The organism is Candidatus Babeliales bacterium, from assembly GCA_036260945.1.
In the GTDB taxonomy this organism is placed as follows: Bacteria; Babelota; Babeliae; order Babelales; family JACPOV01; genus JACPOV01.
In genome coordinates, this window is the sequence record DATALT010000001.1 from 1 (window position 1) to 96,109 (window position 96,109).

The window sequence follows — 96,109 nt, forward strand, 5'->3', positions numbered from 1 at the left end:
TGTAACGGCACCTTTAGTACACTTGCAAATTTACGGGTTACCGCCTCGGTCGATTTGAGTGGTGTATTTACTGCGCTCGCTGCGTGCTGCAACGGTACCTTTAGTTCGCTTGCGAATTTACGAGTGACCGCCTCGGTCGATTTAAGTGGCATCTTTACTACGCTTGCTGATATTGAAACCACCTTGACTGCGTGCGGCGCTATACCCATCTTCACTGCTACTCAAATCACTGCGACTGGCAATTACTGCTTGGCAAAAGATATAGTTGGAACAATTACTATTTTATCTAATGAAGTTTCTCTTGATCTGAACAATAGAAAAATAACGTCAAGTCCTCTTTCATCAGCAATTCTAATTGATAATGTAAAGGATGTGATTGTCAAAAATGGTGTAGTAACGTTAGGGGGAGTGTTTGTTCAATCAAGTAGTGTTGTAACGATTGATAATATTTTTTCGCTAAATTCTGTGGTCGCATCATTTAGTGTTGTCAACAGTAACACTGTAGAAATAATCAATTGCCAATCTAGTTTGAATTCTGCGGGTAACGTTTGTTTTGCAAGGACTGTCTCGGGGTTAACCATAAATAATCTTAATGTAGATAATGGCACAGTTGCAAACGGATTATTTTTGACAGATATAAATAATTTGTTTGTTGATAAGATTGCCATAACGGCTTTCTCCTTTAATAATGATTGTATAAATTTAGCTTCATGTTGTTGTGTATCTATAAGCAATATTTCAGCAACGAAATCTAATTTCCAAGGATCGGGTACTGCAATTCGAGGAACTTCTTGCTCAATTGTAAAGATCGATGGAGGGGAATTTGCTGGTAACACTTTAGTGAGCACAAGTTCTAGATTGATAACTTTTTCTTCATGCAAAGATGTAAATCTTAATGGAATAGATATCTCGTCAAACAATTTTTCAAATGGATTTTTCAGCCTCATAGAACACAACGACGGCATTGGTGACTCTTCTATAACCAATTGCAATATTAACGCGAACAGCTTAAATGGAATTAATAGGGTGGCTAGTAATTTTATTTTTGTGGGTAATACCCCCTGCTTAATTGACGGAAATAATATTTCTTCGAACACCACATCAAATACAAATCGCGTTAATAATTTTATTAGAGCTTCGGGACCAGAGCTGTGTATAATTGATAATATAATTGATGCGAATTCATTAAATTTTAGTTGTACCTTTATTAATATCACTGGGACGGGAGCGGCGCTAGTGGAAGATAGTGTGATTAGCAACAACCTTATTAGTGCTAGCCTGGCAGGTAATTCATTTACAGGAATAGTTTCCACTGCATCAGCAATAATACGCAATACTACTATTGAAGGTAATGTGCTTGTGAGTGGCGTTGCTCAGGATATTTCATCCTGCATTTCTATCCTTGGTAATTATGGGATTATAGAAGGAGCTACGATACTTAGCAATCAGTTTGGGTCGAATAGTATCAGCCTTGGTGTTAGCGTAACTGGTAGCAATTCTATTGTGAGGGGGTGTTCTTTAATCGGTAATACATTTAATGGTTTTATAGCTAAATGTATATCCTCAACCAGTACATTTGGACTTATCGAAAATAATATATTGGTTGGAAATACTTCAGACGTCGCATCTTCCATGGATGTTATAAGTAATACAGGATCATTAAGTACCATACGTAACTGCCTTGTGAGTGGAAATAGTGTAACTACATTTGGCGGTATAATTACTGGAATCAGAGATACGGGCAGCATGAATGTTATTGATAGCAATAAGATAGTAAACAATTCAGGAACAGTGAGTTCGACAGGTTTGAATTCTAATGCCGGTGCGTTTGGCAATATGATTATTTCGAATGAATCAAAAAGCCATACTAATAATTATGTAATTGGTACCGGCGCGATTCCACTTGTAACTATTTCATTGAGCACTGCGTTAACAACTGCGATCACAGCGGGTACCGTTACATGTTTCCACAATGTTTCAACGGTTGCTTAAATTAAGAGCTCAAATAAAAAGGCTCCTTCTATGTGAGGGAGCCTTTTGTTATTTCTAGAAGATAGAGAATGTGAAAAATTATTTCTTTATAAACTCAACTACGAATTGCGACCAGCTTTCCATATTTGGAAAATAAGTCCCGAGCTCTTCAAGCGAAAGAAGCTCTCCACTTTTGAGTTCAGATTTTACTGAAATGTTTGGCGTTTTGCCTTGAAGCAAAAATACAAATCCAATATGCACTTGCCCGACAGCGTTTGAATCATCATTTAAAATACCGAGCGGCTTTATGGAGAATTCACCTAAATAGTTCACTTCTTCGTGAAACTCTCGGCGCGCCCAATCAAAAAGTGAATCGGTCTCCATATCTTCTTGGCGAATATGCCCGCCAATACCCAGAGAATATTTATTTTGAAGACGTTTTTCGGTCGCTTGCGCTGTTCGCTGCATTAAAAAATAGCGCCCTTCGTGCTCAAAAACCAGATAGGGAATGATTTGTTTGTAGGTAGGATCCTGCTCCATTAAAGAGCGCGGCAAAAATTCTCTGTGTTGTTTTATGATCGCTAAATAATCATCAAAATTAACCGCCTTTAATCCATTCCACGCCGGTTGATGCTTAAAAATTTGATCGCGGCGGACGACAAGAATGAGTTCATCTTGTTTTTGGGATAATGGAGCAGGGGTAATTTGCGTTTGATTTACCATGAGTAATCCTTATTAGTAACGCTCATGCATGGCGAACTGGAGGAAAGATTTATTTTTTTTACTATAGCACGATCTGAGTAATTTGCACCTGACTTTATGATCCTGGAAAATCTGCTATAGTAACTACATAATAAGTACTTAAAAGCGCATTCAAAAAGGTCCGGCATGAGTTACGATTTTAAAGCAATTGAAGAAAAATGGCAGCAGCGGTGGGCTGAAAATAATCCGGCAAAAACCAAGCCAACCGGCAGTGGTAAAAAATTTTATTGCCTGGATATGTTCCCCTATCCTTCAGGCTCAGGACTTCATGTTGGCCACTGGCGCGGTTATGTACTTTCCGATATTTATGCGCGCATTAAATGGCTTGAAGGGTTTAACGTTCTTCATCCGATGGGTTGGGATGCATTCGGGCTTCCTGCTGAAAACGACGCAATAAAAAAAGGAATCCAGCCGGAAGTTGGAACGGCAAAAAACATTGCAGTTTTTAAGGAACAACTCAATAAAATCGGCGCTATTTATGATTGGTCCAAAGAAATAAATACTACTGATCCCGATTATTATAAGTGGACGCAATGGATTTTTCTGAAAATGTACGATGCTGGCCTTGCGTACCAAGCAGAATTGCCAATTAATTGGTGCCCATCATGCTTAACCGGCCTTGCAAATGAAGAGGTGGTTAACGGAAAATGCGAGCGATGCGGCACGATTGTTACTGAAAAGAAAATCAGGCAATGGGTACTTAAAATAACCGAATACGCCGAAAAATTACTTGAAGGCTTAGATCGTCTTGATTGGCCCGAAAAAGTAAAATTGATGCAGCGAAACTGGATAGGAAAATCGCACGGAGCAGAAATTCAATTTACCGTTGCTACGCCCACCGGCAAAAAATTACCAATGCCGATTTTTACCACGAGCCCTGAAACGCTTTTTGGTGTTACGTTCATTGCGATCGCTCATGATTACAAAGATATTAAAGAGATTCTAGCTTCAGGAAAAGAGAAAGAACTAACAAATTTCATGAATGAATTGCATGAGCAATCTGAGCATGATACGAATAAATTCGGCTTTTTTACGGGAAGCTATGCAATTAACCCGATAAATAATCAAGAGATTCCTATTTGGGTTACTAATTACGTTCTGAGTGGTTATGGAACCGGCGCCGTTATGGGTGTGCCGGGGCATGACGAGCGAGATAACGAATTTGCAAATAGTTACGACCTTCCAATAATTTATGTGGTCGATAATGATCAAGTGCGTGAGCAGAAAAACGGCCCGCGCGGTTGTTATTCTTATGAAGGAACGCTTATCAACAGTGAAGCGTTTAGCGGCTCTGATGCAAAAGCTGGCGCTCGCAAAATGATAGAAACGCTTGCGAAAGAAAGCAAAGCGCAAAAAAAAGTCACCTATAAATTGCGCGATTGGATTTTCTCTCGTCAGCGTTATTGGGGTGAACCAATTCCTATAATTCATTGCCCAAAAGATGGCGTGGTGCCCGTTCCTGAAGATCAGTTGCCGGTGGTATTGCCACGTGTAAAAGAATATCAGCCGACCGGCACTGGAGAATCGCCACTTGCAGCTATTGAATCTTTTGTAAATACCACGTGCCCAAAATGTGGTGGCCAGGCAAAGCGCGAAACAAATACGATGCCGCAATGGGCAGGATCAAGCTGGTATTTCTTGCGTTATCCAAATCCACATCTTAAAGATAAGCCTTTTGATAAAAAAGACATGGAATATTGGCTCCCAGTAGATCAATACGTGGGCGGTATTGAGCATGCAATATTGCATTTGCTTTATGCGCGATTTTATACAAAAGTGCTTTACGATTTGGGCTATCTATCTTTTGATGAGCCGTTTGCGCATTTATTTAATCAAGGAATGGTCTGCAAATATTCGGAACTATCGGGCCATGTGGAGAAGATGTCTAAATCAAAAGGAAACGTAGTTAATCCTGATGAAATTGTAGGAGAATATGGCTCCGATGCATTGCGCATGTACATTTTATTTATGGGCCCGCCCGAACTAGATTGCGAATGGCAAGATTTGGGGCTTGAGGGCGTTAAGCGTTTCCTCAATCGCCTCTGGATTTTCTTGACCGATAAAGAGCGTATGCTGCTTGCTGGCGAGCGTGAGGAAAAGGAAGTGACTAAGCGCTTCAATCGCTTTTTGAAAGATTATCAAGAGCGCATTGCTCATTTTAAACCTAATACCGCGGTTTCCGCCTGCATGGAATGGTTTAATGATGCCTCTGCGCAGAAAATGAGATTAAGCAGAGAAACGATGGAAAAATTATTGGTCGCATTGTCGGTTCTTATTCCTCATTTTTCTTCAGAATTGTTGGAGCAATTGCTTGGCAAAGAATTGCAAAGCTGCCCATGGCCGCATTTTGATCCTGCGCTTGCAATGCGTGATGAGATTTCATTTATGATTCAAGTAAACGGAAAATTACGGGGTGAGTTAATGATTGCGCCGGGCTCGGATCGTGCGATTATTGAACCGCAAGCATACGCGTTTGTTCAAAAATATGTTGAAGGAAAACAACTCGTGAATGTTGTTTTTGTTCCTGATCGATTAATAAATTTTGTCGTAAAGTGAGGCATGCAAATGGAACTGCTCAATCAAGAAATTATCGAACAGTTAAAATCGGAAAGCGTGCGATTTCAAGCACTGCAGCAAGAGGTGCAGAAAGTAATCGTTGGTAACGAGCAAACGATTACATTTATCATGATTGCCCTTCTTTCAAATGGGCACATTTTGCTTGAAGGCGTTCCTGGTGTTGCTAAAACAACAATGATAAAAACAATCACGCAGGCACTCGGGCTTCATTTTAAACGTATTCAATTTACTCCCGATTTATTGCCCGCAGATTTAATCGGTACCTTAATTTATAATCCAAAGACTCAAGAATTTGAAACTAAAAAAGGCCCCATTTTTGCTAATCTCATTCTCGCTGATGAAATTAACCGAACTCCTGCAAAAGTACAGGCGGCACTTCTGGAGGCGATGCAAGAGCAACAGGTGACCATTGGTTCAAATACGTTTCCGCTTGATAAGCCGTTCTTAGTTTTTGCTACGCAAAATCCTTTAGAGCAAGAGGGCACTTATCGTTTACCGGAAGCGCAAATCGATCGCTTCATGTTTAAGTTGCTTATTGATTATCTAACGCCATCACAAGAAAAGCAGCTTTTGCAACGAACTTCAGTAACCGCGCCTGTGCATCAAGTATTAACGCACGAAGATATTTTTGCAGCGCAAGAATTTGTGAAAAAAATATATGTCGACGAAAAAGTAATCGATTATATCATTTCTATTGTTTTTGCGACGCGTAATCCAAGCGCATATAAAATGCCTCAGTTGAAATCGCTCATTGAATATGGTGTTTCGCCTCGGGCGACACTTGGTCTGTTTCAAGCTGCGCAAGCACACGCTTTTTTAAGAAAACGTCATTTTGTGACGCCTGATGATGTTAAAGCGGTTGTTCATCCACTCTTGCGTCATCGCATTACACTAACGTATGATGCGCAAGCGGATGGTATAAAACCGGATGATGTTATTACCACAATTATCCAAACGGTTCCAACGCCGTAAAAATTAATTTTGCGTAGATATTTTCAGGAGTTATAAAAACAATGACGTTTGAGCTCTCTATTGGCTTAACTAACTTGTATCGCCTCAGATGAGGAATAAATGCGGCATTCATCGTTATATTCCGCTTGACAACCTCAGACCTAGAGGGTTATTGTTTGAAGGTAGTTCTCACGAAGGGACGCGATGAAACAGCCATGGTGGTTAATAAATAGTATTCTTGTTTTAGTGGCAGCGCTAGCGATTGCATTTATGTTTTTTGCCAGACCAAAGCTACCGGCGCGAGTTTCTTTTCAGCCGAAGAATGAAGTTCGCGCACACAAGCAAGAAATAACAAAAATCGATTTGGCAAAAATTTATGCCAATGATTTATTTGACACCTACAAAGCGCCGGCAGTAATGCAGCCAGAAGTGCCAGATTCTTTAGGCACACCATTGCCTCCACCACCAACTCCAAAAATGAGCACTGTTCCGCAAGCGCCTCCTCCTCGGTTCCTTGAGCCATTAGCAATTAATCTAAAAGGTATAGTAGTTGGCTCTGATGAGCGCCTCGATATTGCGATTATTGAAAGCACTAAAGAGGGAAGATCGAAAAACTATCGCCTTGGTGAAAAAATTGAAGATGCTCAACTGATAAAGATTTATAAAAATAAAATTATTTTGATTCGTGCAAATGGCCAGCAGGAAACTCTCTATGTGAATCAATTTGATGCAGAGCTTGAGCAGCTGTTATCGCCAAAAACAAATTGGGATTCTGTCATTAACAAAGTGAGTGAAACAGAATATTTAGTTGATCCCGATCTCTTTGTAGAACGTGTTGAAAATCTTGCCCAGTTTATTGATATGTTCAACATTACGACGGTGTTCCAACAAGGCGTGAGCATCGGATGCCGCATTGGCAAAATGCAGGCTACATCACCAGGATTTGCGCTCGGCATTCTGCCCGGCGATATTATCCAAGAAATAAATGGCATTTCTTGTGCAACGGTAAATGGCCGCGTACAGGCGTACGAAAAAATCTCTTCATTGCCTATTGGTGGTACCATAGCAGTGAAATTATTGCGCAAAAATATACCAATTAGTTTATTCTATAAGCTACAAAAGTTGGATCAAGTTATTCAACCGGCGCTTGCTGATGTACAAGGGTCGGATGCAACAGTAACGGCGCAACGAGCAGTAAAAGAACCTGATCGTATAACGGTAGCTCGAGATCTGGGCACATTTGAACTTGAAGAGCAACGCGTAGCGCTGCGCCATAAGCAGGAAAAATATAGATCAGTGGTTAATGAAAATAATAAACATGAAAAAAGAATTATGGTCTCCCAAAAACCGCAGCGAACATTGCGTGGCAAATTGCAGGATAGCTTTGAGCGCAACATATAACCGCGTGGATACATTATGAATAAGTATATTGTTTTTTTAGCGTTATCTAGTTCTGTGCTCACGAGTACGATTTTTTCTGATGAGCCAACAGCTTCTGTAGCGGGAAGTAGTAGAAAAGCCACAAAAAAATCTGTTAATGCTGTTTCTTTGCCGGAATCTGCAAACACACCAATAGAAAATAGTGATAATCACAATACGCCAGTATTTGATCAAGATCCTCGCTTTGAGCAAGTTTGTCTCATAAATGAAGGCGATCAAAGTGAACGTCTTGTCATCGATAAAGATGAAGCGAAAGAAACAAGTATTATTGGTGCGTTAGCGCGCCCAATAACTGCAACCGATGACCCTAAAGAAGCAATCGAGATCAATTTTGATAATACCGATCTTCAGAATGTTTTATCGTGGGTTTCTGATGTATTTCAAGTTAATTTCTTAGCTGACGATGCAATTAATCCGCAACCTGCAAGCGCAAGAATAGTGAGCGGTAATAAAATTACGTTCAAAACTCAAAAGCCGCTTACTAAACGGCAAGTATGGGATCTTTTCATTACGTTCCTTGATCTTTTTGGATTGAGTATTGTCAAAGGCACATCACCGAATCTTTATAAGGTTGTCTCAACAGATCCTAAGGCGGTTCGTTCTGCTGCTCGTTCAACACTAACTTCTTTTTTGAATGTTCATTGGTCTTGTTTGCCAAATAGTGATGAACGAATTCGTTACATTTATTTTATCCGCAATAGTACTCTTGCAACTCTTCAGGGGATCGTAGATGCGTTCAGAAGCAACACGGGAACGGTAAATCCATTGCCCGACCTTAATGCATTTGTTTTAACCGATAAAGGAACGAACGTTCGTTCGGTGATGCAAATTGTTGAAGAACTTGATAGCACTAGTTCGCCTGAAGCGCTTTCTGTTCTTAAATTAGAGCATGCGGATGCTGAAGAGGTAAAAGCTTTTTATGATAAATTAACCCAAGCTGAAGATCCACGAGGGCTTGCTGCGCGTATTTTGGGGGCAAAAAAAGCACCGTCATCTATTTACTTTCCAGATAACACGCGTGTATTTGCAGAGCGCCGAACCAATACATTGATTATTTTAGGTACTCAGGAAGGTATTCGAAAAGTTGAAGATTTTATTATTAATTACGTTGATACCGAAATAAAAGTTCCTTATTCGCCATTGTATGTTTATGAATTGCAATATACAAAAGCGGAAGACGTGGCCGCTATTTTAACTGCGGTGACTAAGTTTGCGCCAGATTCTGCAGCTTCGCAAAGTGGTGGTGTACGAGATGGTGATAAATATTTACGACCGATGACGTTCCAAGCTGAACCATCTGGCAATAGATTATTGATAAGTGCAGAAAAAGAAGATTATTTAAAAGTCCTCGATATTATAAAAAAACTAGATGTTAAGCAACCACAAATTGCGTTAGAAGTTCTTGTGGTTAACGTTGTTGCAAACGATGATCGTGCAATCGGTGTTCAAATTCGCAATAAAGGTCAGGATGTTTTTGGGCATGGCATTAATGCTCAAACCTCTGGCATGCCTTTGGGCGGCGGAACATTTTCTTCGCCGGTGGTTGATCCAAATAGCGGAAGTTTGCTTGCCAATCTTATTTCGCTCGCACAAGGTCAAACCGTAGGCGCGACATTAATATCGATCTCCAATAAATTTAATAGTGTTTGGGCGCTCTTTAAATTGCTTGAAACGCAAGTGCATTTGAATGTTATCTCCAATCCATTCTTGGTAACGGTGAATAACTACGCTGCCCAGGTTTCGCTTGGTGAAACACGCCGTGTAATAACGGGCCAGGTTCAGTCGCAGGTGAATACTGAAACGCAGGGAGACGTAACTGCAAATTTAACCGTAAATATTACGCCGCTTATTAATAGCACCGGAAATATTAACTTGCAAATTAATATCAGTGTTGATTCTTTTACCGACACGAACAATCCTTCAAGCGCAACGCGTGATACCAAAACAATAAAAACTAATGCAAACGTCGGTAATGGAGAAGTTCTTGCGATCGGTGGATTACTCAGGTCAACCGAGGCTGATGTTACCTATAAAGTACCGATTTTGGGGGACATTCCACTACTTGGATGGCTCTTTAAAAATAAAGAAAAAACCAAGAATAAAGATAATTTATTGGTATTTATTTCGCCACGCATTATTGAACCAAAATTAGAAGGCGGCATTGGTTCTTATTCGCAAGATAAAGCTGATCACAGCAAAGTGATTATGACCGAAATGCGCCATCCTGCAGAGCGTCGCGATATTATTCATCGCTGGTTCTTTAATGATCGACCAGATGAAAACACAGAAGTGGTCGATAATTATATTGCCGGCAAAAATCAAGAACAATGGTGCAATCCAGACTGCATGAATCCTTATTATGACCGCGTGCGTGTCGTTGGTGTAGGTGATTTACCGCCTGACGTACGTGCAAGGCTTGCCCCTGGAATTAGCAGGGAAGATGTTACTTTGGAGCAAGAGCGCACCGATTTTGCTGCAGCTGATCCTAAAAATGGAACTCCCGAAAAGCCGGTAAACGTGCAATTGAAAACGGTTAACGCTAAAGAAATTATAACTTCAGAAAAAAAATCAATTGTTGCTCAAGCACTACAGACAAAAAAATCACCTCCTGGCCCAGAGACTAAAGGTGCTTCTGCAAAAAAATCTGTCAAACGGCGAGGATCGATTATGAGCTCGTTACCTGAAGGTAAGGAGGCAGTAGCATGATCGATATTTTTATTCCAAGAAAAATTGGATCTTATTTTGTTCTCCCTCAGCGTATTCTTGGCATTGATATTAATAAGCGATTTGTACATGCAGCTCAATTATCGTGCGCTGGAAATCGGATAGTTATTGAAAAGTTAATGCAGGAGCCGATAGAAACTGATCAAAGCGTAGAATATCCACAACGTGTTGCATCTGCCATTAAAAGAATTATAAAACGAGCCGATCGTTACGATGCTATCAGGACGCCGCTCAGCAGTACCGGTATTGTTTTCAAGCAATTAACGTTACCGTTCACAGATTATGAAAAAATTAAAATGGTTGTGCCGTATGAAATCGAATCATCGCTCCCATTTTCCCTTGCGGATGCAATAGTTGATGTTATTGTTATCGCGACTGATGAAGAAAAAAAGAGCTCTACAGTGCTCGTTGCCGCGACGCAAAAATCGCTCGTGCAAGAAACGCTGTCCTATTTTCAGTTGGCAGGCGTTGAGCCTCAAGCTGTTACGGTCGACGTTTTTGATATTTACGGGTTGTACATGATGATGCCATCACTTTCCAATCTTTCAGGAAGTGTTGTACTGATCGATGTTGGCCATTATATGACGCGTATCATGCTTATAATTGATCGCCAACTAAAACTTATTCGCACGGTGCCTAAAGGTGTTGTCACGATTGCGCGTTCAATGGCAAATTTACTCAATATTTCGCCAACGCAGGCTTTAGAAGAGCTTTTGCGATTTGGTTTTGAAAAACATGATGGCGCGGAATATTATCAATCGGTTACTTCTGGTTCTGCAGATTTTTGGCAAACGGTTCAGTTTACGCTTCAATCGTTTAGCTCTCAAATTCCTTCTGGCCAAATTGATCATATTATTTTAATGGGATCCGGATGCGAAATTGCAGGTATGCGGCAATATGCAGTAAATTTCCTCAAGCATGATGTAACTATTTTTGATCCACATGCATTATTAAATAATAAAGCAATCACAATTAAACAGGGGCAGCGAATTGAGCAAGACGCGGTGCACAGTTTAGCAGCAGCGTTGCCTAGCCCTATCACGAGCGATATTAATTTGCGACAAGCTGAACTTGCGCCTTCGACTGCAAATTTATTTGTTCAACAATTTCTCACCGCTGCGATCTTGGCATTTTCAATTCTTGCTGGATTGATTGGCTATTCGTGGTGGCAAACTTCATCCGCTGCAAAAAAAGTAAAAAGTAGCGAGCGGGAAGTTGTTCGAGCACTTCAGGATCTACAACTTACCGATGCGTTCGATTTGCAGCGTGCTGAAACTGAAGCTGCTGAAAAAGTGCAGCGTGAAGAGGAATTATGGTTTGCATTCTCGCGACAAACGCGATTCTCATTCCTGAAAGCATTGCAGGAAATGAGCAGTGCAATTGATCGTGATGCAATCGGATTGAAATTGCGCAAATTAGTGATTACCCCAAACGCTTTGCTTTTTGAGGGTGAGGTAAAAGATTTTAACGCACTTAAAGTACTTGAGCGCGAATTGCGCGAATCAAATCTCTTCATTATTGTTCCGACGATGCAAGAGTTAAAAATTAATGAAAAGTTCTTCTTCAAAAAGAATGGGACTGAACAATGATGGAATTTTTTAAACGTTTACAAATTACCATCGATTCAATAGATGAGAAGCAGTTTCGTTATTATCTTTTTGCTGCATTCGGCGTTATTTTTTTAATAGCAGGAATCATTGTTTATCGCTATTATTCAACGCTTAGTACGTTACGAAAGAAGACGATCGAAATTAACCGTAAACGTGAGCAAGTAAGTGAGTTGCTTGGGCGTTACGAAATGGTAAAAAAGCAGCAAGCAGAGGTTGATGCGATTTTGGCGAAAGATAAAGATTTTAAAATTGGTGGTTATTTTAATGATCTTGTTTTGAAATTTGGACTCGCTTCAAATAAAACGCGGGAACCGGAAACATCGCGCGAAACGCTTGATAATGGCTACACTGAAGTGAAACTGTATGCAAGTTTTACTAATATGACGACAAAGCAAGTAGCGGAACTTCTTGATGCAATTGAGCAAACTGATCGCGTGTACACCAAAGAAGTCGAGATGTATAAGCAGACTGGTAATGGTAATGGACAAACAATTAACGTTAATTTACTAATCGCAACTATCGAACCGAAAGCGGAAGAAATTTCTGCTGTAGCGGAGTAAAAAAGCAATGTCACAATTAAAATACGATAGATTACGCACACTCGTTATTGGTGTCTGTTTACTTGCAACGCCAACATATTCATTATTGATTGGTGATGAACCACCAGCGCAAGAGAGCCGATCAAAGCGTTCTCATAAAGCTAAGAAAAAAATTGTATTCGATTATAATGGAAAACCGCTTGTTGATATTATAAATGAGCTTGCTGCGCTTAAAGAATTAAATATTATTTTTCCACAGGGCGCGCTTGCAATAACAACAAAAGTAACCTATCGTCTGCCGGATAAAATAACGGTTGATCAAGCATGGCAGCAAGTTATCACTCTACTTGATCTTGCAGGATATACGATTCATCCTGACGGTGATTTTTTAGAAATCGTTCGCGTGACAGACAACGCAAATATTATTCGCGAACCATTTACTCTCTATGTGGATCGGCCGCTGGACGAGCTTCCCAATTCTGAAGAAATAATTCGCGCTCTTTTTTACTTAAGTAATTTAAGCGTAAAAGTGACCGGTGCAGATATGACGAAAGTATTGCAAGATATGCTTTCGCTCAATGCAGATATTCGTCTTGATGCAAAAACGAACTCAATTTTGCTTACCGATAAATCGGTGAACATAAAAGGGGTAATGAAAATTATTCAAGAATTGGATCAGGGTGGATTGCGCGATACGATAGAAATTTTGCCTCTGTATTATGTGAGCGCACAGGTGCTCGACGATTTATTTAACAAACAATTATTTGTACCTCAACAGCAAAATGGGCAACAGCAGGCTCCGCAGGCTTCCTATTTTCCAAGAAATACCAAAGTATTGGCACTTGAGCGTACTAATTCGCTCGTTATGATGGGCACTCCTGCTGCGATCGGCCTCGTAAAAGATTTTATTATTAAATATATCGACCGTCCGCTTGAATCTGGTGAATCGATCTTGCATCTTTATGATTTGCAATATCTGAACGCAACAAACTTCGCGCCAGTTCTGCAACAATTAGTTACTCCTTCCCAATCGGGCGGATCGCAAACAACTGGGAAAGTAACTGGGCCACGCCAATACTTTAAAGATGTTATCATCCAAGCAGAAATTACACGTAAAACTGAACAGGTGCAGCCAACTCAGCCTGGCGGAACTCCTGCAGGTGCATCGTCACCAACAACTGAAGGTACGCAATTGGGCGGGAATCGCTTGATTATTGCAGCGCGAAAAAAAGATTGGGTGCGTATTAAAAAGCTTATAGAAGATTTAGATAAGCCGCAGCCGCAAGTTGCCCTAGAAGTTCTTTTGGTTGATTTAACGCTTTTGAACGACAAAATTTTAGGGGCACAGATTCGCGATAAGGCCGGCTTTCAAAATAGCACCTCGCGCAAACTAAATTTCCAAAGTGCCCAGCTAGCATCGCCCGTTTTATTGCCGACAGTGCAAGATCCGGTTAGTGGATTGCAGGTGCTTCCTGGAAATGCACTCATGGCCAATTTGTTGCAACTCATAACCGATCCGACAACCGGTGTAAATGGCAACATAGCGTCGAATGCATCGCCCGGCTCATTTATAATATCGTTAAATGATAAAAAATCTGGCGGCGTTTGGGCTGTTTTCCAGCTTCTTAATCAATATGCAAATACCACTATTCTTGCACAGCCTTTCTTGGTGACCATGAATCACCAGCAAGCGACCGTGACGATTCAACAAGAACGACTTTTGGTTGGTGACGCGGACACTGCAAATACTGCCGTTGCGCTTCGCTTTGAGACCGTAACAGCGGGTTTAACGGTCGATATTTTGCCGCACATTAGCTTGACCGGAAACGTTAACTTGCAAATTACAGTGAACTTGAACGAGTTCGTCTCAAATTCCAGCAATAATCGTATTACGCGCGTTGTTCAATCATGTGCAAACGTTGGAAGCGGCGAAGTTTTAGCAATTGGTGGGCTCATAAAGAATCAAACCAATATTTCTACGAATCAAGTTCCCCTCCTTGGCAGTATTCCTGTAGTTGGTTGGTTTTTCAAAAATGAAGAAAAAACGACGCAGCGAAACAATCTTGTCATTTTTATTTCTCCCGTCATCATTGAGCCGCGCTTGAAGGGTGGGATTAACGAATTTACCACGCAGAAATTGGAATTCACAAAAAATGAGATCAATGAAGGTTTGTGTTTTGAAAATCTACGCGATCCAATAACACGCTGGTTCTTCCAGCCAGACCGTGGACTTGGTGGGCGCACGATTGAAGGTTACAAATACCATTCATTGCGTAAACTTGATGGCCTCAATCCATTAGCACCAACTCAAGAACCGATCTTTACAGAGGCAACCGGAACTGCGGGAGGCGATGAAGATGACGTTGCTTTTGAGCAAGAAAGTAGCAAGCTTAAAAAATTAGTAAGCAATGAAAAAAATCCACTTTCTCATTCAAGCATGGAAAGAGCAAGTTGATCTTCAATGCTTAACAAGCGATTGTATTTTGCTAAACGCTCACCGCGTACGCATCCACCAGCTTTAATTTGGCCTGCGCTTGTGCCAACGGCTAAATCTGCAATGAAGGTATCGTTGGTTTCTCCGGAGCGATGCGAAACAATTACATTGAATCCATATTCTTGGCAGAGCTGAATCGCTTGAAGCGTTTCGGTCACTGTTCCAATTTGATTTGGTTTAATAATTGCCGCGGTTGCTGCATGATTTTCAATACCATGCCAAATGCGCGCCGGGTCGGTCGCAAACAGATCATCGCCAGCGATTTGTGTTTGTTCACCAAGCACTTCCACGAGCGTTGCCCAGCCAGACCAATCGTCTTGATCAAGAGGATCTTCAAGAGAATAAATCGGATATTCTTCAACCATACCCGCATACCATTCAATTAAATCATTGCTTGTATATTTCTTTCTACCAATCGTATACGTATGATTTTTTGGATTGAAAAATTGTGATGCGGCGCAATCAAGAGCAATTTTGAAAAGATGTTCCCCCTCAAATTCTTCTATTGCTTGCACAATTAAATCGAGCGCTTCATAATCGTTTGCAACGAGCGGCGTGAATGCGCCTTCATCACTTGTTGATGGCACTTCGCCTTCGGCAATAATAATCTCTTTAAGTACATTATGAAACGAGATTGCATGTTCGATCGCTTCACGAAACGATTGTGTTCCAACAGGTAAAATTAAAAATTCTTGAATGCGTAATTTATTATCTGCGTGTGCGCCGCCGCTGATCATATTAAATAAAGGAAAGGGGAGCGTTACTGTTTCTGCGCCACAAAGATTTGCAATAAGTTCGTACGGTTCTTGTTGGCATAAAAATGCTTGCGCACGCAGTATAGAAATACTTGCTGCAAGCATCGCATTTGCGCCGAGTTTACTTTTGTTTTCTGTGCCATCAAGGCCTATCATTAATTGATCAAGTTCAATTACATTCGGCTCGAGCCCAATAACGGCATCAGATATTTTATTTTCTAAAATTTCGATCGCTTTTCGAACGCCATTTCCATCGAGGCGTTCGCCGCCATCGCGCATTTCAAACGCTTCGTACCTGCTCCGGGAGAGGCCCTCAGGTACTGAAGAATAAAATGAAGAGCCGTCCTCTAAAAAAAGTTGGCATTCGATTGTGGGAACGCCGCGAGAATCGAAAATTTCTCGCCCTTTTAATTTAATGATTTTCATGTTTCACCATCCTTTTTTGATCTTGAGCATACCGCATTGGCAACTATTGCTGCTAGTGAATGCGCTTCAAAAGAAAAAAAGGTACTAATTTCAGGCATATTATCAAGAAAATAGATAACTTGATCGGCTAAATCTAGTTTGCTATCCTTATACTTAAAAAAGAGAAGGACTTTTTCTATGACAATTCACGTCAATATCGGAATTCCAGAAAAAAATCGTGCTGCAATATGTAAGTTCCTGCAAGTACTGTTATCTAACGAATTTTTACTTTATACCAAAACGCTCAATTATCACTGGAATGTCGATGGGCGCCAATTTCACGATTTTCACGAATTTTTCAAAGAACAATATGAGCAAATGTTTGATATTGTTGACGAAGTAGCTGAACGCATCAGAAAATTGGGCCATAAATCGTACGGCACCATGGGCCAGTTCTTAAAAGCAACAACGCTCGAAGAACATCACGCTGATAAGATGAGCGATCTTGAAATGATTAAAGATTTATTGCACACACACGAAGCAATCATTCAGCAATTGCGAAAAGATCAAGATAAGGCGATGGAGCTTGGCGATCAGGGCACCAATAACTTTTTAATTAGCTTAATCGAATCGCATGAAAAAATGGCATGGATGCTTCGTGCACATTTGGTCAAATAATTTTTCTAGCATGCATAAAATGTGAAAAAGCGCGCCTTCTAGCGCGCTTTTTTCTTTTGTGGTAAACTTACTTTCGTTCTGTGCATTATTTTTGAAAGGGACATTATGAAATATGCCGGAGTGAGAACTTCTCTTTTATTTTTATCTATCTTATCTTCTGGTCATTATGCGAACGCAATGACCAAACAAATGTCAAAATATACAAATACTTTCTATAAAGGGATTAAGGGCGATCATATTCGTGCGCTCGTTACCACTAACGTGGGACACAGTGTTCGTATAGGTAAGAAACGGTTTTTCAAAAAACGAGGTTTTGGTCCCAAAGGTCAAGCAGTTTTATTTGATCCAGAATTATCAAGATTATCTCGCGCAGTTTATTTGTGTATTAATCACAAAAAGACTAAATCTGGAAATTGGGACATTGGCGCAAAGGAACAGATTTTTGAACTTCCACGTAATGTTCACGTTCCCACGGTTATTAGAAACGAAAATCCTTTTGGGATTATAAAGGCAACAACACAGGCCGAAACAAGTTTAGATTAATCATTCCAATATTTACTAACTTTCTTATTTTATTAATTTTCTCCAAATTCCTTCCCCGAATTACTTATTCTTAGTGGTAAGTTCAAAACGGGGAAGGTTATTATGAAGTTGCGGATCACTTTTTTGATTCTTATTTCTTTTTCACAACTTCAATCTAATGATGTATTGGGCAATTCTGAGCTTAATGATTCGGCAATCAAAAAAATGATGCTTACTAATAAAGGCAGAACTATTGAGATTGATGGGAAATTATTCACAAAAGTTGCAGGATTTGGGCCCACGCACTCCATATTACAGTTAAATAAAAAAAATGATCTAAGGGAGAAACGTTCTCAAACAATCTGGTTCTGGGTTTGCCAATTTGTTCAAACATTGTTATCAAAATTGCATTTGTATAAAAAAGATGATCTAAATCATAATGTTCAATATCTCTCGTTTATGATTTATCAAATTAAATTTTCACATCATAGAAACGATAATTCATGGTTGCAAAAAATTGGCGACAAAAAAGCGTTACTTCCATTAACCAAAAGGGAAATAAATTATAGTATATCGAGTTGGCTCGATTATGCAGGTAGCGGGTTGATGGCTGAAACATTAAAGATTTACGAAAAAAATACCTATGATAATGCGATTTATAAACAAAATGCTAAAATAAAAATGTGTCGGTATATTCAATCTATAACTATGGCCGCGCAAAAATATTTTCGAGTAAGAGAAAAGCAGTATTTACGTGCACAAAACTGGCTCAATACAGAAAACGTTAAAATGTTAAAACCGCGTGCAGAATTAATTAAAGAAAAAGCACCATGCATGCATCCTCTGCTTCAAGCTGCTGAAAATGCTAAACGAAAAAAGACCGTTTCTCACAAAAGTAATAAATGGGGCGGTACGTTACGAAAAAATGATACTAATTTATTGGCAGCAATAAAAAAACAAGAAAAATCAGACTAAGATTGGGATTGCTTCATCCGCAAACCGTATTCACGCAATCTTTTTTCATCAACTGGCGTTGGCGCATCCATTAATGGATCGTGGCCACGGGCAGTTTTTGGAAACGCGATTACTTCTCTGATTGAGTGAGTATTGGTTAAAAGCATGATGAAGCGATCGATACCTATTGCCAATCCGCCATGCGGAGGAAAGCCGAGCTCTTGGGCTTCCAATAGAAAGCCAAATTTGTTTTCTGCTTGTTCTTTGGTCATACCAAGCATTTCAAAAACGGCCGATTGGCGTTCCGGATCATGGATACGAATTGAGCCGCCGCCAAGTTCTACGCCATTAAGCACAATGTCGTACGCGCGTGCTTTGATTTCGCCCGGAGTTTTTCCTTGCCATCCTGCTTGCGGTGCAGTAAATGGATGATGTTTTGCAACCCATTGATTTGCTTCTTTATTGAATTCAAACATAGGAAAATTGGTGATCCAAAGGAAGTTAAGTTCGCCTTCTGGGATCATGCCCAATTCTTTTGCCACTTGGCAGCGAAGACGACCGAGTGTTTCCCAACTTTCATCGTACGGGCCGGCGATAACAAAAAGAACATCGCCTTTTTCTAAAAGAGGAAATTGTTTTTTGAGGCGCTCAAAAAAATCAGCTGGTAAAAATTTTGAAACCGGCGATTCAAGCGCGTTCTGCTCGCCAACCTTAATCCAGAGCATTCCTTTAGCGCCCACTTGTTGCGCTTTTGCTACCCAGCCATCGAGCTCTGATCGCGAAAACTGTGCATTTTTAAGGTGCAAACAACCTACTTTTCCGTTTGCTTCAAGAACTGATTGCAAAAAGCTGAGTTGAGTATCGGCAAAAAGATTGGTGATATCATTAATTTTCAGCTCATAACGCACATCAGGTTTATCAGACCCGTAGATGGAAAAAGCTTCGTCATATCCCATTCTTTTTAATGGAAGATTGAGTTCAATTTTGAAGACTTTCTTCATTACAAATTGAAGCATTCTTTCAATAACGGATTGGACATTTTGCTCATCGATGAACGACATTTCCAAGTCTAGCTGCGTAAATTCGGGTTGGCGATCGGCGCGCAAATCTTCATCGCGAAAACAGCGAGCAATTTGATAATAGCGTTCAAAACCAGCTGCCATGAGCAATTGCTTATAAAGTTGCGGCGATTGAGCAAGAGCGTAAAAAGATCCCGTTTTAATACGTGAAGGAACGAGAAATCCGCGTGCCCCTTCAGGCGTATCTTTAGTTAAAATGGGGGTTTCCATATCGTAGAAACCTTCTTGATGCAAAAAATCACGCATTGCAAAAAGAACATCGTTGCGCACCGCGAGATTTCGCTGCATTGAAGCGCGTCGTAAATCTAGATAGCGGTATTTCAAGCGCAATTCTTCATCAAGATCGTTTTCATCCAGATTAAAGGGAAGTGCTTTTGCTTTATTGAGAATTTCCAGCTTGTTAACTTGAATTTCCCACTTTCCTGTCGGCAAATCTTTATTTGCTGTTTCTCCGGAACGTTCGACGACTTTACCGGTAATAGAAATAACAAACTCAGAGCGCAATGCATGCGCTTCTTTATGTGCTTGTTCAGAAAATGCTGGATTGAAAACAAGCTGAACTATGCCGCTGCGATCTCGCAAATCAATAAAAATGAGGCCACCATGATCTCGGCGACGAGAAACCCACCCAGAAAGGGTAACGTTTTTATTCAGATGCGATTCGTTTATTAATCCACAACCTGTGGTGCGGCTATAGTATTGCATGAAATTCATTCCTTACTAAAATTTCGAGCTCTGGCAGCTAGCTTATCAGAAAGAGGACTTCCTGATAAGCCGCACCCTTAATTAGTATCTGTATTCAAGACCAACGTTGAGCGTGAACGCTGTATCAACGCCGAGTAATGGCAATTTATCGTCGGTAATACCAGTAACATCGACGTTATCAAGAATTTTCAACTGATCTTTGCTCAGCGGTGTACCTTTAATATCTTTGTAATGCGCTCCTGGGAAGAACACTGAACCAACCAAGAAACCTTTAAGATCTTTGATCAATTCAACATCTATAAATGTATTGATTTCAGTTCCAAGGAAGTTTCTTGCAAAATCTGTCGGAGAGCTTTGGCCAGTAGCTACGTCGAATTTCTTCGTGTGGAATGTTTGCCAATAGGTCAAAATATTTGGGCGCACGCCAACGGTACGTTTTGTTTTAGGGAACCAGTTCACGCTGGCGCCCAAGAACATTAAGTTGGTAAATCCGCTTACGAGCGAAGGCAATTCAGCCAATCCTTCTTCAGGATTTGGTACGGTTAATGGTCGAGGGATTCGGCCAGCGCCGCCTAAGAAGAACGCACTTTGTACGCGATTACCAGAATACAATTCCTGTAAACCAATAAATCCTTTGAAGTTTCCATCGATAAGTGAAGCATTTGGATTATCCAAATTTTGATTTGGATCTTCGTCACCTGTAGCATAGCCAAATGTTCCGGCGACACGCACGGTGCGATTTTTCATCCAGTAAGCAAGATCGGCAACGAACATCCATCCTTCAAAAATATTGCGATGCGGATTTCTAAAACGATTAAGATCGTTAAAGAGCTGAACTCCGCTTGGCAACGTTCCAATGAGCTGGCCGTTTTGCGAAGCATCTTCAGCGCTTGTATTAATAATTTGTTGCGCTTGTTTACCCTCAACGCTTGAAGTATCGTAGAACGCTTTAGCCGGTTTTGCGACCACGTTTGGATCTTGCGTAACGACGCGTGAGTTTACTACAACCACGGTTGCATTTGGAGCGGTTGGCAGTGCAGGATTTGGAATAAATCTATTTTCGAAATCGATGCGATTGCGATCTATGCCAAATACATCTTGCACGCCAAAGTTTTTTGCAAAATCAAATCCGCCTTCCCAATTACCGTTCGTAAATTCTGATGCAAGGCCGATCGTGCCAAGTTGTCCGCGTGAATCTGCAGGAATTTCTACCAATTGTTCAGGCGCACGATTGTACATTATATACGGTTCGAATTGTAGGAATCCGCATGGTTGGCGAACTGGCGTCCAGCGCAAGCGGCCGGCTACAACGAAGTTAATTTTTCCTGGTCCGCGTTCTTGATCAAGGCGATGGCCAAATTGTTGCCCACGGTTTTTAAGTGATGTATTTGAAAAACTTCCACTCTTATTTTCAAGGATTGCGCCGTAAACATCGTACGTCAATTTTGATGGGAAAAAATCACCAGAAAGTTTAAATCCGTATGCGTATTGATCGATTGTTGTATCGGAAAAGAAACCAAGGAAACGTTGGCTTACCGCAAATGCAGCACCAAGCGCAATACCGCGGCCTAATTCAAACGGGAATGAGCCAAGCGTAAAGTAATGATTATGATTAAATCCAAAAGCAAGTGCATCGTTTATGCAGAACTTAAGCCAAATTTCACGAATCCAAACCATGTTACGACTGATAAAGTGGCGGTGTGGGCCGAAAACAACTTCAAGGAGTTTGATATCAGCATCGGTGGTAGAAGCAATACTTTCTGCATCTCCCCAAAGATTTTTATTTCGCAACGTGACAAAAAATTCGGTTGAATCATAACCAAGAACTTTTCTGCCGTAGAGAAAATCGAAGTTAATATCGATCGTTGAACGATTGAGGAACAACCAGTCGCTCGTGTTGTTATCGTTTAAAAGGTTACTATTTTTTGCAAAAAACGTTTCTGGCTTCCATTTGATTTGTATCTTGCCGGTTAGATTGCCAAGATCAAAAGCCAGGGGTGCTTTTGGCGGTAAAACGCGTTGATAGCGCTGTCTACCTACTGGTTTTTCTTTTTCAAGCGCGCTTGCTTCATATGATTCTTGTGGAGCACCTGCCGCATCAGATTCATCTGGCAAATTTTCTTCTTTGCCATTTTCTGCTTCCGGTGTAGCAATCTTTTCATAATAAATTTTTGTATCACCTGGTTTGCCAGCGATAACTGGCGCAGTATTATCTGCCTGAGCAGAATAAAAAAAGAGTGCGGGTGCGAAAATGAAAAATGCAAAAAGCGGGGCGCGGATGATGAACTTCATACAATGCAAACCTTCGTGCAAATGCTCAAAAATGGGTTTATAAACAACCCCAACTATCCTGCCAACGTGCAAGCAATGTGCGACAAGCATTTTACTCGTGCATTCAAGCTTTTTTGCCGGTACAATGATATGCAGCGGCCCGCGAAGACGGTTTAGGGGGCCCCGGAAATTTTATTTTCTGGGAAAAACAGATGTGCGCCAATAACTACTCAATTTTTTACCAAAAATGTGATGAACTATTCAGGGACATTTAAGGATGCTATTTATCCTACTAATTTGCGTTATTTTGTCAATTATTGTCATAAAGGAAAAAGCGAATGGCAGCCAAAAAGAAACAATCTGAACTCCTGATAGGAGCGCATATGTCCATCGCTGGTGGTTTTTACAAATCTATTGAGCGTTCTGAGACGGTAGGCGGCACGTGCATGCAAATATTTACAAAAAGCAATAAGCAGTGGGCTGCAAAGCATATCGATCCTAAAGATGCTCAAGCTTTTAAGGATCGATGGGCTAATTCTTCAGTCGGTGCGGTTGTTGCGCACGCCAGTTATTTAATCAATATTGGTTCTGCGCAAGCAGCGCTCCGAAATAAGTCGCAACACGCGCTTCGTGAAGAATTAGAGCGGTGCGCTTTACTTGGCATTCCTGCGCTCGTGCTGCATCCCGGAGCGGCTGTAGGAAGTTCTGAGCAAGAGTGTATCGAATTGATTACGGAAAGCATTAATAAAGTTTTTGAGGAGTTTGATGGGCCAACAATGCTCTTGCTTGAAAACACTGCAGGGCAGGGATCGGCAGTTGGAACAACGTTAGAACAGTTAGCAGCAATTTATCATGGGATACATAAAAAAAAGCATGTAGGTTTTTGCATTGATACGTGCCATGCATTTGCCGCTGGTTACGATTTGCGTACCCAAAAAACTTACGATTTCTTTTGGAAACAATTTGATGAGTTGATCGGTATAGGAAAATTAAAAGCAATTCACTGCAACGATTCTAAAAAAGAATTGGGCTCAAAAGTGGATCGGCATGATGATATCGGTAAAGGGAAATTAGGAATTGAAGCATTTGCGTTGCTTATGAATGATGAACGTTTTTTTGACGTACCAAAAATTTGTGAAACGCCAAAAGGTGATAAGGAAGAAGTAAATGATGCGCACAATATTTCAACGCTTAAAGAACTTTTAACCAGTGCCAACAAAAAGAAATTACAAAATTCTTAAAATAGGAATGGTACCATGAAGTTTCGTGCATCAATTTTGATTATGTTAGGATTTGTATTTTCTGGTGTGAAGGCAATGGAGAATTCTTCTAATTTGGAAGAATTAGCAGAACAGGCACATGCTCCGGCCATTATTCGGATGGCATCGAAAAAAGGTATTAAGGGAGAGCTTGAAGAAGCTTTGGAATTATTGCAGCGTTATCATATCCTCGTTGCACAAGGTGATGCATGCTGCACCGATAAGTCTCTCGGTGAGAATGCTTTTGCGCAAATAGAGCTCTTTTTTGCCAAGCCCGAACAAAAACTATTTGTATCATATGTTAAAAAGTTACCGCAGCAAGAATATAACAAACTATTTATAAAACAATTAGAATGGGCTGAGGGCAGAAGCACATCTGGCGCGCCGCTTCCAGAGCCAAAGTGGTTGCTCGCATACAGTTCAAGAAAAAAAAATAAAAAAAATCTATTTATACAACCGTCTGAATGGCACGATAAGCGCGCTGAAATAATAAAAGAATTGAGATCGAGTTTAGGTTAATTCATAAAGGAATGTGCATGAAATATAATCTTTTTTTCTTTACTGTGAATGTCGTGATGGGGTTTTCGCTTGTTGGTATGGAATCGCCAGATACTTTTTTGCAATCAAAAGAAAAATCAGAAATTAAGCCTAAGCCAATAATACAAAACGTGCTCGAAGTGCCCGTATTAATGAAATTAGCTTTAGAAAAAAGAAAAGAACAAAAACTTTCTGAGGCGGTTATTTATTATAACATGTTTCATTATCGCTTATTGCAAGATGTGGCATGTTGCAGAAATCTTTCAAAAGAAAAATTATGTAGAAAGCTTGAGAAGAAATTTTCCCAAATAGATAATGAGCCTTATGCAAAGTTTATTAATAAAGCTGACGAGAAATTGATCAGCCAAATTTCATTGGGAGCGCTTGAGTGGGCTGCGGCAATGAATCGCACAAAAAAACTGCCGGCTGCAAAATGGTTGTTAGAGTTTCAACCCACGGTAGAATTTTATCCTGAAAATCAGTGGCAAGAAAAAAGAAATGAAGCTCTTGAAAATATACGAATGGAATTTGAAGATTTTTCAATCTGATTAAAGCTAGTTTGCTAGCTCAATGTTTTTTTGCGCTAAAGCATTGAAAGATAATGAAGTGAGCGTGTATGAATTTTCATATACCAAGATGAAATCTTCAAAGATACATCCCCAAATCAGAGCGGACGTTATAGAGGAAATAGAACGAGAGATGGAACAAAATAGCCCTTAATTGCCAAGAGGTTTGTTATAAGGAGCGTCTAATGAAAAAAAAGTTATTAATAATAGTTTTTGCATGCCGTTTAAATATTGTAAACGGCATGCAAAACAACACGCCCCGAACTAATCTTCAAGAACTGGCGGCAAAGGGTGACGTTGACGCGCTCTTTAAACTATCAATAGAACAATGCAAAAATGGAAGTTATGGAACTACTTTGGCATCAAGATATTTATTTATTATTCGTCATGAGCAGGATTTGGCTTCGTGTGAGAATCCTGTATCGTATGGAGAAATAGAAGAATTTCTGATCGAGGAATCGAAGGGTAAGGAATGGTTGCAAGAAGTGGGTGAGAAATGTGAAAAGGGTTATCGTGATTATCTAGCTAGATTGGGTAGTGATAAAATAAATGCTGTAGCTTTAAGTCAAATTAAAAAAATAAAAAAAATGCAGCTTCCAGAGCCCCGATGGAAATTTCTAAAACTAAAAAATAAAACTGAATATGAAAAAATTCGTAATGATATTCTTGAACAGCGGGAAAAAAAACACCAACCTAAAGAGAAGAAAATAAATGAAATTAAATAATAAAGGCGCCCGAAATCCGAGCGCCTTTTTCTATTTAATTTCTAAAAATTGTTGTTGTCGTTGCGATTTTCTGACCGCCCTTCTGATCTTGGCTCAGGAGATGTTGAACCTTGGCCCTTTTTCTGAATTGATTCAAAGAACTCAGCATTTGTTTTATGCTTTTTCATCTTATCAATTAAGAATTCCATACCTTCAACCGTATTCATTGTTGAAAGGAATTTGCGAATAATCCATGATTTGTTGAGTTCATCTTCAGAAAGAAGAAGCTCTTCACGGCGCGTACCAGAAACAAGTAAATCAAGAGCAGGGAAAACTCTGCGGTTTGAGATTTTTCTGCTCAAATGCATTTCCATATTACCCGTACCCTTAAATTCTTCGTAAATCACTTCATCCATGCGAGAGCCTGTTTCAACAAGCGCAGTTGCAATGATGGTGAGCGATCCGCCTTCTTCAGTATTTCGCGCAGCACCAAAGAATCTTTTTGGGCGTTGCAATGCATTAGCATCGATACCGCCAGTTAAAACTTTTCCTGATGCTGGGGCGGTTGTGTTATACGCACGTGCTAAGCGAGTGATTGCATCAAGCAGAATAACCACATCTTTGCCGCTTTCAACCATGCGTTTTGCTTTTTCAAGAACGATTTCTGCCACTTGAACGTGTCGCTCTGCTGGTTCATCAAATGTTGAACTGATCACTTCAGCATTTTTATTTTTAATTGAACGGCGCATATCTGAAACTTCTTCGGGGCGTTCGTCAATCAAGAGCACAATCAAGAATATTTCTGGATGATTTGCAAGAATGCTTTGTGCAATCTCCTTAAGGAGCATTGTTTTACCCGCTTTTGGAGGAGCGACGATTAATCCGCGCTGCCCTTTACCAATAGGGGAAAAGATATCCATCAATCGCGTTGAAATAAACGCTGGATCAGATTCAAGATTAAATTTTTTATCAGGATGAAGAGGCGTCAAACGATCGAAAATTTGCCGATCTGCAAGCACCGCAGGATCCATATTATTTACTTGGTTGATTTTTAAAAGTGCGAAATACTTTTCGCCATCTTTTGGTTTGCGAATTACCCCGGTAACCATATCGCCAGTGCGCAAATTAAAACGCCTGATTTGTGATGGTGATACATAAATATCATCCGGTCCTGAAACGTAATCAAATTTTGCTGATCTCAGGAATCCAAATCCATCGGGTAATTTTTCTAATACTCCCCCTACCACGATCTCTTTATCAGGATTTGCTTGCATCTCGATAATATTTCTTATGAGCTCTTCTTTGAGCATAAGGCTTGCACCAACGACGCCAAGGCGGCGAGCTTGTTGATGAAGGTCCATAAGATTTAACTGTCTTAATTCTTCTGGTGTCATGAGAGAGGATCTCCTTAATGAGAGGTGATGAATGAATGTCCCTATGGAAAATAAGAATCAGCCATTGAACGTGAAAGATTCTTGAATTAATGAGAAATAAGCCAATGTGTTGCTCAACACCAAGTGAGCAGACAAACACTATTGGAATATGTCAGATTTTCTTTAGTAAATTACGTATTATCAAGTCCCATGCAACGCACGTGGTACGCTGCAAGCTTTACGCATGTGCTCTATAAAAATTGCCGAAAAGCTACTTTGTTTCTTTATACATTAATAGCATAACAGGATTTGCTATGTAAATTGTAGAGTATGCACCAAAAACTATACCAATCAGGAGTGCAAGCGATAAATCGCGCAGCGCTTCGCCGCCAAAAAGCAAGAGAGCAACAACAACCAAGGTTGTTGCGCCCGTTGTCAAAATAGTACGGCGTAGGGTTTGGTTTATACTCACATTTACAATATGCTCAATCGAGCTCGTTCGCATATGTTTAATATTATCTCTAATTCGGGCAAAAATAACGATGGTATCGTTAATTGAATAGCCCAAAACCGCCATAATGGCACCGATAACGTTCATGGAAATTTCTTTGCCTGTGATCAAGAAGAAAAGTAAGATCACGATCGCATCATGGAATAATGAAACAACTGCGCCAGCGCCATAAGCAACCGACCAAAAGCGCCAAGCAATGTAAATAAGCATCAAAATAAGGCCAAAAATGACCGCTTTCATCGAATTCCAGCTTAATGCCTTGCCAATTCCTTCACCGATGCTGTCAATTTGCAGAACTTTTACCGTATTATCGTTCAGATTTTCTTGAATTGTTTGGCGTACCTTTTCTCCAAGTATCGCTATATCTTCAGGTACATCTTTGGTACGGATGAGAATTTCTTTATCAGAAAATTCGCGCGTGGTGATTCCCGACCATCCCTGATGCTCTAAAATTTCAACCACTTGGCTGCTTTTCATCGGTTTTTCAAATCCAAGAAGCAACTGTGTGCCGCCGGTGAATTCGACACTATAATTAAAAATCTGACCAGTGGTCATTTTTTTATATACAGCAATCCCAACAAAGCTAAATATGATAGCCGCTGAAAGTAAAGCATAAAGAAAACGGTATTTTAGAAAATCAATCATGCACTCTCCGATCAAAAGAATCTTTTCATACGTGGTAACGACAAGAACCTACCTGCTTTTTATAGCAAGGTTTTTTAGAGAAATCAAATCCACGGTAATTGGAAATTATTGCTGACGAGGTAAAACAGAAACGAATTTTCGTCCCTTGCGGCCGTAATGGAATTTTACTTCTCCTGCAGCAAGTGCAAAAAGAGTATCATCGCCGCCCAAACCAACAGAGCGCCCTGGGTGTACCACGGTACCGCGCTGACGAACGATAATTTCGCCGCCAGAAACCTCTTGGCCATCAAAAAGCTTGATGCCCAAACGTTTGCTCATACTATCGCGGCCGTTGGATGTTGAACCACCCGATTTACTAGTTGCCATCGTTATTCCTTAGAAGATAAAATGCTTTTTTTATAGCTAACGGAATTCGTTAGAGATGAAATCTGTTATCAAAATGCCTAAATTCGTTCTAAATGTCAATAACGGTCAAAAAATGGGGTCGTTTTTCCGAAGAATACAAATGTGCATTATCTTCCCAAAAAGGCAATTTAGGGCATTGTTTAGGGAAAATTATTATATTTATTTCCTATTGCGGGCTTCTTGTAACGAATATCTGGCGGTAAAATGTAGTTGAATACATTAAAAAACAAAAAAAATTAGGGGCTACCATGAAAATAGTCATATTAGCGTTACTTTTGGGATCGGGTGTTCTTCAAGCTTTGGAGCATAAAACCCCAAATCGTTTTGATAAAATTCCACCAGTGAAAAAATCTCTGTTGCCCAATGGTGCAGAGGCGAATAGAGATTTTTCTGAAGGGTGGCTAACGGGTGAGAAATCTATTAGCTTTTATGCTAATATTCCGGTCTCTGATCCAGAAGATAATGAGCAAAATCAGCTGTCGGTTATGAGAGGCAGCATCAATTTAAACATCGTTAAAAATGGGTCATCAATTGAAAATAAGCAGAAAGAAAAAAAGGATATTCGGTTTCTCAGGGCATGCGTACGCTATATTAAACTAAATTCAGATCCTGTTGCACCTACTTCAAAATGGAACGCTTTGGAACTTGAGGGCCGCGAAATCGTCGATGGTGGCATCATGCAGTATATGGAAACGAGTAAACGAATTCATAAAGCTCTCGGCCACAATACTAAGCTGGGCAAGGTTGATTTCGACTTATTTAGCCCCAAAAAGATTTTCTTAGGACATAATTCGTTGGAGTCATTGCCGAATGGAATTTGTCAGCTTGCGCCCTATGTTTGTGAACTTTCTCTCGAGTGCAATCGATTTAAAGCAATCCCTAAAGAGGTTTCGACATTAATAAACCTCCAAAAACTCGATGTTTCAGGAAATCCGATTGCTGAAATTCAACCAGAGGATGTTGCCGCATTAAAAAATCTTAAAGAATTGCGCTATTCGTCAGAAAAAACTTTTTGCTCGCCACTACTTAATAAAATAGCTAAAAAACAAATATAAGAGTAAACGTGTTCTTTATTTAACAGGATTCTTGTCAGCTTTAGTCAAAAACTATAAAATTACAGGGCATTATTTATACTATTTCACTAACGAGGGATATTCTATGAATTTCATTTTAAAACTTTCCATGTTGAGTCTATTGAGTTTTCCAATTTCAGTGCTAGCAATGGAATCAGACTCGCGCATGGGGGATCTCGAAAAAAAATGCACACGTCTTGTTGTTTTTTATGCTGCGCACCAATTGGGAAAAACTGGAAAAGTTGATGCAGACCATATGTCGACGCTCAATCTTGGCGGCAGGAAAATCGATAATTTAGAAGAGTATGTAAATCAGGCAGATTTGCTGGCAGCACTAAATACTACTATCTCTCCGACAGATAGTGATTTGCAAAAGTTTCCGATTCATACGCTTCAGCTTTCGACTAATAACATAGAAAAGGTCCCAAGCTCATTCTCTTTTTTAGGAAAAACCGTTAAGCGTGTTGATCTTACAGATAATCAATTTAAGGGTTTAGATTTTATTCCATCCCTATTTCCTCATGTTGAAGAGGTACTGGCAAGCTCTAATCCGATAGCAGCAGTTAATTCGTCAACATTCGAAAAATTGCAATCATTAAAAACAATTATTTTGCCTAGCGCCACTAAGATTGTCGGTTCAGAAAATCCCAAAATAGAATGGTTCGGCGAGAATATTAATCAGACGACGATTAGATATCGCGTTGAGCATAAATAAAATTTGCTCGTTCTATTGTTTTTATTGAGTTTATTTCAAGAAACAATTAAAAAAGCAATAATAAGAAAAGGGCCAAAGAGCCCTTTTCTTATTATTGACTCATCGATAAAGCTGTAAGCAATCGCAAAAAATATTTAATAAATTTCCTTTGAGCGCTCTAAGAAGTTAAAATTTATATCGCCTATCGAAGTAGGTGCTTTTTTGAGCATCAATTTCGGTAATTTAAGCCAACAGTTTCGGGACAAAAGGGCTTGGTCTGCGGAGAACCTTTTTTTATTGTCCACTCAAGTTATTCACAAAATTAATATCCCAAGCTTCTTGTGGAATTCCCGCCATTTCAATTTTTTTCCAGTGGGCAAGCGATTCTTTAAAATGCGGTTCCGCCAAATATAGTAAACCTTGCGCAAATCTTCTAATTTCCCATTGTGCGCCCGCGTGCATACGCAATTTCATAAAATGCATAAGCGAATGCAAATTGCACGTGAAGATAAATTCGGTGTAGGTGCAAACCGGAAGAAGTGCGCGCGCTTGTTCGCGCGCTACGCCTGCTGCAAGCAGTGCTTCGTAGGCGTGCACCGCCTGATCCAGCGATTTTTTATAGGTTGCTAGCAGTTCTTCGTTATGAAAATTGCCAAGTGAACTTTGCTTGTTCACTGTGTCTTGCTGTCGCCATGTTTGGGGAATATAAAATTCTAATGCAGATTTCACGAATCGGTAACTGATTTCATTGTATGAATTCATACGATGCCGAAACCATTGACGTGCAATAAATATCGGCGCTTTCACGCGAAATGAAAGTTGGTTGTGCTCAAAAGGACTCGTATGCCGATGTTCCATCAAAAAATGGATTAATTTTTTATCCCGTTCTGAAATCTCTGTCGAAAATTTTCCGTACGAAACACGCGCAGCGTTTACGATATCAAGATCGGACCCCGAAACGCGCACCAGTTCAAGAGAGCTTATTCCATCGCCCAGCGGATCGATGGTTTTTGTTTCGTTTAATTGAGCGTGTTGCTGTGCAGTATTTAAATCCATAGTTTATCTTTCCGGCATAAAATTTATATGCATTTCATTCTACGGAGATTTATAAAAATTAAAATGGTTTCTGGAGCAGAATATGAGCCGCGTTAAAAGACTCACGTTTTTTTTTCCGATTCGCAATGGGGTTGCAAATTTCGATAGCGCTGCGCTCGTTTGTATCGCGATTTCTGATGTAAAGCTGCTGAGTAAAAGTTCTACGGGTCTTTGATAAATCGTCTCTTTAAATTGATTCTTCGTTTTGAGTAAACTCAATACTAATTTAAAAGAGAGGTATTTATGAAAAAATTATTTATTCTTTTTCTTCTCGCGTATTTAGTAAATATTAATGGGATGGACTATCGTGGTTCTTTCCATGAAAAAACTGCTCATGAAAAGCGCTCATCGTACAATGCCAAATTTGAGCTTACAGAAAGCAGCAATGATCTTTTTGTCAAGGTGCTGTGCACCCCGAAAGAAAAAAAGGTGAAACGTCCGAGCGATAAGTTTAAGAAACTTTGTAAGGACTACATGTTTTACCAATTAATTACGCATCCAGATTTACGGCGCGTGGGTGATTTTGAGCTAACGCGCATGTACACCACGCTTGATCTTTCAAATCGCGGAATTGATAATGTTAAGGAATTTCTAAAAAAAGCGGTTCTTGCATTTCGACTGAGTACTGGTAAGAAGCCAAATAAGAAAATTCTTGGCGATGATTTTAGCGTTCATTTTATCGATCTATCAAACAATAATCTTAAAGCTTTGCCGAAAGGCTTTAAAGAATTAGCTCAATGCGCCAAGCGTATAAGTTTGAGCAATAATAATTTTGCAGAGGTACCAGCCGAGCTTGAGTTTTGCACAGGCTTAAAATATTTAGATGTTTCTGGCAACAAAGAAATTAAGATTTTGCCAGACTGGACTACGAAAATAGAAATCGAAGCTGATAAGAGATTAAAATCAAACAAAAAATAATATAAACTATGCCCTCACGCAAATACTTTTTGCATACTTAGATAAAAAAATTGTCCAGCATTAAATTTGACTATTTGTAATAACAATGTATTATTATTAATGGATGCGGCATCTTTGCTTAGCGTTATTAATTAACATGGGGGTTATTATGAATAAAAAAATGAATTTCTCAGTGCTTACTCTCACTCTCCTTTTTATGGCGACGCACGGGCAAGCTTCTTGGTACGACTCCTTTACTCCAGTATTACCTCATTTTCCGTTTTATTCTTCTTCACTATTGACTGTATGTGATATTGCCCGAGATAAAATAGTTTCTGCAGTTCAGCATCCTGCCGCTGGGTGGATTGCCGCTGGTCTAGCGGCTGCGAGCGCTGGCTATTTTGGTTTCAAGTATGGCCAAAAAAGTATTAATCCACAGATAGAGTCGTTAAAAACAAGTTTAGACGATGCACTAATAGATCGAGAAGTTGATCTGGCTATTCTCAAAAGAGAAGGCGAGAAAAAGCTCGCTGAGCAACGACAGCGATTCCAAAAGTCATACGATAACCAAGAGTGGATTTATAAATTTAAAATCGCGCTGATTACTGATAGGTATGCAAGGAATCAATCTGAGAATACAAATTTAAAGGAAATGCTTCAAAAAAAAGACCTGTGCATTAAAAGATCTTAACGATGAAATCAAAGATTACGAAAAAGAAAAAGCGCAGATTGAGAAAATTATGAATTATTCGCAAGCGCAACTATTCAAATCGGTTGGTGTTAACCAGGATGATTTAGAGAAAATGCACCAATTTACTTTGTCACCTCAAACCAATCGTGTCCAGACCGCGTAGAAACTTCGAGTGGTACTTTCCAGAGTACCACTTTTTCTAACGTTTCCGTCACTAGTTTTTCTGTTTTTTCCAATTCTTCTTTTGGCACTGAAAGCAATAGTTCATCATGAATTTGAATGACCATTTTTGCACCGAGTTGATGCTCTTTTAATAATCGCTCAATGTGAATCATGCCCAATTTCATGAGTTCCGCCGCGGTTCCTTGCACTCGTGTATTGATCGCCATTCTTCGGGCTAAATCAAAAAGATTTTTATTTTTTTCATGAATACCTGGCAAATAGCGACGGCGTCCCCAATAGGTGGTGACGTATCCTTTTGCCTTGGTTTCTGCAACGACCGATTCCATCCATGCAGAAACTCGAGGATACTGCGCAAAATAGGTATCGATATATCGTTTTGCATCGGAGAGCGGTATTTTCAAATCTTTCGATAATCCATACGGCGTCAATCCATATAAAATACTAAAATTTATTCGCTTACCAACTTGGCGCTGCGCATTCGTTACATCTGAACGAGCGACCCCAAAAATTTTTGAAGCAGTTTGCCGGTGAATATCGATATTGTGCATAAACGATTCAATCAAATTTTCATCGCGCGAAAATTCAGCTAAAACGCGCAACTCGATTTGCGAATAATCGGCAGAAAGAAAAACATGTCCCTCTGGCGCTTTGAACGCTTTCCTTATTTGTATATCGGGAAAGTTTTCAGAATCGGTAGGAATATTTTGCAAATTAGGATCGGAGCTTGAGAGCCGCCCTGTGGCTACTTGCGTTTGGCTGAATGTGCTGTGAATTCTTCCCGTTTTGGGATTAATATATGCGGGAAGTGCGTCGATATAGGTGCTTTTTAATTTAAAAAGTTCCCGATATTTTGCAATAAGGCCCGGAACTGGATGCAACAATGCAAGTTCTTCAAGCACTTCTTGATCGGTTGAATAGCCAGTTTTTCCGGTCGTCTTTTTTTTTGGCGGAAGTTTTAAATGTTCAAAAAGAAGGATACCCAGCTGTTTTGGGGAATTGAGATTTATATCTTTAAATTCATCGCCAACTAAAGAAATAATTTTTTCTTCTAAATCTTTTAAATCTTTTGAAGCATGTTCATCAAGTTCTGCAATAACTTTTAAATCAAGCTCGATACCAACTTTTTCCATATCGGTGAGTACTTGCACGAGAGGAAGTTCGATCTCATGATAAAGTTTTTCCATTTCTTTTTCTTGCAACTTATGTTCGAGCAATGCGGTCAGCTGAAGGGTTTGGTGCGCATCTGCTGCGCCGTATTCGGTTGCTAATTTCAGTGGTACTTGAGGAAATATTTTGTATCCATTATTCGTGACGACGTCTGCAAAAGAAAGCATCGGCTCGTTAAGAAAATGCTCTGATAAATATTTTAATCCGATGCGTTGCCAATCTTCGGTTATCAAATGAGCAGCAACTAGTGTATCGATTACTAAACCGCGCACATCGATTCCAGCATTGAAAAAAACCTGAAGATCAAACTTTGCGTGATGCATAATTTTTTTTATTGTTTCATCTTCGAGCAGCGGTTTGAGCACAGAAAAAATTTCTTCTTTGCTCAGCTGTGTTTCAGTTGTTTGATGCGCATACGGAATATAGTATGCAGTTCCTTTTTGGACGCATACCGAAAATCCGCACATATATCCTTGCATTGGCAAAAGACCGGCGCCTTCAGTATCGATCGATACGATCCGCTTTGCTTTAATTAAATTCGCAATTTCATCGAGTTGCTCACGCGTTGTGACCGTAATGAAATTATATTTTTCTGCATTAGAGAGTGCAGTTTTTTGTTGTTGGTAGGCAGGAACTCCTCCTTCAGATTTAATTTCTTTGATGAGGCTATTGAAGTTCAACTCTTGAAAAAATGGTAATGCTTTTTGCCAATTATTCGCATCATACTTCCATTCGCTCAGGCTGGTATGCAGAGGAATATAATGCAATTTAAAAAGCTTTTCACTCAAGAAAGCGTTTTCTTTACTTTGCTCAAGCAGTTGGCGGGTGCGCTCTTTTGGCACACGCTCAAGATGCGCGTAAAGATCTTCAAGTGAATCGAACATCGTTACTAACTCGGTGGCACCTTTTTCCCCAATTCCTTTCACGCCCGGAATATTATCGGAGGAATCGCCAAGGATAGCAAAATAAAAAGGGAGTTTTTCTACTGGAAAACCCATTTTTGCTTCAAATGCGGGCCGATCGATAACGATATCTTTAAACGGATCGAAAATGAGGATAGATTCATCAATCGTTTGGCCCATATCTTTATCGGATGTTACTAGCACGATTTTGACGCCACTATTTTTTAATTCTTGTGCAATCGAGTACATCAAATCATCCGCTTCGACGCCAGTTTGTTGGCATTGGCCCATGCCGATGATTTCAGCAAATTGCTGAATAAGTTCTTTTTGGCTTGATAAATCGGTGGGGGCGGCTTGTCGCGTTGCTTTATATTCAGGATACTGTTCATGCCGGATCGTTTTGCCACGGCTATCCCAAACTAAACTCAAATATTCTGGCTTAAACGTATCGCTTAACTTTTTGAGCATGCGACAGAATCCAAATACTGCCTGCACTGGAACCCCTGTGATGGTATGAAGAGGACGCATACTATAATAAGCGCGATACAGAAACGACGAACCATCAATTAAAAATAATGTTTTTTTAGGGTCGAAGGGTGATTGTGTCAAAAGAAATTTCCTTCAAAAGCGTTTATTTTTGACTATAGCCCAAATCGAAGGAATTTTCTACGCGCGTCGCTTTTCGCGATTATCCTGCCAAATCATCAAGCACGCATACGCGCTCAGTCCTGCGGCAAAGAAGCACCATACTGAAATAAATGCATAATGATAAAGAAGATAGGCGATCGCGTACGATACAATAACTAAAATCCCAAAAAACTGCCCTATGCGACGCGGTGCGATCAAAAAGGGCAAGAAAGTAGCCATTAGATAAGCAAGTGAGCTTAAGACGCCATAATGTTGAGTATAATCAAAACGATAAACAATATGATGTTGCTCAATAACGAGGGCAAAAGGAGTCGTGAGCAAATAATAGCCAAAGAATGTGCTCACCATAAAGCCCCAAATAACGAGCAGCGTAGAAAATATATTTTTGATGCGGTGATAGAAAATGTGCACTGCCAACGGAATCCATAAAGGCCATATAATAAAGGCAAAAAATAGAAATACATATGCTGCAGGATATTGTAAGGATTGTAGGGAGGGTCGACCAATAGTGAGCCAAACTACACCCTCGGCGGCCTGTTGAAGTGCAAAAAAAATCGGAATACATCCTAACATTCGTTGTGATTTATGGTGAGCCAGGCGGAAGGCAGCTAGACCTATGAGGGCAAGAATCCCACTCATTCCAAAGCTGGCGGTAGCTGAAAAACACATACGAACTCCCTTTTTTTTGGTGCAGACACATTAAGCTTTAACCTATCGGAAGTGCATCCCAGAATTAAAGGATTGTCTCTGACAAATGCTCTAACAATTGATACAATGGGTAAGAATGAAGTAGTTTAAGAGCAAAAAGGTGTTAAGTATGCGTATTTTTGCTCTCCTCGTGTTGTTGATTTGCTCACTTAATGTTCTTTCTCGGCCCAATTACTATTTAGAGAAAGAAAAAGCCGTTATCGCGCTCAAGCTTTTACAGGCAAAATGCCAGTATATTGCGGAGCATTTAAGCGAATTAAAGAAAGAGAAGGGAAGTGCTCAAGAACGGGCTGGGATTGCCGATATGATAAAAAAAGATGAAGAGATGTATGACAAGGTTGGTAAAAAACTTATTAAGGCAATTAATTTGCTCAGTGTTGCCGAGCCCAAGATGAGAGCCTTGAAAAAAATAAGCAAGTTAGCTAAAGAACTATAAATCCTTAAGGTATACTCGTGATTATTATTCGTGATGCGCAGCTGCAATTAGGCGAACACACCATATTTCGTGAATTGAACGCCACATTTCAATCTCATCAAAAAGTGGGCCTCGTTGGGCGAAATGGGGCTGGTAAATCCACATTGCTTAAAATTATTGCCGGCCTTCAACAATTTACCGATGGCGCACTTTCTCTGGATAAGCAGCAAAAAATTGCATACATGCCGCAAGAGCTCGTTATGCAATCGGATAAAAATGTTTTTGACGAAGCATTCTCTGTTTTTGAACGGTACACCCAGCTTGAAAAAAGAATGAAAGAGCTCGAAGATTTATTAGCATCGCAGGAAAATGATGATGCCGCAGATTCGATTGAAGAATATGTAGGTGTACAGGAGCAGCTTGCGCATTTTGATAGGGTTAATGCTGAACGTAAAACGATTGAGATCTTGCTGGGGTTAGGATTTAAGAAAGAAAAATTTGAACTGCCCGTAAGCACGTTAAGCGTGGGCTGGAAAATGCGCGTACTTCTAGCAAAACTCCTTTTGCAGGAAGCGGATTTTTATCTTTTTGATGAGCCAACAAACCATTTGGATATTGTTGCAAAAGAATGGTTTTTCAATTTTTTAAAAAATGGCTCGTTTGGGTATTTACTCGTAACCCATGATCGATACTTTCTGGAACATTGCTGCCCTCAAATTTTTGAACTCGAACTGGGACGTGGAACGCTTTATAGTGGTAATTTAACGTATTATTTAGCCCAAAAAGAAGAACGTCGTTTACAAGCAATTACCAAGCGCGACCGCCAGGAAAAAGAGATTTCAAAGAAAGAGGATTGGGCGCAACGCTGGGGAACAAAAGCGACTAAAGCAAAAATGGCGCAAAATATGCTTCGCCAAGTTGACAGAATCAAAGAAGAACTCGTTGAAATTGAGCCACTTTTACCTTCAATACATTTAAAATTTCCTGAAACGGCACAATCCGGAAAAATCGTGCTGACAGTGAAAAATGTTCAGCATTCCTTTGATAATAAACAGCTTTTTAAAAACGTTTCATGCGAAATTGGCCGCGGAGAAAAAGTCGCTTTAATTGCACCAAACGGCGTTGGTAAAACTACTCTTTTTGAATTGGTTCACGAAAAATTACCGCTGCAAAATGGGTCTATTGAATTTGGGCATAACGTCGCCCCAGCATTTTTCGAGCAGGACCAAACGCGGATTTTAAATCCTAAATTGACCGTTTTTGAAGAGGTACAAGAATCGTCTCCAACAATTTCTGAGCAGATAGTTCGCTCTTTTTTGGGATCGTTTTTATTTTCTGGTGATGATGTTAAGAAAAAAATTGGAGTGTTGAGCGGTGGCGAGCGAAATCGCGTTGCAATGGTTAAAGTACTTCTCAAGAGAGCTAATTTTTTACTTCTTGATGAACCCACAAACCATCTTGATATGTACGCGCAGGATATTTTATTGCAAGCGCTCCAGCAATATACCGGAACGATTTTGATGGTATGCCATGATCACGATTTTATTCAAAAATTGGCAACTCGCATTTTAGAGCTGACCCCGACCGGATTGAATAGCTATAATGGCGATTATGAATCGTATCTTTATGCAAAAAAACATATGCAAAATAATTTGGAAGAAAAAGCGAGCACTCCCGCACCAAAAAAAGCTGAAGAGTCAGAACGGCAGCCAAGAAATTCTGAAAATAAAGATCTTTTTGCTCTTCGTAAGCAAGTTTCACAGCTTGAATCAAAAATATTTAAATTAGAACAGGAGATGAAAAAACTGACCGAGCAGTTTGCTCATTTGCAATACGGCTCAGATGGTTACCAGAAAGCTGAAAAGAAATTTAAAGAAACACAGAACGAATTGAGCGTCCGACTTTCCGAGTGGGAGCAGCTGCTTAAAGAATTACATTAAATAGCAGCTATCTTTTTTGCCTATTTCTAGCTCAAGTAGTCCGCGAACCATTTTGGCGTTAAGATGCCGCATTGCCATTAATGGATAATCCGATTTGGGTTTCTTTGTTAAAAATGGAGTTATTGAAGAAAGGTATTCATCATCTAGTGACTGACGTATTGTGGCTGGCAATTTTGAAGCGATAGAAGCTTCACTTATAGTTTCATTAGAATTTGCAAATTTTTTTAAACAGTTAAGTGTAGATTCTACTGCGCGGGCTGATGACACACTTTCGGCAGCAGCAAATAGATCTGCTTCATATTCGTGCAATATGTTCAATGTCGTTCTATTGCATTTAGGAAGTTTGGAAATTATATAATTGGTTTCTTGAGCATGTTTTCTTTTGGCATGTGCAAATTCATGAAACATGCAGCCACTTTTTTGTGTATCTGTTTCACAGCACAAATAAAAAAGTGGACCGACGGTAATATCAATTGTTTTTGTGCTTACGCTTTGTTGAGGGGTTATGCTGGCAACTACTTCAACTTCTGGTGAATAAGCGATATTTATGGGTACGTCTTTAAACCATTCATCTTGTTTAATGAGCTTAGTTATAAGGTTTCTTGTGGTTTTAGGTAACATTTTATCTGAAAATGCAATTTCAGCTTGGGGAAAGGTTAATAACTTCGATGACGGTAGATGATCTAATATCTTTTTTGCTTCATGTGCGCTGCACCCCTTTTCCTGTGCGATAAAATTAATTTTTTTTGTCTCGAAAAATTTTTCAAGAAAACTCTCAGTATTCAGACCATTTTTTGAGAGTACGCGATGCAGGCGTTTAATTTTTTTATTTTCATTAATCCCTTGAGTAATTTCTTGCATAAAAGAGTAGGGATTTTCAGCATTCGTGCTTTGAATTGCTGAGTGAAATAAATGTTCTTCATTTAAAGAATTTGACTTATTGTAAGACGAAATTTCCATGGCTAATGCGCTCATGGTGAAAAGCATTGGATAAAAGAAAGGAAATAGTTTTTTCATTTGAATCAAAAAAAAGCTCAGAATAATAGTAAGAATCGGCTGCTTGTAAGTATACAACGATTAAACGTTTTATTCCAATGTGACGGTGCCATGAATTAATTGCTGATAATAGGTTGAGCGCTTTAGCAGTTCATCATGCGAGTAGAAAATGAGATCTCTTTCTTGTGCAATTAATGAAAAATCTAAAATGCCAATCGCTTTTTCAATGGTTTTTATGCGATGTGCAATTACTATAGTGAGTGCATTAAAAGCAAGCTCCAGAATCATTGCAGTAATTGCTTGTTCGCTCACTTCGTCAAGGCTACTTGTTGGTTCATCGATTAAAATGAGTGCCGGTTTATAGGCGTTTGCTCTTAAATAAAGGCTTGCAAAGTTTAAGCGTTGTCGCTGGCCGCCAGAAATAGTAAGCCCGCCTTCGCCAATGAGCGTATCGAGTCCATTTTTTGATTCGAAAATAGTCCATAAGCCTACACGGCTCAAAATATCAATTAGGTATTCATCGGTATACGTATTCAGTTTATCTTCTGGTAGTCCAAACAATAAATTATAGCGGAGCGAGCCACGCAAGCTTGAAGCTACTTGTCCTTGCATTGCAATAAGGGAACGGCGCATATAATCATCGATCGCATAGATATCAATCCCATCAATAAGAACGCTGCCTGTTAATGGGTTCAGCTGCCCACCTAAAATAGAAATGAGCGTGCTCTTACCAACCCCAGAGGGCCCAATAACACCATAAAGTTTTGATATTTGCGCTGAATTAACAAAGAGCGATAAATTGTGATGATCAAAAATACTATTTTGATCGGTATACCAAAATGAAATATCGTTGGCGACGACCGAAATGGTAGAAGTTGATGCAACTGGCGGAATCATTTCTTCATCAGATTCTTGAAGAACAGGGTAACTCTGTTTGCCAAACGTTGGCAGGAAAGCAAAAAGATCTTTTATGCGAGTGAGCGATCGTGTCATGGTGCGGATGGGGCGCTCGAGGCTGATGATGCCGTAGGTACCCTGAATGTACATTACCATCAAAGCGATACCATCAATTGCGGTTAAATTACCGTGATGAATGTTACCAAGAATATAAGTGCCAAGTAAAAAAACGGTAAATAAATACATAATTTTAATAATTGACCACATCGTGATATTTGCATTCCAGAGACTGCGTTCTTGGCCAAAAAGTTTTGCATCGGTCAGTCTCAGCTGATGATTAATTTCGTTGCTTGCAAAATAGGAACGGATGAGATTGATTTGAGATAAATTTTCTTGGCCCATAGCTTTAACAGCGTCATCGGCATCAATCAGCGTTCGTTCGCGCGGAATAATAAAATAGCGAGAAAGCCCTAAATTGAATGCGAGAATTACTGCCAACAAACCTAAAAGCACAAAACCGAGCCATAAACTTTCATACATCAACGATATAAGAGCAGTAACGATACCAGCCGCATAACCCAAAATGTCTATAAGCACGGAATCAAGGAAGTTTTCATACGCACGGGACGCGCGATCAATTTTTCCTAAAACAGCGCCCGTTTCACGGTGCGCGTGATACATAGGATCTACCTGCAAAAGGAACTGATGCGCATTAAAATGGACACTATGAATACAGCGCAATTGGAGCGTTGAGTTCAATTTACGAACGAAATCCTGAAAAACTATTGAGCTAAGCCACGCGATCGAAAAATAAGCAAAATAATCATAGCGTTTTGCGGTGAACACCCATCCCAAAATAATGGGACTTACGGTATCAAAAATGTTTATGCACGCTTCACCAGCAGCAATAAGAAAGACGCGCCATTTTTGGAGCCAAATAATGTGCCACCATGGTTTTTCAAAGTCCACATGGATAATTGGCGATTTTGTGCGCGGCATAAACGCTCCTTTTATTTTTTTGAAACGTTTGCAGTATACGAAAAAAGGAAATTAAACCGCAATTTTTTAATATTACTCGGAGAAAAAAGGGCATCGCATCTGACCCATGGTATCCTTCGCTTGATTTAATTGCGCATTATTGAGAACGTTTAATTTTTTCAGAGCTTCTTGATGTTCGATGATGAACTTGCAACCGGATGGGGAGTTTTTTTCAAAACAGGCTTTTCGTTCTTTTAAATACTTTTCTATTAATTGCTTTTCCCGATTGTATTTTTGGGCTTTCTGCAGTTGAAGATAAAGTCCTGCGGCAATTTGTGGATGCTGGCCATTAATTTTTTTCATGAGGCCCGGCTCTTTTTCTACTTGTTTGCAGGCCTGAAAATCACCATGCAAACATTCTTTTACACAATATTTTCCATAGTCAGTTAGGCCGTTTAACTGATTTATTTCTAGCGGATTGATATTTTTTTCTGGCTTATTGGTGCCCATTGCCAATGCTTGGAAGGTTGGGACAAGAAAAAGAGCTAAGAGCTTAATATGCATAATAATCCTTTTTTTGTGTTTTTTTTCAAATTTACCAGGCGATTCGACAGGGTGTATATAAAATCGCTGGCTTTGTTATGCTTATTTTAACCTATAAGGATTATTATGAATATGTTCAGTTACAAAAAAATTATGATTTCAGTATTATGCTTTTCCTGGATTGCGCTTTCGTTTGCAAAGACTTCTGTGCAAAGTACTCCTGGTAGAAAAACGATATTAGGGCCGGTCGAGGTGTGCGGCTATGGACAATATAAAAATAGCGTATTTGAGCAGCGCGTAAACGTTAATGGCAAGCTTGATGTTATCGAGGTTGAGTTCCGAAAAGCGATTTCCGTTAATGGATCGGTTTTAGCAAAAAATAGTATTTTTTTTGAAACCGTTGATGTGAATGGTTCAATGGAAGCTATTGGATCTCATTTTGAAAATACGATTACCTTTGATGGAAAATTATCGCTGGAAAATTCCAGCGCAAAAGAGATTATTGTCGCAAATCACAATAAAAAGAATCAAAGCACATTAATTCTCAAGGGTGCGACCGTCGTGGTGGGCGATATTATATTTGAAGGGGAGCCTGGAACGGTTGAAACCAAAAAAGGCGCAAAGATTTTGGGAGCGGTAAAAAATGGAAAAATTATAACGAAAAGATAACTATCTTTTTTGACTCCGCCATCTCATATAATAAAATGCGGCGGGCGCTAAAAATGAAAATGCCGTAACCCCAATTCTAAGCCAATTAATTTCTGAGTATGGTGCGACTAGTTTCATTTCGCCGTTCTCAGTTCTGATAAGTTCAGTAAGATAATAATTTTTAAAGAGTGCTAGACTGCAAAATGTTATTGACCTTCCTGCAGAATCTAAGCCTGAATCACTTACTTTTTTATATTTTCGAGTCCCGAATTGCTTATGATAAATTAATCTGGATTCTTTATCTGCAAGCGCGACAGCGGCCCTTACGATATTTGGATTAAAATCTTGCGATTTTAAATCGAGCGTTCCTGCTATTTTGTTTTTGCTTGAATTAACGTATTTATACAAGAAAATTGGTTGAGAGCTCTTACTCTCTTCGGTCGGAATTAAATAAAGAACGTGTGCAGTGCTATCGTTAATTTTTACGGTTTCATAGGCTACTTGGTAATAACTGCCTGCAAGAGCCTTGGGCAACTCTTTTTGTGTTGGAGCATCGTAAAATTCAATAGGGTCATCATTTTTTATTTCTATTTTTTTCCAATGCACAAATTGCTGGGACCATTTTTCTGATCCGTTTTCATTTGGAAAAAGAAACTCTTGCGTGAAACTATATTGCGCGAGAAAAAATAAAAAAAAATACAACATTTTTTTCATAAAAACTGACAATTAAAAGTACTAAGCTGATTATGCATAATCAAATTGTGAGTTTATTTAAAAACATTTAAACGCAAAACGCAAGATAAGAGAAGTTGTCTTTGCCTTATTCATATTGAAAAAAATAGTTTTTTAAAAATAATATTTTTATGCAGTCTTCTTTCTGATTTTGTTTTATACTTACGTTAATTATAAATCTAAAAATAATATATTTTGTTTATGTTTGCACAAGTACGTTTACTTAATGGATTTCACGAATCGTTATGGTACGAAATACCGCATGAGTTAAAAGAGCTCAAGGTGGGTATGATCGTAAGCGTTCCATTGCGTGCGCGTGTGCTTCCCGCATTGATCCAAAAAATTTCGAGCACCCGGCCGAATGTTTCTTGGCAACTGCGCTCAATCGAAGGGATTGAAAAAGTTCCTGAAGATGTGCATTATCAAAAATTTATTAATCAACTCGCGGATTATTATCAGCTTTCTCCTCTCTATTTTGCGCAACGTTTACGTTCGTTTTTAACGCAAAAAGAGCATGAGATTGAATCAGTTATAACTGATTCAAATCAGCCAGAAGCGAAATTAGTAACATTGACCGATGAACAGCAATACGCGGTGAAGCAAATTACAAAAAAAATTGATGAACAATCATACTCACCATTTTTACTTCATGGATTAACTGGCTCGGGAAAAACAGAAGTGTATAAAAAAGCGCTGCAGCACGCGATTAAAAATAAAAAATCTGCGCTCGTTTTATTACCGGAAGTTTCATTGGCTGTACAATTTACTCAACTATTTCGCGCGGCCATGCCAGAGTGCACCATTTTCGGATTTCACAGTGCAATTGGCGTAAAAGAAAAGCGGGCATTATGGCAAGCGCTCGTGCTGGGTGCGCCGCTCATTATTATCGGAGTCCATTTGCCGATAATGCTTCCGATTAAAAACTTGGGGATTATTGTTGTTGATGAGGAGCATGAAGTTGGTTATCAAGAAAAAAAACATCCACGCATTAACAGCAAAGAGGCGGCGCTCGTGCGTGCGCAAACTGCAGGAATTCCTATTGTTCTGGGATCAGCGACCCCTTCGATCTCTTCATTATATGCTGTGCAACAAAAAGGATGGCAACTTCTGGAGTTAAAGAATCGATATGCCGGATCTTTACCCTGCATTGAAGTGGTTCAGTTTGATAAGAATAAAAAACGGCCAAACTTTTGGGTAAGCAAAGAACTTTACAATGCGATAATTGATAGACTTTCAAAAAAAGAGCAAACGATCTTATTTTTAAATCGGCGTGGCCATAGTTTTTTTGTGCAGTGCACAAAATGCGGCGAGATTGAACGATGTACGCAATGCTCCGTTACGCTCACTCTCCACGATCATGAACAATTGCTGTGCCATTATTGCGGCTTGAAAAAGGAACTGCCGCCTGCATGCATTGGGTGCGGGGCAGATAAAACTTCTTTTTTAAAAAAAGGGATTGGTACGCAGCAGCTCGTTTCGATTATTCAATCACTTTTTCCGACCGCACACGTTGAGCGGGCCGACGTCGACGCTACAGTAAATAAAAAAAGATGGCAGCAAACATTAAAATCGTTTCACGATGGCGCGATCGATATTTTAATCGGAACGCAAACGATTACTAAGGGTTACCATTTTCCCAAAGTGACGTTGGTTGGCGTCATTTGGGCAGATCTGAATTTGCATTTTCCGATGTTTAATGCAGCAGAAACAACGCTGCAACAATTAATTCAAGTAGCGGGAAGAGCAGGAAGAGCGAGTCACGATAGTTTAGTTATTGTGCAAACTATGAGCGAACATCCGATCTTTTCATTTCTCAATGAAACCGATTATATAAAATTTTATGAGACCGAAATGGTAACGCGGCAAGAGATCGAATACCCGCCCTATGCGCGCTTTGTAGAAATAGAACTTAAGCATACAGATGAAGCTATTGTGGAACGGGAAGCGCAGCAACTTGTGCAACAACTTAACGCCAAATCACGATCAACCTCTTTAGCGGTGCGAGTTTTGGGGCCGGCGCGACCATTGGTTCATAAGGTGAATAATTTATGCAGCAGAAAAATGTATTGCAAAGCATCAACAATGCTCGCCATTCAGCGTCTTTTTCAATCAATTGATGAAAATAGTTATCAAAGTAGTATCTATTTTACGCCGCATCCATTGAGCTAAATTTCATCCGCCGCAAATGCTGCTTGCGCGAGCGTGGTGGTAGCGTTACCTATCTTAATAGTTTTAGATGCATCTGCGCCTAAATCCATAAGTATAAGGCAGGCTTTCTGAGAAAACTTACTTCGCGAATCGAACGATTCAATTGTTGATTTCAGTAGCTTTGTTGCTTTTTGATGGGGAAGCTGCACAGTAGTAGCCTTTTCTAAAACATTGAGCCACATTTGCGGGTTATTTCTTTCTGCAGCGGTTGCTAATTCTTTGGTTAAATGCTGTGCATCCATTCCATATGCGTCAACATTAAAACCGAACAATAAAAAGAAAAATGGTAAGTTGGCAGTTAGTTTCATAATACTCAATTAATAAAAGGGACGAACAGCAGTTTATAGAAAAAGAGTTTAGCAAATAATTACGTCATTACCAGTGAGTGCACTATTATTCATTATTCTGTATCGGAGGATTGCGTGGGGATTGTTTTTTGTGCTCCGAGCTCGATAAGCTTTTGTATGATTGGGAGAGTGCCCTCGGTTCTCTTTAATTTTTGTAAAAGCCGTGTTGCGTCCTCAGCACATATATCACCTTGTTTAACATATTTGATCATGTTAAACATTGATTTTACATTCCCTCTGTTAAAACAGTTCGACAACAGTTGATAGGTATTTTGTTGAGGCCTTTTATCATCTTCTGATTCTGAGTTCGGTTTTTTCTCGTCGATCTTATTTACATCCATACTATTTATGCAAACGAACATGGAAAAAAGTAAATAAGCATGAATTCTAATGAGCCAATTTGTCTTCATTTCCAGAACTGCTTCCCTTTACTAACTTCAGAGTGATGGAATAAAAAAGTTAGTGCGATAATGTTGTAATTCTTTTATTGATTGTTCAATATCTTCCAGAGCTCGATGATTATCAGCTTTTTGAAAATTGATTTTTTCATTTGTTGGGTACCAACGTTTGATTACTTCTTTGATTGATGAAACATCAATTAAGCGGTAGTTAAAATAATTAAGAAGAACTGGCATATATTTTTGTAAAAATATCCGATCTTGCCAAACCGAGTTGCCCGCTAAGCGTGCACTATTTGGCTTACAAAAGAGTTTTACAAATTCGAGCGTTTCAGCTTCTGCCTGTTCGGTCGTGATGTTAGATTCTTGGCTTGCGCGCGTTAATCCTGAAGCACCGTGCGTTTTTTTGCACCATTCGTTCATATGATCAAGAATCGAATCAGGTTGATGGATTACCAGGTGGGGTCCATGCGCAATCAGATTGAGATTTCCATCGGTGATAATTGTTGCAACTTCGAGAATAACATCGTATTGGATTTCCAATCCTGTCATTTCCAAGTCGATCCAAACTAAATAATCATCCCGTTTTATGATAGCTTTATTCATAGGTTTTTTTCGATTGCTTACGAATGGTGTTCAACTATAACCATTCTCGTTATACACTATTTAATATACTCATACTATCGAAAACGAGCGGATAAGGGCAAGGAGTTTTATGGATAAAATACGTATTGGTGTGCTTATGGGGGGCAAATCGCTCGAACGAGAAGTTTCATTCAATTCAGGGCGGACGGTTTGCGATCATCTTGATACTTTTAGCTTTGAAGTTATTCCGCTTTATCAGAATACCGTTGGCAAACTTTTTATTTTACCGCTTCGCTTTTTGCATCGTGGAAAAACTACCGATTTTGAACATCGGCTTGAGACAGAGGCGAAATCAGTGAGCTGGGATGAGCTGAAAGAACTAGTAGATGCGATGTATATAGCGCAGCATGGGCGCTATGCAGAAGATGGAACGATGCAAGGTTTTTTAGAAATACTCGGTATTCCCTACGTTGGCAGCAAAGTATTTGCAAGTGCTTTGGGTATGGATAAAATCATGCAAAAAAAAATACTTAAAGCGAGCGGAATTATGGTGCCGCGTTGCGTCGTAATAACTGCGCATGAATTGCACCATGAATTGAATAAAGAAACTATTCTTTCTGACATGAAAAAACAGATGATTACTTTTCCGTGCGTTGTAAAGCCCGCTAAAGAAGGCTCCAGCTTTGGGGTTACCGTAGTGCATCATCAAGATGATTTGATGCCGGCAATAAAAAAAGCAGCCTATTGCGACAATGGATTGATAGAATCGGTTATTATTGATGAAAAAATAAATGGGATGGAATTTACTACTATTATTATTACCGATAATGAAGGCGTTCTTGTGCCACTTTCTGTAACTGAAGTAGTACCGAATCCTGCGCTCGAATATTTCGATTATGAACAAAAATATATGCCCGGAAAATCGGTGCTTTATACACCTGCGCGTTGTACCCAGGAAGCTTTAGAAAAAATCCAAAATATTTGCTGTAAAGTAATGCGTGTGCTGGAATTTAAAAATAGCGCCCGTATCGATGGAATTTTAGCACCAGATGGTTCTATCTTTATTATTGATCCGAATACTTTTAGTGGTGCAAGCCCTTCAAGTTTTATGTTTAAGCAAGCCGCAGAACGCAATATGAGCCACACCCAACTCATTAATCATTTGATTGAAACTGAGGTGCGGGCTTGTGATAAACTAAATAATCGAATCGATTTGGCAAAACGAATGGGAAAAATGGAAGACGCTTCACAACATAGTTCTGAAAAAAAAATGCGTGTTGCTGTTTTAATGGGCGGCGCATCCAATGAAAGAGAGATTTCCCTTGAATCGGGCCGAAACGTATTTTATAAATTATCGCCTCATAGTTATGATGCAATTCCTGTTTTTGTAAACCGACAATTAGAGCTTTTTATTCTTGATCAAAAGCTTTTGGTTTCAAGCTCAACAGGGCAAGTAGAAAAAAGCTTAGAATGTGCGCAAAAAATTTCTTGGGCATCATTGCCCGAGCATGCAGATTTTGTATTTATTGCGCTCCATGGAGGCGCTGGAGAAAATGGCTCTGTTCAGGGAGCGCTGGAAATGTTGGGACTCCCCTATAATGGCTCTTCAGTTCTTGCAAGCGCATTATGTATGGACAAATGGAAAACGAATTCATTCTTGCGATCAGAGGGGTTTGAAGTACCTCGTGGTTTACTGCTTGAAAAAACTATGTGGGAAAATGAGCGAGAGTTTATTAAAAAAGAATTGCAACAGAACGTGGGCACATTTCCGTATATAGTAAAGCCGCATGATGATGGTTGCAGCGTAATGGTTAGCAAAGTGAATAACGATGATGAGCTTGAGCGAGCGGTGCAAACAATTTTTGATCAAGGCAAAAATGCGGCGCTTATTGAAGAATTGGTAACTGGCATGGAACTCACCGTTGGAGTGCTTGGTAATTATTCGCCTCAAGCATTGCCGCCAAGCCAAGCAGTTGTTGCTGGATCAATTTTATCCATAGAGGAAAAGTTTTTACCGGGAGCTGGAGAGAACCAGACGCCTGCGTTGCTGCCAAAACAGACCTTAGAATATGTTCAGCGCATTATAGAAAAAGTTTTTTCTGCAGTTGGCTGTAGAGGATATGCGCGCATTGATTGTTTTTATCAAACGGCACAGCAGAGCGCAACTGGAAAAGAGCGAGTCGTTATTTTAGAAATTAATACATTGCCCGGGCTAACGCCCGCAACATGCATTTTTCATCAAGCGGCAGAGCTTGGCATGAGACCAATGGACTTTATTAATCAAATTGTTCAGCTTGGTTTGCAAGCCCATGAAGAACAATTCGCTGCAGCTGTAGAAAAAAAAATAGAGACTCCAACGGTAAAATAATAAAAGGAAGTAATTATGAAAGACTTGTTAATGTGCTTTTTATTAGTGTGTTGTGTCCAACTCCAATGCGCGGAGCCGCTCAAAAGTTGGCAACAACGATTTGCACTATTTATTGTATCTAAAGATCGTTTTGCACAAGTGCAAAATGGGTCGGAAGAAATATCCGCTGGAAAATTGGGAGACAATAAACCGGTACCAAAAAGATTTGAGAAATCCAATAGGAAAAAATTAATCACAGACGAAAGAGTTTTAGCATTTGCAGTTAGTGCTTGGTATGAATAAAAAAAAGCCCCGAATTTATCGGGGCTCTCTATCGAAATCAATTGCCAGTAGTTGCTGAGCCAAAAGGGCTTTTAGGTGTATTTGAGTTAGAAGCAGGAAGTCTGTCCCAACCGCGTTTAAATAGATATGCTGCGGCGCCAAAAGATAAAAGCGAAGGAGCTTTCTGCGCAGCCCATTCTTTTTTATTTGCGGCAGGATGTGGATAATTGAGGTTGCAAAGGGGAACGCCACCTTTCATATAAAACAAAGCACCTAAACCAGCAAAAATACCACTTGCTGCAAAGTTATAATACGGATTATCAAGCCATTTGTTTTGTGCTTGAGCAAGTGGAGCTGAACAAACAGCGAAAGCCAAAAGTGCTACCTTAAATTTCATAAAGTCTCCTATTTAAAAGAATACAAATGGTCTATTCTGCGCGAACCTACCAAAAGTTGCCATAAATGAAAAGATATACAAAATATGGGAAGTTTTTTTTGTGCATTTTTTTAAGCGAGCACGTAAGAAAATTTAATTGTCGTTCGGTTGGAAAGCGTTTTCGATATACTCGATTTTAAAAATTTTGCCGACTTGATGCACAAGCGCTAGGTCGAAGCGGAGGATGTAATCACGTAATTTGTTTTCAAGAATATAGGAACGTGCGGTTACGATAATTTTTCGCTGCTTTGAAGGAACAATAATTTCTGAAAGAGCAAAATAATTGGAGGTGCGTGTTTTTACTTCGACAAACACAATAAGATCTTTTTTTTGAGCGATGATATCTATTTCGCCACCTTTTTTTCTAAAATTGCGCGCAACGATTGTATAGTTATTTGATAAAAGGTGCTGGGCAACCGCATGTTCGCCAAGATGGCCAACTATTTTTCTTGAATTTTGCTCAGAATCGATGAACATAATCAGGTTTTTTTTGCGTGTTGGAAACAAGCATTGTTGGCGAGTAGCCTGGGAATTTTGATTCAAGGAGCAATGTTTTTTCTTTAAGAAGTTCAGTATTGCCTTGCAAATGTGCTAAATAAGCTTCTAGCTCAAGACATTCTGCATCAAAACGTCCGGTGGGTACAAAAGTTTTTTGGATATTTTTAAGTCGCGCTTCAGCCGCTTTAATATTATATTGCTTTGCATAAAAGTTGAAAATACCTTTTTCATGCTCAAATAGGTCGGTGTAGCAAGTCGTTTGAATTTTTTTCACTTCATCGCGAAATGCTTGCTCTTGCGATTCTTGTTCAAGATAAGCGGTTATCATATCGAGCGTTTTTGTCGTTCGAGTTTGATCGTGCGGGGGTACGAGCTGAGCATAGAAATTGCAGAGTATTTTTTTGTATTCTGCATAATCGCGATCTTTGCTGCCAGGATATAATTTTACGTATTCGCGATAGTACCGCGCCGCTTCTTTCATTTTGCCATCGTCAAAATAGAGATCTGCGCGCTCGAGGCGAAGTTGTTGTACTTCTTGTTGATCGGTACTCATGATAATAAGTTGATCAATGATTCTTAGTCGATCCGATTCGTATCCGCGAGCATAATCGATCGCAAGACGAATGCGTAATTCTTCAACGTTCAAATCTTTAACGAGCTTATGCTGAATCTCTTTCTCCCGCTTTGCTTCATCTTGATTTTTCGACGAAGTATACGGAATGCAGACTTCATTCTTGGTGCGTGGCTCTTTAAGAGCCAACTTTTTTTTGTGATTCATTCTGCAAGAAGAGAGCGATAAAACCATTGTTAGAATGGCAAGGCAATACGAATAAATACGATCCATGAGCATGATAGATGTCTTGAGAAACATGTTTTAATCAAAATATATCATCTCTAACCCTATCAAAAAAGATGCGTATCAGCAAACGCAATCTGAGCGGTGGGGTTACCCTACTATTTGGCGATAAAAGTCTATGAAGGGTATAGTAACTATGTTATGTTGAAACGGTATAGTACCTTCTAACGGTAAAAATAACGTATTTTAAGGCGCACTATGGTGATGAAAAAAAAACTTGGCGAGCTTCTGGTTGCTCAGGGTACATTAACCGAACAGCAATTGCACGAAGCAGAGCGTGCGGCGCACTCAGCAGGCCAGACGCTTGAGGCATATCTCAAGGAACAAAAAATTGTTCCAGCTGCTGCCCTTGCGCAAGCATATGCGGGGCTGGTGGGCGCAGAATATATCGGTAAAATTACTGAAAAAATGGCAGATCCTGGGTTACTTGCTAAGGTGCCGCTTCGTTTTTTACGAAAAAATAGTGTTGTTCCAATCGTACTTGATGGCAAGGTTATTTTAGTGACCGCTAATCCCCTGGATTATCAGCCGATCGATGAACTGAGTAGTTTATTAGGGGGCGATATTGGCGTTGGCGTCACCACGAACGACGTCATCATAGATGCGATAAACCGTTATTATCCTCTTGAGGGCACCAAGCAAATGATTGAAGAGCTTGGCGAAGAAAAAGGAGCCCCGGAAGCGGTAGATTTTTCTGAAATTGAAGAAAAAGATATTATGGCGATGGCGGCTGAGGCACCAATTATTAAATTGGTAAACCATATTTTGGTTCAAGCCGCAAAACGGGGTGCATCGGATATTCATATTGAGCCATTTGAAAAAGAGGTACGCGTTCGCTATAGAATCGATGGGGTAATGTACAATGCGTTTAACCCACCAAAACGTATTCAAGCGGCGCTCGCATCACGTATAAAAATTATGGCTAATCTCAATATCGCAGAAAAAAGAATCCCTCAAGACGGAAGAATCGAAATAAAAGTTGCCGATAAAGCGATCGATATTCGTGTTTCGATTTTACCGGTAACATTTGGTGAGCGGATTGTTCTACGTTTACTTGATAAAACGCGTACCTTCTCGCGCCTTAAAGATCTTGGTTTTAGTGAGCACGATTATAAAGTTATAGAAGGAAGTATTGCCCGGCCTAACGGTATTATATTCGTTTCTGGTCCGACCGGTTCTGGTAAAACATCGACGCTCTATTCTATTTTATCTGAGCTTAACCAACCGGATGTAAATATTGTGACGGTTGAAGATCCCGTTGAATATCAAATGCCCGGCATTGGCCAAGTTCAAGTAAAAGAAAAAATAGGATTAACATTTGCAGCAGCATTGCGTTCAATTTTGCGTCAAGACCCTGATATTATTATGATCGGTGAAATTCGAGACCAAGAAACGGGGCAAATCGCCATTCAAGCAGCTTTAACTGGCCATTTAGTTTTAAGTACGATTCATACAAATAACGCTCCCGCTACGATAACGCGATTGCTAGATATGGGAATTGAGCCATATCTTATTGCATCATCGGTTGTAGCGATCTTAGCGCAACGACTTGTTCGTACGCTCTGCCCACATTGTAAAAAAGTGTATAAACCGACAGCCGAAGAGATCGAAAGTTTAGGAATAACTGCCAAAGAGGCAGCAACTATTACTTTCTATATGGCAGTTGGCTGCGATGAATGTGGCGGCACTGGTTACAAAGGACGAATGGCGATCTTTGAAGTTATGGAGATGAGTAACGAAATTGCGAAATTAACAATGGAACGTGCTGATATGTCCATAATTCGCAAAGAGGCGCTCAAAGAAGGAATGACCATGCTTGTCAGCGATGGTCTGCGCAGAATTAAAGAGGGCCTTACTACGATTCAAGAAGTGGTTCGAGTTGCGGCTGCGGAAGAAGAAATGATTGAGTAATTTTTAGGGGGGGCAATGGCACGTGCAATTCAATCAGGAAGTTCGTTGCTTGAACTTTTGATTGTATTTGGGACTGTTGTTCTTTTAATGACGATGGTGATTGCACATGCGCCAAGCATCAAGCGGTATGCGGTACGTGCAGAGATTGAGAAATTGCGTTCAGCATTTTGGTATCTTGGGCAACGTGCTCAAATTGAAAATAAAGAGTTTACGATTTCTTTCGATATACCAAGCAGCAGCTATCGCGTTGATGATCGGCAACACATATTACCATCATGCGTTCGTTTCGGTGCCGCGCCCGAGATTTATGGGCCACCATCAGATCCAAAAAACAGAATAAATTCTGCAGTAACATTTAAGGATCAACGTGCCATATTTCGCCCAGATGGTACTATCTCTTCGGGGACTGTTTACCTTTATGCACCAGAAAGTAAAAATAGTTACGCACTTACGCTACCAGTAGGATTAGTTTCCTATATAAGACTTTATCGTTATCAGCATGAATGGAAATTGATAGAATGATCCGTTTTGATTTTTTCAGCCGCTTTCTGATTGCAGCGTTCATTGGAACGTGTTTGGCAATTATTATTACTCAAAACGATGATCGTTTTAAAAAAAGCTGCGAAAAAAAAATAAAACAAATTTTTGAGGAAACATTTTCTTGTCGAGTGCAAGAGGGGAAAATAGAGAGCATTAATTTTTTCACCGGTAGAGTGATCGGAAAAAATATAAAAATTTGTGCGCTTGATGATTCATGGTTTTGGCAAGCACCGCTTCTTGAATTAAAAATACCCTGGCTATTTTCGATAATAAATAAAAAAATTGGCTTAGAGATTTTTTTGAAAAAATTAGAAGCACATTCTCAGCTTTTAAAGGGTGAGCCATCAATCGTTAATCATATTCGTTCAATGATCGATGGTCCGGTGGGTATGCCCGTAGTGCTGAAATCTCTTTCATTGAGCGAAGCTACATTTCAGTTAGATAACGAAATTGATTTCAATAGTTCATTCAATCTTTCTATTGATAATAGGGATGACGGAGTAAAAATCGCATGCACGTTAATAGATGGAAATTTATTGAGCAAAAAATTTGCAGATTTGAGCGAAATTTCAGGCTCGTGCATTATCGAAAAAGAAACGGGTCAATCAGTACCTATCTTTGCATGCAATTTAAAATGCAAAACGGATCGCGCATTATTTAATGATACTACTCAGCTTATAATTAATGCAAAAAGTGATGGCGAAAACGTTATTGCTGTATTGGGCAATTTAATTAACCCAAGCTGTATGTGCGCAAAAGGGATAGTACGATCAATTTACGATTATTCTTTTACTATTGATGCATCGATGCCAGTAGCATCATTAGCGACGTTGGTTGGCGCCGGTGAACACGCACGATATTGCAAAGGTGCTGGATTGGTAACTGCAAAAATTAATCAAGATGCATCCGGATGTTTTATTGATTCTTCTGCGCACATAAAAGAAGCTTCATATAATAATCTTTCGCTTGGTTCAATTGATTTGACAGCAAAATTGAATGATACACGTTGGCAAGGAAACTTTTCGCTCGCAACGCCAATTGCTTCTCAATTGAGCGGATCTTTTGGATTTGATCAACAAACGAAGATTGGCTCATTCGAGTGTGCGTTAGCTGAAATAGTTCCGATAGAGGGCACGCAATGGCAAATCGAATCTGAAGGAACACGAATAACATGCAACTATGATAATGATCGAGGTCTTGAAGGTTCGTATTTAGTGCGTTTAAAAAATCGCATTGATGATACCGCTCGCGAAATTTCTGGAACCTTGTATGCCGATTCATCCGCAGGAACATTACAAGGTTTCCTGGATGAGGCAAGCTATTGCGCACAATTCGTGGCAAATCCGGCAGGGATAATCATAGATGGAAGCTGCAAGATAAAAGATAAAGAATTAATAAAGATATATTGCTCCGAAGATAAAATTGTACAAGGAGAGATTGACTACCAAATTATTCGTAATGTGCTCAAAGAGATTTTCAATGTATCGGTAAAAGGGGAAGGAAAAATCGCACTTTCTGCTCAATACAAAAATGGTCTTATTGAGGGCGCTATCAAAATGATTAATGGAACTATTCAATTAGCGCCGACGTATAATTTTGTAAAAAATTTTAACGCAGAAATTGCGCTTGATTTTGCGCGGCGTGCATTTTATTTGAAAAATGTAGTGATCGATCTTCTGGAGGGGTCAATCAAAACTGAGCGCGCTGCTATCATTCTTGATTCCTGGGGAAGATTGCGATTTATGCATATTCCCTGCGTGCTAGAAAGAGTTTTTTTTAATATTGAAAAAGAATGTTTTATTGTTATTTCAGGAAATTCGCTTTTTTATAAAAATGATGATCAAACAACTATTTACGGTCGACTTGTTCTTGATAAAGGACAACTCAAAAAAAATATTTTCTCATTGATTACTTCAAGGCAGCATATTGCACCTTTCAAAACACCGTTTGAAAAAACAGCTTTTGATGGTGATCTCGATATTGCTTTGATGACGCGCAAGCCATTAAGTATTAAAACTTCGTTTCTGGATACCGATGCAGCGCTTGATTGGAAGGTTAAAGGAACGGTGAAAGAACCACTGGTGACCGGAAAAATTTTGCTCTCGCGCGGATTGCTGAATTTTCCGTACAAACCACTTTTTATTACGCAAGGAAAAATATTTTTTGTTCCGCCTCATCTTTTTGATCCAGAAATAACCTTGATAGCAAAAGGAAGAGTTCGCCATTATGATTTAACGCTTCGGATTGGCGGCTCAGTTGAGCATCCGCATATTAACTTTGAATCGACTCCGCCGCTTACCGAAGAGCAAATTATTACGTTGCTTTTAATTGGATCAGAAAGTGGATCATTATCTCTTATTATGCCAACGCTTATTATGAATAATGTGCAGCATCTTTTATTCGGCCCGGAGCAATCGATATCAAAACTTGAAAGCTATTTTAAAAGTTTACTTGCGCCACTGAAGAATATAAGAATTGTGCCCAGCTTTACAGACCAATCAGCGCGTGGTGGATTGCGAGGTGCAATTGAAATCGATGTTAACGATCAGTTACACGGCCTTGTTCAGAAAAATTTTAGTCAGCTGGAAGATACTAAATTTGAAGTTGAATATTATTTTTCTGATGATATCACTTTGCGTGCAATTAAAGATGAGCATGGAGATCTTGGCGGTGAACTTGAAGTAAAATGGAAGTTCTGATAGCAAGCCAGCAGCTTTTTGTCTCATAATTGCAAAGCACAAAAGATTATTGTACGCTAGCCGATACTTTAAATGGCAATTAGGAGAGAATGGGCCTATGAATATGCATAAAGCAACGTTTTTTATTGTTCTCTATTTAAATTTAATCACATTTTGTATTGGTAATGCGATTGCGCCAGATGAGGCAATTAACTATTTGTGCGAATCGTTGCCGAGCAAGAATGGCCAGATACAAAAATCTTTTTTTACGCCCGATAAAGAACATTCGGTAAAAAAAATTATGATCGATTTAATTCGCTGCGAAACCGAAGAAATTATCGCAGCGCTTTATCGACTTACTGAGCCAGATATTGCTGCGGAGCTTTTGACAGCGTTTAAGCGGGGAGTAAAAATTTGTTTGATTACCGATCTTGGTTGCTTTTTTGATAAGAACGAAAAAATTACCAGCTTATATCAGGCAGGAATTGAAATGGGCTATTATGGAAAACCATATTCGATTATGCACAATAAATATTGGCTATTTAAAAAAAATTTCTTAGGACCTCTTTTGGTTACCGGCTCAGCAAACACGACAAAGGGCGGATTACTGAGTAATAAAGAAAATATTATTGTTACAAATAATAGTGAAATGATTGCCGATTTTAAGAAAAATTTTGGAAAAATTAAAGGCGAAGCTTCAACTGGCATTCCAACTAAAGAAGCGCTTCGTGAATACGCGACACAGGAAATGTGGAACGGTCTAAAATACGGAATCAGAAGAACAATTTATTCTTTAAGAGTGCGCTAAAAAACGGAAGCTAAAAAGGAGATGCGCTAAACTCATATGATGATTTGCTTCATTACTACAATTCCTTCTTAGCTTGGCACCAGACTATTTCTGTTTATGGAAAAAAGCAAGCAAAATTTGTGTGCGCATACTCTGTGCGCAGGGCTTATTTTTTGAGCTGATCAATCACCCGTTGCATATCTGCGGGCATCGATTCGAGAAAAGAAAAAGGTTCGCCATCAAAGGCAAATGAAAGTGAAGAAGCATGAAGCGCTTGGCGATCGATGCGTGGTGATTTTTTACCATAAAGAATATCGCCCACCAGCGGATGGCCGATCGCGTTAAAATGAACGCGTATTTGGTGAGTGCGTCCCGTAACTGGTTGAACTTCAACGAGCGTTGTGTCGGTAAAATATTCAAGCACTTTATAATGAGTCAGCGCAGCTCGCCCTTGAGCGGATTGGTGAGACATTTTGTTCCGCGTTATCGGATCGCGATCGATGGGAAAATCAATGGAGCCTATGCGATCAGGATGACCATGAACGATTGCAATATACGTTTTTTTAATTGCACGATTCTTGAAAAGATCACTAAATTTAAAATGTGCATAATTCGTTCGCGGAATTACCATGAGGCCTGAGGTATCTTTATCGAGGCGATGAACGATGCCAGGCCTATCTTGATTACCTACCATTTTTAGCTGTTGCCAGCGAGAAAGAAGCCAATCAACAAGCGTTACATCCGTATTGTATGCTGAAGGCTTATGCACCATGAGCCCGGCTGGTTTGGCAACGATTAAAAACTCTTTATGCTCATAAACAATTTTTACATCAAAGTTCTGTAGTTTGTTTTCGATTTCCGGGCCACCTGTATACGAAATAGAAGGAGCGGGAGGAATCGCGATCATAACATCATCCGATGGTTTTACCAGGGTGCTTGATTTAGCAACTTTATTGTTGATCGTCACAAGCCCTTTTTTGATAAGATCTTGGAGGTATGAGCGGGAATAATGGGAAATATGCTTAGCGATGAAAACATCTGCACGAACCGGCTTTTGTTCGGGCAATGCTTTCAGAGCATGAGACGTATGGATTTTTTCTGACATATTCTCCATTTTTTATACCTCGTTTTGGAAAACTCGCTTAGTTGTAATAGAAATAGCAACCAGCCTCTAGTTTCCAGATTAAAAAGAGTGTAGGTTAAAGTCAAATGGACATGGGCCAGCTGATCGATTATGCTTAGAAGGCTCGACCAAAAAATACCACTTTTTTGCTAACCAACTCGCACGTAGTGACAGAAAAACTACGATTTTGCGGGGACCCGGAAAAATAAGGCGGATGTTCCTTTAGGCGACGGGGTGCGGCACACGCCAAATGCCACGAAGCTGCTTTCTCTGGGCAAACCATTCAGGAGTGCAATCCTATGAACTCAGATATGCTGCTGCAGGAGATGCAACATCATGTGGATGAGCTAATTATGAGAGATACTCCCCAGGCTCAGGCTCGATGGCAACAATTCTTGTCCCTTCACCCGGCAGATAGTGCTCAATTTTTTTCGATAATAGACAAAGAAAGTGCAAAAAAAATATTCTTGGCGTTGCCAATGGGGCTCAAAATTGAGGTTTTTGGGGAACTTTCAAACGCGATGAAAGTATTTGTTCTTTCGTTTTTGCCCGATCAAGATAAAGCGGGCATTTTAAATAATACCCCGATCGATGAATTGACCGACTTTTTTGATGAGCTCTCTGATGATGAACTTAAGGATTATCTGAAACTGCTCAGTACTCAAGATCGGCAGACCGTTCTTTCATTGCTCAAATTTGATCCGGAGTCTGCTGGCGGTATTATGAATACCGATGTACTTTCTTTCTTACAGGATTTTACGGTAGAAAAAAGTATTCATGTTCTTCAGCGATTACAGCCCCGGCGCGATTTGCATCAGCAAATTTATGTGACCGATCAAGATAATAAACTGGTGGGGCATATTCAGCTTGAGGATTTAGTTCTTAAAAATCCTAAAGATAGACTTGCTTCTTTTTTGCGTAAAAATGAACTTGTAATTGCTGCAGATGAAGATAGAGAAGAAGTAGCAAAAAAGATGATTCACTATGGCCTGATGACAGTGCCAGTGGTTAATGAAAATAACCTTTTTTTGGGGGTTATTTCCAGCGACACGTTGGTTGACGTCATTGAGCAAGAAGCGAGTGAAGACGTATATCGTATTTCTGCGATGACGCCAATCAAATATCCGTATTTTGAAACTTCCTTCTTTCGTATATTTTATGAGCGCAGTTACATTTTGATTATTTTACTCTTAGCGCAATCGGTTTCTAGTATCATTATAAAATCGTACGAATCGATTATTTGTGGCTTTCTTACGCTTTTCATTACGATGCTTACTAGTACCGGCGGGAACTCAAGTAGCCAAACTTCCGCATTGGTAATTCAAGGATTGGCATCTGGCGATATTACACAAAATAACATTGGCCGCTTCTTGCGCCGTGAGATTTTAATGGCGTTTATGATCGCTTCGGTGTTGAGTGTTTTTTCTTTTTTGCGGGTTTACTTTACGTACGGAGAACTGTTGGGCAGCTTCGCGGTAAGCGTTTCTCTCTTTTTTATAGTTCTCCTTTCGGTTATTCTAGGCTCTGGAATTCCAATAGTGCTTAAGCGCTTTAATATTGACCCTGCATATGCGGCGGGACCCTTCCTGGCAACGCTTATGGATATATTTGGATTGTTGATTTATTGTTACATAAGTAAATTAATTTTGTATTAAATTGGCGATTTTCTTGACAAAAAAAGCCATAATTAATACGATTTAAAAGTCTTTGTTATTGAAATTACAGGAGCCGCTAGCTCAGTCGGTAGAGCAACAGCCTTTTAAGCTGTGGGTCGTTGGTTCGAATCCAACGCGGCTCACCAGTCTTCCGTCTTGGCCAAAGCTTTGACGGACAGGTCGCTTTTTTAATGAATTTTTTCATTCAAAAAAATAGCACCCGACTATCTTGTAATAATTTAAAATCTGCAAAGATAAAAACCTATCTATGAAATATACGTCCCTATCGTCTAGTGGCCTAGGACATTGCCCTTTCACGGCAGAAACAGGGGTTCGACTCCCCTTAGGGACGCCATACTTGATCTTCCGAACATTTCAGTATCACGTCAAATGGATTTTGTGCGTCGTAGACGATGTTTTCGCCATCGAGGCGCAGGTTCGAGAGTACAACAGTAATTAAATGTCGTTTTTCCTCAACTTCAGAACCGGTAAATAAATCATAGGCACGACTTGCCAGTATCAGCAGCAGTTTTACGGTAACATAATAGTTATCTTCTGCTTCTTGTAATTGTTCAAGACGGATACTGATATCGGTGAGCTGATCGCGAAATGACTGGTAAAATCTGTCGTAGTCGCTCTCAGTAATTCTCCCTTTGAGCTTATCCAAATACAAATTATCGATCATCTTAGTGATCTGTTTTTGTTCTCGCGTTAGCTCATCAAACTGTCTGTTTTGGAACTCAATCTTGTTTTCATGTACTTCGCTTAATGTTTCAATAGTTTGCTTTAACACATCTTTGGGCATTTGCATGCGTTGAAATATTGCGGCCAGTTGTTTTGTTATTACTTCTTCTCGCAGCCACTTTGCTCCATGCTTGCCATTATATTGCGTGCAATGGTAATAGACGTGGCCCTTGTGCTTTTCTGGCGTTATAGCCAATCCGCAATCGGCGCAGCGCAATAATCCTCGATAAATATAATCGTGGCGCTTAACGGCAAATTTGGCTTTCTTTTTATTAAAACTGGCTTTCACTGCTTGTACCTGTTCAAAAAGAGATTGAGTGATAAGTGGTGGATAGCGATGATGATACATCTTATCTTTGACGAGCATTATCCCATAATAGAAATGATTATTAAAAACTTTATCAATGTAGCTGACGCTCCAATTTAAATCATGATCAGCTTTTATCTTTTTGGACAATAGTTCCATAGAATAGGCGCCGCTGGCATAGAGCTCAAATGCTTTTACAATTATACGCGAACCATATTCATCAACAATGATATCTTTTTTGTTTCCGGGTAGTGCGATATTCTTATAGCCATACGGAGCTTTGCAAGGCCATTCTCCTTTGCGCAGCTTTTGTTCTATTGCGCGCCGGACGTTATCACTGATCGCATCTGAATAATATTTGGCGAGTCCCAGACTAATACTGAAATGAAATTTTTCAGCGGCAGAAATGCGGCTGGTGATAATCTGCCCGTCGGAAACAAAATGGAGTTCTATTTGATCGTTCAGAGATTTTTCATAAAGAACCGATATGCGTTTATCAAATATATTGCGGGATAAGCGATCTACTTTATCGCAGCATACGGCAACTTTTTCTTTTTGCTCGATAACAAAATCCAGAATTGCATCAAACTCTTCTCGTTGATTTTTATAAGCGCTTTCATCAAAGCTAAAAGTTTTACCGATCGTGAATCCTTTATTCTGGCAATACTTTTCCAGGCGAGCCACTTGAGCCGGTAGCGAAATACCAGCTTCTTTTTGTTCTTCAGTGCTCACGCGCGCAATAAGAATGGCTTTCATAAGTAAATCTCTCTGGGTAGAAGGGAAATCGAATCATTAATGATTCGGCCAGTTTAGCAGAGAGAGGATGAGTTCAGAACTAGATTATCTGAATTAGAGAAATTATTTTTTATCGTCTTGGGAATATTGCATAAGCTACAGTAATCAAGGTGCTTAATTTAGGATTGCCTTTAGTGGATAGGGTCTTGTAAAGACTTTCTCTTCCTAATCCTGTTTTTTTAGCTAATTGAGCAATTCCACCTTGTGCTTCAACAATGTTTTTAATAGCTAAGAGAAGTAGTTTTTGAGCCTCGTCTTCAGGATCTTTTAAATCTTGTATGAGCAAATCACGATAATTTTTGCTTCTTGCCATGATCTTTTTTCTGCAATAAGCAAAACTATTTCTTATTGATACCTGAAGGGCTTATTGGGATAATCTGCCCATTTTTTTCGAGCAAGAAATTATATCCAAGTCCTTTTAATACTTTAAAAAAACTCTTCGTATTAAAACTTTCTTTTGTGCCTGATCTCATTTCTTGAACGATGGTTGGAGATACGCCTGCTAGTCTTGCTAGTTCTCTCACTGAAACATCATCATTTTCCATTGCGGCTAGTATCATTTCTGAAAGCAATAATTCTTTGTATCCTTCTTCGAACTTTTTTCGTTGCTGTGGGGTTTTTGCTTCCATTAATTCATCATAGGTAGATTTACCTGTTGCTTTTGGTGTAGTTCTTTTAGGAGATGTTTTAATTGTGCTAGTATTGGTCTTTTCTTTTTTTGTTAGTTTCTTAGTCATAGTAATTTCCTCCACGATTTCTTTTAATATAATCTTCTTTGGCTTTAACTGCTCTTTTTTTTTCTCGAGGTGGTAACTTATCTTGTTTCTTTTGGAATCCGTTCGTAATAACTACTTTCGCACCATGAAAGAAGAAGCATAGCAATCGATTCTGATCAGATTTAAAGGCATAAATTTGGTCGTCTTCATCTCGAAATTTTTGTTTATTAAAAATCTTTCCCATATTGCCAAGCAATTTAAACAAATAAAATATCTTATCTCGTTCTTCTTCTGTCAACTGATGATAATATTCTGATGCGTTACTTTTGCCGCGACTATCAAAATACCATTCTAGAGTAAACTTCTCACCTCGATATGCTATAAGCTTCTGCTTCATTATTCCTCAAACAATTTTTTTTGATTTTATATACTGCAAGTGTACCAGAAACATAATACAATAGCAATCTGCAGAAAATAATGAGTTTCTAAATAGAGGCTAATCTTAACGGTTTAAATTTGCTCAATTGCTCTCTAATTACCCCAAAAGGGTTTTGCGAGCTTGGTAGATTAATCTTATTTACATCGGCCATCAAGCGATACCAGGAACGTTGATGGCATTTGGCAAATCTACTCCTTAACTCTCGGGCGCTCATTACTTCAAGTGCTTTCTTTAATCCAAATATTTGTAATATTTGTTTAGTATTTAAATCAGGATTGTTGATTAATAAAGCTGCAAGGAGCGATTTATCATTTCCTTTATAATCTATAAGGACTGATCGTTTACTTTCTATTTCATCAAGATAATGTAATAGGATTTTTTTTGAGATGGTAGGCTTGAAAAGACTTTTAAAGGAAAGATCAGATTTAATATTCAATGATTTAAAGAGTTTTTTTATTTTCTCTCGCTTATTGAGGCGCACTTCCATGCGTAAAAATTCTAATTTCCTGCGCGTTGCAAATCTATCAAAGAGATTGAGTTGGAGTTCGCTATCTTTTTCTATCGCGCGCTTGCTGCTTAATTTTGCTTTTTCAAGATCACGTATTTTATCATAGAAAGCTATTTCATACGAATTGCAATGCCATTTGTAACTATGGCCCTCATTGCGATAATCGGTTTGGTTTACATCTAGGGAAAGTTTAACATTTGCTTCTTTGATTTTGTTGATGAAATGATAGGGCGTTGAGCCATCAGTGAGCGGAATGTTTTTCGAGTAATGAATTCCAGCAAGGGGAGCTTGAGAAAGTTGTTTGGTGGTTGTTTCGATTCCCATTTCTTGTAAAGTTGCTCCAAGCTTTTGGATAAGCGGTGTAAAATCTTTGCTCTTAAGCTCATCAAAATTATTGCCGAAGAATAGTTTGGCGAGAGAGAGTTCGATTTTTAACAGCGGCTCAAAAGCGCCGCTGGAATTAATTCGATTTGAGAGCGTAAGATGCGGCTTATAGATGTCCGCGTGCAATTCTTTCTTTGTTGGATTTTGTATTGATTTGATCCCAGGATTCGCAGCATTATCTAAAATCCATCGCGCGGACGGCTGAAATTTATCCGGATTGTTAATGCTAAATCTATCTTTGCTTAATCGTAAGATGACCGTATCAATCATTTGCTGTACATCCATGATGCGAATTCTGAGGTGATAGCATAAAGATAAATGAGTTCTTAATAAAAACAAAGGCCCGCATTCTGTGCGAGCCGATTTTGCCTCGTTGGTTTTTCTTTTTGCTTTTTTTGTTTTCTTTGGATTGAGTCGTTTATCGATAATGATAAGCGCTGCAAAGTACGCTGCTACTCGTTTGCGTTCATCAATGGTTAAGATAATCTTTAGGGGTTTGTCCGCTCTAGTTTTGACGGCGGCTGCTTTTTTTAATTTCATAAAACTCTCTAGATGATACTTAATAAAAAATATCACCGTGCTGATTTTCTCCAGCAAAAAATAATAAATATAGTGCTATTTAAAAAAGATAAGGCTTACTTAAGATCTCTGAGCCAGCTTGAATTATCAAGACTGCTCGCTTGGCAACATTGTGCCGTAAGCCTACTATGTGAATTGTTCAGGATTTGAGCCCTGATGAAGAGAGAGTTCATGATATTCCCCCTTTTGGGAATGATTACTTCAATTACAAATTTAGACTTGAATTTTACTGAAGTTATTAATAATTGCAAGATAAATGTGGGCGGAGTTTAATTTTAAAAATAATATTTTGATATTTCTAAAACAATTACAAATTATTTAAGTTGTCAATTATTTATGCTAAGACAGATTTGTGGGTGTTAAATTCTTAATCATGGAAAGACTTAGTTATGAGATATATTAATCTATTAGTCATGGCAACATCATCTTTTATATCTATGTATATATTGATGTATATAATGGTTAATAAATTTGCCAATATTTATCCGAATCTAAATCAATTGTATATGGCAGGTGTAATGACAATACCGATGATATTAATTGAGTTGCTAATAATGCGATCGATGTATAACAATAAGAGGATTAATGTTATTATCGGAGTATGTAGTTCTGCTCTATTTATGGTATTAATAATCTTTATTAGAAAACAAATAGCCATATCGGATAGAGAATTTCTAAAATCAATGATTCCTCATCACGCAGCAGCTCTATTAATGTGCGAACAAGCATCATTACAAGATCCAGAAATCAAAGAGTTATGTATGACTATTCTATCCACGCAGCAATCTGAGATTGATTTGATGAAAGCAAAGCTTGTGATGCTAGAAAGCTGATAAGAATGTGACTTAATTTTTTTCATAATGTCTATCCGTATTAGTTATTTTTAAAATTAACTATGATAGAGGCGCTTTTTTAAAATTAGTTCATCAGAATAATAAGTCATTCATTGTTTTTTATTATTATCAAAATAAGGTTTCTCATACTTGTTATTCTCAGTATCTTTGCTAGCATATCTCATGTTTATAATTAATAAAAAGCAGAGTATATGAAGCATTTAATTATTATTTTTTTTATTGCTATTCCATCATTGGCTCAGCATCATAAGCATAATAGTTCAGAAGTTTCTTCAGCGGTTTCTTCTTCGCAATTTTCTTGCCAAAACCAGCCACTAATGCCTCAATGTTTAAAAAAAAGAGGAATTAAAAAAGGGCCCGAAAGGCTTTCCCATGCCTGGGCAAACCCCAAAATAAAGCCTTCATTGCCTCCGCCATTGACTGGAAAACAAATGGGAGTTATCGCTACTCCTGGTATTGAACCGCTTGGTTATGAAATGGATGGCGTTGTAAAAGTTTTTAAGTTATATGCCCAACCTATTGAGCAATATATTACCAATGGCAAAGAAGCTGATTATGAAAAACTAATCCCAGAAAAAAACAAAGTTCCTCATGGGCTTGTACATCACAGAAATATTGTTCAAAAAATTCGTGCCTGGGGCTTCAATGGATCAACCCCTGGCCCTACGATAGAAGTTAATGAAGGCGATAGAATTAGGCTTCTAATTACCAATGAACTACCTGAGCCACTGTCGGTACACTCACATGGTATAGAGCTTCCTAATGATCAAGATGGTGCTGGCGGCTTTGCTGAGCCAGTCATCATGCCGGGTGAAACACGCGCATATGAATACACTTTATATCAATCAGGAACAGCGTTCTATCATGGTGAATTTAATTTAATGAAGTTAACAGGATATGGGGTTACTGGTGCTTTAATTATTCATCCAAAAGAATATGACCATGTTATTGATAAACAATTTGTGATTACCTTGCAAGAATGGAGAATACTCCCAGGCAATGTTGATCCAGATTTGGTGAGTATGGATTTTAATTGGTTTACGTTCAATGGTCGCTCAGCCCCTTTTATACCGACGTTAACTGTTAATCAAGGTGATCGTGTTCGAATTAGGCTTATTAATATGAGTATGGATAATCATCCGATTCATATGCATGGCCATACATGGTGGGTGGTTGGAACAGAAGCTGGCCCTATCCCTCTATCAGCGCAATGGCCAGGCAATACGGTTGATGTGCCGCCGGGGGCTTCACGAGATGTAGAATTTATTGCATGGAATCCTGGCCTTTGGTTTTTTCATTGTCATAAAGTTCATCACGTTATGAATGCTCATGCTGATGTTCCGCTCGGGGTAATGCCTCATGGAGGAATGTTCACAATAGTTCATGTTATTCCAAAAGATCCAAAAGCAAAATGGCAGCATCCCAAGCAAGATGGGCATGATATATCGAGCCGTGATTATCATAGAGGGAAATCAGAACAATGATTATTATTCTTCTTCTCTCTATTATATTATTACTTCCTGCTTGTCATAAAGTGTCTATTACGCGTGAATTCAATCAATTGCAAAAAACTACTAAGGATATTACCGGATCTGAGATTATTCATGATAGCTGTATTAAATATTCAGATTCAGAAAGTGCTATTAAAGATAGTATTTCCTATGGATTAAGCCGCAATGAGGCTGTAAAAATAGCATTAATGAATAATCCTTCTTTGCAAGCTGACTTTGAAAAATTAGGGATAGCTAAGGCTGATCTGATTCAAGCAGGTTTGTATACAAATCCAACTACTCAGAATGTCTTTCGATTTCCAACACGTGGGGAGCCTCATCAGACTAATATTGAAAGTGTAATGACCATGGCACTTTCTGATTTGTGGCAAGTTCCATTACGTAAAAAGATTTTTGAAGATGAGCTTGAAATTATTACGCTTCGCATTCTTACTACTATTCTTGATGTGGTAGAAAATACTAAATCTGCTTATGATGCTTGCGTAAAAGCTAATTTACTGCTGGAAAATGAAAAAATAATATTATCATTTACTAAAGAATTGCGTGATGAGACTTATTATCGTCAATTATTTGGGTATTCCAACGATTTAGATAAAGATAATGCTGATGCGCAAATAGCAATTGTACGGGCAGCTCTTGTTGAAATCATAAAAGAACAAAAAAGAGCCTATCTTCATCTGACAAAATTACTGGGCATAACCCCATCAAGCAAAAAATTTGTTCTAACAGATACGATTCTTGATGATGTGCAGACTTTTTCTTTATCAGATCTTGAATCGTATGCGCTTGATTATCGACCCGAAATACAAATTGCTCGTTTAAAGATGAAACGATATGAGGATACCGTGCGCTTTGAAAAAGCTCGAATTTGGAAAGATGTTAATGTGGGAATTGGATACAAGCAGGATTTTGATAAGCCATTTCGAGGATGGGGTCCAGCGATTAATTTTAGTATTCCTATCTTTGATACTAACAATGCCCAAATTGCAAAAGCAGAATTCGAATTTGAACGTGCAAAGAAAAAATTGCGCTCAAGAAGAATTAGGATTCAAGAAGAATTGAGAGCCTCATTAGTTATGATAAATAAGGAAAAGAAAGAAATTAGCTATTACAATGCCATGGTTATTCCTTCATATGAGAAGGCAATTGATTATACGTATACTTATGCAAATACTATGCAGCTTACTATGATTACTGCATTGAAGTCCCAATTAAATCTTTATATGGCGGAACAAGAATTAATAGAGAAATATTACAATCTTCATATTGCTTATAATAAACTTGAACGTGCATATGGCAAAACAATTGAGCCATTGCAGAATGAACAAATGACCTAGTTTCGCATAGGAATACATATTTTCTAATAACCTTTAAAGGAGTATAAAATGGCATGTCAAATGTCTAGAGAATGTATCGATGCCTGTAATGCATGTATAAAAAAATGCGAAGAATGCGTTAAATGTTGTAAAGATTGTGAAGGATGCATAGCAGGAAGAAAGGGCGAGTGCAAAACAAGTGCTGATAATTGTATAAAGAAATGCAGAGAGTGTATCGATGCTTGCAGAAAATGTATTATCGCATGCCAATCGCATATCAAGCAATGCGGAGATAAAGAATGTTGCAAGTCTATGGAAAAGTGCATTGATGAATGCAATAAATGCATTAAGGCATGCGAAGAATGCTGCAATGCGTGCAAAACACAAGATGCAAAGTGTGCCGAATCATGCAAGAAATGTGTGCAGGCCTGTAATGATTGCATAAGAGCATGCACAGAATGCATTAGTTAAATTAAGGGGCTGTCCTAGATAACTAAAAAAGAGTTATACTAGAGACTGGGGCTGGCATAGTCTATGCCAGCCCCAGTCTCTAGTATAAAGCTATCTTAAGATTGTTCTCATTATTCGCGTGGTATTTTTTCTGGGGTAAAGAACATATATCCAAAACCATTTGATTTGTTGAACAAAAAACTATGATGGATTTTGTAACAAAAAAATAATAAAAAGAAGAAAAGTAATGTCTAATAATAAAAACTATTCTCTCAATGATTTTTTGCCCCTCATTGCTATTATCATTGCAATTGTTTTTTTTACCATAGCGCAACGAATTATTTATGGCTGGAATATCATTGCTGCAATGAACGACTTTATGGGAAGTTTTTTTATAGTTTTTAGTTTGTTCAAAATATATAATTTGCATAATTTTGTTGAAGCATTTAGCATGTATGATCTCGTTGCAAAGCAATCAACAATTTATGCTTACCTATACCCATTTATCGAATTGGGTCTTGGAATTGCATATTTGTTTCGTTTCCAACTAATTCTAACCAATTGGGTAACATTAGCGATTATGATTATTGGAAGTATTGGCGTTGCCTATGAGCTTGCTCAGAATAAAAGTATTGTGTGCGCATGTTTGGGAACAGTTTTTAGGATTCCAATGACGTATGTAACGCTCGCTGAAGATGTTTTAATGGCGATCATGGCGATTTTTATGTTGTTTTATTCCTATCAGTAACGTTTTCGGTTTAGAATTATTAATTAAAACGTAATAAACCACATCCTAAGGATGTGGTAATAAAATGCTATGCGAGTAAAAACTCATTGTTAATCTAGCGGTTGGTTGCTCCCAGCAACAACAACCGAAAGATAACAATGAGTCGGTACAGAAGCTTATCACATGCGTTATGGTATTGCCATTATCATATTGTTTGGGTACCAAAATATAGATTTCGCATATTGGTAGGAGAAATAAAGGTAGAAGTAGAAAATGTTATAAGAATGGTATCGGCGCAGAGCGGTTGTATAATCGAAGAACTGAATGTGCAAGAAGAACATGTGCACTTGCTAGTAATGATTCCGCCGAAAGTGTCGATATCTAAATATGTAGGAACTGTAAAAGGGAAGAGTGCAATAAGAATATTCTCTAAATTTCAAAATTTGAAAATACAAGCGTACTGGGGAAATCATTTTTTGGGCAAGAGGATATTGCGCAGATACAATAGGATTGGATTTGGAAAAAATTAGGAAGTACGTTAAATACCAGGAGAAAAAAGAAAAAGCGCTTGAAAATTAAATAAGAGCTGGGAGCAACGAGGAAAGATCCCTTCTAGGGATCAGTTTAAAGCCACCTCCAGAGGAGGTGGATTAGTGTTTACTATACGTATACTTATGCAAATACTATGCAGCTTACTATGATTACTGCATTGAAGTCCCAATTAGATCTTTATATGGCGGAACAAGAATTAATAGAGAAATATTGCAATCTCCGTATTGCTTATAACAAGCTTGAAAGAGCTTACAGTAAAATTTTAGAGCCATCGGAACAGGCCAATCACGAAATACCCTGTAAAAATGCATAGTTAATCGAGGTAAGAATGGTTGTAGATAACCAAAGATCAAATATTGTAATGGCATGGTATTTACTCTATTACACCTATGGATTTTTACCCATAATTACTGGATTAGACAAATACTTTGATCTTCTAGGTGATTGGTATATTTACTTAAATCTTGCCATTTCTGAGTTCTTAAACCTAACTCCGGTAACATTCATGTATAGCGTTGGTGCTATAGAAATTATAATGGGATTATTGGTTTTTATAAGGCCGCGGATTGGCGGGTATATAATTGCAGTATGGCTACTGGCAATTTGCATTAATTTAATTTCCATGGGATCGCACGCGCATGAAAGATATGGTTATATCATGAGACACTATGATATTGTGATACGCGATATAGTTATAGCAATAGGTGCATATGTATTGGTACTTTTATCAAAAGAGTTGAATAAGTAAAACTGCAGTAGTCCTTTAGTTTTGATTGCCCACCTTAATTATTCTAGAGGTCTGGTTAAATTCGGTGCTTATCCCAAGTGACTCAAAAACCATTTTGATATGTTGAAGAGTGAAGCTACACTTAATTTGCTGAGTTCTGAATGTATCAACTATGTGACGCCATACTTCGCTATTTTACATAGCCTCGTCTGGCTAACGCCATCAAAAAATTAATACCAAAAAAAATACTTGCCTTAATACGTACTATGTTTATCTGATTAGGTCAGTCAAAAAAACTACTAATCAGAATCGAATAAATCGGTAGTATTTTGCTTTAAAAAGATTTTGGCCAATAGTATAATTAAAGCCAATTTTAAACTAAAAAAAATAACGGGTCTAACGGTGAACATCAAAATATTATTTCTATTGTCGTTAAGTATCGCGCAGCAATCTTTTGGAATGGAAACGGCACCTAAAAAAGAGAATTCTCTTGAATCTCAATTAGAACAAAATCGTATCGCGCTTTATCGCATAAATATGATTCAATTAATTGATCATGGATTCATGCAGGAAATGTGCCAACCGCTCAATGATTTGATGGATGAATTTACAAACAAGAGCCGCGCCTTACATTCAGTGCATAGAAAGTATCGTGATAGAAGCGGTATTAAAAATGATATGATTAAAAATTTTGAAAGGTTTAATAAATTCTTTCCAAATAAAGCCAAAAAAATTGATGAATGGAACGGAGTTGCGTTTGATGAGCTTCGCGTATTAATGGCTAAAGAGAAGGTTATTTTGGAGAAAGAGATAGCCCTGCGTGAAGGAAAAGAATACATCCCAAACTCAAAATTAATGGATAACGTTTTGCCATCTCCAGAATTCATAGAATTGGTTACATGGCAGTTTGCCCTTTGGTCTCGTGATCAAAGAAGTAAATAAAAATTAAATACGTCCGACACTTCTAACAATACAAACGAAGGCACAGTATTTAAACTGCGCCTTCAAAGAAAATCGTAGGTTAAAATTACTATTAAAAATATTTACGTGCTTCTTTAATAGCATTTGCCAATTCATCTTTTTCATCAATTGTTAAAGCAATGCTTGCGTCTTTTTGCAAGTTGAAAAGTTCAAGAAGATATTCTTCCATGGTATTTATAGCGACCTTCTTTTCTTCACCTTTTTTCATTTGAGAAATTTCTTTTGCATATTGTGGAACGAATGTAGAAAGAAAGCGAACAGTTCTAAAATTTTGCGGTAGGCCTGCAATAATCGGATATTTATTTATGTTTATTGTAAGCGGTGCAGTAGTGTCAGATTCCGTTTCTTTACCTGAGTTGATCGCGGCATTTGCATTGGCCACAACAAACGCTAAAGAGGCTAGTATTGCTGCTTTTTTATAGAAATTCATATTTTTTCCTTTTTTTATAATAATCAAAACGATTGTTTACTCTATTAATAGCAGTTTAGCATACTCTAAGAGCTGATTTAAAGGGATTTTTGAGCATTTTTCATCTTTTATGGCTTGGAAAATGCGTTATTTTGGGCAGTCTGCATATCAAGCCTGTTATCTAATTATAAAATGAATGCGTTCATAAAAAACTGGATTGGGTTTGTACAAGCAGAGAATTTTAAGTGGAGGCTTAATTAATGTATTTTCTCGCTTTTACGACCGCTTTTTTGATTTCGTTAATAGCTTGGCCGTAATGAATGATTAAAAAATAATGGAATATGGTTTTTTTGCTTGGTAAGAGTTACCATTACCAATAATCAATCTATATAAATCTTAAACAGTTCACCTCTTTTTTTTTATTTTTATGTTGGTAGTTATATCTTTAAATAAGATTTCTAAAACGCATTAAAATTTACGAGCCAGATATGAATAGCAAGCAAGTACTAATTTCTATTTTTTAGCGTCTATCCATGCTTGTTTAATGGCATCATTGAGGTATTCTTTTTCAGCCGCTGTCAGTCCAACCATTACATCGTCTTCCAATAATGATAACTCATCTATAACTGCTCTAAATTTAGCGATAGCGTTTTGTTTCTGCTCTGCTGTTTCAGCTAGTTTCAATATAGAAATTTGTCCTTTAAGGTAGCCAATAAAAGAGGAAATATTTCTTATGGTGAGTGGGGCTGCTGTCAAGATCGGATATTTGCTTGCATCTAGCGACGCAAGAGAAGTCTGAACCATTGCATTTACATTCACAGAAATAAGAAGAGCTAATGCAATAAAAGATGGTTTTTTAAGATGTTTCATATTTTTCCTTACTTACATGCTCGTTTTATCTATAGTATTAAGGATAACAGACTCAAACGGCGAGCCTCAACATCTTTTGCTATGCCGAGGCTAACTTTATAGCTTTTGTTGTGCTAATTGGCTCATTTAATAGTATTTATAAGAACTCCAAGGAGATTATTCGTGAATGTACCAAGTCCTATGATCAAAAAGCGCGGGCTCGTAGCGATGACACTTCTTATGTTTTTTACTCTCGGCCTCTATTTTTTTTATTGGCAGTACAAAACTAAACAAGAGATCAATAAGCTGGGCGGCGAAATACCAACATTCTGGTTTGCAATTATTCCGTTTTTAAATATTTATTTTGATTATCGTTACGCACAGGATTTTATAAAATTGGTGCGAAAAACAGAAGATCAGCTCCTTTTGATTTTGCTCACGGGTTGCTTAATTTGTGTTCCGTTTGCTGCGGCGTTAATTGTGCAATATGAACTGAATAATTATGCTGAGAAAAATTCTTGATTACATAACCCTTAGAATAAAATTTTTGAAGATATCATTTTTTGGGCACGTGACTTTTATGATTATTTGGTTTTGAAATTATTATTAAATAATTTACTCAAGACTCCGCTTCTTGCTACAACTTATAAGCGTTAAAAGTGCTGATCGATAAAAAGGGGTACGATGAATCAAAAATTTTTATTATTGGGCATGCTGGTATTTGGTTGTGACAGTTTTATTAAGCCCTTTCTTTATGCGGGTCAGTATTTAGATGGCGCCAGTAGTTTTGGCGATCGCAGTTGTGTAGATAGTTTTATGGCCGCTGATTTAATAGTTAAAAAACCAGCGATGCAAATTAGTATTTCAAATGTTTCTATATATGGATTATCAACTATAAACGGCATTATCCCTGGCGTTAATGATAGAATTCTTTTAATTGGCCAAACTAATCAGGTAGAAAATGGGTTGTGGCTGGCTCAGTTGGGTAGTTGGATTCGTCCACTAGATTTCAACGCTGGAGCACAAGCTGGTAGATCGCATATAAAGATTATAGTCACGACTGACGATTCATCGACAGATTCTGAATGGGTCTGCACGTCCCCAAACAGTCTTATTGGTACCGATCCGATTACATTTGCACCTTGCAACTACAGCGACCAGTTAACGGGGGCAAATATTGGAACAGGAACAGGGCAATTTTTTAGAGATAAAACAGGAAATACTCTTAATTTTAAAACCATAGCAGTTGGCGCTCATCTTGCATTAACGAACAATACAAACGATGTCTTATTTAGCACCGATGCGACAACGATTAATAGTGCAAATACTCTTGTTGCACGCGATGCATCAGGCAACTTTAGCGCGGGAACGATTAATGCAAATTTAGTAGGCAATGTAACGGGAAACGTGATCGGCAATGCAGCGACAGCAACTTCGGCAGCATCTGCTACAAATTTTACTGGTGCGCTTTCAGGGAATGTGACCGGCACCCAAGCAGCAACAGTGGTGGCGTTTGTTGGTGGTCAAACAGCTAGTGCCATTGCGGCTGGCGCTGTTGCAGCGAATTCTGCAACAAACAGTAATACTGCAAATACAATTGTTAAGCGTGATGCGTCTGGCAATTTTAATGCAGGAACCATTAATGCAAACTTGACCGGTGCGGCATCTCTTAACGTATTAAAAGCGGGAGATACTATGATCGGTTCTCTTAAATTTCCTTCAGGTTCTCCTAGTGCACCTGCACTCAGTTTTTCAGCAAGTACCCAAACGGGCCTTGCCTTAGGAATCGATAATTCACTTTCGTTAGGAACAACGGGAACTGAAAGAATGAGAGTTGGCACCAGTATTTTTGCAAACATGCCGCTTATACTTAAGGGTGTTCTAAACATTCAAGCGATTCAAAGTATAACGCCAACAAATAATGGATCGGTCATAACTGCAAGCACGACCGGATTACTTCTTTTAAAGCACACTTCAAACGTTACTAATTTTACCGTTAATTTCCCACCCAATCCTGTTAATGGACAGTTATTCACTATTTTACTCGGTACCAGCAATACGATTTCGCTCAATAATGCTGGCGGTGCTGGAGGTGCTTCAGTTATTAACGCAATCACGAGCCTCAATCCAGGAAGTGCGCTTGCAGCAGCAACAAATGGAACTTCGGTCACCTATTTTTATTCGAGTGCGGCAAATAGTTGGTATCGGTTTTTGCGAGGATAAAAAATAACAAGTGAATGGCTATGAAAATAAAAAAACTTTGTCTGTTGTTATTATTAGTCAACTGTCAACCTCTGCTTACTATTTCCCTTGTATATAATATGAAAATTCGTCGCGTATTTAATGTGGGTGCTATTTTGGGAAAATCGCAGAAGACGAGAATATTAGCGACAGCAGTTCCTATTTTTTATAAACGCGATCGTGAATTTGTAGATCCTGTTCGGGCAATCAATTTTACTGAAAAGCGATCGATACTTGGTTCACTTTTTAATCTTCGTGTTACATCGCCCAAATCTGCGTGGTGGGGAGAGATAACAGCGGGAGTGGAAAATGAGCATTTTAAAACGCATGGCAGCCAAAATCTTTCTGGATCTCGTACCGGTGGTGATGATATTGTATTTTCTGCTGGCCATAATTGGTTTCCGAATAAAAAAACGCAAGTAGTTTTTTATGGCATTGGAGGATTTCCTACAAATTTTAAAGTTGATCAAACCGACATTAATGATCCGTTGGTTGGTACCCGATTTTTCAGCGCAGGTTTTGGATCGGAACTTTCATACGATTTTATCGCAAGTTTGCGTCAGTCATGCATTATTATTTTTCAAAATAGATTTCTTCATTTCTTTGATCGATCATGGCCGTTTCCCCTTGTGGGGAGTAGAGTTCAACCGGGAAATGTGATCGACGTACTTTTGAGTTTGCAGTACAGAATAAAACGAACGCTCTTTGAGGGTGGTTATGGCGGAACCTATTTTACGAACCAAGCTGCTATCTTGCCTAATCAAAAAATTAATGCTCCTGCCTATGTTCGCAATAGTGGGTATATCACTTTTACCCATTTGATAAAACATTGCCCAGGTTTTAAAATACCGCTTCTTATTGGCGCAGGGTTTTCGGGGGGGACCGCAAATCTTTTCAAAACGCGCATCATTTCTGGTTGGGTAACTCTAAGTACTATTTTTTAATCACGCGATAAACTTTTTCGCTTATGCTAATGCTTTGATTATGGCAGATGTTGCGTACCTCTTTTTTCTGTGAAAAAAAGTGTGGTTCTTTTTAGGGTTTTTTATAATCATCGCTTATTTCTAATATGCTAAAAACAAAATGTCTCGCGCTAGCAATGCGACGCTGCTTGTCCCCAAAAAATAGATCGATCATAAAGATTCATGCCTGATTTGATTTGTCTGTAATTAGTAAGACTTTGTGATACACTTAACAAGTATTTATATTTTTCTTATTCTCAATTGGTTAATTAAAAAACTATGCGCGATCCGGTTCTACAAGTTGTCTCAGTGACAAAGAAATATGATAATTTTGACGCCTTGAAAGGTATTTCTCTTGAAATAAACCAGGGTGAAATCTTTACGCTGCTCGGTGTCAATGGTGCAGGCAAAACGACGCTCTCTTCGATCATTGCGACATTGAAGCCACCTACAACGGGCGATATTCTTTTCGGTGGTACTTCTATCTATAACGATATTTCGACCTATCGGCGAGCGATTGGTTTTTGCCCACAGCGGCCAAACTTGAACAACTATTTTTCATTGCGAAAAAATTTAGAGTTTGCTGGTCGTTATTTTGGCATGATGGACGAGCAGATACAATTTATGATAGATGATCTAGCTGAACGTTTCAATTTCGCAAAATATTTGGATGAAAAGCCGGAGGTGCTTTCTGGTGGTTATAAACAACGCTTTATGTTGGCACGAACAATTATTCATAATCCCAAGCTGATTATTCTTGATGAACCAACTGTTGCTTTGGATCCTCATATTCGCAATCAACTTTGGGATTACATTAAACAATTAAAAGAGAAAAATATCTCTATTCTTTTAACAACGCATTATTTGGAAGAAGCGGAAGTGCTTTCTGATCGTGTCTGCGTTTTGGAACAAGGGAAAATTCGCCTGGTAGATACACCTCAAAATCTCATGCGTTCGTTTCAGAAGAATAATTTGGAAGATGTTTTTATTCATATGATGCAGCAGGATTAGATTCATGTTTTTTAGAAAAGATCAATTGCAGGTTCTCAAAGAACTATTGGCTACAGATTTATATATTCTTAAAGGCACGGTCCGTGATCAAATTATAAATTTGTGCATTTGGATGATAAGCATGACGGTAGTGAACTCCTATTTGATGCCCGCATTTGGATTATCGCTTGAATATAGTGCATTTATTCTAGCGGGGCTTTGTGCAAGTGCAGGTCTTTTTGGCGTTTTTCCAAGTGTTGCCAATTTGGTCAGCGATTTTAAAGGTGATCAAGTATATACATACTATTTAACGTTGCCGCTTCCTTCCTGGATGATTTTTTTACGCCTCATTTTTTATTATTCGCTCAATTTTTCACTTCTTGGGATTCTCGTACTTCCGCTTGGCCAATTGCTCATTTGGGATCGATTTTCTCTGCGACACGTAGCATTTGGAAAGTTTTTTCTCATTTTTGCGTTGAGCTACTTTTTTTACGGTGCGTTTACGCTTTGGATTGCAAGTCGCGTGCCCGATATGACAAAAATTGGGAACGTTTGGATGCGGTTTGTTTATCCGATTTGGTTTTTAGGATGTTTTCAATTTTCTTGGGCTGTCTTGCGAGGAAAATCTCAATTCTTTGGGCTGATTAATCTTATCAATCCGATCACTTACATTATGGAAGGTATGCGTGCAGCGGTGCTCGGGCAAGATGGTTATCTTAATTTTTGGACCTGCTGCTTCATGATTGGATTGTTTGGGATCCTTTGCTCTTGGCGGGCTATTGTTTTGCTCAAAAAACGATTAGATTTTGTTTAAAAAAAAGCCCCAGGAAAATTCCTAGGGCTTTTACTAGCTTTAAAATGAAGCTTATTTTTTCTTTTTGCGGAGCATTGGTAGGCCAGTGCGAGCATTTTCAAATACTTCGTAGCCTGTTGGCAATGCATCGAGCGAATCTTTGCCAGCTTTACCTGCAAAATAATAAATCTTTTGCTTACGGTCGCCAGCTAATTTTACCTCTTTGGTATGCAAATAGTAAGTTTTGCCACTCTTTTTAGATTTAGTGCTATAAGCTGCCATCGTTGTGACTCCTTCGTTAATGGTAGTTCTATAATTAATTATTACCACGTAATAAAAATAAAGCTAATCAATTGGGCAGATAAAATCTAGAAATAATCTGTCGTTCTGCAATAATCTTAAAACTACCTTGATATGTACGTAATTTTAGGGTATTAAAAAAATAATTATTAAAATGAAAGCTATTAATATGGTTGTGGTTTTATTTTTTTGCTGTCTTGTTTCAAGCGCTCAGCTTTTTGGGATGGAAGCTGGATCTGCAAATCAAAAAGAAAAAAAGATAGAACAAAAAAATGGCAAAATTACCTTTAAAATGGTGCAGCTTCTATTAAGTCAGAAAAAAGCGGATACTTTAAGAAGGTACGAGCAAATGGAGCGAGAGAAAGCGATTCTTTCTAAAAATAATCTATGAAAATTAAATAGATGAGCAATAAAAAATTAGAAATAGGTGCATTATATCAGCATTATAAAAATAAAAAGTTGTATAAAATTTTGGCAATAGCTTTGAATGCAGAAAGTGAATATTTGGACTCGTGGGTGGTATACCAAGCTTTATACGACGATCAAAAAATGGGATCACAACCAGTTTTTATACGTTCCGTTGCACAGTTTACTGAAAGTGTGCAGTTCGATGGAGAATGCTGCTTTAGATTTCAATTAGTTGAATCAGTATCTAGTGGTACGCCGCGATGCTTGAGCTCTGAAATATAAGGATCAAGCATTTTCTTTTTCAACTCAGCAGCATAAGCTCCAATTTTTTCGTTCATCTGATTTTCATCAAGTTTATAGTTAGTCGGGAGCTTAAGATTGATGATTTCGATGTCGGTGCGATACTTTACGCAGGCCGAATTATATATACGATTTGCCGATAGAGCAAACTTCCTAAGATCGTCGGTTTGCATTTCAGGAATGAACGGTGCAAAGCTCGTGCATATTTCCTGTGCACCATTTGTTAATTTTTTGCAATCTTTATTTATTGTTTTTAGCTCTTTAGCAAATGCTATCGTTGCATCGATGAGAATATTTTGTTGATCCGTTTCCGTTTTTTGTTTTTTTCTCGGCACGCCCCAAGAAATCGGATATTTTTTTTGAAAAAAAAGTTCAGGAGGGGGGGTAGAGTTATTTCCCTTTTTTTCCATGGCATGCATAGGTAAATGTATACCGATAAGAACTAATATAACTTTTGATTGAAGCTTCATTGATTGATCCCCTTTTCTCTGCGTGTTTTAATTTCGTAAAGGAAAGGATTAACATATTTTTTCAATAAATCCTGTTTATAATTCTCCACTTTTTCAATAATATGATTTTCTCTTGCCCGCTTGTTTGTTTTTCGTAATGTTTCTTCGTAATGCCCTGCCCCAATCGTGTACAATCGTAACGATTTTCCATACGTTGTCGAAAGGGTAGCGTTATCAAGTTCCCCGATCTTGGCTAGCGAGTTTTCTATTTCTTTGGCTAGCGCCTTTATGCGCTTGATCTCTTGTAATCCTAGGTTTTTCTCGTCAGAAATTTCTGTTATTGTTAATTCCTGCTTTTCCCATTTAGAGCTATTTACGCCTTCAACGTATTTATCAGATACAAAAGGTTTGTGTTCAAGAGTCTTAACTTTTTTAACCGGATCTGACTCCATTGAATTGCTAGCGTGAGAAAAAAATAAAAGTGCAAGAGAGAATAGTTTTTCGCCCACATTCGACTTTCTGTTTGAATAAAAATGCGATTTAGTCCCATAATAATAGCACTATTTTCGACAAATTCTATTTTTCGATATTAGAGTTGACTACGGTGCAAATCTACTTGCCCACGCAAAATTCTCTAAATACCGCGTCCATTGCTTGTTCGCTAATAGTTTTTCCAGAAAGTTCTGTCAGAATTTCCAATGTATCCTTTAATTGTGCGGACACAAGTTCGTAGGCAATTTCAGGTTTTTCAAGCATTTGCAGCAGGTTTAAAATGTACTCTTCAATTTTGAGCAAGATTCGATAATGACGTTGATTAAGGAGGAATGGAGAATCGACGCGAGAAAAAAGTTCATTTATTTTTTTTCCGATTTCAATCTCCAAAGCGGCAATAGTTTCACTATTTTTATCACTTACCAAAACGGCAGCAGCATTATATATTTGACTATTTACTCGTGGCATATCTGTTTTGCTTTCAACGAGAATAATTTTTCCCGGATAATGTTTACGCAATTCGTCGTAAACATATTTTTCTTGCTGAGTAATTTCTCTTGAGCTATCAAGAATTAACAATATTATATCCGCTTTTTGTGCCTCAATTTGCGAGCGCTTGATTCCTTCTTGCTCAATAGAATCGTTCGTTTGGCGTAAGCCGGCAGTATCAATAAACGTGACAATGCTTCCATGAAGTGTGCGTGAACTTTCTATTGAATCTCGCGTGGTGCCTGCGATTGGTGCTACGATGGCCCGTTGTTCTTTAAGAAGCGCATTAAATAATGAAGATTTTCCGGCATTAACTGAGCCGATAAGTGCTACGCGCAGCCCTTGGCGGACGTGATGCTGTTGGTCAAATGCTTTTTTTATTCGATCGATAGATGCTGAGATCTCTAAAAGCTGTTCTTTGATGACGCTGCCAAATTCCATCTCTTCGTCTAGAAATTCAAAACTTGCTTCGCAATAGGCAAAGCACGTAACGAGCTTTTTCTCTAGTTGAGTGATCCACTGTGAAAAACTACCGTTCAGCTGCGAAAGTGATTGTTTGAGTGCAAGGTGGTTTGAGGCATGAATAAGTTCGTTGATTGCTTCAGCTTGCAAAAGGTCTATTTTTTTATTTAAAAAAGCGCGGCGTGTAAATTCGCCAGGTTCTGCCATGCGAGCGCCACATTTGAGAGCGCGTTCAGTAATCGCTTCAATTAAAAATGGATTATTATGGCACGTGATTTCGATCGTATCATCTCCCGTAAACGATTTCGGTCCGTCCATAACTAAGAAGAGTACTTGATCGATAGCCGTTTTGTGTTCATCAATAACGTGCCCATAATGAACCGTGTGCGTTGGCACATGTTCGAGCGCTACATTTCCTGGGAGTTTACTCAATAAAGTAGCGATTTTTCGTGCATGAGTTCCGGAGATGCGCAAAAGTGCAATTGCGCCGCTGCCGCGCGGTGTGCATTGTGCAATAATCGCATCATGATCTCGCGAAATTATCATCGAGTTAAAACTACCTTGAATCCGCGCAATGGGCGTTTGTAACTTCTTTTGAGTGAACAAAGAAGCAAGAATGAAAGATTACGAAAGAGGTGACGCTCTCTTTCAACATCTTCAATTACTGGTGAATTAAAGGTAAAGCGCAACTGATAATTATCGGTAGTTGTGTTGAATGAAACATTTTCTTTGTTGAGCGTTTGTAATGTTTCTTTCATCCAGCCGTTCGCTTGATCAATCATATCTGGTTGCCAAACGTTTTGTGAGCGAGGCTCCGCCGCACGTTGTTGCTGCGATTCAGGTTGGCGTTGTTCTTGAATTACTGGAGGTCGCTGTGATTCAAATCTTCGCTGCTGAGAAGCAGGGTGCTGGACTTGCGGAGTTGCTTGATGTTGTCTTTTTGGCTGCTCGAATTGCGGTTTTCTTTCAGGACGTTTTGGATTTTTATCCGGTGTGCGTGCATCGCGAAAAGCGGTATGCTCATTGAAGAAAATGCCAACTTTAGCTGATTGGGTGGTCATACCAATAAAATTTTTTTTTGCTTCTTCAAAAACTTTAATAGAAAACTCTTTAGGTTTGCCTGCAGCTTCCCATCCTTTTTCAATAGCTTTCATGATCGATGAAGCTTCTTGCATAATTGATTTCATAATGAACCTTTTTGGTTAAAAAATACGTATTCATTGCCGATGCAAATGATGTTTGGGCGAGTTTTAGCAATGGTATACAAAAACTTGGAGCATAATAATAAGAAATTGGAAAAACATGTAACAATAAGAAGAGTAAAAAATCATTCTTCGCTGAAATATTTCTAATGAAATCAATCCATAGTAGGCAAAGATTGGCCGTGCCATTCGTAGTTTGCCGAGCCGAAAGGCCCGGATAAACGTAAAATGGAGCGGGAAACGGGATTCGAACCCGCGACCTTTGCCTTGGCAAGGCAACGCTCTACCGCTAAGCTATTCCCGCACTCTAATACTGGAAAAATGTTAGCATATGGAGCGCAATTGTCAAACAAAAGTCATTGTTTATACCAGTTAGGGGATCGCGATTCTTATTTTTTTTGAAAATTAGGTATAGCTTAGATTAAAATCTGGTTTTAAGGAAAACAAACAATGATTAATTTTTTGCGCGGTATGGTACGTTCAATAGAAGAAAACGTTGTTACTCTAGAAGTGCAGGGTGTCGGTTTTGAACTCATGAGTCCTTCAGCTGCATCTTTATTAATAAATCAAGAAGCAGAAATGCATTGCTACATGCATTGGTCGGCTGAAAACGGGCCATCTTTCTTTGGGTTTACCAGCGTGCAGGAGCGACAGGTTTTTTTACTTATTTTGAAATGTCAGGGAATTGGCCCAAAAATAGCAATTACCATACTTGAGCAAATGAGCCCGGGCCCTTTTTTGCAAGCGATACTGAATGGTTCACTTGATGCACTTACTGCTCTTCATGGAATCGGAACCAAAAAAGCGGAGCAACTTATCATGCAGTTGCGTTCGCCAGCAGAAAAGCTTCTTTCAAGCGGTAAAATTTCTTCAGATCATATTTCTGGTGGGTTGCAATGGAAAGAACTTGCGGACGCTCTTCAATCGCTTAATTATTCTCGCCAAGAAATTACCCAAGTGCTCGCAACGATTCGGCAACAAGCACCAAACGATTCGTTTGATCAACTTCTAAGGAAATCTCTTGCTCTTCTTTCCAAGCAACGGTGAAAAATATGCGCATCCTTCGATACAATTTCTCATTTCATTCGAAATCACTCAGGACGAGCGCATTTAAATTCTATTTACTAAATTAATCAATATAAATCCCTAGCGCTCGTCCTGAGTGCCCGGCGAAGCTGTAAGCGAAGCCTGGGTGTATCGAAGGATGAGCAAGATAAGGCAGGTTTTTATGAAGCTATTTTCCCGGGAATTCTTCAAAAGAGCGGCTACAGCATTAGTAATGAGCGCTCTAATATTGCTGGTCTTTTTTTATACACCCGGGGTTATTTTCTCCATCCTTTTGGCCCTTGTATGGGCCTATGCTGGCACAATTGAGCTGCCAAGACTGCTTTTGCCCTCTAGCCCGCTTTTTTTGCCTGTATTGCTTATTTATCTAGGTATTCCTTTGAGCTTTTTGATTTTGCTAAATCAGGGTCAGCATCGCCTGGATCTTCTGGTTCTTATCGCAATTGTCGCTGTATTTGATACGGGTAGTTATGTTGTCGGTAAGCTCTATGGCATACATAGGATCGCTCCAGGCATTAGCCCTGGCAAAACCTGGGAGGGTTTTGCTGGAGGCTTAATGACCTGTCTTATTGGGTACCTCTTAGCTGCTCATATGGCTTTTAATCTATCGTTAATTCGAACTGCGTCGGACATTTTTGCTATCTCGATAGGTGCTTTTCTTGGGGATCTTTTTGAATCCTGGCTCAAGCGCAGGGCTGGAGTGAAAGATTCAGGTTCAATTTTGCCTGGCCATGGAGGCATTCTAGACCGAATAGATGGGCTTTTAGGAGCCAGTTTGGCAATTATTTTTTTGCGTGGGCTTTTTTTCTAGTAAGCAGCTGATTAACCCGGTTTCCAGGTCAAAATTAAGGTGAAGCGATTCTTTTTTTGATTAATTATATTCAGTTATGCAATAAGTAGTTGACAGGCCTTTTAAAACGTTTATATTGGTTATTAACAAGCTAGTCTTGTATGTAAAACTAAAATAAACCTAAATGGAGGTTATATGAATACATTACGTTATATCGCACTAGGTGCGGTTTTCTTCAACCTTGCAAACGTGCAAGCTTTCCCTTATAAAAAGGCGGCAATTATAAGCGTTCCGGCAACTGCGGCAGTTGCAGCTTCAGCTTACGCAGCTAACCGTTTCGGTTATATGCCTTCTATGCCATCAATATCTATGCCATCAGTATCTGTTCCTTCAATGGAAACAGTTAAGGGTGCAGCATTCGCTGTTAAAGCTTTTGGTGGTTCTATGATAACTAAAGCAGGTTCTTATGTTCCAGCTTTCGTTGCAAACAACCCTAAAACGACAGCAGCGGTAGTTGGTGGTGTAGCAACTATAGGTACAGTTGGTACTCTTGCTTATAAATACTTCGGTAAAAAGCAAGCTCAACCAGTTGTAACTCAGCAATCAAATGCTGTTGAGCAATCTCAGCTTGTTTTCAATACTTTAGATGAAGCAGTAGAAGCTGTGAGAACAGCAAAAACTGTGGCGGAATTAGATGCTGCTGAGAAAGCTGTGAACGCTAATTCAGCTTATCAAAGAGCCTTGAGCCGCGAAATAGTTCAACGTAGACAAGCTCTAACTAAGTAATTAGTAATTTAAGCATAGGCTAGCTTATAAAAAGCGCCTGGGAAGAAATTCCTGGGCGCTTTATTTTTTTAAATATGCAACGAGATCGCGCTGTGCAATTTTCTCTTCTATTCCAGTCATCATAGTTTTTACCGTAACCAATCCTTTTTCTTGTTCTTCTGATCCTATTATTAAAGCATAGTGAGCGCCAAGCTTATTTGCTTTACGCATTGAATTTTTAATAGAATCGCTATCGAGCAGTAATTCTACGCATAATCCACTGTCAAACAACAAATCTCCAATCAGGAGCGCTAAATTATGCTGTTGTTTAGAAAGCGGTATAATGGCATGCAAAGCAGGTTCTTGCGCAAGGGGCAATGCATCCTTTATTGGTTCGAGCATGAGCATCAACCGCTCAATTCCGATAGCTGCTCCAATTGAAGGATAATCATTCTTGCTCCCCAGCATCGTGGCTAATTGATTATAGCGGCCGCCCCCGCAAAAAGTGCTTTGCGCACCTAAAAGTGCAGAAGTAAATTCGAAAACCGTTTTCTCATAATAATCAAGGCCGCGTACTAAATGGGGCGAGACGGTGTACGTAACAGAGAGAATTTCAAGTTGCTCTTTCAGCCTTTGCCATTCAGCGGCGCAGTGGATGCATAAATGCTGCGCAATCGAAGGAGCGTGCCTATAAATTTCTTGGCATTTTGGAGTTTTGCAATCAAAAACTCTCATAATATTTTTTTCTTTACGGGCCTTGCAGTCGTTGCAAATTTCGTTTTCATGTTCGACTAAAAAAGCATGCAACTTTGGTTTAAAATCAATCCGATCTTGTGAACAACCTAAAAAATTTATGATTAATGCATAAGTATCAAGTTTGAACGTATTTTGGAAAAGCTGATCGAGTAGGCAAAGCAAAAAAGCATCGTGAGAAATATTTTCGGCTCCAATCATTTCGATGTTGAATTGGTGAAATTCTCGAAATCTTCCTTTTTGAGGGCGCTCGTGCCGGAACATTGAGCCATGAGAAAATATTTTAAACGGAGTGCTCAGATTGCCGTGCTCTAAAAAGGCACGCATAGTTGAGGCGGTCGCTTCAGGGCGCAAACAGATGGCATCACTATCTCCAGAGCTGTTTATAGTAAACATTTCTTTAGAGACGATATCGGTTGCAAGCCCGAGCGTCCGCTTAAAAAGATCGGTTGGTTCAAGAATCGGGGTTACAATCTCACTAAAATGAGCGCGTCTAAAGTGGGCAGCTGCTGATTTTATAATAAAATTAAAAAACGTGGTATCTATAATATCGTGCGTGCCGCGAACTTTGGTAATCATTACCGGAATCCTTTACGGATGAATCATTTATTCAAAGGGCTTTAATAAACATCAGTATAACGATACGTTTACCGATTGATACTGTTGCGTGCCGATTTGATCGTATTCCATTTTTATGCACTTTGCAAAAAATAGTTGACTTCTTTTTTCAGATAATGGTAGAAAAGAGTCAAGTATCAAAAGAGCAACCCCCGAAAAAATCTACGAGGAGGTGAAAGCCCAGAAAAATATTGACGAGCGTGTTCTAAAATTGTTAGAACTCAAATAAGTGTAAGGTAGAGTGTAAAGATGTTTAATGTTTTCAAAAAAGGAGTGTCCATGAGAAAACAATTTCTCATTCCTCTCTTATTGCTTGGTGTAACTGTTTCAGCAGTAGCTGATTTCACGAGCCATACCTTCTTCTCAATTCGTCCTCCATTCCAATCAGCATTTCCTGAAAAAATAACTCTTTTCAGAAATATGCGAGCAAAAGCCAAAGAAGATGGCTGGATGGGAGCAATGCAAGCAGTAGTATTTGGTGGTCGTTCAACCAAGGGCAAAAAGCTTGCTAAGTTCTTCTTGCCTGGTGGCGTTCATGCTTCTGGTGCAGTTAATGAACTAATTTTTGCTGAGCAACAAGGTGCAACGGGCATCAACGGCGGTGGCGGTACACCGACAGCAATAAATCCATTCTTCCGCGATGTGAATGCTGTCAATTTCAATATCCAAACGGGTGGCCACAACTTTGCAAGCCGAGTGAGTTTCAATCCTCGCCAAACATACGTTGGTGGCGGATTTGATTGGATTCAATATTTTGGATGGAATTGCGATCCATGCGATAAACGTTGGTGGTTCGAGCTATCGTTCCCAGTTCTTAATGTTAAGAACGATATGCGTTTGACGGAAACCGTCTTAGTTCAAGGAACAGCTTTAAGTTCAGCTGTTAACTTCAACGTAACACAAGCTTTCAGCGGTAATACAGGTACAGGTAAGCCATTTGCGACAGGCGCTGGTGGTGTGGTTACCGGTTCTGGATTTAATTTTGGCAAAATTGATGGTTCTCGTTCAAAAACAGGCGTAGCTGACGTTGAAATCAAACTTGGTTACGACTGGCTTTGTGAAGAGACATGCTATGCATACGGATACGTTGGCGTTGTTATCCCAACAGGTAACAAACCAAAAGGTGAATATGTGTTCGAGCCAATTATTGGTAACAACCATCACTTTGGCGTAATGTGGGGCGGCGCGTTGGGCTTTGAACTATGGCGCGGTTGCGATGGCGATAGACACTTAATGTGGAACCTCGAAACAAACGGTCGCTACTTGTTCCGTAATACGCAAACACGTTCATTTGATCTTTACAACAAGCAATGGAGCCGTTATTCATTAGTATACACCAGCGCTGCAGATGCTGCTTCAACAGCACCAATTGAAGGCATAGACTTATTTACACAAAAAATGCGTGTAAATCCTCGTTGGACCTTCGATATGAACTCTGCATTGACCTTTGATGTTTGCCGTTGGGAACTTGAAGCTGGCTACAATATGTGGGCTCGCCAATGCGAAAAAGTAAGCCTCAAAACTCCATGGGTTAATGGCGTTGTAGCACTTACTGGTTTTGACAACACTACGGGCAACCCAGTCGCTGGAATCAATCGTGCAGTTACTATTCGCGAAACATTTGCAGGATCAAATATTGTTGGCGGAACGCTTGCAACGGATTATGTAAATAACTCTATACAAGCAGGCGACATTAACTTAGAATCAGCGGCTAATCCATGCGCACTGTCGCACACGATTTATGGCTCAGCTGGTTACAACTTTGATATGTGCGGATGCTGGCCAATCTTTGCAGGACTTGGCGGTTCGTATGAATTCGCTTCGTGCAACTCGGTATTGCAACGCTGGATGGTTTGGGGCAAAATCGGCGTATCCATCTAACTGAGAGGGATATAGATGAAGAAACTATTATCATTCTTCATTCTAGCAAGCTGTTTGATCCAAGGTATTGCGCAGGCTGCTGTTACACAATATAGTACATTTGATGAAGTCGCAGCAGCATTGCAAAAGGCAAAGGATTCCAATAATCCGGAACAAGCACAGATGGTATTGGATAGACTTGGTACCTGGAGAGGGAATCGCGCGTTCACTCGATTAATCCAAGATGTAACTCAGATTGCGGGTACCCAAGCACCAATTATTCCGGTTGTGCCAGTTCGCGGCGGATTAAGCCAGGATGTTAGGAATGCTGCCGCTGCAGTTAAAACTGCGGTTGCTGCGGTCCAAGACGCCGGCAAGAATCTTTCTCAAGTTGAAAAAACTGAAGTTAATGGACTTGCTGGAATACCGGATTTACTTAAGTAATTAAGTAGCTTTACTAAGCAAAAAGAAGGAGAGGGAAACCTCTCCTTCTTTTTTTTCTCGCCATCCAAATTTAATTTTTGTATGATCCTCCAATCTTCGCATTCCTCGATACATTTTGCTCACTGTTGTACGGTTTCGCAAAACACTCGGGACGAGCGCAGGATTTATTTTTTCATTTGGGCTATTAAGAAATTTGTAATGGAATCAAATCACGCTTCATCCCGAGTGCCCGGCGAAGCTATAAGCGAAGCCTGGGTGCATCGAGGGATGCGCGTTTTTCATATGGTCAATGAAAGATGTTTAATGAATAAACCAACTATTTTGATTACTGGCGGGGCCGGATATATCGGTTCGCATATTGGATTGCTGTGCGCCCGCGCGAATTACCACGTCGTTATTCTAGATTCGTTTGTGCATGGTCAACATTTTAATCCATCGTGGGCAACGGTAATTAACGGTGATTATGCAAATACTGAAATTTTAAAAAATATTTTTACAAATTATTCGATTGCTGCAGTGGTGCATTGTGCTGCATCGATCGAGGTTGGTATTTCAGTGCGCGATCCGATTTCTTTTTATGAAAACAATGTTGCGAAAACAATTACTCTTATTGATCAAATGCTCCGTGCGAATGTCAAAAATATAATTTTCTCTTCAAGTTGCGCTGTGTACGGCCAGCCGCTATTTTTGCCACTAACAGAAGCGCATCCAATTAACCCTATGAGCCCTTATGGCCGAACTAAAGCGATGGTTGAAGAAATTCTTGCAGATGCAAGCGATGCATACGGATTACGCTATATAGCTTTGCGCTATTTTAATGCAGCGGGAGCATTGCCTGAAGAAGGGCTTGGCGAACAACACAAACCGGAAACTCATCTCATTCCATTGCTTTTAAAAGCGGCATTAATGCGCGAACCGTTTACGATTTTTGGGTCTTCATATCCAACAAGAGATGGCAGTGCCGTGCGTGATTTTGTGCATGTTCTTGATATTGCCAATGCACACTTATTGGCATTGGAACATCTTGCGCGCGGTAATCCATCTGACGCGTTTAATTTGGGAACTGGTTCTGGATACTCGATCAAAGAAATGATCGACGGTGTGCAGCGTGTTTCAGGAACAACCGTGCATACATTGATTTCGGAACCACGTGCCGGAGATCCACATACCCTTGTTGCCGATCCGATTAAGGCAAAAACTATCTTGCAGTGGCAGCCGCGGTATTCCGACTTAGAATTTCTTTTAAAATCTGCGCTAGTTTTCTTTAAACAGCAGGATGCAATTGCGCAGCCGGGAATTTTAATCGAAAAAGTTTTATAAAAAAAATAATTGCACCGATCATTAATCTTTTGCGAGACTAAATAAACAACTCGGAGTTTGGTTATTTCTGGACACGCTTCCAACTGAGGCGTACATGCTGCATTTTTAAAATTTAATGAGATCGGAATAGTAATGAAAAAAATAATATTGATTTCTTTATTCGGAATGAGCGCGCAGGCGCTCATAGCTGATACTTCGGGACAAACTTTTTTTTCGGTTCGTGCACCGTTTCAAACATGCTCGCCAGAAAAAATAACACTTTTTAGAAATGATCGTGCGCAACGCTTTGAAACTGGTTGGCGGGGAGCTTTGCAATTGGTCGCGTTTGGCGGTCAGTCAACGAATGAGCAAGATCTTGCTCGATTTTTTATGCCATTTGATAAAAGTATGCTTATATTTGCGGAAGATACTGCTTCTGGAGGTGGTATTCCTCCTGCTGTTAATCCTCTTTTTCGTGATGTGATTCCTTATTTTTTTGATATTATTAGCGCTCCTGGAACGCCCGGCTTTAAAAGTGCAGTTGCGTTTAAGCCGCAGCAAACGTATGCCGGAATTGGTATTGATTGGATTCAGTTTTTTGGGTGGGATCCATGCGAAAAACGTTGGTGGATTGAACTTTCATTTCCCTTTCTTTATGTAAAAAATGATATGCGTTTAACGGAAGTGCTCGTCAATGAAGATTTTGAACCACTGAATGACGGCATAAATATTTCGGTTAAAGAGGCATTTACCGGTATACAAAAATTGGAAAATCAATTTGGTGCGGTAACTGGTTCTGGATGGATGTTTGGAAAAATTGATGGAGCAAGGCATGAAACCGGAATCGGCGATATAGAATTTAAATTGGGATATGATTGGACGTGTGATTATGTTGACGGTGCATATGGGTACGTTGGACTTGTCATCCCTACGGGCAATACACCGACTGGAGAGTTTGTTTTTGAACCAGTGGTTGGTAATAATCACCATTTTGGCGTGATGTGGGGTGGCTCGCTTTATTCTGAATTCTTGCGATGCCCAGAAAAAAATCGAACTTTTTATTCCGCGATGGATTTTAACGGACGCTATCTTTTTACCAATAGACAAACGCGTTCCTTTGATTTATACGATAAACAATGGAGTCGCTATCAATCTGTCTACAGAAGTTTTAGTGACGCGGTTGCTTCAGCTGCCTTTGAAGGTATAAATGTTTTCACGCAACGCGTGCACGTAAGTCCTCGCTTTACGATCAATTTCAATTCTGCAATTGGTATAAGATGGTGCCACTGGGAGATCGAAGCAGGCTCAAATTTCTGGGGACGCCAATGCGAAAAAGTAAAACTTTTTGATCCATTTCCAACCGGCATTGCATTGACTTCCGCACCACCAGTAGCCGCGAGCGTGAATCGTGCGATAACGATACGAGAAGCATTTAATGGTTCGACGGTCGGACCCCTAACTGCGCAAGAGTATAATTCGAATTCTATTCAACCGGGCGATCTCAATTTAAGTTCGGCAGCGCATCCATCAACGGTTTCAAACATTTTATACGCATCGGTTGGTTATAATTGGGATGGCTGTAAACGGCCAATGTTCGTTGGGATTGGTGGTGGATACGAATTTGCATCCGATAATTTAGCGTTGGAACGAATTGTTATTTGGGCTAAATGGGGAATATCATTATAGTTTACCCGCTGCAGATTAAAAATCATGTCGCAGCGACCCCATTCCTAAATTGTGAAGCATTAAAAAAACAAAACCCTCCGATTTTTTTTCGGAGGGTTTTTCGCGATAACAATTTTAAAATGGAGATCGGCTACTGTCCGTGGCATTTTTTGAATTTTTTGCCAGATCCGCATGGGCATGGTTCATTGCGCCCAGCGTCAGGGCCGTTCTTTTGTTTTGGCGCTGGCTTGTTTCCATTTTCTTGTGCAGATGTATCACCAGAAATTAGGTTTAATTGGCTGAGTTCTCGTTGACGTTTTTGCTCAAGTTCGGCTTTGTTGAAACGTTCTAGATTTAAATGGAAAATATGATTGATAATTTCAATACGAACACTCTTCATCATATCTTGGAACATAAAGAATGCTTCTTTTTTATATTCTATAAGAGGATTTTTTTGCCCCCATCCGCGCAATCCGATTCCTTCTTTCAGATTATCTAAATTGAGCATATGCTGCTTCCACGCTTGATCAATTATTTCGAGCATCAGCCATTTTTCGGCTTCGTGAAGCGCTTCAGTTTCTGGGCCGTTATGATAAAGATCATATTTCATGAGCAAGAAATTAATGACGTCCGCCTCTAATGCTTCACTTGTAGCTTTACTGAAATTTTCTTTTTCAATATCACCAGCAGCAATACCGGTAATGACGCTCACAGCGTGAATGATTTGTGCGTAACCGTCGTTTGTTACGGTTCGATTCGGGCAGAATTCTGCAACTAAATCTTGCGTTGATTCACTAATTAAATCTCGAACAAAAAGTGAAATTTGTTCTTCGCCTTCAAGAATCGATTTGCGATAGCCATAAATAACCATACGCTGTTGATTAAGCACATCATCATATTCAATAAGCTGACGGCGAATTTCAAAATTATGCTTTTCAACTTTTTCTTGCGAACGTTCAATTGTTTTCGAGATAAAGCTTGATTCGATTTGCTCATCTTCGGTCATACCAAAGCGTTGCATATTTTTCTTAATGCTATCGCCAGCAAAAATACGAATTAGATCATCTTCAAGTGAGATGTAAAAACGAGATTCGCCAGGATCGCCTTGACGCCCTGAGCGGCCGCGCAGCTGATTATCGATGCGACGACTTTCATGTCGCTCTGTACCCAGAATATATAAGCCACCAGCAGATACTGAATCTGTCGTTAATTTAATATCGGTACCGCGTCCTGCCATGTTTGTGGCGATTGTTACGCGTCCGATTTCGCCAGCATGCGCAACAATTTCTGCTTCGCGCGCATGTTGCTTAGCATTAAGCACTTCATGAGGTATATGATTGGCAGTTAAAATATTACTGAGTAACTCAGATGTTTCGATCGCAATAGTACCAATAAGAACAGGTTGGCCTTTTTTATGCCGCTCTTTTATATCGGCAACAATCGCTTTATATTTTGCATTTTTTGTCAAAAATATAATATCTGGCTGATCAATTCTGATCATTGCTCGATGCGTTGGAATGCTGATGACATCGAGTTTGTAAATTTTGTGAAACTCTTCCGCTTCGGTTAATGCAGTTCCGGTCATGCCGGCTAACTTTTTATACATCCGGAAATAATTTTGTAGCGTAATAGAGGCAAGCGTTTGCGTTTCTCGTTCTATAGCAACGCCTTCTTTTGCTTCAAGCGCTTGATGTAATCCATCGCTATAACGGCGTCCCTGGAGTATGCGACCGGTAAACTCATCAACTATTAATACTTGATTATCTTTAACGACATAGTCCACATCAACTTTGAAAAGTGCGTGTGCCTTCAACGCCTGATTAACGTGGTGCAATAAATTTAAATTTTTTACATCATAAAGATTATCAATTCCCAAAGCAGCTTCTATTTTATCGATGCCGCTTTCGGTCATTTGTACGCTACGCGCTTTTTCATCAACTTCATAATCTGTCACTGGCTTAAGCCGCGGAATAACTGCATTCACATCAATGTAAAGATTACTCGATTTATCAGCAGCGCCAGAAATAATAAGCGGTGTTCGTGCTTCGTCGATTAAAATAGAGTCAACTTCGTCCACGATCGCATAATGAAGATCGCGCTGCACATAATCTTGCAGGCGAAATTTCATGTTATCGCGCAAATAATCAAAACCGAATTCGTTATTGGTGCCGTAAGTAATATCGGCATCGTACGCTTTTTTTCTTTCTGCATCGTTCATCTGATTTTGTATGACGCCGACGGTCAATCCCAAAAGATTATAAATAGGGCTCATCCATTCAGCATCTCGTTTTGCCAAATAATCGTTGACGGTGATAAGATGTGCGCCCTTTCCCGCTAGTGCATTTAAATAAAGTGCAAGCGTTGAAGTTAATGTTTTGCCTTCGCCAGTTTTCATTTCAGCGATTTTCCCTTGATGCAAAACATATCCGCCAATTAACTGTACATCAAAATGCCGTTGGCCGAGTGTGCGGCGCGCTGCTTCACGAACAACAGCAAAAGCTTCCGGCAAAATATCATCAAGTGTTTTTCCTTGAGATAATTGTTCACGAAATTCATTAGTTTTTGCAGTCAATTGATCATCGGTGAGAGCAGAAATTGCTGGCTCAAAATTATTTATCTCTCTGACGATAGGATCAATTTTGCGCAACTGACGTGCGTTATTGGTGCCAATAACAATTGATAAAAGACGGGCTATCATTGGAAAATCCTATAGAATAAAAACTTACTTAATGTACTCAATCTAACATAGATATGGTACTCGCACAATAAAAAGTACCCCAGCGATAATGAGTAAGGGACATAGCTATTAATTATCTTAGCGCGACAATCGTACTTTGTCGTTCTGGAGATTGCGTACGTCGATAAGAATTGAACGAGTCGGTATGAATAGTGCAGATATTATACGCATCATTAAATGCATCTTTCGCAATCCCCATACTTTCAAGTTGCAGTTTATTGAAAAGTGGCAGATCAAACATCACTAAATCGCCCATCTGCTGAAGCACTTCGTCTTTGAAAGAAAAATTTCCAACTTTGTCTTGCACGTCGGCGCCGACGCTATAGCAACACCGTTTTGCAGATGGCCCCAGAAAAATTCGCATGTTTTCAGCCTCCGATCCAAATATGCTTTTCATTCGCTCAAAGGCAATGGAGGCGATGCCATCGACCGAGCCACGCCAACCAGCGTGAACGTTGGCGATCGCATGATTTTTCTTATCATATAAAATGAGCGGCAAACAATCTGCCGAAACAACAGCCAGTCCTACTCCAATAAGTTGAGTAAGGCTAAAATCAGCTTCATGTTTAAATGGCTTAAGCTGCTCCGCCTGCTCGTAAGTATCAATATGCAAACCCTGTGTGCTGTGCGTTTGATGAAGGATTCCAAGCGAATCTATCCCCCATTTTTTGCATTGCATAAATGGGGCTTCTTTCAAAATTTCTTGTGAATTGGCGAGCGCATGATAATTGCGTGGTATAAATCCAGAGCGCTTATCACCAAAAATAATTACAAATAATGGTTCGGAATGGACGATCATTCAATGTTCCTACGTTTGAATATCCAAAAGCTTGCATGAAAACTAAATGGTTGACAACTAATCCATTAGCTACGTAGTTTTTCAAAAGATCCGTTGGTTTTAAAACAGGAAGAGAAGAATGGGCAATCGATTTCCTTTTACGCGCATATTTTTTATTTTATTTTATGTTGTAATTCTATCAATTAATGCATCTGTTTATAGTAATAACGATCCAATACTCATAACAGTTCCTGAACCAGCTGATTTTCGCAGCACTTTGTTACTTGTCAAAGAGTCTGGCATAGCCGCTAATTCTGGCAAAGAAGTGAGTGCGGCATTAGAACGATGCTTGGGATCGTTAAATAGTGAAAATTATGATGTTTGTGCTCAAGATATTTTAGTTGTTATGCCATCGTTGCTAAAATTTTTTGGACAGGTTAACGATGCTACAAAAGCACCGCGTCTTGATGCTCCTTTCATTGGTGATGGTGCAGTAAGTGGGTGCGGAAGTTGCTGTGATTTGGGCCAGATGTTGGCGCTTCTCGGTCTAATTAAAACTGAAGTAAATACTATCGATCAAGAACTGATTGAATGCTGCGAAGCTATTGCACGAGAATTTCAGGAAACGTGGACTACGCTTGCTAATTTGCAAATTACTGCATCAGTTGATTTCAGCCCTGTTTTTTCTGTAATTAATGAATGTTGCAATAGCACCTTTAGCTCTCTTGCCGATATAAAAACTACTTTAACAGCATGTTGCGCAACTATTAATAGTGAATTCCAGCAAACATGGACAATTTTAGCAAACTTAGAAATAAGTGCCGTCGTTGATTTGAGTGGGGTGTTTACATCGGTGACCGCTTGTTGTAATGGAACTTTTAGTTCATTGGGCGCTATAATTGCAAACCAGCAAACGATTATCTCTAATGAACAGGCAACGTTTACGGCAATTTCTGACGTTAGAAATACTTTAACAGCATGCTGTGCAACTATTAATAGTGAGTTCCAGCAGACATGGACAATTCTTGGCGCACTGGCTAGCAATGCGAGCGGAACATTCTCCTCGTTGGCTGCGTGCTGCAATGGAACCTTTAGTGTGCTGAG

General features: G+C 39.2%; 86 protein-coding genes, 3 tRNA genes and 2 pseudogenes. 54 read left to right on the forward strand and 37 right to left on the reverse strand.

The window, feature by feature from the left end:
- The coding region (locus tag VHO47_00005; GenBank protein ID HEX2977496.1) for a hypothetical protein at positions 1 to 1,992 on the forward strand (1,992 nt) is incomplete at its 5' end.
- Positions 1,993 to 2,070: 78 nt separating this feature from the next.
- On the opposite strand, the gene VHO47_00010 is transcribed toward VHO47_00005, so the two are convergent.
- Entirely contained in the window at positions 2,071 to 2,694 is a 624-nt protein-coding gene (locus VHO47_00010) for a hypothetical protein (GenBank protein HEX2977497.1), read from the reverse strand.
- Positions 2,695 to 2,859: 165 nt separating this feature from the next.
- On the opposite strand from VHO47_00010, the gene leuS reads away from it, so the two are divergent.
- The 7 genes from leuS (at position 2,860) to VHO47_00045 (ending at position 15,029) form a co-directional block, all read left to right on the forward strand.
- Positions 2,860 to 5,289, forward strand: a complete 2,430-nt coding sequence (leuS, locus tag VHO47_00015; GenBank protein ID HEX2977498.1) for a leucine--tRNA ligase — start codon at positions 2,860 to 2,862, stop codon at positions 5,287 to 5,289.
- Between the two features lie 9 nt (positions 5,290 to 5,298).
- Positions 5,299 to 6,282, forward strand: coding sequence for a MoxR family ATPase (locus tag VHO47_00020; GenBank protein HEX2977499.1), 984 nt, complete (start codon positions 5,299 to 5,301; stop codon positions 6,280 to 6,282).
- Positions 6,283 to 6,465: 183 nt separating this feature from the next.
- Positions 6,466 to 7,662, forward strand: a complete 1,197-nt coding sequence (locus VHO47_00025; GenBank protein ID HEX2977500.1) for a type II secretion system protein N — start codon at positions 6,466 to 6,468, stop codon at positions 7,660 to 7,662.
- Between the two features lie 15 nt (positions 7,663 to 7,677).
- Positions 7,678 to 10,407 carry a secretin N-terminal domain-containing protein gene (locus VHO47_00030; GenBank protein HEX2977501.1) on the forward strand — a complete coding sequence of 910 codons (2,730 nt, stop codon included), beginning with the start codon at positions 7,678 to 7,680 and terminating at the stop codon, positions 10,405 to 10,407.
- Positions 10,404 to 12,014 (forward strand): pilus assembly protein PilM, encoded by a 1,611-nt coding sequence (gene pilM / locus VHO47_00035; protein HEX2977502.1) that lies wholly within the window; start codon positions 10,404 to 10,406, stop codon positions 12,012 to 12,014. Before VHO47_00030 ends, pilM begins: the two co-directional genes overlap by 4 nt.
- A complete protein-coding gene (locus tag VHO47_00040; protein ID HEX2977503.1) occupies positions 12,011 to 12,595 on the forward strand; it encodes a hypothetical protein in 585 nt (194 codons plus the stop codon). The genes pilM and VHO47_00040 overlap by 4 nt, the downstream gene beginning before the upstream one ends.
- A gap of 7 nt (positions 12,596 to 12,602) precedes the next feature.
- Entirely contained in the window at positions 12,603 to 15,029 is a 2,427-nt protein-coding gene (locus VHO47_00045) for a hypothetical protein (GenBank protein HEX2977504.1), read from the forward strand.
- On the opposite strand, the gene eno is transcribed toward VHO47_00045, so the two are convergent.
- On the reverse strand, positions 15,002 to 16,249 hold the full coding sequence (eno, locus tag VHO47_00050; protein HEX2977505.1) for a phosphopyruvate hydratase: 1,248 nt from the start codon (positions 16,247 to 16,249) through the stop codon (positions 15,002 to 15,004). The two genes, VHO47_00045 and eno, sit on opposite strands and share 28 nt — an antisense overlap.
- A gap of 177 nt (positions 16,250 to 16,426) precedes the next feature.
- On the opposite strand from eno, the gene VHO47_00055 reads away from it, so the two are divergent.
- The 3 genes from VHO47_00055 to VHO47_00065 all read left to right on the forward strand — a co-directional run bounded on the left by VHO47_00055 (position 16,427) and on the right by VHO47_00065 (position 18,403).
- Positions 16,427 to 16,906 (forward strand): DNA starvation/stationary phase protection protein, encoded by a 480-nt coding sequence (locus tag VHO47_00055; protein ID HEX2977506.1) that lies wholly within the window; start codon positions 16,427 to 16,429, stop codon positions 16,904 to 16,906.
- Positions 16,907 to 17,011: 105 nt separating this feature from the next.
- Entirely contained in the window at positions 17,012 to 17,449 is a 438-nt protein-coding gene (locus VHO47_00060) for a hypothetical protein (GenBank protein ID HEX2977507.1), read from the forward strand.
- A 102-nt stretch (positions 17,450 to 17,551) separates the two neighbouring features.
- Positions 17,552 to 18,403, forward strand: coding sequence for a hypothetical protein (locus tag VHO47_00065; GenBank protein ID HEX2977508.1), 852 nt, complete (start codon positions 17,552 to 17,554; stop codon positions 18,401 to 18,403).
- On the opposite strand, the gene aspS is transcribed toward VHO47_00065, so the two are convergent.
- Together aspS and VHO47_00075 are read right to left on the reverse strand one after the other, a co-directional pair.
- The gene (gene aspS / locus VHO47_00070) at positions 18,400 to 20,175 is read right to left on the reverse strand and encodes an aspartate--tRNA ligase (protein ID HEX2977509.1); all 1,776 of its coding nucleotides are present in this window, start codon (positions 20,173 to 20,175) and stop codon (positions 18,400 to 18,402) included. The genes VHO47_00065 and aspS overlap by 4 nt on opposite strands.
- A 72-nt stretch (positions 20,176 to 20,247) precedes the next feature.
- Entirely contained in the window at positions 20,248 to 22,458 is a 2,211-nt protein-coding gene (locus tag VHO47_00075; protein HEX2977510.1) for a hypothetical protein, read from the reverse strand.
- A 317-nt stretch (positions 22,459 to 22,775) separates the two neighbouring features.
- Here VHO47_00075 and VHO47_00080 point away from each other — a divergent pair, with 317 nt between their 5' ends.
- From VHO47_00080 to VHO47_00095, 4 genes are all read left to right on the forward strand, one after another.
- Complete coding sequence (locus VHO47_00080; protein HEX2977511.1) at positions 22,776 to 23,678, forward strand: deoxyribonuclease IV; 903 nt, start codon at positions 22,776 to 22,778, stop codon at positions 23,676 to 23,678.
- A gap of 15 nt (positions 23,679 to 23,693) precedes the next feature.
- On the forward strand, positions 23,694 to 24,215 hold the full coding sequence (locus VHO47_00085) for a hypothetical protein (protein HEX2977512.1): 522 nt from the start codon (positions 23,694 to 23,696) through the stop codon (positions 24,213 to 24,215).
- 17 nt (positions 24,216 to 24,232) lie between these two features.
- Complete coding sequence (locus tag VHO47_00090) at positions 24,233 to 24,781, forward strand: hypothetical protein (protein HEX2977513.1); 549 nt, start codon at positions 24,233 to 24,235, stop codon at positions 24,779 to 24,781.
- Between the two features lie 203 nt (positions 24,782 to 24,984).
- Positions 24,985 to 25,524, forward strand: a complete 540-nt coding sequence (locus tag VHO47_00095) for a hypothetical protein (protein ID HEX2977514.1) — start codon at positions 24,985 to 24,987, stop codon at positions 25,522 to 25,524.
- A gap of 119 nt (positions 25,525 to 25,643) precedes the next feature.
- Here VHO47_00095 and rho read toward each other — a convergent pair.
- The 3 genes and pseudogenes from rho to rpmA all read right to left on the reverse strand — a co-directional run bounded on the left by rho (position 25,644) and on the right by rpmA (position 28,398).
- A pseudogene (rho, locus tag VHO47_00100) lies at positions 25,644 to 26,897 on the reverse strand (transcription termination factor Rho).
- A gap of 250 nt (positions 26,898 to 27,147) precedes the next feature.
- On the reverse strand, positions 27,148 to 28,032 hold the full coding sequence (gene secF, locus VHO47_00105; protein HEX2977515.1) for a protein translocase subunit SecF: 885 nt from the start codon (positions 28,030 to 28,032) through the stop codon (positions 27,148 to 27,150).
- Positions 28,033 to 28,137: 105 nt separating this feature from the next.
- Entirely contained in the window at positions 28,138 to 28,398 is a 261-nt protein-coding gene (gene rpmA / locus VHO47_00110; GenBank protein HEX2977516.1) for a 50S ribosomal protein L27, read from the reverse strand.
- A 287-nt stretch (positions 28,399 to 28,685) separates the two neighbouring features.
- Here rpmA and VHO47_00115 point away from each other — a divergent pair, with 287 nt between their 5' ends.
- The gene (locus VHO47_00115) at positions 28,686 to 29,492 is read left to right on the forward strand and encodes a hypothetical protein (GenBank protein ID HEX2977517.1); all 807 of its coding nucleotides are present in this window, start codon (positions 28,686 to 28,688) and stop codon (positions 29,490 to 29,492) included.
- A gap of 103 nt (positions 29,493 to 29,595) precedes the next feature.
- Positions 29,596 to 30,225 carry a hypothetical protein gene (locus VHO47_00120; GenBank protein ID HEX2977518.1) on the forward strand — a complete coding sequence of 210 codons (630 nt, stop codon included), beginning with the start codon at positions 29,596 to 29,598 and terminating at the stop codon, positions 30,223 to 30,225.
- Between the two features lie 273 nt (positions 30,226 to 30,498).
- Here the strand turns inward: VHO47_00120 and thyX are convergent, their stop codons facing one another.
- Positions 30,499 to 31,260: an FAD-dependent thymidylate synthase gene (thyX, locus tag VHO47_00125; GenBank protein HEX2977519.1), complete on the reverse strand. Its 762-nt coding sequence runs from the start codon at positions 31,258 to 31,260 to the stop codon at positions 30,499 to 30,501.
- A gap of 282 nt (positions 31,261 to 31,542) precedes the next feature.
- Between thyX and VHO47_00130 the strand changes: the two genes are divergently transcribed.
- Both VHO47_00130 and VHO47_00135 read left to right on the forward strand, forming a co-directional pair.
- Complete coding sequence (locus VHO47_00130; protein ID HEX2977520.1) at positions 31,543 to 32,217, forward strand: hypothetical protein; 675 nt, start codon at positions 31,543 to 31,545, stop codon at positions 32,215 to 32,217.
- 148 nt (positions 32,218 to 32,365) lie between these two features.
- Positions 32,366 to 32,887: a hypothetical protein gene (locus VHO47_00135; GenBank protein HEX2977521.1), complete on the forward strand. Its 522-nt coding sequence runs from the start codon at positions 32,366 to 32,368 to the stop codon at positions 32,885 to 32,887.
- 122 nt (positions 32,888 to 33,009) lie between these two features.
- Here the strand turns inward: VHO47_00135 and polA are convergent, their stop codons facing one another.
- Together polA and VHO47_00145 are read right to left on the reverse strand one after the other, a co-directional pair.
- Positions 33,010 to 35,748, reverse strand: coding sequence for a DNA polymerase I (gene polA / locus VHO47_00140; protein ID HEX2977522.1), 2,739 nt, complete (start codon positions 35,746 to 35,748; stop codon positions 33,010 to 33,012).
- 57 nt (positions 35,749 to 35,805) lie between these two features.
- On the reverse strand, positions 35,806 to 36,456 hold the full coding sequence (locus tag VHO47_00145) for a DUF6629 family protein (GenBank protein ID HEX2977523.1): 651 nt from the start codon (positions 36,454 to 36,456) through the stop codon (positions 35,806 to 35,808).
- Positions 36,457 to 36,604: 148 nt separating this feature from the next.
- Between VHO47_00145 and VHO47_00150 the strand changes: the two genes are divergently transcribed.
- Positions 36,605 to 36,931, forward strand: a complete 327-nt coding sequence (locus VHO47_00150; GenBank protein ID HEX2977524.1) for a hypothetical protein — start codon at positions 36,605 to 36,607, stop codon at positions 36,929 to 36,931.
- Positions 36,932 to 36,948: 17 nt separating this feature from the next.
- Positions 36,949 to 38,850 carry an ATP-binding cassette domain-containing protein gene (locus tag VHO47_00155; protein HEX2977525.1) on the forward strand — a complete coding sequence of 634 codons (1,902 nt, stop codon included), beginning with the start codon at positions 36,949 to 36,951 and terminating at the stop codon, positions 38,848 to 38,850.
- Here VHO47_00155 and VHO47_00160 read toward each other — a convergent pair.
- From VHO47_00160 to VHO47_00170, 3 genes are all read right to left on the reverse strand, one after another.
- Positions 38,842 to 39,867 carry a hypothetical protein gene (locus VHO47_00160; GenBank protein HEX2977526.1) on the reverse strand — a complete coding sequence of 342 codons (1,026 nt, stop codon included), beginning with the start codon at positions 39,865 to 39,867 and terminating at the stop codon, positions 38,842 to 38,844. The two genes, VHO47_00155 and VHO47_00160, sit on opposite strands and share 9 nt — an antisense overlap.
- Before the next feature lie 69 nt (positions 39,868 to 39,936).
- Positions 39,937 to 41,742 (reverse strand): ABC transporter ATP-binding protein, encoded by a 1,806-nt coding sequence (locus VHO47_00165; GenBank protein ID HEX2977527.1) that lies wholly within the window; start codon positions 41,740 to 41,742, stop codon positions 39,937 to 39,939.
- Positions 41,743 to 41,814: 72 nt separating this feature from the next.
- Positions 41,815 to 42,285: a hypothetical protein gene (locus VHO47_00170; protein ID HEX2977528.1), complete on the reverse strand. Its 471-nt coding sequence runs from the start codon at positions 42,283 to 42,285 to the stop codon at positions 41,815 to 41,817.
- Between the two features lie 105 nt (positions 42,286 to 42,390).
- Between VHO47_00170 and VHO47_00175 the strand changes: the two genes are divergently transcribed.
- A complete protein-coding gene (locus VHO47_00175) occupies positions 42,391 to 42,933 on the forward strand; it encodes a hypothetical protein (protein HEX2977529.1) in 543 nt (180 codons plus the stop codon).
- On the opposite strand, the gene VHO47_00180 is transcribed toward VHO47_00175, so the two are convergent.
- On the reverse strand, positions 42,934 to 43,626 hold the full coding sequence (locus tag VHO47_00180) for a hypothetical protein (protein ID HEX2977530.1): 693 nt from the start codon (positions 43,624 to 43,626) through the stop codon (positions 42,934 to 42,936).
- Positions 43,627 to 43,845: 219 nt separating this feature from the next.
- On the opposite strand from VHO47_00180, the gene priA reads away from it, so the two are divergent.
- A complete protein-coding gene (priA, locus tag VHO47_00185; protein HEX2977531.1) occupies positions 43,846 to 45,813 on the forward strand; it encodes a primosomal protein N' in 1,968 nt (655 codons plus the stop codon).
- Here the strand turns inward: priA and VHO47_00190 are convergent.
- The 3 genes from VHO47_00190 to orn all read right to left on the reverse strand — a co-directional run bounded on the left by VHO47_00190 (position 45,810) and on the right by orn (position 47,203).
- Positions 45,810 to 46,160 (reverse strand): hypothetical protein, encoded by a 351-nt coding sequence (locus tag VHO47_00190; GenBank protein ID HEX2977532.1) that lies wholly within the window; start codon positions 46,158 to 46,160, stop codon positions 45,810 to 45,812. The genes priA and VHO47_00190 overlap by 4 nt on opposite strands.
- A 92-nt stretch (positions 46,161 to 46,252) precedes the next feature.
- Entirely contained in the window at positions 46,253 to 46,609 is a 357-nt protein-coding gene (locus VHO47_00195; GenBank protein HEX2977533.1) for a hypothetical protein, read from the reverse strand.
- Between the two features lie 27 nt (positions 46,610 to 46,636).
- Positions 46,637 to 47,203, reverse strand: coding sequence for an oligoribonuclease (gene orn / locus VHO47_00200; protein ID HEX2977534.1), 567 nt, complete (start codon positions 47,201 to 47,203; stop codon positions 46,637 to 46,639).
- 109 nt (positions 47,204 to 47,312) lie between these two features.
- Between orn and VHO47_00205 the strand changes: the two genes are divergently transcribed.
- Together VHO47_00205 and VHO47_00210 are read left to right on the forward strand one after the other, a co-directional pair.
- Positions 47,313 to 49,550 carry an ATP-grasp domain-containing protein gene (locus VHO47_00205; GenBank protein ID HEX2977535.1) on the forward strand — a complete coding sequence of 746 codons (2,238 nt, stop codon included), beginning with the start codon at positions 47,313 to 47,315 and terminating at the stop codon, positions 49,548 to 49,550.
- Positions 49,551 to 49,565: 15 nt separating this feature from the next.
- On the forward strand, positions 49,566 to 49,832 hold the full coding sequence (locus VHO47_00210) for a hypothetical protein (protein HEX2977536.1): 267 nt from the start codon (positions 49,566 to 49,568) through the stop codon (positions 49,830 to 49,832).
- A 37-nt stretch (positions 49,833 to 49,869) separates the two neighbouring features.
- Here the strand turns inward: VHO47_00210 and VHO47_00215 are convergent, their stop codons facing one another.
- From VHO47_00215 to bamD, 3 genes are all read right to left on the reverse strand, one after another.
- Entirely contained in the window at positions 49,870 to 50,208 is a 339-nt protein-coding gene (locus VHO47_00215; GenBank protein HEX2977537.1) for a hypothetical protein, read from the reverse strand.
- 132 nt (positions 50,209 to 50,340) lie between these two features.
- Positions 50,341 to 50,724: a YraN family protein gene (locus VHO47_00220; GenBank protein ID HEX2977538.1), complete on the reverse strand. Its 384-nt coding sequence runs from the start codon at positions 50,722 to 50,724 to the stop codon at positions 50,341 to 50,343.
- Positions 50,708 to 51,595, reverse strand: coding sequence for an outer membrane protein assembly factor BamD (gene bamD, locus VHO47_00225; GenBank protein ID HEX2977539.1), 888 nt, complete (start codon positions 51,593 to 51,595; stop codon positions 50,708 to 50,710). Before bamD ends, VHO47_00220 begins: the two co-directional genes overlap by 17 nt.
- Before the next feature lie 204 nt (positions 51,596 to 51,799).
- Here bamD and gspE point away from each other — a divergent pair, with 204 nt between their 5' ends.
- From gspE to VHO47_00245, 4 genes are all read left to right on the forward strand, one after another.
- Positions 51,800 to 53,512, forward strand: coding sequence for a type II secretion system ATPase GspE (gspE, locus tag VHO47_00230; GenBank protein HEX2977540.1), 1,713 nt, complete (start codon positions 51,800 to 51,802; stop codon positions 53,510 to 53,512).
- Positions 53,513 to 53,527: 15 nt separating this feature from the next.
- A complete protein-coding gene (locus VHO47_00235; GenBank protein ID HEX2977541.1) occupies positions 53,528 to 54,034 on the forward strand; it encodes a hypothetical protein in 507 nt (168 codons plus the stop codon).
- Positions 54,031 to 56,751, forward strand: coding sequence for a translocation/assembly module TamB domain-containing protein (locus tag VHO47_00240; protein HEX2977542.1), 2,721 nt, complete (start codon positions 54,031 to 54,033; stop codon positions 56,749 to 56,751). Before VHO47_00235 ends, VHO47_00240 begins: the two co-directional genes overlap by 4 nt.
- A 97-nt stretch (positions 56,752 to 56,848) precedes the next feature.
- Positions 56,849 to 57,538, forward strand: coding sequence for a phospholipase D-like domain-containing protein (locus VHO47_00245; protein HEX2977543.1), 690 nt, complete (start codon positions 56,849 to 56,851; stop codon positions 57,536 to 57,538).
- 145 nt (positions 57,539 to 57,683) lie between these two features.
- Here the strand turns inward: VHO47_00245 and VHO47_00250 are convergent, their stop codons facing one another.
- On the reverse strand, positions 57,684 to 58,631 hold the full coding sequence (locus VHO47_00250) for an RluA family pseudouridine synthase (GenBank protein HEX2977544.1): 948 nt from the start codon (positions 58,629 to 58,631) through the stop codon (positions 57,684 to 57,686).
- A gap of 308 nt (positions 58,632 to 58,939) precedes the next feature.
- On the opposite strand from VHO47_00250, the gene mgtE reads away from it, so the two are divergent.
- The 3 genes from mgtE to VHO47_00265 all read left to right on the forward strand — a co-directional run bounded on the left by mgtE (position 58,940) and on the right by VHO47_00265 (position 60,650).
- The gene (mgtE, locus tag VHO47_00255) at positions 58,940 to 60,295 is read left to right on the forward strand and encodes a magnesium transporter (GenBank protein ID HEX2977545.1); all 1,356 of its coding nucleotides are present in this window, start codon (positions 58,940 to 58,942) and stop codon (positions 60,293 to 60,295) included.
- Positions 60,296 to 60,365: 70 nt separating this feature from the next.
- Positions 60,366 to 60,441, forward strand: a tRNA-Lys gene (locus tag VHO47_00260).
- A gap of 133 nt (positions 60,442 to 60,574) precedes the next feature.
- Positions 60,575 to 60,650 (forward strand) — tRNA-Glu (locus VHO47_00265).
- Here the strand turns inward: VHO47_00265 and VHO47_00270 are convergent.
- From VHO47_00270 to VHO47_00290, 5 genes are all read right to left on the reverse strand, one after another.
- Positions 60,639 to 62,102 (reverse strand): recombinase family protein, encoded by a 1,464-nt coding sequence (locus VHO47_00270; protein HEX2977546.1) that lies wholly within the window; start codon positions 62,100 to 62,102, stop codon positions 60,639 to 60,641. The genes VHO47_00265 and VHO47_00270 overlap by 12 nt on opposite strands.
- Positions 62,103 to 62,211: 109 nt before the next feature.
- A complete protein-coding gene (locus tag VHO47_00275; protein HEX2977547.1) occupies positions 62,212 to 62,454 on the reverse strand; it encodes a hypothetical protein in 243 nt (80 codons plus the stop codon).
- A 25-nt stretch (positions 62,455 to 62,479) separates the two neighbouring features.
- Entirely contained in the window at positions 62,480 to 62,878 is a 399-nt protein-coding gene (locus VHO47_00280) for a hypothetical protein (protein ID HEX2977548.1), read from the reverse strand.
- The gene (locus VHO47_00285; protein ID HEX2977549.1) at positions 62,871 to 63,254 is read right to left on the reverse strand and encodes a type II toxin-antitoxin system RelE/ParE family toxin; all 384 of its coding nucleotides are present in this window, start codon (positions 63,252 to 63,254) and stop codon (positions 62,871 to 62,873) included. Before VHO47_00285 ends, VHO47_00280 begins: the two co-directional genes overlap by 8 nt.
- An 88-nt stretch (positions 63,255 to 63,342) precedes the next feature.
- A complete protein-coding gene (locus tag VHO47_00290; GenBank protein ID HEX2977550.1) occupies positions 63,343 to 64,728 on the reverse strand; it encodes a hypothetical protein in 1,386 nt (461 codons plus the stop codon).
- Between the two features lie 557 nt (positions 64,729 to 65,285).
- Between VHO47_00290 and VHO47_00295 the strand changes: the two genes are divergently transcribed.
- From VHO47_00295 to VHO47_00330, 8 genes and pseudogenes are all read left to right on the forward strand, one after another.
- Positions 65,286 to 65,600: a DUF305 domain-containing protein gene (locus VHO47_00295; GenBank protein ID HEX2977551.1), complete on the forward strand. Its 315-nt coding sequence runs from the start codon at positions 65,286 to 65,288 to the stop codon at positions 65,598 to 65,600.
- 212 nt (positions 65,601 to 65,812) lie between these two features.
- Positions 65,813 to 67,105: a multicopper oxidase domain-containing protein gene (locus tag VHO47_00300; GenBank protein HEX2977552.1), complete on the forward strand. Its 1,293-nt coding sequence runs from the start codon at positions 65,813 to 65,815 to the stop codon at positions 67,103 to 67,105.
- Complete coding sequence (locus VHO47_00305) at positions 67,102 to 68,469, forward strand: TolC family protein (GenBank protein HEX2977553.1); 1,368 nt, start codon at positions 67,102 to 67,104, stop codon at positions 68,467 to 68,469. Before VHO47_00300 ends, VHO47_00305 begins: the two co-directional genes overlap by 4 nt.
- A gap of 48 nt (positions 68,470 to 68,517) precedes the next feature.
- On the forward strand, positions 68,518 to 68,919 hold the full coding sequence (locus VHO47_00310) for a hypothetical protein (GenBank protein ID HEX2977554.1): 402 nt from the start codon (positions 68,518 to 68,520) through the stop codon (positions 68,917 to 68,919).
- 226 nt (positions 68,920 to 69,145) lie between these two features.
- Positions 69,146 to 69,646, forward strand: coding sequence for a MauE/DoxX family redox-associated membrane protein (locus tag VHO47_00315; protein HEX2977555.1), 501 nt, complete (start codon positions 69,146 to 69,148; stop codon positions 69,644 to 69,646).
- A 137-nt stretch (positions 69,647 to 69,783) separates the two neighbouring features.
- Positions 69,784 to 70,204: pseudogene (gene tnpA / locus VHO47_00320) on the forward strand (IS200/IS605 family transposase).
- 334 nt (positions 70,205 to 70,538) lie between these two features.
- Positions 70,539 to 70,925, forward strand: a complete 387-nt coding sequence (locus VHO47_00325) for a hypothetical protein (protein HEX2977556.1) — start codon at positions 70,539 to 70,541, stop codon at positions 70,923 to 70,925.
- 381 nt (positions 70,926 to 71,306) lie between these two features.
- Positions 71,307 to 71,846, forward strand: coding sequence for a hypothetical protein (locus VHO47_00330; GenBank protein HEX2977557.1), 540 nt, complete (start codon positions 71,307 to 71,309; stop codon positions 71,844 to 71,846).
- Between the two features lie 91 nt (positions 71,847 to 71,937).
- Here VHO47_00330 and VHO47_00335 read toward each other — a convergent pair whose 3' ends face one another.
- Both VHO47_00335 and VHO47_00340 read right to left on the reverse strand, forming a co-directional pair.
- Positions 71,938 to 72,315 (reverse strand): hypothetical protein, encoded by a 378-nt coding sequence (locus VHO47_00335; GenBank protein HEX2977558.1) that lies wholly within the window; start codon positions 72,313 to 72,315, stop codon positions 71,938 to 71,940.
- Positions 72,316 to 72,807: 492 nt separating this feature from the next.
- Entirely contained in the window at positions 72,808 to 73,164 is a 357-nt protein-coding gene (locus VHO47_00340) for a hypothetical protein (GenBank protein HEX2977559.1), read from the reverse strand.
- Between the two features lie 162 nt (positions 73,165 to 73,326).
- Between VHO47_00340 and VHO47_00345 the strand changes: the two genes are divergently transcribed.
- The 5 genes from VHO47_00345 to VHO47_00365 all read left to right on the forward strand — a co-directional run bounded on the left by VHO47_00345 (position 73,327) and on the right by VHO47_00365 (position 78,150).
- Positions 73,327 to 73,665, forward strand: coding sequence for a DUF4234 domain-containing protein (locus VHO47_00345; protein HEX2977560.1), 339 nt, complete (start codon positions 73,327 to 73,329; stop codon positions 73,663 to 73,665).
- A 162-nt stretch (positions 73,666 to 73,827) separates the two neighbouring features.
- Positions 73,828 to 75,366: a hypothetical protein gene (locus tag VHO47_00350; protein HEX2977561.1), complete on the forward strand. Its 1,539-nt coding sequence runs from the start codon at positions 73,828 to 73,830 to the stop codon at positions 75,364 to 75,366.
- 20 nt (positions 75,367 to 75,386) lie between these two features.
- Complete coding sequence (locus VHO47_00355; protein HEX2977562.1) at positions 75,387 to 76,328, forward strand: hypothetical protein; 942 nt, start codon at positions 75,387 to 75,389, stop codon at positions 76,326 to 76,328.
- A 327-nt stretch (positions 76,329 to 76,655) separates the two neighbouring features.
- Positions 76,656 to 77,357: an ABC transporter ATP-binding protein gene (locus tag VHO47_00360; GenBank protein HEX2977563.1), complete on the forward strand. Its 702-nt coding sequence runs from the start codon at positions 76,656 to 76,658 to the stop codon at positions 77,355 to 77,357.
- 4 nt (positions 77,358 to 77,361) lie between these two features.
- The gene (locus tag VHO47_00365; protein ID HEX2977564.1) at positions 77,362 to 78,150 is read left to right on the forward strand and encodes an ABC transporter permease; all 789 of its coding nucleotides are present in this window, start codon (positions 77,362 to 77,364) and stop codon (positions 78,148 to 78,150) included.
- 51 nt (positions 78,151 to 78,201) lie between these two features.
- On the opposite strand, the gene VHO47_00370 is transcribed toward VHO47_00365, so the two are convergent.
- The gene (locus VHO47_00370; GenBank protein HEX2977565.1) at positions 78,202 to 78,411 is read right to left on the reverse strand and encodes a hypothetical protein; all 210 of its coding nucleotides are present in this window, start codon (positions 78,409 to 78,411) and stop codon (positions 78,202 to 78,204) included.
- Between the two features lie 172 nt (positions 78,412 to 78,583).
- Here VHO47_00370 and VHO47_00375 point away from each other — a divergent pair, with 172 nt between their 5' ends.
- Positions 78,584 to 78,820, forward strand: coding sequence for a hypothetical protein (locus VHO47_00375; GenBank protein ID HEX2977566.1), 237 nt, complete (start codon positions 78,584 to 78,586; stop codon positions 78,818 to 78,820).
- Positions 78,821 to 79,061: 241 nt separating this feature from the next.
- On the opposite strand, the gene VHO47_00380 is transcribed toward VHO47_00375, so the two are convergent.
- The 5 genes from VHO47_00380 to VHO47_00400 form a co-directional block, all read right to left on the reverse strand.
- Positions 79,062 to 79,607, reverse strand: coding sequence for a hypothetical protein (locus tag VHO47_00380; GenBank protein ID HEX2977567.1), 546 nt, complete (start codon positions 79,605 to 79,607; stop codon positions 79,062 to 79,064).
- Positions 79,604 to 80,038: a hypothetical protein gene (locus tag VHO47_00385; GenBank protein ID HEX2977568.1), complete on the reverse strand. Its 435-nt coding sequence runs from the start codon at positions 80,036 to 80,038 to the stop codon at positions 79,604 to 79,606. Before VHO47_00385 ends, VHO47_00380 begins: the two co-directional genes overlap by 4 nt.
- A 160-nt stretch (positions 80,039 to 80,198) precedes the next feature.
- Positions 80,199 to 81,575, reverse strand: a complete 1,377-nt coding sequence (gene mnmE, locus VHO47_00390; protein HEX2977569.1) for a tRNA uridine-5-carboxymethylaminomethyl(34) synthesis GTPase MnmE — start codon at positions 81,573 to 81,575, stop codon at positions 80,199 to 80,201.
- Positions 81,572 to 82,216 carry a hypothetical protein gene (locus VHO47_00395; protein HEX2977570.1) on the reverse strand — a complete coding sequence of 215 codons (645 nt, stop codon included), beginning with the start codon at positions 82,214 to 82,216 and terminating at the stop codon, positions 81,572 to 81,574. The genes mnmE and VHO47_00395 overlap by 4 nt, the downstream gene beginning before the upstream one ends.
- 244 nt (positions 82,217 to 82,460) lie before the next feature.
- Positions 82,461 to 82,535: transfer RNA gene (locus tag VHO47_00400), tRNA-Gly, on the reverse strand.
- Between the two features lie 146 nt (positions 82,536 to 82,681).
- Here VHO47_00400 and ruvA point away from each other — a divergent pair.
- From ruvA to VHO47_00415, 3 genes are all read left to right on the forward strand, one after another.
- Complete coding sequence (ruvA, locus tag VHO47_00405) at positions 82,682 to 83,278, forward strand: Holliday junction branch migration protein RuvA (protein HEX2977571.1); 597 nt, start codon at positions 82,682 to 82,684, stop codon at positions 83,276 to 83,278.
- A gap of 181 nt (positions 83,279 to 83,459) precedes the next feature.
- Complete coding sequence (locus VHO47_00410) at positions 83,460 to 84,107, forward strand: CDP-archaeol synthase (protein ID HEX2977572.1); 648 nt, start codon at positions 83,460 to 83,462, stop codon at positions 84,105 to 84,107.
- A gap of 174 nt (positions 84,108 to 84,281) precedes the next feature.
- Positions 84,282 to 84,872, forward strand: coding sequence for a hypothetical protein (locus VHO47_00415; protein ID HEX2977573.1), 591 nt, complete (start codon positions 84,282 to 84,284; stop codon positions 84,870 to 84,872).
- A 60-nt stretch (positions 84,873 to 84,932) separates the two neighbouring features.
- Here the strand turns inward: VHO47_00415 and hisS are convergent, their stop codons facing one another.
- On the reverse strand, positions 84,933 to 86,183 hold the full coding sequence (gene hisS, locus VHO47_00420; protein ID HEX2977574.1) for a histidine--tRNA ligase: 1,251 nt from the start codon (positions 86,181 to 86,183) through the stop codon (positions 84,933 to 84,935).
- 318 nt (positions 86,184 to 86,501) lie between these two features.
- Here hisS and VHO47_00425 point away from each other — a divergent pair, with 318 nt between their 5' ends.
- The 4 genes from VHO47_00425 (at position 86,502) to VHO47_00440 (ending at position 91,511) form a co-directional block, all read left to right on the forward strand.
- On the forward strand, positions 86,502 to 88,103 hold the full coding sequence (locus VHO47_00425; GenBank protein HEX2977575.1) for a hypothetical protein: 1,602 nt from the start codon (positions 86,502 to 86,504) through the stop codon (positions 88,101 to 88,103).
- A gap of 15 nt (positions 88,104 to 88,118) precedes the next feature.
- Entirely contained in the window at positions 88,119 to 88,526 is a 408-nt protein-coding gene (locus VHO47_00430) for a hypothetical protein (GenBank protein ID HEX2977576.1), read from the forward strand.
- A 198-nt stretch (positions 88,527 to 88,724) separates the two neighbouring features.
- On the forward strand, positions 88,725 to 89,846 hold the full coding sequence (gene galE / locus VHO47_00435; protein ID HEX2977577.1) for a UDP-glucose 4-epimerase GalE: 1,122 nt from the start codon (positions 88,725 to 88,727) through the stop codon (positions 89,844 to 89,846).
- Between the two features lie 132 nt (positions 89,847 to 89,978).
- On the forward strand, positions 89,979 to 91,511 hold the full coding sequence (locus VHO47_00440) for a hypothetical protein (GenBank protein HEX2977578.1): 1,533 nt from the start codon (positions 89,979 to 89,981) through the stop codon (positions 91,509 to 91,511).
- A gap of 130 nt (positions 91,512 to 91,641) precedes the next feature.
- On the opposite strand, the gene secA is transcribed toward VHO47_00440, so the two are convergent.
- Together secA and pgeF are read right to left on the reverse strand one after the other, a co-directional pair.
- Complete coding sequence (secA, locus tag VHO47_00445) at positions 91,642 to 94,188, reverse strand: preprotein translocase subunit SecA (protein ID HEX2977579.1); 2,547 nt, start codon at positions 94,186 to 94,188, stop codon at positions 91,642 to 91,644.
- A gap of 112 nt (positions 94,189 to 94,300) precedes the next feature.
- Positions 94,301 to 95,026 (reverse strand): peptidoglycan editing factor PgeF, encoded by a 726-nt coding sequence (gene pgeF, locus VHO47_00450; GenBank protein ID HEX2977580.1) that lies wholly within the window; start codon positions 95,024 to 95,026, stop codon positions 94,301 to 94,303.
- A gap of 118 nt (positions 95,027 to 95,144) precedes the next feature.
- Between pgeF and VHO47_00455 the strand changes: the two genes are divergently transcribed.
- Positions 95,145 to 96,109, forward strand: a 965-nt coding sequence (locus VHO47_00455; protein ID HEX2977581.1) for a hypothetical protein, incomplete at its 3' end; no start/stop codon positions are given.

Bases quoted from the DNA above. Each gene is read 5' to 3' on its own strand.
- VHO47_00285 (HEX2977549.1), bottom strand. From the start codon at position 63,254: ATGAAGCAGAAGCTTATAGCATATCGAGGTGAGAAGTTTACTCTAGAA.
- orn (HEX2977534.1), bottom strand. From the start codon at position 47,203: ATGAATAAAGCTATCATAAAACGGGATGATTATTTAGTTTGGATCGAC.
- VHO47_00010 (HEX2977497.1), bottom strand. From the start codon at position 2,694: ATGGTAAATCAAACGCAAATTACCCCTGCTCCATTATCCCAAAAACAA.
- VHO47_00250 (HEX2977544.1), bottom strand. From the start codon at position 58,631: ATGGAGAATATGTCAGAAAAAATCCATACGTCTCATGCTCTGAAAGCA.
- VHO47_00075 (HEX2977510.1), bottom strand. From the start codon at position 22,458: ATGAAGTTCATCATCCGCGCCCCGCTTTTTGCATTTTTCATTTTCGCA.
- mnmE (HEX2977569.1), bottom strand. From the start codon at position 81,575: ATGATAATTTCGCGAGATCATGATGCGATTATTGCACAATGCACACCG.
- VHO47_00305 (HEX2977553.1), top strand. From the start codon at position 67,102: ATGATTATTATTCTTCTTCTCTCTATTATATTATTACTTCCTGCTTGT.
- VHO47_00150 (HEX2977524.1), top strand. From the start codon at position 36,605: ATGCGTATTTTTGCTCTCCTCGTGTTGTTGATTTGCTCACTTAATGTT.
- VHO47_00290 (HEX2977550.1), bottom strand. From the start codon at position 64,728: ATGAAATTAAAAAAAGCAGCCGCCGTCAAAACTAGAGCGGACAAACCC.
- leuS (HEX2977498.1), top strand. From the start codon at position 2,860: ATGAGTTACGATTTTAAAGCAATTGAAGAAAAATGGCAGCAGCGGTGG.
- VHO47_00205 (HEX2977535.1), top strand. From the start codon at position 47,313: ATGGATAAAATACGTATTGGTGTGCTTATGGGGGGCAAATCGCTCGAA.
- VHO47_00025 (HEX2977500.1), top strand. From the start codon at position 6,466: ATGAAACAGCCATGGTGGTTAATAAATAGTATTCTTGTTTTAGTGGCA.
- VHO47_00280 (HEX2977548.1), bottom strand. From the start codon at position 62,878: ATGACTAAGAAACTAACAAAAAAAGAAAAGACCAATACTAGCACAATT.
- bamD (HEX2977539.1), bottom strand. From the start codon at position 51,595: ATGCTCATGGATCGTATTTATTCGTATTGCCTTGCCATTCTAACAATG.
- secA (HEX2977579.1), bottom strand. From the start codon at position 94,188: ATGATAGCCCGTCTTTTATCAATTGTTATTGGCACCAATAACGCACGT.
- VHO47_00190 (HEX2977532.1), bottom strand. From the start codon at position 46,160: ATGAAACTAACTGCCAACTTACCATTTTTCTTTTTATTGTTCGGTTTT.
- galE (HEX2977577.1), top strand. From the start codon at position 88,725: ATGGAATCAAATCACGCTTCATCCCGAGTGCCCGGCGAAGCTATAAGC.
- VHO47_00090 (HEX2977513.1), top strand. From the start codon at position 24,233: ATGAAATATAATCTTTTTTTCTTTACTGTGAATGTCGTGATGGGGTTT.
- mgtE (HEX2977545.1), top strand. From the start codon at position 58,940: ATGAACTCAGATATGCTGCTGCAGGAGATGCAACATCATGTGGATGAG.
- VHO47_00410 (HEX2977572.1), top strand. From the start codon at position 83,460: ATGAAGCTATTTTCCCGGGAATTCTTCAAAAGAGCGGCTACAGCATTA.
- VHO47_00060 (HEX2977507.1), top strand. From the start codon at position 17,012: ATGAAATATGCCGGAGTGAGAACTTCTCTTTTATTTTTATCTATCTTA.
- VHO47_00430 (HEX2977576.1), top strand. From the start codon at position 88,119: ATGAAGAAACTATTATCATTCTTCATTCTAGCAAGCTGTTTGATCCAA.
- gspE (HEX2977540.1), top strand. From the start codon at position 51,800: ATGGTGATGAAAAAAAAACTTGGCGAGCTTCTGGTTGCTCAGGGTACA.
- VHO47_00335 (HEX2977558.1), bottom strand. From the start codon at position 72,315: ATGAATTTCTATAAAAAAGCAGCAATACTAGCCTCTTTAGCGTTTGTT.
- VHO47_00375 (HEX2977566.1), top strand. From the start codon at position 78,584: ATGAAAGCTATTAATATGGTTGTGGTTTTATTTTTTTGCTGTCTTGTT.
- VHO47_00095 (HEX2977514.1), top strand. From the start codon at position 24,985: ATGAAAAAAAAGTTATTAATAATAGTTTTTGCATGCCGTTTAAATATT.
- hisS (HEX2977574.1), bottom strand. From the start codon at position 86,183: ATGATTACCAAAGTTCGCGGCACGCACGATATTATAGATACCACGTTT.
- VHO47_00215 (HEX2977537.1), bottom strand. From the start codon at position 50,208: ATGAAATTTAAGGTAGCACTTTTGGCTTTCGCTGTTTGTTCAGCTCCA.
- VHO47_00365 (HEX2977564.1), top strand. From the start codon at position 77,362: ATGTTTTTTAGAAAAGATCAATTGCAGGTTCTCAAAGAACTATTGGCT.
- VHO47_00275 (HEX2977547.1), bottom strand. From the start codon at position 62,454: ATGGCAAGAAGCAAAAATTATCGTGATTTGCTCATACAAGATTTAAAA.
- pilM (HEX2977502.1), top strand. From the start codon at position 10,404: ATGATCGATATTTTTATTCCAAGAAAAATTGGATCTTATTTTGTTCTC.
- VHO47_00370 (HEX2977565.1), bottom strand. From the start codon at position 78,411: ATGGCAGCTTATAGCACTAAATCTAAAAAGAGTGGCAAAACTTACTAT.
- aspS (HEX2977509.1), bottom strand. From the start codon at position 20,175: ATGAATTTCATGCAATACTATAGCCGCACCACAGGTTGTGGATTAATA.
- VHO47_00415 (HEX2977573.1), top strand. From the start codon at position 84,282: ATGAATACATTACGTTATATCGCACTAGGTGCGGTTTTCTTCAACCTT.
- VHO47_00395 (HEX2977570.1), bottom strand. From the start codon at position 82,216: ATGAAATCAATTATGCAAGAAGCTTCATCGATCATGAAAGCTATTGAA.
- VHO47_00440 (HEX2977578.1), top strand. From the start codon at position 89,979: ATGAAAAAAATAATATTGATTTCTTTATTCGGAATGAGCGCGCAGGCG.
- VHO47_00165 (HEX2977527.1), bottom strand. From the start codon at position 41,742: ATGCCGCGCACAAAATCGCCAATTATCCATGTGGACTTTGAAAAACCA.
- VHO47_00315 (HEX2977555.1), top strand. From the start codon at position 69,146: ATGTCTAATAATAAAAACTATTCTCTCAATGATTTTTTGCCCCTCATT.
- VHO47_00135 (HEX2977521.1), top strand. From the start codon at position 32,366: ATGAATAAAAAAATGAATTTCTCAGTGCTTACTCTCACTCTCCTTTTT.
- VHO47_00020 (HEX2977499.1), top strand. From the start codon at position 5,299: ATGGAACTGCTCAATCAAGAAATTATCGAACAGTTAAAATCGGAAAGC.
- ruvA (HEX2977571.1), top strand. From the start codon at position 82,682: ATGATTAATTTTTTGCGCGGTATGGTACGTTCAATAGAAGAAAACGTT.
- VHO47_00325 (HEX2977556.1), top strand. From the start codon at position 70,539: ATGGCATGGTATTTACTCTATTACACCTATGGATTTTTACCCATAATT.
- VHO47_00130 (HEX2977520.1), top strand. From the start codon at position 31,543: ATGAAAAAATTATTTATTCTTTTTCTTCTCGCGTATTTAGTAAATATT.
- pgeF (HEX2977580.1), bottom strand. From the start codon at position 95,026: ATGATCGTCCATTCCGAACCATTATTTGTAATTATTTTTGGTGATAAG.
- VHO47_00270 (HEX2977546.1), bottom strand. From the start codon at position 62,102: ATGAAAGCCATTCTTATTGCGCGCGTGAGCACTGAAGAACAAAAAGAA.
- VHO47_00175 (HEX2977529.1), top strand. From the start codon at position 42,391: ATGAATATGTTCAGTTACAAAAAAATTATGATTTCAGTATTATGCTTT.
- VHO47_00045 (HEX2977504.1), top strand. From the start codon at position 12,603: ATGTCACAATTAAAATACGATAGATTACGCACACTCGTTATTGGTGTC.
- VHO47_00055 (HEX2977506.1), top strand. From the start codon at position 16,427: ATGACAATTCACGTCAATATCGGAATTCCAGAAAAAAATCGTGCTGCA.
- VHO47_00115 (HEX2977517.1), top strand. From the start codon at position 28,686: ATGAAAATAGTCATATTAGCGTTACTTTTGGGATCGGGTGTTCTTCAA.
- VHO47_00240 (HEX2977542.1), top strand. From the start codon at position 54,031: ATGATCCGTTTTGATTTTTTCAGCCGCTTTCTGATTGCAGCGTTCATT.
- VHO47_00350 (HEX2977561.1), top strand. From the start codon at position 73,828: ATGAATCAAAAATTTTTATTATTGGGCATGCTGGTATTTGGTTGTGAC.
- VHO47_00380 (HEX2977567.1), bottom strand. From the start codon at position 79,607: ATGAAGCTTCAATCAAAAGTTATATTAGTTCTTATCGGTATACATTTA.
- eno (HEX2977505.1), bottom strand. From the start codon at position 16,249: ATGAAAATCATTAAATTAAAAGGGCGAGAAATTTTCGATTCTCGCGGC.
- thyX (HEX2977519.1), bottom strand. From the start codon at position 31,260: ATGGATTTAAATACTGCACAGCAACACGCTCAATTAAACGAAACAAAA.
- VHO47_00145 (HEX2977523.1), bottom strand. From the start codon at position 36,456: ATGTGTTTTTCAGCTACCGCCAGCTTTGGAATGAGTGGGATTCTTGCC.
- VHO47_00040 (HEX2977503.1), top strand. From the start codon at position 12,011: ATGATGGAATTTTTTAAACGTTTACAAATTACCATCGATTCAATAGAT.
- VHO47_00195 (HEX2977533.1), bottom strand. From the start codon at position 46,609: ATGAAGACAAATTGGCTCATTAGAATTCATGCTTATTTACTTTTTTCC.
- VHO47_00295 (HEX2977551.1), top strand. From the start codon at position 65,286: ATGACAATACCGATGATATTAATTGAGTTGCTAATAATGCGATCGATG.
- VHO47_00080 (HEX2977511.1), top strand. From the start codon at position 22,776: ATGGCAGCCAAAAAGAAACAATCTGAACTCCTGATAGGAGCGCATATG.
- VHO47_00385 (HEX2977568.1), bottom strand. From the start codon at position 80,038: ATGGAGTCAGATCCGGTTAAAAAAGTTAAGACTCTTGAACACAAACCT.
- priA (HEX2977531.1), top strand. From the start codon at position 43,846: ATGTTTGCACAAGTACGTTTACTTAATGGATTTCACGAATCGTTATGG.
- VHO47_00425 (HEX2977575.1), top strand. From the start codon at position 86,502: ATGAGAAAACAATTTCTCATTCCTCTCTTATTGCTTGGTGTAACTGTT.
- VHO47_00085 (HEX2977512.1), top strand. From the start codon at position 23,694: ATGAAGTTTCGTGCATCAATTTTGATTATGTTAGGATTTGTATTTTCT.
- VHO47_00065 (HEX2977508.1), top strand. From the start codon at position 17,552: ATGAAGTTGCGGATCACTTTTTTGATTCTTATTTCTTTTTCACAACTT.
- VHO47_00340 (HEX2977559.1), bottom strand. From the start codon at position 73,164: ATGAAACATCTTAAAAAACCATCTTTTATTGCATTAGCTCTTCTTATT.
- VHO47_00210 (HEX2977536.1), top strand. From the start codon at position 49,566: ATGAAAGACTTGTTAATGTGCTTTTTATTAGTGTGTTGTGTCCAACTC.
- VHO47_00180 (HEX2977530.1), bottom strand. From the start codon at position 43,626: ATGAAAAAAATGTTGTATTTTTTTTTATTTTTTCTCGCGCAATATAGT.
- VHO47_00355 (HEX2977562.1), top strand. From the start codon at position 75,387: ATGAAAATAAAAAAACTTTGTCTGTTGTTATTATTAGTCAACTGTCAA.
- VHO47_00220 (HEX2977538.1), bottom strand. From the start codon at position 50,724: ATGTTCATCGATTCTGAGCAAAATTCAAGAAAAATAGTTGGCCATCTT.
- VHO47_00160 (HEX2977526.1), bottom strand. From the start codon at position 39,867: ATGAAAAAACTATTTCCTTTCTTTTATCCAATGCTTTTCACCATGAGC.
- VHO47_00170 (HEX2977528.1), bottom strand. From the start codon at position 42,285: ATGCATATTAAGCTCTTAGCTCTTTTTCTTGTCCCAACCTTCCAAGCA.
- VHO47_00235 (HEX2977541.1), top strand. From the start codon at position 53,528: ATGGCACGTGCAATTCAATCAGGAAGTTCGTTGCTTGAACTTTTGATT.
- VHO47_00245 (HEX2977543.1), top strand. From the start codon at position 56,849: ATGAATATGCATAAAGCAACGTTTTTTATTGTTCTCTATTTAAATTTA.
- VHO47_00120 (HEX2977518.1), top strand. From the start codon at position 29,596: ATGAATTTCATTTTAAAACTTTCCATGTTGAGTCTATTGAGTTTTCCA.
- VHO47_00300 (HEX2977552.1), top strand. From the start codon at position 65,813: ATGAAGCATTTAATTATTATTTTTTTTATTGCTATTCCATCATTGGCT.
- VHO47_00310 (HEX2977554.1), top strand. From the start codon at position 68,518: ATGGCATGTCAAATGTCTAGAGAATGTATCGATGCCTGTAATGCATGT.
- secF (HEX2977515.1), bottom strand. From the start codon at position 28,032: ATGATTGATTTTCTAAAATACCGTTTTCTTTATGCTTTACTTTCAGCG.
- VHO47_00030 (HEX2977501.1), top strand. From the start codon at position 7,678: ATGAATAAGTATATTGTTTTTTTAGCGTTATCTAGTTCTGTGCTCACG.
- rpmA (HEX2977516.1), bottom strand. From the start codon at position 28,398: ATGGCAACTAGTAAATCGGGTGGTTCAACATCCAACGGCCGCGATAGT.